The 115,001-nt window shown below is 61.7% G+C and carries 97 protein-coding genes and 7 pseudogenes (2 of these 104 running past the window's edge); 58 read left to right on the top strand and 46 right to left on the bottom strand.

Annotation, left to right across the window (positions count from 1 at the left end; all coding sequences use genetic code 11):
• The 8 genes and pseudogenes from ACSQ20_RS22115 to ACSQ20_RS22080 all read left to right on the top strand — a co-directional run.
• Nucleotides 1-131: the 3' portion of a ferritin-like domain-containing protein gene (locus tag ACSQ20_RS22115; protein WP_436024224.1), read on the top strand. Its footprint begins 415 nt before the window's first position; only the last 131 of its 546 coding nucleotides appear in the window; its start codon lies off the left edge, out of view; the stop codon is at nt 129-131.
• Between the two features lie 95 nt (nt 132-226).
• Complete coding sequence (locus tag ACSQ20_RS22110; RefSeq protein WP_436024222.1) at nt 227-784, top strand: type 1 glutamine amidotransferase domain-containing protein; 558 nt, start codon at nt 227-229, stop codon at nt 782-784.
• Nucleotides 785-820: 36 nt separating this feature from the next.
• Complete coding sequence (locus ACSQ20_RS22105; RefSeq protein WP_436024220.1) at nt 821-1,099, top strand: DUF1488 domain-containing protein; 279 nt, start codon at nt 821-823, stop codon at nt 1,097-1,099.
• A 73-nt stretch (nt 1,100-1,172) separates the two neighbouring features.
• Nucleotides 1,173-1,778, top strand: a complete 606-nt coding sequence (locus tag ACSQ20_RS22100) for a hypothetical protein (protein WP_436024219.1) — start codon at nt 1,173-1,175, stop codon at nt 1,776-1,778.
• Between the two features lie 138 nt (nt 1,779-1,916).
• Nucleotides 1,917-2,075: a DUF1328 domain-containing protein gene (locus ACSQ20_RS22095; RefSeq protein WP_436024217.1), complete on the top strand. Its 159-nt coding sequence runs from the start codon at nt 1,917-1,919 to the stop codon at nt 2,073-2,075.
• A gap of 123 nt (nt 2,076-2,198) precedes the next feature.
• Nucleotides 2,199-3,014, top strand: a pseudogene (locus ACSQ20_RS22090) (Ku protein); the annotation flags it as partial.
• Between the two features lie 80 nt (nt 3,015-3,094).
• Complete coding sequence (gene ligD / locus ACSQ20_RS22085) at nt 3,095-5,902, top strand: DNA ligase D (RefSeq protein ID WP_436025813.1); 2,808 nt, start codon at nt 3,095-3,097, stop codon at nt 5,900-5,902.
• Between the two features lie 76 nt (nt 5,903-5,978).
• A pseudogene (locus tag ACSQ20_RS22080) lies at nt 5,979-7,440 on the top strand (thiamine pyrophosphate-binding protein).
• A 55-nt stretch (nt 7,441-7,495) separates the two neighbouring features.
• Here the strand turns inward: ACSQ20_RS22080 and ACSQ20_RS22075 are convergent.
• The 4 genes and pseudogenes from ACSQ20_RS22075 to ACSQ20_RS22060 all read right to left on the bottom strand — a co-directional run.
• Nucleotides 7,496-8,074 carry an SDR family NAD(P)-dependent oxidoreductase gene (locus tag ACSQ20_RS22075; protein ID WP_436024215.1) on the bottom strand — a complete coding sequence of 193 codons (579 nt, stop codon included), beginning with the start codon at nt 8,072-8,074 and terminating at the stop codon, nt 7,496-7,498.
• A 30-nt stretch (nt 8,075-8,104) separates the two neighbouring features.
• Nucleotides 8,105-8,692, bottom strand: coding sequence for a DUF3005 domain-containing protein (locus ACSQ20_RS22070; protein WP_436024213.1), 588 nt, complete (start codon nt 8,690-8,692; stop codon nt 8,105-8,107).
• Nucleotides 8,693-8,795: 103 nt separating this feature from the next.
• Nucleotides 8,796-10,345 (bottom strand): annotated as a pseudogene (locus ACSQ20_RS22065) (GMC family oxidoreductase); the annotation flags it as partial.
• Nucleotides 10,344-11,129: pseudogene (locus ACSQ20_RS22060) on the bottom strand (HlyD family secretion protein); the annotation flags it as partial. The pseudogenes ACSQ20_RS22065 and ACSQ20_RS22060, both read right to left, overlap by 2 nt.
• Nucleotides 11,130-11,361: 232 nt before the next feature.
• Between ACSQ20_RS22060 and ACSQ20_RS22055 the strand changes: the two are divergent.
• From ACSQ20_RS22055 to ACSQ20_RS22025, 7 genes are read left to right on the top strand one after another with little or no spacing between them, the layout of a single operon-like run.
• Nucleotides 11,362-11,652 (top strand): hypothetical protein, encoded by a 291-nt coding sequence (locus ACSQ20_RS22055; protein WP_436024211.1) that lies wholly within the window; start codon nt 11,362-11,364, stop codon nt 11,650-11,652.
• A gap of 3 nt (nt 11,653-11,655) precedes the next feature.
• Nucleotides 11,656-12,612, top strand: coding sequence for a cytochrome c oxidase subunit II (coxB, locus tag ACSQ20_RS22050; RefSeq protein ID WP_436024209.1), 957 nt, complete (start codon nt 11,656-11,658; stop codon nt 12,610-12,612).
• Between the two features lie 20 nt (nt 12,613-12,632).
• Nucleotides 12,633-14,624, top strand: a complete 1,992-nt coding sequence (ctaD, locus tag ACSQ20_RS22045; protein ID WP_436024207.1) for a cytochrome c oxidase subunit I — start codon at nt 12,633-12,635, stop codon at nt 14,622-14,624.
• A gap of 1 nt (nt 14,625) precedes the next feature.
• Complete coding sequence (locus tag ACSQ20_RS22040) at nt 14,626-15,243, top strand: cytochrome c oxidase subunit 3 (protein WP_436024205.1); 618 nt, start codon at nt 14,626-14,628, stop codon at nt 15,241-15,243.
• Between the two features lie 45 nt (nt 15,244-15,288).
• Nucleotides 15,289-15,702, top strand: coding sequence for a hypothetical protein (locus ACSQ20_RS22035; protein WP_436024203.1), 414 nt, complete (start codon nt 15,289-15,291; stop codon nt 15,700-15,702).
• A gap of 5 nt (nt 15,703-15,707) precedes the next feature.
• Nucleotides 15,708-17,063, top strand: a complete 1,356-nt coding sequence (locus tag ACSQ20_RS22030; protein WP_436024201.1) for a cytochrome c — start codon at nt 15,708-15,710, stop codon at nt 17,061-17,063.
• Between the two features lie 22 nt (nt 17,064-17,085).
• Complete coding sequence (locus ACSQ20_RS22025; protein ID WP_436024199.1) at nt 17,086-17,352, top strand: hypothetical protein; 267 nt, start codon at nt 17,086-17,088, stop codon at nt 17,350-17,352.
• 7 nt (nt 17,353-17,359) lie between these two features.
• Here the strand turns inward: ACSQ20_RS22025 and ACSQ20_RS22020 are convergent, their stop codons facing one another.
• Together ACSQ20_RS22020 and ACSQ20_RS22015 are read right to left on the bottom strand one after the other, a co-directional pair.
• Nucleotides 17,360-17,890: a PRC-barrel domain-containing protein gene (locus ACSQ20_RS22020; RefSeq protein ID WP_436024197.1), complete on the bottom strand. Its 531-nt coding sequence runs from the start codon at nt 17,888-17,890 to the stop codon at nt 17,360-17,362.
• Nucleotides 17,891-17,982: 92 nt separating this feature from the next.
• On the bottom strand, nt 17,983-18,189 hold the full coding sequence (locus ACSQ20_RS22015; protein WP_436024195.1) for a hypothetical protein: 207 nt from the start codon (nt 18,187-18,189) through the stop codon (nt 17,983-17,985).
• Between the two features lie 151 nt (nt 18,190-18,340).
• On the opposite strand from ACSQ20_RS22015, the gene ACSQ20_RS22010 reads away from it, so the two are divergent.
• On the top strand, nt 18,341-18,682 hold the full coding sequence (locus ACSQ20_RS22010) for a chemotaxis protein (protein WP_436024193.1): 342 nt from the start codon (nt 18,341-18,343) through the stop codon (nt 18,680-18,682).
• 51 nt (nt 18,683-18,733) lie between these two features.
• On the opposite strand, the gene treA is transcribed toward ACSQ20_RS22010, so the two are convergent.
• The 5 genes from treA to ACSQ20_RS21985 all read right to left on the bottom strand — a co-directional run bounded on the left by treA (nt 18,734) and on the right by ACSQ20_RS21985 (nt 23,250).
• Entirely contained in the window at nt 18,734-20,506 is a 1,773-nt protein-coding gene (gene treA / locus ACSQ20_RS22005; RefSeq protein ID WP_436024191.1) for an alpha,alpha-trehalase TreA, read from the bottom strand.
• Nucleotides 20,507-20,611: 105 nt separating this feature from the next.
• The gene (gene phbB, locus ACSQ20_RS22000) at nt 20,612-21,355 is read right to left on the bottom strand and encodes an acetoacetyl-CoA reductase (RefSeq protein ID WP_436024189.1); all 744 of its coding nucleotides are present in this window, start codon (nt 21,353-21,355) and stop codon (nt 20,612-20,614) included.
• A gap of 58 nt (nt 21,356-21,413) precedes the next feature.
• A complete protein-coding gene (locus ACSQ20_RS21995; protein WP_436024187.1) occupies nt 21,414-21,611 on the bottom strand; it encodes a hypothetical protein in 198 nt (65 codons plus the stop codon).
• An 851-nt stretch (nt 21,612-22,462) separates the two neighbouring features.
• Nucleotides 22,463-22,945, bottom strand: a complete 483-nt coding sequence (locus tag ACSQ20_RS21990) for a PRC-barrel domain-containing protein (protein WP_436024185.1) — start codon at nt 22,943-22,945, stop codon at nt 22,463-22,465.
• Between the two features lie 71 nt (nt 22,946-23,016).
• Nucleotides 23,017-23,250 (bottom strand): DUF2795 domain-containing protein, encoded by a 234-nt coding sequence (locus tag ACSQ20_RS21985; RefSeq protein WP_436024183.1) that lies wholly within the window; start codon nt 23,248-23,250, stop codon nt 23,017-23,019.
• Between the two features lie 212 nt (nt 23,251-23,462).
• On the opposite strand from ACSQ20_RS21985, the gene tkt reads away from it, so the two are divergent.
• A complete protein-coding gene (gene tkt / locus ACSQ20_RS21980) occupies nt 23,463-25,556 on the top strand; it encodes a transketolase (protein WP_436024181.1) in 2,094 nt (697 codons plus the stop codon).
• A 68-nt stretch (nt 25,557-25,624) separates the two neighbouring features.
• On the opposite strand, the gene ACSQ20_RS21975 is transcribed toward tkt, so the two are convergent.
• Nucleotides 25,625-25,984 carry a hypothetical protein gene (locus ACSQ20_RS21975; protein ID WP_436024179.1) on the bottom strand — a complete coding sequence of 120 codons (360 nt, stop codon included), beginning with the start codon at nt 25,982-25,984 and terminating at the stop codon, nt 25,625-25,627.
• A 169-nt stretch (nt 25,985-26,153) separates the two neighbouring features.
• On the opposite strand from ACSQ20_RS21975, the gene ACSQ20_RS21970 reads away from it, so the two are divergent.
• The 3 genes from ACSQ20_RS21970 to ACSQ20_RS21960 all read left to right on the top strand — a co-directional run bounded on the left by ACSQ20_RS21970 (nt 26,154) and on the right by ACSQ20_RS21960 (nt 27,429).
• On the top strand, nt 26,154-26,549 hold the full coding sequence (locus ACSQ20_RS21970; RefSeq protein WP_436024177.1) for a DUF3022 domain-containing protein: 396 nt from the start codon (nt 26,154-26,156) through the stop codon (nt 26,547-26,549).
• Nucleotides 26,550-26,620: 71 nt separating this feature from the next.
• Nucleotides 26,621-26,842, top strand: a complete 222-nt coding sequence (locus ACSQ20_RS21965; protein WP_436024175.1) for a hypothetical protein — start codon at nt 26,621-26,623, stop codon at nt 26,840-26,842.
• Between the two features lie 119 nt (nt 26,843-26,961).
• Entirely contained in the window at nt 26,962-27,429 is a 468-nt protein-coding gene (locus ACSQ20_RS21960; protein ID WP_436024173.1) for an Lrp/AsnC family transcriptional regulator, read from the top strand.
• Between the two features lie 43 nt (nt 27,430-27,472).
• On the opposite strand, the gene ACSQ20_RS21955 is transcribed toward ACSQ20_RS21960, so the two are convergent.
• Nucleotides 27,473-28,435 (bottom strand): chemotaxis protein, encoded by a 963-nt coding sequence (locus ACSQ20_RS21955; protein ID WP_436024171.1) that lies wholly within the window; start codon nt 28,433-28,435, stop codon nt 27,473-27,475.
• 267 nt (nt 28,436-28,702) lie between these two features.
• Here ACSQ20_RS21955 and ACSQ20_RS21950 point away from each other — a divergent pair, with 267 nt between their 5' ends.
• Together ACSQ20_RS21950 and ACSQ20_RS21945 are read left to right on the top strand one after the other, a co-directional pair.
• On the top strand, nt 28,703-29,908 hold the full coding sequence (locus ACSQ20_RS21950) for an EAL domain-containing protein (protein WP_436024169.1): 1,206 nt from the start codon (nt 28,703-28,705) through the stop codon (nt 29,906-29,908).
• A 230-nt stretch (nt 29,909-30,138) separates the two neighbouring features.
• Nucleotides 30,139-30,936 carry a hypothetical protein gene (locus ACSQ20_RS21945; protein ID WP_436024167.1) on the top strand — a complete coding sequence of 266 codons (798 nt, stop codon included), beginning with the start codon at nt 30,139-30,141 and terminating at the stop codon, nt 30,934-30,936.
• Between the two features lie 143 nt (nt 30,937-31,079).
• On the opposite strand, the gene ACSQ20_RS21940 is transcribed toward ACSQ20_RS21945, so the two are convergent.
• Entirely contained in the window at nt 31,080-35,459 is a 4,380-nt protein-coding gene (locus tag ACSQ20_RS21940) for a DEAD/DEAH box helicase (RefSeq protein WP_436024165.1), read from the bottom strand.
• A gap of 36 nt (nt 35,460-35,495) precedes the next feature.
• Nucleotides 35,496-36,203, bottom strand: a complete 708-nt coding sequence (locus ACSQ20_RS21935) for a BPSS1780 family membrane protein (protein WP_436024163.1) — start codon at nt 36,201-36,203, stop codon at nt 35,496-35,498.
• Between the two features lie 222 nt (nt 36,204-36,425).
• On the opposite strand from ACSQ20_RS21935, the gene ggt reads away from it, so the two are divergent.
• From ggt to egtD, 4 genes are all read left to right on the top strand, one after another.
• Nucleotides 36,426-38,156: a gamma-glutamyltransferase gene (ggt, locus tag ACSQ20_RS21930; protein WP_436024161.1), complete on the top strand. Its 1,731-nt coding sequence runs from the start codon at nt 36,426-36,428 to the stop codon at nt 38,154-38,156.
• A 226-nt stretch (nt 38,157-38,382) separates the two neighbouring features.
• The gene (locus tag ACSQ20_RS21925; RefSeq protein ID WP_436024159.1) at nt 38,383-39,336 is read left to right on the top strand and encodes a DUF72 domain-containing protein; all 954 of its coding nucleotides are present in this window, start codon (nt 38,383-38,385) and stop codon (nt 39,334-39,336) included.
• Complete coding sequence (egtB, locus tag ACSQ20_RS21920; RefSeq protein WP_436024157.1) at nt 39,333-40,568, top strand: ergothioneine biosynthesis protein EgtB; 1,236 nt, start codon at nt 39,333-39,335, stop codon at nt 40,566-40,568. Before ACSQ20_RS21925 ends, egtB begins: the two co-directional genes overlap by 4 nt.
• The gene (gene egtD, locus ACSQ20_RS21915) at nt 40,552-41,577 is read left to right on the top strand and encodes an L-histidine N(alpha)-methyltransferase (RefSeq protein ID WP_436024155.1); all 1,026 of its coding nucleotides are present in this window, start codon (nt 40,552-40,554) and stop codon (nt 41,575-41,577) included. Before egtB ends, egtD begins: the two co-directional genes overlap by 17 nt.
• On the opposite strand, the gene ACSQ20_RS21910 is transcribed toward egtD, so the two are convergent.
• Together ACSQ20_RS21910 and ACSQ20_RS21905 are read right to left on the bottom strand one after the other, a co-directional pair.
• Nucleotides 41,574-41,870 (bottom strand): hypothetical protein, encoded by a 297-nt coding sequence (locus ACSQ20_RS21910; protein WP_436024153.1) that lies wholly within the window; start codon nt 41,868-41,870, stop codon nt 41,574-41,576. The two genes, egtD and ACSQ20_RS21910, sit on opposite strands and share 4 nt — an antisense overlap.
• A gap of 136 nt (nt 41,871-42,006) precedes the next feature.
• Nucleotides 42,007-42,600: an IMPACT family protein gene (locus tag ACSQ20_RS21905; RefSeq protein ID WP_436025811.1), complete on the bottom strand. Its 594-nt coding sequence runs from the start codon at nt 42,598-42,600 to the stop codon at nt 42,007-42,009.
• Between the two features lie 324 nt (nt 42,601-42,924).
• On the opposite strand from ACSQ20_RS21905, the gene ACSQ20_RS21900 reads away from it, so the two are divergent.
• Entirely contained in the window at nt 42,925-44,226 is a 1,302-nt protein-coding gene (locus tag ACSQ20_RS21900) for a UDP-N-acetylglucosamine 1-carboxyvinyltransferase (protein ID WP_436024151.1), read from the top strand.
• Between the two features lie 31 nt (nt 44,227-44,257).
• On the opposite strand, the gene ACSQ20_RS21895 is transcribed toward ACSQ20_RS21900, so the two are convergent.
• Entirely contained in the window at nt 44,258-44,797 is a 540-nt protein-coding gene (locus ACSQ20_RS21895; protein WP_436024149.1) for a DUF4142 domain-containing protein, read from the bottom strand.
• Nucleotides 44,798-44,946: 149 nt separating this feature from the next.
• Between ACSQ20_RS21895 and ACSQ20_RS21890 the strand changes: the two genes are divergently transcribed.
• The gene (locus tag ACSQ20_RS21890; RefSeq protein ID WP_436024147.1) at nt 44,947-45,657 is read left to right on the top strand and encodes an MgtC/SapB family protein; all 711 of its coding nucleotides are present in this window, start codon (nt 44,947-44,949) and stop codon (nt 45,655-45,657) included.
• A 202-nt stretch (nt 45,658-45,859) separates the two neighbouring features.
• Here the strand turns inward: ACSQ20_RS21890 and ACSQ20_RS21885 are convergent, their stop codons facing one another.
• Complete coding sequence (locus ACSQ20_RS21885) at nt 45,860-46,015, bottom strand: DUF3309 family protein (RefSeq protein WP_436024145.1); 156 nt, start codon at nt 46,013-46,015, stop codon at nt 45,860-45,862.
• A gap of 504 nt (nt 46,016-46,519) precedes the next feature.
• Between ACSQ20_RS21885 and ACSQ20_RS21880 the strand changes: the two genes are divergently transcribed.
• Together ACSQ20_RS21880 and ACSQ20_RS21875 are read left to right on the top strand one after the other, a co-directional pair.
• Nucleotides 46,520-47,074 (top strand): hypothetical protein, encoded by a 555-nt coding sequence (locus ACSQ20_RS21880; RefSeq protein WP_436024143.1) that lies wholly within the window; start codon nt 46,520-46,522, stop codon nt 47,072-47,074.
• A 3-nt stretch (nt 47,075-47,077) separates the two neighbouring features.
• Entirely contained in the window at nt 47,078-47,902 is an 825-nt protein-coding gene (locus tag ACSQ20_RS21875) for a hypothetical protein (RefSeq protein ID WP_436024141.1), read from the top strand.
• 401 nt (nt 47,903-48,303) lie between these two features.
• Here the strand turns inward: ACSQ20_RS21875 and ACSQ20_RS21870 are convergent, their stop codons facing one another.
• The 4 genes from ACSQ20_RS21870 to ACSQ20_RS21855 form a co-directional block, all read right to left on the bottom strand.
• Nucleotides 48,304-50,013, bottom strand: a complete 1,710-nt coding sequence (locus tag ACSQ20_RS21870) for a peptidoglycan D,D-transpeptidase FtsI family protein (protein ID WP_436024139.1) — start codon at nt 50,011-50,013, stop codon at nt 48,304-48,306.
• A gap of 282 nt (nt 50,014-50,295) precedes the next feature.
• The gene (locus ACSQ20_RS21865) at nt 50,296-51,837 is read right to left on the bottom strand and encodes a methyl-accepting chemotaxis protein (RefSeq protein ID WP_436025809.1); all 1,542 of its coding nucleotides are present in this window, start codon (nt 51,835-51,837) and stop codon (nt 50,296-50,298) included.
• A gap of 168 nt (nt 51,838-52,005) precedes the next feature.
• Nucleotides 52,006-52,158, bottom strand: coding sequence for a hypothetical protein (locus ACSQ20_RS21860; protein WP_436024137.1), 153 nt, complete (start codon nt 52,156-52,158; stop codon nt 52,006-52,008).
• Nucleotides 52,159-52,255: 97 nt separating this feature from the next.
• Nucleotides 52,256-53,233: a LysR family transcriptional regulator gene (locus ACSQ20_RS21855; protein WP_436024135.1), complete on the bottom strand. Its 978-nt coding sequence runs from the start codon at nt 53,231-53,233 to the stop codon at nt 52,256-52,258.
• A 123-nt stretch (nt 53,234-53,356) separates the two neighbouring features.
• Here ACSQ20_RS21855 and ACSQ20_RS21850 point away from each other — a divergent pair, with 123 nt between their 5' ends.
• The gene (locus tag ACSQ20_RS21850) at nt 53,357-54,376 is read left to right on the top strand and encodes a zinc-dependent alcohol dehydrogenase family protein (protein ID WP_436024133.1); all 1,020 of its coding nucleotides are present in this window, start codon (nt 53,357-53,359) and stop codon (nt 54,374-54,376) included.
• 28 nt (nt 54,377-54,404) lie between these two features.
• Here ACSQ20_RS21850 and ACSQ20_RS21845 read toward each other — a convergent pair whose 3' ends face one another.
• The 5 genes from ACSQ20_RS21845 to ACSQ20_RS21825 form a co-directional block, all read right to left on the bottom strand.
• On the bottom strand, nt 54,405-54,998 hold the full coding sequence (locus ACSQ20_RS21845) for a nucleotidyltransferase family protein (RefSeq protein WP_436024131.1): 594 nt from the start codon (nt 54,996-54,998) through the stop codon (nt 54,405-54,407).
• A 127-nt stretch (nt 54,999-55,125) separates the two neighbouring features.
• Entirely contained in the window at nt 55,126-57,348 is a 2,223-nt protein-coding gene (locus ACSQ20_RS21840) for a xanthine dehydrogenase family protein molybdopterin-binding subunit (protein WP_436024129.1), read from the bottom strand.
• Nucleotides 57,345-58,364 carry an FAD binding domain-containing protein gene (locus ACSQ20_RS21835; protein ID WP_436024127.1) on the bottom strand — a complete coding sequence of 340 codons (1,020 nt, stop codon included), beginning with the start codon at nt 58,362-58,364 and terminating at the stop codon, nt 57,345-57,347. The genes ACSQ20_RS21840 and ACSQ20_RS21835 overlap by 4 nt, the downstream gene beginning before the upstream one ends.
• 44 nt (nt 58,365-58,408) lie before the next feature.
• Entirely contained in the window at nt 58,409-59,119 is a 711-nt protein-coding gene (locus tag ACSQ20_RS21830; RefSeq protein ID WP_436024125.1) for a 2Fe-2S iron-sulfur cluster-binding protein, read from the bottom strand.
• A gap of 147 nt (nt 59,120-59,266) precedes the next feature.
• Entirely contained in the window at nt 59,267-60,568 is a 1,302-nt protein-coding gene (locus ACSQ20_RS21825) for an aspartate carbamoyltransferase (RefSeq protein ID WP_436024123.1), read from the bottom strand.
• 354 nt (nt 60,569-60,922) lie between these two features.
• Between ACSQ20_RS21825 and dapA the strand changes: the two genes are divergently transcribed.
• The gene (dapA, locus tag ACSQ20_RS21820) at nt 60,923-61,783 is read left to right on the top strand and encodes a 4-hydroxy-tetrahydrodipicolinate synthase (protein WP_436024121.1); all 861 of its coding nucleotides are present in this window, start codon (nt 60,923-60,925) and stop codon (nt 61,781-61,783) included.
• Nucleotides 61,784-61,849: 66 nt separating this feature from the next.
• Here dapA and ACSQ20_RS21815 read toward each other — a convergent pair whose 3' ends face one another.
• The 5 genes from ACSQ20_RS21815 to ACSQ20_RS21795 form a co-directional block, all read right to left on the bottom strand.
• Nucleotides 61,850-63,601: a tetratricopeptide repeat protein gene (locus ACSQ20_RS21815; protein ID WP_436024119.1), complete on the bottom strand. Its 1,752-nt coding sequence runs from the start codon at nt 63,599-63,601 to the stop codon at nt 61,850-61,852.
• Nucleotides 63,598-63,912 carry a high-potential iron-sulfur protein gene (locus ACSQ20_RS21810; RefSeq protein ID WP_436024117.1) on the bottom strand — a complete coding sequence of 105 codons (315 nt, stop codon included), beginning with the start codon at nt 63,910-63,912 and terminating at the stop codon, nt 63,598-63,600. Before ACSQ20_RS21810 ends, ACSQ20_RS21815 begins: the two co-directional genes overlap by 4 nt.
• A 62-nt stretch (nt 63,913-63,974) precedes the next feature.
• A complete protein-coding gene (locus ACSQ20_RS21805) occupies nt 63,975-64,736 on the bottom strand; it encodes an SDR family oxidoreductase (protein ID WP_436024115.1) in 762 nt (253 codons plus the stop codon).
• Nucleotides 64,737-64,916: 180 nt separating this feature from the next.
• A complete protein-coding gene (locus ACSQ20_RS21800) occupies nt 64,917-65,978 on the bottom strand; it encodes an alkene reductase (RefSeq protein ID WP_436024113.1) in 1,062 nt (353 codons plus the stop codon).
• Nucleotides 65,979-66,036: 58 nt separating this feature from the next.
• The gene (locus ACSQ20_RS21795; RefSeq protein WP_436025807.1) at nt 66,037-66,339 is read right to left on the bottom strand and encodes an ArsR/SmtB family transcription factor; all 303 of its coding nucleotides are present in this window, start codon (nt 66,337-66,339) and stop codon (nt 66,037-66,039) included.
• Between the two features lie 253 nt (nt 66,340-66,592).
• On the opposite strand from ACSQ20_RS21795, the gene ACSQ20_RS21790 reads away from it, so the two are divergent.
• Complete coding sequence (locus ACSQ20_RS21790; protein WP_436024111.1) at nt 66,593-67,225, top strand: LysE family translocator; 633 nt, start codon at nt 66,593-66,595, stop codon at nt 67,223-67,225.
• Nucleotides 67,226-67,249: 24 nt separating this feature from the next.
• Here the strand turns inward: ACSQ20_RS21790 and ACSQ20_RS21785 are convergent, their stop codons facing one another.
• Complete coding sequence (locus tag ACSQ20_RS21785; RefSeq protein ID WP_436024109.1) at nt 67,250-67,762, bottom strand: DUF1993 domain-containing protein; 513 nt, start codon at nt 67,760-67,762, stop codon at nt 67,250-67,252.
• A 349-nt stretch (nt 67,763-68,111) separates the two neighbouring features.
• On the opposite strand from ACSQ20_RS21785, the gene ACSQ20_RS21780 reads away from it, so the two are divergent.
• From ACSQ20_RS21780 to ACSQ20_RS21770, 3 genes are all read left to right on the top strand, one after another.
• Nucleotides 68,112-69,728 (top strand): S53 family peptidase, encoded by a 1,617-nt coding sequence (locus tag ACSQ20_RS21780; RefSeq protein WP_436024107.1) that lies wholly within the window; start codon nt 68,112-68,114, stop codon nt 69,726-69,728.
• 163 nt (nt 69,729-69,891) lie between these two features.
• The gene (locus ACSQ20_RS21775) at nt 69,892-71,565 is read left to right on the top strand and encodes a S10 family peptidase (RefSeq protein ID WP_436024105.1); all 1,674 of its coding nucleotides are present in this window, start codon (nt 69,892-69,894) and stop codon (nt 71,563-71,565) included.
• An 87-nt stretch (nt 71,566-71,652) separates the two neighbouring features.
• Nucleotides 71,653-72,693: a hypothetical protein gene (locus tag ACSQ20_RS21770; RefSeq protein WP_436024103.1), complete on the top strand. Its 1,041-nt coding sequence runs from the start codon at nt 71,653-71,655 to the stop codon at nt 72,691-72,693.
• 25 nt (nt 72,694-72,718) lie between these two features.
• On the opposite strand, the gene ACSQ20_RS21765 is transcribed toward ACSQ20_RS21770, so the two are convergent.
• Nucleotides 72,719-74,302, bottom strand: coding sequence for an ABC1 kinase family protein (locus ACSQ20_RS21765; protein WP_436024101.1), 1,584 nt, complete (start codon nt 74,300-74,302; stop codon nt 72,719-72,721).
• 263 nt (nt 74,303-74,565) lie between these two features.
• Between ACSQ20_RS21765 and ACSQ20_RS21760 the strand changes: the two genes are divergently transcribed.
• The 5 genes from ACSQ20_RS21760 (at nt 74,566) to ACSQ20_RS21740 (ending at nt 80,621) form a co-directional block, all read left to right on the top strand.
• The gene (locus ACSQ20_RS21760) at nt 74,566-75,612 is read left to right on the top strand and encodes a rod shape-determining protein (RefSeq protein WP_436024099.1); all 1,047 of its coding nucleotides are present in this window, start codon (nt 74,566-74,568) and stop codon (nt 75,610-75,612) included.
• A gap of 147 nt (nt 75,613-75,759) precedes the next feature.
• Complete coding sequence (locus tag ACSQ20_RS21755) at nt 75,760-76,632, top strand: MOSC domain-containing protein (protein ID WP_436024097.1); 873 nt, start codon at nt 75,760-75,762, stop codon at nt 76,630-76,632.
• A gap of 95 nt (nt 76,633-76,727) precedes the next feature.
• The gene (locus ACSQ20_RS21750; RefSeq protein ID WP_436025805.1) at nt 76,728-77,510 is read left to right on the top strand and encodes an alpha/beta fold hydrolase; all 783 of its coding nucleotides are present in this window, start codon (nt 76,728-76,730) and stop codon (nt 77,508-77,510) included.
• 131 nt (nt 77,511-77,641) lie between these two features.
• A complete protein-coding gene (locus ACSQ20_RS21745) occupies nt 77,642-79,930 on the top strand; it encodes an amylo-alpha-1,6-glucosidase (protein WP_436024095.1) in 2,289 nt (762 codons plus the stop codon).
• A gap of 52 nt (nt 79,931-79,982) precedes the next feature.
• Nucleotides 79,983-80,621 (top strand): TetR/AcrR family transcriptional regulator, encoded by a 639-nt coding sequence (locus ACSQ20_RS21740; protein ID WP_436024093.1) that lies wholly within the window; start codon nt 79,983-79,985, stop codon nt 80,619-80,621.
• Between the two features lie 59 nt (nt 80,622-80,680).
• Here the strand turns inward: ACSQ20_RS21740 and ACSQ20_RS21735 are convergent, their stop codons facing one another.
• The 3 genes from ACSQ20_RS21735 to ACSQ20_RS21725 all read right to left on the bottom strand — a co-directional run bounded on the left by ACSQ20_RS21735 (nt 80,681) and on the right by ACSQ20_RS21725 (nt 83,009).
• Nucleotides 80,681-80,911 carry a hypothetical protein gene (locus tag ACSQ20_RS21735; RefSeq protein WP_436024091.1) on the bottom strand — a complete coding sequence of 77 codons (231 nt, stop codon included), beginning with the start codon at nt 80,909-80,911 and terminating at the stop codon, nt 80,681-80,683.
• Between the two features lie 157 nt (nt 80,912-81,068).
• A complete protein-coding gene (locus ACSQ20_RS21730) occupies nt 81,069-82,091 on the bottom strand; it encodes a DUF2891 domain-containing protein (RefSeq protein WP_436024089.1) in 1,023 nt (340 codons plus the stop codon).
• Between the two features lie 99 nt (nt 82,092-82,190).
• The gene (locus tag ACSQ20_RS21725) at nt 82,191-83,009 is read right to left on the bottom strand and encodes a TetR/AcrR family transcriptional regulator (RefSeq protein ID WP_436024087.1); all 819 of its coding nucleotides are present in this window, start codon (nt 83,007-83,009) and stop codon (nt 82,191-82,193) included.
• Nucleotides 83,010-83,231: 222 nt separating this feature from the next.
• Here ACSQ20_RS21725 and ACSQ20_RS21720 point away from each other — a divergent pair, with 222 nt between their 5' ends.
• The 4 genes from ACSQ20_RS21720 (at nt 83,232) to ACSQ20_RS21705 (ending at nt 88,979) form a co-directional block, all read left to right on the top strand.
• Complete coding sequence (locus tag ACSQ20_RS21720; RefSeq protein ID WP_436024085.1) at nt 83,232-84,413, top strand: isovaleryl-CoA dehydrogenase; 1,182 nt, start codon at nt 83,232-83,234, stop codon at nt 84,411-84,413.
• A 34-nt stretch (nt 84,414-84,447) separates the two neighbouring features.
• The gene (locus tag ACSQ20_RS21715; protein WP_436024083.1) at nt 84,448-86,055 is read left to right on the top strand and encodes a carboxyl transferase domain-containing protein; all 1,608 of its coding nucleotides are present in this window, start codon (nt 84,448-84,450) and stop codon (nt 86,053-86,055) included.
• 70 nt (nt 86,056-86,125) lie between these two features.
• Nucleotides 86,126-86,911, top strand: a complete 786-nt coding sequence (locus tag ACSQ20_RS21710) for an enoyl-CoA hydratase/isomerase family protein (protein WP_436025803.1) — start codon at nt 86,126-86,128, stop codon at nt 86,909-86,911.
• A 58-nt stretch (nt 86,912-86,969) separates the two neighbouring features.
• Nucleotides 86,970-88,979, top strand: a complete 2,010-nt coding sequence (locus ACSQ20_RS21705; protein ID WP_436024081.1) for an acetyl/propionyl/methylcrotonyl-CoA carboxylase subunit alpha — start codon at nt 86,970-86,972, stop codon at nt 88,977-88,979.
• 9 nt (nt 88,980-88,988) lie between these two features.
• On the opposite strand, the gene ACSQ20_RS21700 is transcribed toward ACSQ20_RS21705, so the two are convergent.
• Nucleotides 88,989-89,549 (bottom strand): hypothetical protein, encoded by a 561-nt coding sequence (locus ACSQ20_RS21700; RefSeq protein WP_436024079.1) that lies wholly within the window; start codon nt 89,547-89,549, stop codon nt 88,989-88,991.
• A 218-nt stretch (nt 89,550-89,767) separates the two neighbouring features.
• Nucleotides 89,768-90,913, bottom strand: coding sequence for a porin (locus ACSQ20_RS21695; RefSeq protein WP_436024077.1), 1,146 nt, complete (start codon nt 90,911-90,913; stop codon nt 89,768-89,770).
• 482 nt (nt 90,914-91,395) lie between these two features.
• Between ACSQ20_RS21695 and ACSQ20_RS21690 the strand changes: the two genes are divergently transcribed.
• The 3 genes from ACSQ20_RS21690 to ACSQ20_RS21680 are packed head-to-tail and all read left to right on the top strand — an operon-like array spanning nt 91,396 to nt 95,044.
• Nucleotides 91,396-91,866 carry a (2Fe-2S)-binding protein gene (locus tag ACSQ20_RS21690; RefSeq protein WP_436024075.1) on the top strand — a complete coding sequence of 157 codons (471 nt, stop codon included), beginning with the start codon at nt 91,396-91,398 and terminating at the stop codon, nt 91,864-91,866.
• On the top strand, nt 91,866-92,867 hold the full coding sequence (locus tag ACSQ20_RS21685) for an FAD binding domain-containing protein (RefSeq protein WP_436024073.1): 1,002 nt from the start codon (nt 91,866-91,868) through the stop codon (nt 92,865-92,867). The genes ACSQ20_RS21690 and ACSQ20_RS21685 overlap by 1 nt, the downstream gene beginning before the upstream one ends.
• On the top strand, nt 92,864-95,044 hold the full coding sequence (locus tag ACSQ20_RS21680; protein ID WP_436024071.1) for a xanthine dehydrogenase family protein molybdopterin-binding subunit: 2,181 nt from the start codon (nt 92,864-92,866) through the stop codon (nt 95,042-95,044). The genes ACSQ20_RS21685 and ACSQ20_RS21680 overlap by 4 nt, the downstream gene beginning before the upstream one ends.
• A gap of 41 nt (nt 95,045-95,085) precedes the next feature.
• Here ACSQ20_RS21680 and ACSQ20_RS21675 read toward each other — a convergent pair whose 3' ends face one another.
• Nucleotides 95,086-95,865 carry a CDP-diacylglycerol diphosphatase gene (locus ACSQ20_RS21675; protein WP_436024069.1) on the bottom strand — a complete coding sequence of 260 codons (780 nt, stop codon included), beginning with the start codon at nt 95,863-95,865 and terminating at the stop codon, nt 95,086-95,088.
• A 41-nt stretch (nt 95,866-95,906) separates the two neighbouring features.
• A complete protein-coding gene (locus ACSQ20_RS21670; protein ID WP_436024067.1) occupies nt 95,907-96,218 on the bottom strand; it encodes a DUF7716 domain-containing protein in 312 nt (103 codons plus the stop codon).
• A gap of 154 nt (nt 96,219-96,372) precedes the next feature.
• On the opposite strand from ACSQ20_RS21670, the pseudogene ACSQ20_RS21665 reads away from it, so the two are divergent.
• Nucleotides 96,373-96,725 (top strand): annotated as a pseudogene (locus tag ACSQ20_RS21665) (transposase); the annotation flags it as partial.
• 152 nt (nt 96,726-96,877) lie between these two features.
• On the opposite strand, the gene ACSQ20_RS21660 reads toward ACSQ20_RS21665, so the two are convergent.
• From ACSQ20_RS21660 to ACSQ20_RS21650, 3 genes and pseudogenes are all read right to left on the bottom strand, one after another.
• Nucleotides 96,878-97,360, bottom strand: a complete 483-nt coding sequence (locus tag ACSQ20_RS21660) for an SMI1/KNR4 family protein (protein ID WP_436024065.1) — start codon at nt 97,358-97,360, stop codon at nt 96,878-96,880.
• Nucleotides 97,361-97,379: 19 nt separating this feature from the next.
• Nucleotides 97,380-101,720 carry an RHS repeat-associated core domain-containing protein gene (locus ACSQ20_RS21655; RefSeq protein ID WP_436024063.1) on the bottom strand — a complete coding sequence of 1,447 codons (4,341 nt, stop codon included), beginning with the start codon at nt 101,718-101,720 and terminating at the stop codon, nt 97,380-97,382.
• A 278-nt stretch (nt 101,721-101,998) separates the two neighbouring features.
• Nucleotides 101,999-102,899 (bottom strand): annotated as a pseudogene (locus ACSQ20_RS21650) (ferritin-like domain-containing protein).
• Between the two features lie 207 nt (nt 102,900-103,106).
• Between ACSQ20_RS21650 and ACSQ20_RS21645 the strand changes: the two are divergent.
• The 4 genes and pseudogenes from ACSQ20_RS21645 to ACSQ20_RS21630 all read left to right on the top strand — a co-directional run.
• Nucleotides 103,107-104,399 (top strand): annotated as a pseudogene (locus tag ACSQ20_RS21645) (quaternary amine ABC transporter ATP-binding protein); the annotation flags it as partial.
• A complete protein-coding gene (gene choW / locus ACSQ20_RS21640) occupies nt 104,392-105,297 on the top strand; it encodes a choline ABC transporter permease subunit (protein ID WP_436024061.1) in 906 nt (301 codons plus the stop codon). The pseudogene ACSQ20_RS21645 and the gene choW, both read left to right, overlap by 8 nt.
• Before the next feature lie 31 nt (nt 105,298-105,328).
• Nucleotides 105,329-106,324, top strand: a complete 996-nt coding sequence (locus tag ACSQ20_RS21635; protein WP_436025801.1) for a GlxA family transcriptional regulator — start codon at nt 105,329-105,331, stop codon at nt 106,322-106,324.
• Between the two features lie 125 nt (nt 106,325-106,449).
• Nucleotides 106,450-107,400, top strand: a complete 951-nt coding sequence (locus ACSQ20_RS21630; protein WP_436024059.1) for a choline ABC transporter substrate-binding protein — start codon at nt 106,450-106,452, stop codon at nt 107,398-107,400.
• A 35-nt stretch (nt 107,401-107,435) separates the two neighbouring features.
• Here the strand turns inward: ACSQ20_RS21630 and ACSQ20_RS21625 are convergent, their stop codons facing one another.
• Nucleotides 107,436-108,506 (bottom strand): GlxA family transcriptional regulator, encoded by a 1,071-nt coding sequence (locus ACSQ20_RS21625; RefSeq protein WP_436024057.1) that lies wholly within the window; start codon nt 108,504-108,506, stop codon nt 107,436-107,438.
• A gap of 312 nt (nt 108,507-108,818) precedes the next feature.
• On the opposite strand from ACSQ20_RS21625, the gene ACSQ20_RS21620 reads away from it, so the two are divergent.
• The 5 genes in view from ACSQ20_RS21620 to ACSQ20_RS21600 are tightly spaced (at most 37 nt apart) and all read left to right on the top strand, a layout consistent with a single transcriptional unit that may run on beyond the window.
• On the top strand, nt 108,819-110,204 hold the full coding sequence (locus ACSQ20_RS21620) for an L-serine ammonia-lyase (protein WP_436024055.1): 1,386 nt from the start codon (nt 108,819-108,821) through the stop codon (nt 110,202-110,204).
• Between the two features lie 37 nt (nt 110,205-110,241).
• Nucleotides 110,242-111,486 (top strand): sarcosine oxidase subunit beta family protein, encoded by a 1,245-nt coding sequence (locus tag ACSQ20_RS21615; RefSeq protein WP_436024053.1) that lies wholly within the window; start codon nt 110,242-110,244, stop codon nt 111,484-111,486.
• Nucleotides 111,487-111,497: 11 nt separating this feature from the next.
• Nucleotides 111,498-111,818 (top strand): sarcosine oxidase subunit delta, encoded by a 321-nt coding sequence (locus tag ACSQ20_RS21610; RefSeq protein WP_436024051.1) that lies wholly within the window; start codon nt 111,498-111,500, stop codon nt 111,816-111,818.
• Nucleotides 111,815-114,838: a sarcosine oxidase subunit alpha family protein gene (locus tag ACSQ20_RS21605; RefSeq protein WP_436024049.1), complete on the top strand. Its 3,024-nt coding sequence runs from the start codon at nt 111,815-111,817 to the stop codon at nt 114,836-114,838. Before ACSQ20_RS21610 ends, ACSQ20_RS21605 begins: the two co-directional genes overlap by 4 nt.
• Nucleotides 114,828-115,001, top strand: partial view of a sarcosine oxidase subunit gamma gene (locus ACSQ20_RS21600; protein WP_436024047.1) — the 5' portion only. Its footprint extends 453 nt past the window's final position; the window shows 174 of its 627 coding nt (coding positions 1-174); it begins with the start codon at nt 114,828-114,830; its stop codon lies off the right edge, out of view. The genes ACSQ20_RS21605 and ACSQ20_RS21600 overlap by 11 nt, the downstream gene beginning before the upstream one ends.

The raw sequence follows: 115,001 nt of genomic DNA, 5'->3' as shown, positions 1-115,001 counted from the left end.
GCGAAATTATCGAGTACCTCGGCGGGCGAGACCCGACCTCGCGACGCGTGATGGAATCCATCATGGCCGTCGAAGAAGAGCATGCTGACGATATGGCGAACTTGCTTGCAGGCTTGCCGGCCAAGCGCTGAGTTTTGGCGCATTTTGACGCGGCCGCAGGCATTGTGCTTGCTGCGCACCATCGATGATGGCTGTTGTCTTCGTCACTTGTTCCAGGAGTTGAGTCATGCCCAAGACGCTTCAAGGATGCAAGGTCGCGATTCTGGCGACGGACGGTTTCGAGGAAGCCGAATTGGAGGAGCCCAAGCGAGCGCTCTCCGAAGTCGGCGCGATGGTGCACGTGATATCGAAAAAGCCCGGGCAAATACAGGGCTTTCGGCATGTGGAGCGCGCGGGGATGACGACGGTCGACGCGACTTTCGATCAAGTCAACCCCGACGATTACGACGCGGTGGTGCTACCCGGCGGCGTGATCAATAGCGATGCGATTCGCACGGTACCCGAGGCGCAGGCATTCGTGCGTGCGGTCGATAGTGCGCATAAGCCCGTTGCGGTCATCTGCCACGGTGCTTGGTTGCCGATTTCGGCTGGGATCGTCAACGGGCACACGATGACGAGCTGGCCGAGTTTGCAGGACGATTTGCGCAATGCGGGCGCGACATGGGTGGATGAAGAGGTTGTCGAGGACGATAACTTCATCACGAGCCGCAAGCCCGATGACATTCCTGCCTTCAGCCGGAAACTCATCGATCATTTGGCGCAGCAAGGTAACCGCCAACGCTGAACAGGCGGGAAGCGAAAACGATAGGCGAGCATACGCATGCAGGTTCGATTCCCCGACGAAGCGCCGGTTTTCGACGGCGCTCAGATGGTGGTTAGGTTCAACGCGGTGGTAGACGGCGTGCAGCTCGCTTGCGCGATTACGGCGGAAGCGCTCGAAGACCACTTCGGTGCGCCCTCGCCGCTGGAGGCCGATATTCTGCACGCGTTCGATGCCGGCAAGGAGCGCATCCGTGCGGTATGCGCACGCGCGCTCGAAGCCAACAACGGCGCGGCCGTGATGTTGCATAGCGGTCTTTTTCGGATCGAAAACGGATGAGCCTGATTTAGTCAGTACTGCTAATCGTTCGACGGCGTCGGGCCGATGGCGGTGCGCAGGCAGGAGGAATGTCATGTCGCTGATCGTTGCGGGTCGTTTCACGACGTTCGATGAAGCCGAAAGGGCAGCGGGACGTCTTTTCGAAGCGGGTTTCGTTCACGAGGATGTCACGCTGTTCTTTGTCAATCCACGCGGTCAGCACGCGCGCTTGCCGGCGGGCGGTGACGAGTTCGCCGATCCCCAAGCGTCGCGTGCGTCGGTAGGGGCTGGCAAGGGCGGCGTGATCGGCGCGGCGGCGGGTGCTGCGGTCGGCGTCGCACTGCTCGGCGCGTTTTCCTCCGCGCCGTTTCTGGTGTTGATCGTTGCGGCTGGCGTTGGCGCTTATGTTGGCTCGCTGCTCGGCGCGATGACGCACACGCGTGGCGGAGGCAAGGTGCCTGATGAAATGTTGGCGCGCGAATCGCGCGATTCAGGGGTGCTCGTGGCCGTCCATGTGAGCCCGGACAATCAGCAAACGGCCGCACGCGTGCTGCGTGAAGCCGGCAGCCTCGAGATCGAGCGCGCACACGGGCGTTGGCAGCAAGGCCGGTGGGCCGACTTCGATCCGACCAAGGATGTCGAGGTGATCGACGAGCCGCGTCCGAGCGTGCCCGCAGGCGAGCCGCGTACGAACCGATGATGCAGCGACGGCAGCCGTCGTTCACGGCATGGGCATGACTGTTGCATGCCTGCTATTGCGCATGGGGTTGCGCACTCGGTTGCGACCGGTCACATGATTCGAGTTGCCGGCGAACCGGCTCGTCATCAGGAGGAATTCATGCTTCGATATGCCGTTATTTTTTTCATCGTTGCGCTTATTGCGGCCGTGTTCGGCTTCACCGGGATCGCGGCGGGTGCCGCTGAAATCGCCAAGATCCTGTTCTTCATTTTCGTTGTGATCTTCCTGGCCACGCTGCTCATCGGCGTATTCCGCTGACGGCGCAATCGACGAAAATGCGTCCGGTCAGGGCCGCGGCCGGCGTTACCGTGTGGCGCGTTTCATGCTCGTCTCTTGTCGACCGCCTGTTGCGTGAACAGGCCCGGAACCGAAGGAGCCGACATGTCACGCGTCATATGGAGAGGAGCGATCAGTTTCGGTCTCGTCAATGTGCCGGTGCAGTTGCATCCGGCAACGCGCCCCGAGCGCACGAGCTTTAATCTGATCGATAAGGAGACGGCCGACCCTGTCGGCTACAAGCAGATCAACAAGCGCACCGGCAAGGAAGTACGCCGCGAAAATATCGTGCGCGGTTTCGAGTACGAAAAAGGCCAATACGTCTTGCTGGCCGACGAGGAAATTCGGGCCGCGAGCCCCGAATCGACCCAGACCGTCGATATCTTGTCGTTCGTCGAGGCCTACGCTGTTTCGTTCCTCTATCTCGACACGCCCTACTATCTGGTGCCCGAGCGGCAAGGCAAGAAGGCCTATGCGCTATTGCGCGAGGCGCTCGCACAAACCGGCAAGATCGGCATTGCCAGCGTGGTACTGCATAACAAGCAGCATCTGGCGGCGTTGGTTCCAGCGGGGCCGGTGCTTGCGCTCAACACGCTGCGCTGGGGCGGCGAAGTGCTGGCCATTGACGAGCTGACGCTACCGCCCGCCGACTCCAAAAAAGCCGGCGTGAATGCGCGCGAGATCGACATGGCGAAGAAGTTGATCGAGGACATGACCGAATCGTGGGACCCGTCGCAGTATCACGATACGTTTCGCGACGAGATCCTTGCGCTCGTCGACAAGAAGGTTCACGAGGGTAAGACGCGCGAAATCAGCGAAGGAGCGAAAGCGCCTGCGCGCACGCGCGCCACGGCCGATGTGCTCGACCTGTCCGACCTGCTCAAGCGTAGCCTCGGGCGGGGACGCGGTAAGCACGCAGCATGAGCGCTGAACGACCACCGAACGAGCACTGCCGGCGCGGCGGCAGCTCACTATCCGATCGATGAATGCGGACGCAGAACATGGCAGGCAATCTCGACACCTATCGCAAGAAGCGCCGTTTTGGCGAGACACCCGAACCTGCCGGCGAGGCACGCCGGCGCGCCAAGCCAGTGGCGAAACGTAACGGACATCAGCTTTCGTTCGTCATTCAGGAGCATCATGCGCGGCGATTGCATTACGATTTCCGGCTCGAACTTGATGGCACGCTGCGATCATGGGCGGTGCCGAAGGGGCCGAGCCTGGACCCTTCGGTCAAGCGTCTCGCTGTGCATGTCGAAGATCATCCGATCGAATACGGTTCGTTCGAAGGCGAGATTCCCGAGGGGAATTACGGTGCAGGCACCGTGATCGTGTGGGATCGCGGCACGTGGGCGCCCGCGGGCGGCGCCGAAGCGGCACGCAAGGCGTACGAGGCAGGCCGGATCAAGTTCACACTCGACGGCGAGAAGTTGCACGGCGGCTGGATGCTCGTGCGCAGCGGCATGCGCGGCAGCGGCGACAAAGAGCAGTGGTTGTTGATCAAGGAGCGCGATGACGAGGCGCGCAGTGAAGGCGAATTCGATGTGGTGGCAGACCGGCCTGGCAGCGTACTCGGAAATGGGCACGGGCCTGCTAGAGCCGATAAGCCGGGTAAAGCCGTTAGGAGTCCGAAGGTTACTGCCGCGAGCCAAGGCACCAAGGGCACCAAGCGCGGCGATGGAGCCGCGCGAGGCAAATTGGCTGCGCCGGCCAACGCACCTCATGCGGGCGCATCGAATAGCAGACGCCCCGACATCGTGGCTACACGCAGCGGTGAGTCGTTGCGCGAGCTTGCCCATTCGCCTGCCATCGAAGGCGCGGTCAAGGCCGCATTGCCCGCATCGCTCAAGCCCCAGCTGGCGACGCTCGTCGACACGGTGCCGCACGGTGATGATTGGGTGTACGAAATAAAATTCGACGGGTACCGGATGCTGACGCGCATCGATCGACGCGCTGCCAAACCTGTGCGCGTCTTCACGCGCAGCGGCTTGGACTGGACCGCGAAATTCAGCAGGCAAACGGAGGCGCTCGGTGCGCTTGACGTCGAGACGGCCTGGATCGATGGTGAAGCGACCGTGCTCGACGCGCGCGGCGTGCCAAGTTTTCAAGCGTTGCAAAACGCATTCGATGCCAACCGTCCGCAGGAGATCGTCTTTTTTCTTTTCGACCTGCCTTATTTGAACGGCTACGACTTGCGCGATGTTCCGCTTGTGCAACGCCGCGCGTTGCTGCGGGCATTGATGGAAAACACCGAGCAGGACGCCTTGCGTTTTTCCGAGGACTTCGCGCTCGACGCCAACGACTTGCTGCGCAGCGCATGTGAGATGGCATTGGAGGGCATCGTCGGCAAGCGGCGGGACAGCCGCTATACATCGACGCGCAGCGGTGCATGGATCAAGCTGCGTTGTCGAAGGCGCCAGGAGTTCATCATCGGCGGCTTTACCGAGCCTTCCGGGAGCCGATCGGGTTTTGGTGCGCTGTTGCTCGGCATCCACGATCTGAACGGCAAGCTCCGTTATGCGGGCCGCGTCGGCACGGGCTTTGATGCCGCGACACTGCGGATGATCAAAAAAGAACTCGACGCGCGCGAAACCAAGCAGATGCCGTTCGCCGATATGCCTCAGGAGCGCAGCCGCGCGCCGGTCCACTGGGTCAAGCCGGAACTGGTGGCCGAGTGCAATTTCGCGGAATGGACCAGCGAGCGGATCGTTCGTCAGGCGTCGTTCATCAGCTTGCGGCGCGACAAGCCCGCGCGCGAGATTACGCAGGAGGTACCGCAGCAGGTGCCGCAACAAGGAGATGCCGTGAAGCAGCAATCATCGCAAGCAGCGGGCGCAGACGGACGCACGCGAGGTCATGCCAGTCGCACCGACCAACATCGCGTTGCGGCTGCGGCAAAGCATTCTGGCAAGGCCGAGGACAGCGTCGCGGGTGTACGCATTTCCCATCCCGAACGCGTCATCGATCGAACGACCGGCGCGCGCAAGATCGACTTGGCGCGGTACTTCGAATGGGTGGCACCGTGGATCTTGCCGCATCTAAAGAGCCGGCCCGTCGCACTCGTGCGCGCACCGGAGGGCATCGAAGGCGAGTTGTTCTTTCAGAAACACACGACGAGCCGCCTCGAAATTCCGAATATCACGCAACACGAAGGGCTAGATCCGGGCCGCCCTCCGCTGCTGACCATCGACAGCATCGAAGCGTTGATCGGCACGGCGCAAATGGGAGCGGTCGAGTTGCATACCTGGAATGCGGTGGCCTCCAGCATCGAGAAGCCCGACCGCGTCGTGTTCGACCTCGATCCCGACCCGAAGCTCGGTTGGGATCGGATGATCGAAGCCGCGTTGCTCACGCGCTCGCTGCTTGGCGAGTTGGGGCTCGAGTCGTGGTGCAAGACCAGCGGCGGCAAAGGGTTGCATGTGGTCGTGCCGCTCGCGAAGCAGGCGGGTTGGGACGAAGTGAAGGCGTTCGCTCAGGCGGCGGCGCAACATATGGCCGCGACGCTGCCCGATCGCTTCAGCGCGAAGATGGGCGCGCAAAACCGGCATGGGCGGATTTTCGTCGACTATCTACGTAACAACCGCGGCTCGAGCACGATCGTCGCCTATTCGCCGCGGGCTCGTGCCGGCATGGGCATATCGGTGCCGCTCGCCTGGGACGAGGTGGAGCATACGACAGGCGGCGCGCAATGGACGATGCAAAACGTTCACGAGCGGCTCGATGCGCTGCGCGCGGACCCATGGGCCGACTATGCCGGAACGAGGCAGCGCATTACGCGCGAGATGCGCGAACGGCTCGGCATGTCGTAAAGCCGGATCGCCCGAGGGGCGGGTCTGCATCTTGCGTGTTGTTTTCGGCTCGGTTCAACGCATGATGGAGGCACAGATGGCGCAGACGGTGGGCGACTTCATTGTCGAAAGGCTGCATGAATGGGGTGTGCGCAGAATGTATGGCTACCCCGGCGATGGCATCAATGGTTTGTTCGGCGCGCTCAATCGAGCAGACGGCAAAATCGAGTTCATTCAGGCGCGCCACGAAGAGATGGCTGCGTTCATGGCGAGCGCGCATGCCAAATTCACTGGCGAGCTCGGTGTGTGTGTCGCAACCTCGGGCCCGGGCGCGGCGCACCTCGTCACTGGGCTCTATGACGCGCGACTCGACCACATGCCCGTGCTTGCGATTTGCGGACAGCAGGCGCGCGGGGTCTCGGCTCGCACTACCAGCAGGAAATCGACCTCGCCGCGATGCTAAAGGACGTGGCCGGTTCGTATGTGCAGCAGGCGAGCGTGCCGGCGCAGGTTCGGCACATGGTGGACCGCGCCGTGCGCATTGCGTTAGCAGGGCGGTGCGTGAGTGCGATCATTCTGCCTAACGCTCCGGTTTTCCTTACTCCGAGTTCTTGCCGAAAGAAGGGGAGGCGCGCGGAGTGCAAATTGACATCGACGCGGGCATGTTGAGCCTGCGCTATCCAATGGAAGTGGCGCTCGCGGGCGACACGGCCGAGACGCTACGGGAACTGCTGCCGTTGCTCGAACAGAAGACCGATGACGGATAGCGAAAGCGCATCGCGCAATGGACAGAGCAATGGTGGCAAACGCTCGACAAACGCGCGACTGAAACGACGCGCGTGGGCGTGAACCCGCAGCGCGCGTTCACCGAGCTTTCCCCTCGTTTGCTGCCTGGCGTCATTGTGACAAGCGATTCTGGTTCGTGCGCGAATTGGTATGCGCGCGATTTGAAGATGCGCCGCGGCATGATGTGCTCGCTTTCGGGCGGGCTTGCATCGATGGGCGCCGGTGTTCCCTATGCGATTGCGGCGAAATTCGCGCATCCGGGGCGGCCCGTCATTGCGGTCGTCGGCGATGGCGCGATGCAAATGAACAACATGGCTGAACTCATTACGGTGTCGAAGTATTGGAAGCAGTGGTCTGATCCGCGTTGGATCTGCATGGTGCTCAACAATGAGGACCTCAATCAGGTGACCTGGGAGCAGCGCGTGATGGAAGGGGACCCCAAGTTCAATCTGTCTCAGGAAATCCCGAACGTGCCGTTTCATCGCTTCGCCGAACTGATCGGGCTCAAGGGCATTTATGTCGATCGTGCCGAGGCGCTGGGGCCGGCGTGGGACGAAGCGCTTGCTGCACGTCAGCCGGTTGTATTGGAAGTGAAGAGCGACCCCGAGGTGCCGCCGCTGCCGCCGCATATCACGCTCGTTCAGGCACGCCATTTCATGCATACGTTGTTCGAAGGAGATCCCCATGAAGGCAGCGTGATCATCAATACGGCGAAACAGGTGATGGCTTCGGTGATGCCGAGCAAAAGGAATCCTAATAATAAGGATTCCTAATCAAATTGAAATTGCGATGATAAGGAGTCCTACAGAATTTAGATAGGACTCCTCGCTACAGGTAGCGTGTTGCGCGACGCCGCAGCAGCAATGCGGCAACGGCGAGCACGACGGTGGCGCCCAGCGCGGCACTGCGATGCATGTCGAGCCACAGCGATGCGCTCGTCGAAGCGGACTGTAGCGGAGCCGCACGGTAGGCAAGTGCGGAGCCCACTTGCACGATGACGCCGTGATTGCGCGCCGTCATGCGTTTGAGCGCGGCCATGGTGCCCCAGACATAGCCGAGGTACGTTACCTCGGTTACGCGTGCGAACTCGGCCGGTGCGATGCGCGACACGGGCGCGAACACGGTGGTCATCGCGTTGTTCACCCAGACATCGATTGGGCCGAGTACGGCTTCGATCCGCTCGGCCGCCGCCTCGACTGCGTCGGGCTCGCTGACATCGACCGCAATCGGCAGCGCGCGCACACCGTGCGCGCGGACGGCTTCGGCCGTTTCTTCCAGCGCCTCGGTGTCACGAGCCAGCAGGGCGACATCCGCGCCCGAGCGCGCGAAGCAAAGCGCTACGGCGCGCCCTAGCCCGGCGCTCGCGCCTGTTACGACGACGATTTTCGGCGAGCGGGAGCGCGGCATAGTGGCTTCCTCGGGACTGGGTGGGTTCGTTCAGTTCTTGCGCGCGTTGCCGTTGCCGCCGCCGTTGCCGATTCGATCGAGCGTGAAGAGCCGTTCGGCGCGCGTGCCGTTGTGCTGCGCGATATCGACCGTGCCGAGTTTGGTGATTTGCCAACCGGGACGCGCTGCGATGACCGGCATGGTGCCGCCGGAACGCGTGTCGAGATTGACGAGTCCTTCGGTGGGCACGGGAATGTTGTTGTCGAGCGTGGCGTTCGAATAGATGACGTTGTCCTGCCATTGCGATGCGCCGCGGCGTGCCTCCAGACCTTTGCCGTCGGTGTCGACGGTGTCATCGGATGCCGCCATGCCGGCCACGTCGACCGATACGATGCGCGCCTTCGCTCGCGCCAGCGGGTCGTCGGTCGCTGGAATTTCAGCGCGCCGGACTGGAGGTAAGGGGGCGGGCTCTTTTGTCTGCACCGGTTGAGCTGCGCCCGCATGCTTCGTCGAGCCGAACTTGCGGGCTTGCGTCTGCGCATCGGGGGCGGCGCTTCCGGCTGCCGGTGTCTTGGCAGGGCTCTTGGCGGCCATTTCTTTTTGCTGGCCTTGGGTGGGGTTGTGTTCGTTGCTTTGCATGTTGCTTTCCTCGGGATGAGCGTGGCCTGCAAGGTTTGTTCTTGCCGTTCGGTGCTGCAACCGCCGTGCCTGCAACCGTGGCACCCGACTTGTGTGCCGTCCGCTACAACTCCCCCCGCGCGCGCATTGCGGCAATGCGATCGGCCGTGCGACAGGCGATGGCCTGTATCGTCAGCGAAGGATTGACGCCGCCCACGGTCGGAAACACCGAGCCGTCGCAAATCCAGAGATTGGAGATATCCCAACTGCGGCAATCCGCATTGACGACACTGGTGCGCGGATCATCGCCCATGCGCGCCGTGCCGTTCAGGTGGCAGGTGTCGTCGATCTGCCGCCAGATTTGCTTGGCATCTGCTGCTGACAGCGCGTCGCTCATGAAGTCCAATGAATGCGCGATGAGCCGATTGTCGTTGTCGCACAGCGAATGCGTGACGCGTGCGATCGGCAGGCCGTACCCGTCTTTTTCGTCGGCGAGCGTCACGCGGTTGCGCTCCTGGGGCAACGTTTCGCCGACGATCTTGAGGCCGGCCTGATGGTTGTACTTCTCCATTTCATCGTGTAGCGCGTGGCCCCATAAGCCGCGGCCGCTTTGCACCGCGGCCCAGGCCTTCGGCAGCGGCCCCTGGCTCATGTAGCAGTAGCCGCCGAAAAAATCTTTCCCTTTGTCCGTGTAATTCCAATGCTCGGTTAAGGCGAGCGACGGCGGTCCCTTGTTCCAGCGAATCTCTTCATCCATCACGCCCCACACGGCTTGGTTCGCCTGCACCATCAGATTCTTGCCGACGAGCCCTGAAGTGTTCGCAAGACCATCCGGAAATTGCGGCGTGGCCGACATCAGCAGCAGACGCGGCGTTTCAATCGCATAGCCGGCCACGACGACGTGACGCGCACGCTGGAACTGCCGGCGCCCCTCGCGAAAGTATTCGACACCCGTCGCGCGGCCGTCGTTGCCGACGTCGACGCGCGCCACCATGGCGAGGTCACGGATCTCGGCGCCGGCGTTCACCGCGCGCGGTATCCATGTGACCAATGCGCTTTGCTTGGCATTCGTTGCGCAGCCCGCCACGCAAAAGCCGCGGTAGACGCACGGATGCGCCGCACCGTGCGGCGCTGACAACGTGGCAAGCGGCGTTGGGCACCAGGGAATGCCGAGCGCTTGGGCGCCGCGCGCCAGCACAAGGGCAGCCGCGTTCAGCTCGTGCGCCCGGTACGGGTAGCGGGGGCGGTGAGGCCCCCAGGGGTAGCGCACAGGGCCGGAAATTTTGAGCGCGTTCTCCACTTCGCCGTAATAACGCCACATTTCGGGCCAATCGAGCGGCCAATCCGCGCCGTAGCCAAGCCAAGCTGTGTGCGCGATTTGAACCACTCGGGTCTGAAACGCAGCGAAACCATCGCAAAGTGAACGGTGCTGCCGCCCACCGCGCGCCCGCTGTTGTTGCTGCCGAGCATGAGCGGGTTGTCGCCGTCGCAAATGCGTTCGTCGGTCCAGTACAGCTTCGCCTGATGCGTTTCGTCGGAAGCGAATTCTTCGAGTGGGCGCCACCAGGCGCCGGCATCGAATGCGACGACTTTAAATCCGTGCTCGGCGAGCCGGCACGCGAGCGTGCCGCCGCCGGCGCCGGTGCCGACGATCGCAAAGTCGACCGGCTCGTCTCACGTTGCGTCGCGTGACCCAACCGTCGGACGGCGCGCGGACCTCACACCATGCTAAATCAAGTTCGGCTTGCGCCAACTGGGCTTGTGTTTGGGCGAGCGCCTGACGTCGTTCCTCGACGCTCGCCATGGCCTGGCGAATTTGCTGCGGCGCGAGCGCAGCAGTGGCGAGGCGTGCATCCGCTTGAAGCACATACGCATGCGCGATGGCTTGCCGCGCATCGGCGGCATCGCGATGTTTTGCTGCGAGGTGGCGCGCGCGTCCACGCCGTGCTGACGCTGCGTAAGCATGTTGCGCCTCGCGCAAGTCGGCCCGCGCCGACGCTGTTTCGGCCTGCGCTTGCCGATATTCGGCCGGAAAACGCACGCGCGCGATATCGAGTTGAACTTGCGCCGAGTTCAGTTGCGCGTCGGCGAGCCTAACCTGGGCGCGTGCTGCATCGACATGTGCGGCGTAGTCGCGTTTATCGATGACGAGCAGCAGCTCGCCTTGATGGACGTAGACGTTGTCGTCGATCGCGAGCTTGACGACGAAGCCGGAGACTTTTGGGGCGATCGTAATCGCGTTGCCGTCGGTGTAGGCATCGTCCGTCGTCACCTGATTGCGCGTGGCAAACCACCACGCGGTGGCGCCTATCGCGAGCAGCACAACGGCCACCGCGAGAAACACGAGCGGCTTCTTGCTGCGTGGCTTGTTCGTTTCGTGTGCATTGTCCGGCGCGTGGCCGGATTCGCCGCGGCCGCGCCGGTGCGCTCGGGCGAGACGGAGTTGTCGGGCTCGGTCATATCAGCGGCTGTGAAGCGGGTGCTCCGCGGCAGCGCGCATTCGCCGTGCCAACTGCTTGGCATGCGCAATGCGTGACCACCTAAGGCCCGATAGCAGACGATCCGGCGCGTGCGTGGCCGGCTGCGACAGTGGTCAACTTTTACACGACGATGGTAAGCGCCATGCCTGGGCAGCGCGCGTGTTGGCATGCGCTTTGCGCGCGGCTCACGACGTGAGTGGGAGAACTCAGATGACAAGTGATGCGAAGACGAAGGCGAAGCGCGAGCAATCGAAGCAAAAGCGCAAGCATGAGGAGGATCTGATCGATAAGTCGGTGGAAGGCACGTTTCCGGCGAGCGATCCGCCCGCGGTGGGCGGCACGACCAAGATCGGCTCCGGCCACAGGCCGGCTGCCAAAAGCGGCGGTGAAAACGGTGACAAAGACGGTGGGAAAAGCGATGGCAAGAACGGCAGCGAGGACAACGGGGGCAGTGACGACTCGACTAACGTGCCCTCAACCGGACGTCCTCCCGCGCGATGAGCGATGAAGGCTGCGCCGCTCGAGTATCTGGCTCACGCTGCCGGGCCGGCCAGCGCGCCGACCGAGCGGCTGGAATGGGCGCTGATCGCACTGGTCGTGACGGTGATGCTCGTCGTGGCGGTGCTTCTCATTGTGGCGCTCGCGCGGCGGCGCCCACCTGGGCAGGGTGAGCGCATCGGCGCGGAAGCTGGGGGCATGGCATGGATTTACGTTGGCACCGGCGTTTCGTCGCTCGCGCTTTTTGTTGTGCTGGTTTATGTCATGACGACGCTTGAATCCGTCGCTTCGCCCGCGAAGGCTCCTGCGCTGACCATCGACGTAACCGCGTATGACTGGTGGTGGAAAGTCGAATACCCGGACCCCGACGACGGCTCGCGTCGCTTTGCGACAGCTAATGAAATTCATATTCCTGTCGGCGTGCCCGTCGAAGTGAAACTGCGAAGCGCCGACGTAATTCACGCTTTCTGGGTGCCGCAGCTGGCGGGCAAGACCGAGACGATTCCGGGCCAGGTCAACGAGCAGTGGATTCAGGCCGATGCGCCCGGTATTTATCGAGGGCAGTGCTCGCAGTTTTGCGGTGCGCAGCATGCGCATATGGCGTTTGAAGTCATCGCCCAACCGGAGGCCGAATTCGAGGCCTGGAGCCGGGCCCAAATGCGCGATGCGGCACCGGATGGCGGCGAGCCGGCAGTGGTCGCGGGCCGCCATCTTTTCGGCGAACGGTGCGCGGGTTGCCACGCGGTGCGCGGAACTGACGCTGCCGGCATGCAGGCGCCCGATCTCACGCACCTTGGCTCGCGCCGCCTCATCGCGGCGGGCCAACTGACCAATACAGCGGACCATCAGCTGGATTGGATCGAACACGCTCAACGCATCAAGCCCGATTCGTTGATGCCTTCTATTGCCCTATCCGCTTCCGAGGCCGTTGCGGTGTCCGCTTATCTCACGACGTTGCGATAAACCGGGGAAAGGAACCGTCGATGTCCGATACACCTGCTTCAGCGTTGCCCGACGACCCGCCGCAGACGGTGCGTCTGTCGCGCCCGCTGCTGCGCGCGCACGTCGACGCAGCCGGCGCCGAGCGGCTCGCTGAAATCTGGGAAACGCGGCCCGGCTGGCGCGGCTGGCTTTCGAGCGTCGATCACAAGACCATCGGCTTGCGCTATCTGGTCACGTCGTTCCTGTTTCTGGTGCTGGGCGGCCTCGAGGCGCTCGTGATGCGCTTGCAGCTTGCGCAGCCGAACGAGACGCTGCTGACACCGGAGCAATACAACCAGCTTTTTACGATGCACGGCGTGACGATGATTTTTCTGTACGCGCTGCCGGTGTTATCGGGTTTTTCGAACTATCTATGGCCGCTCGTGCTCGGTTCGCGCGATATGGCGTTTCCGCGGCTCAACGCGTTTTCATATTGGGTATTCGTGTTCGCCGGCGTTTTCCTGTATGCCAGCTTTCCATTAGGCGAAGCCCCGAATGCCGGTTGGTTCAACTATGTGCCGCTTTCGAGCCTCACCTACAACACCGGACCGAACATTGATGTCTACGCGCTCGGCATGGTGTTGCTTGGCATCTCGACCACCGTTGGCGCGATGAACTTTGTCGTGACATTGCTGCGCATGCGTGCGCCCGGCATGTCGATCGATCGCATTCCCGTGCTGGTGTGGGGAACGCTGACTGCGTCTGGCGCGAATCTTTTTGCGGTGCCGTCGGTGAGCCTTGCGTTTTTGATGTTATGGCTCGATCGCCGCATCGGCATGCATTTTTTCGATATTGCAGGCGGCTCGCATGCGCTGCTTTGGCAGCACATGTTCTGGATCTTTGCGCATCCGTGGGTGTACGTAGTCGTGCTGCCGGCCATGGGTATCGTCTCCGATGCATTGCCGGTTTTTTGCAGGCGGCCACTCGTCGGTTACGCGCCTGTCGCCATCTCCACCGTAGCGACCATGGTGGTCGGTTTTGTCGTCTGGATTCACCATATGTTCGCGACTGGCTTGCCGCCGCTCGCGTTGTCTTTCTTCGGCGCGGCCAGCATGGTCATTTCGATTCCGAGCGCGGTTGCGACGTTCGCCTGGATTGCGACGATTTGGACCGGCAGGCCAGTTTTCCGCACACCGTTTTTCTTTTTTGCAGGCTTTGTCCTTTTGTTCGTGATTGGTGGTGTCTCAGGTGTGATGACCGCAGCCGTGCCGCTCGATTGGCAGTTGACCGATACTTACTTCGTCGTAGCGCATTTGCATTACGTGCTGATCGGCATCAACGTCTTTCCGGTCGTGGGCGGCACCTACTTCTGGTTTCCGAAATTCACGGGCCGCATGATGAGCGAGCGGCTTGGCCGCATTGTTTTTTGGCTGATGTTCGTCGGCTTCAATCTGGGTTTCTTTCCGATGCATATCGCGGGACTGCTCGGCATGCCGCGCAGGATCTACACCTATTCGGCCGACATGGGATGGACGACCGTCAACCTGTTGACGTCGATCGGCTCGTTCGTTTTCGCGGCCGGCGTGCTCCTGTTTATCGCCGACGTGTTGTACAGCCGAAAACGCGGCCCGATTGCCGGCGACAACCCCTGGGATGCGCCTACCCTCGAATGGGCCACCGCCTCGCCGCCGCCTCCGTACAATTTTGCCGCGCTGCCGATCATCGCAAGCCGTCATCCGCTATGGGAGCAGCGCATGGAGGGGGAGGGTGATGCGCGCTCGCAACTCACGCACGGCTACGTGCTCGATCAAGGGAGGGAGGCGCTCGGCACGACGGCGCTCGAAGCGGCACCGCATGTCATCTTGAAGATGCCGGAGGACTCCTATGCGCCCTTCGTGCTCGGGCTTTTCTGCGCACTGACTTTCGCCGGGCTGGCCTTTCGCGCCTGGGTGTTCACCGCGTTGATGCTGGCCGCATGCGCGGTCGCGATCATCGTGTGGCTCTGGCCCGAGCGACGTTTAATGCAGCGGGAGCCGAAACCGGTCGGAGGCTGATATGACGAACGATGCGCAAACGGCGGCGCTGGTGCAGGCGAGCAATACGGTTCCCGTCGGCAGCGCGGGCGAGCGCGCGAGCGGCTGGCTAGGTTGTCTGACGCTGATTGCGACCGAGGGTGCGCTATTCGGCTATCTGATTTTTACCTACCTCTATCTTGCCGTTCAATCGACGCAGCATTGGCCGCCCGAAGGGTTGCCGAAGTTGCTGCTAGGTGCGTTCAATACGACGGTCCTGTTGTCCAGCAGTGTGTTCGTCTGGCTGTGCGAGCGCGCCGTGCGCCGTGCGCGGATACGGGCGGCCGTCGTGTCGATGTCGATAGCGGTGCTGCTCGGCATCGTGTTCGCCGGCATTCAGCTTCACGAATGGCACGCGCACCCGTACGGGCCGACCTCCAATCTCTACGGTTCGCTTTACTTCACGATCACAGGATTTCACATGGCGCACGTGCTGGTCGGCCTGGTCGTGCTCGTGATGCTGGACATCTGGACGTTCCTTGGCTATTTCGACAAGCGCCGTTACGCGGCACTGACGATTGGAGGCCTTTATTGGCATTTTGTCGACGTCGTTTGGCTCTTTATCTTCACGACGCTTTATTTGACGCCGTACTGGCTCTAGCAGGCCCGCACGTGCAAAGCGAGTAGCGCAGCGAGGGCAGCGAGCATGAAGATTCGATCAAGCCGCTCTGGTGTGCCGAATGTGACTTGGCGCGTGTTCGCGGCCGTGCTCGCTGCGCCGGTGGCGTGGACGCTGCAAGTTTGCATCGCCGAAGCGCTCGTCGCCCAGAGCTGCTTTCTACACGACGCACCGATGCGAGCGTCGTATGCCGGTGCGGCACTCGATGCAGTCATCGCGCTCAGCTGTGTCGCGTTGGTTGCCGGCATGACCGGGACTTTTTGGGCGTGGCGTAACTGGCGCGGGCTGTTGGAACGGCCGGGCGAGATATTGCCTCAGGGCGACGCTAACCTGCGCGCCGGCGAGACCTTTATCGCCAAAGTCGGATTCATGTCGAGCCTGCTGTTTCTGTTCGCACTCGTCGCAACAGATGTTGCGGCGGTGCTCGTTTCGGCGTGTTGACGAATATGAGCGCGGCGCTTCGTACTCACGGTTATGTCCGGCGACTGCTCGTGGTGGCGTTATCGTTTGTGTTGTCGATTGCTGCGTCTGGCACTGCAACAGCGAACGACACCGATAATGCCACTGCCGCGGCGTTGATCGAACGCGGCACCTACTTGGCCAAAGCCGCCGATTGTGCGGGTTGTCATACGGCAGCCCCTTTGGGTAACCCGCCGCAACCCGCGCCGCCATTCGCAGGTGGCTTGGCAGTCAACTCGCCGTTCGGCGTGATCTGGTCAAGCAACATTACGCCCGATCCAAGCGCCGGAATCGGTCGAGCCGGAATCGGTCGATATAGTTATGAAGACTTCGTGCGCGCCGTGCGCGATGGCGTGGCGCCCGGTGGTAAACGACTTTATCCGGCCATGCCCTATCCGTCGTTCGCGAAGATCAGCGACGACGACATGCAAGCGCTTTATGCATACTTCATGCACGGCGTGAAACCGGTGTCAAAGCCTGCGCCCTCGACACATTTGCCGTTTCCTTTCAATCAACGTTGGGCGCTTGCGCTATGGAGCGAATTCTTCGCACCACATGAGCGGTTCAAACCGAATGAAGCCCGCGGCGCGCAATGGAACCGAGGGGCCTATCTGGTGCAGGCGCTCGGCCACTGCGGCGCATGCCATACGCCGCGCGGGCTCGGGTACAACGAGCGGGGCTATGACGAGACGGCGCCGCTTTACTTGACGGGCGGCACCGTCGATCACTGGTTCGCGCCGAATCTCACGGGCGATCCGGGCTCGGGGCTCGGTCAGCTTTCCGAGGCTGACATTGCCGCCTTCTTGCGACATGGACACGGTGCCGGTGTTACCGCGTTCGGCAGCATGGTCGAGGTCGTGGAAAACAGCGGCCAATACCTGAGTGACGCGGACCTGCAGGCTATCGGTGTCTATCTGAAGACGCTGGTGCCGCGCCAACGCAGCGGACTTGTCGGCAGCGACGCCGCTAAGCGGCAGTCCACCGTCGATATTTTGCGTACCGGCGTCATCGCGTTGCCGGGGGCCGGCGTTTATCGCGGGCTGTGTGCACGGTGTCATCGAGACGACGGCCTCGGTGTGCCGGGCAAATATCCGCGGCTGGCCGGCAATCCCGCAGTGCTTGCAGCGGATACGACTTCACTCGTGCGGCTGCTCCTCGAGGGCGGGCGCACGGCCGAGACCAACGGCGGCCCGCGGCCGCAGCGCATGCCGTCGTTCGCCAACCAGCTGACCGATACGGAAATTGCGCGCGTGTTGACGTTCGTGCGCGGCGCATGGGGAAACCAAGCCGAGCCCGTGACGACGCGCGACGTGACGGCGGTGCGGACTGCCATCGGCAAATGATGCAGCGGGAAAGGAGAGTCAGATGAGAACGTTGATGATTGCGGCTGTGTTGTCGATGTCGGCAGGCTTCGCTATCGCCCAGAGCACGGTGACGGGCGGTGATGCATCGGGTATGACGCGCAAGCCGGGTTCCGAAGGCGCGACCGCAGCCGCCGGGGCTTCGGCCTCGAAATCCCCGCCTTCCGCGACCCACGTGGATGCCGGCGCGTCGGACGCACAATCACCGTCGGCCGCAACCGCGCCGCTCGCCGGCGCGGCGGCCAGCGGCACGGTGCCGCACTCGCACTGATATGGCGTTACAGTTTCACGCCGCCCGCTTCGGGCGCATCGGGGTCCGGGTCTTCCGCGCCGACACCGCGGGCGCGCTCGTACTCGCTGTCGGCGCCCAGTCCTTGCCAATACGGCTCGCGTCCGTAGTATTGGTGCAGTGACGTGGCCCAGGTGCGATCGGCCATCGCTGGCCAATGATCCTTGTCGAACCCCGGGGCATTCTTCACACGCTCCGAGGACAGCGCGAGCAACAAGCATTTGCGGGTCGTATCGAGCGTCAGGGCGTTCCACGGAATGGCCATCAGCTTGTCGCCGATGCCGAGAAAGCCGCCTGACGACATCACCACATAGGCGATACGCCCTGTTTGCACGTCGAGCATGATGGTCTTGACCTTGCCGACTTCCTCGCCGTCGGTGCTCAAGATTTTGTCGCCGTCCAGCGTGCTGGCAGCCATGATTTCGGGACCGGGGCCCGCCGCGGTCTCGCTGCCCTTGCCGACGATATGTGCGCCCATCGGCGGCGTGGTCGTAGTGTTAGACGATCTCTGAGTACGCATTTCGTTCTCCGGTTCTCAGCGTTTTCGCTAAAGCAAAAGGCGCGCATCGCGCCATACTTCAGTAAGCAATCCGCGTTCCACAAAGATAGGCGTCAGCGAGTCTTACCGCCGCCGTCAATGCCGCTGCCCTGGCGCCATAGCGCTTTGCCCCGCTCCGACAGCTTGCCGCTGCTATGGGTCGGATCGGCTTGTGTGCCTTCGATGGCCATTTCTCCGCCGGACTGCTCCAGCGAGGGCAGCTTGCGGCCTTTGCGCGCCGCTACGCGTTCGTCGTGGGATCGGCCTGCATACGGGTTCATTCGCACTCCTAATCAATGGCAACGATACGCTGATTCGTCGCATCGAACGTGCCGGACGGCAAGCATGCGGCGTCGGGTGCGGGCGTTGCTCGCTCTACTGATCGACGGGTGCGTAAAGCCCGGACTTTTCGCAATCCAGAGGAGAACTGCTATGAGTAGCACGTTGGACCCAGACAACCCGATGCCGGAGCCTCGCGAGCAGGGGCGCGATACCGGCGCTCTCGGGCCAAGCGATTCGTCCGATAGCGGTAGCGATACCGCAGGCGCGAAGCGTCACGATTTTGACCGCGATACCGAACTTGACGAGCATGCCATCGAGACCGGCGACGCCGAACTCGCCAGCGATACGGACCGGGCGGGAACAGGAGAGCGTTCGTCGGCGGACGGGGACTCCACCTTGACGGACGACGCCGACATCGAGCCAGACCGCATCGATAAGCTCTATCAATCAGGCGAGGGTGAGAGTGAGGGCGAGGGTGAGCCCGATAGTTGACAACCGTTGATCGCGCCGGTGCCGACAAAGCGACAACCTGCAACGCGTACATCAATGCGCGGGCTCGGCGGCCGGTCCGGTAGCGGCTTTCGCTGTTGGGCCCGCGGCGATCGAATTTGCTGCGTCAGGGTAGGAGGCCAGTAAAACGCGCAGCACGCCGTTGGTCCAACCAAAGCCGTCTTGCAACGGATATTCGCCACCGGAGGCGGCAGCCGCGCCCGCTTCGACACCAATATCATATTTCTCCACGAGCTTGCCCGTTCGCGCATAGGCGGCAGTGTTGGTTCTGATCCAACGGGTTGCGATGGTGCGCGCGAGGTCGTCTTCACCGTAGCGGCGCAGCCCTGTCACAGCGAGGTACTGAAGCGGCGCCCAGCCGTTTGGCTCGTCCCATTGCTGGCCTGTCTTCATTTGGGTCGTCGCAAGCCCCCCGGCGCGCAGCAAACCATGCTCGATGGATGTGGCCGTTTTGCGAGCTTCATCGCGCGTCGCGACGCCGGCGAAGAGCGGATAAACGGTCGCGGCTGTCAGACGATGTGTGAGCTTTCGGTTGACGAAATCGTAATCGGTGAACGCGTCAAGTTGCGGGTCCCACAGTACGTGGCGTATCGTCTCGGCGCGCGAGCGCGCGCGTACGTCGAAGTTTTCGGCTCGGGCCGCGTCGCCTTGGATCCGATAGGCTTTCGCAAGCGTTCTCTCGAGCCCGTACAGCAGCGCATTCAGATCGACCGGAATCAGCGACGTAACGTCGATTGACGTGAGCGTCTTGCCATCGGCGAACCATCGGGAGCTGAAATCCCACCCTGTTTCGCCGCCTGCACGCAGGTTACGCCAGAGATCGGCGGCATCGCGTTGCGGCGCGGTGGTGGCCGACGCAACATCCTCTCGATATGATTCGTCGCGCGGGGTCGAGAGGTCGTCCCAATAGCGGTTGACCAGTGTGCCGTCGTTCAAGCGGACCGCGTGCCGATACGCATGGCCGGGCGCGAGCTTGTCCGAGCCATCCATCCAGTATGTGTATTCGGCCTGCAACTCGGGCAAATACTGCAGATAGACCCTATCGCCTTCTTCGTTCGCGATGAGTCCCACCATCTGCGCGAGGAATGGCGGTTGTGATCGGCTCAGGTAGTAGGTCCGATTGCCGTTCGGTATATGTCCATAGCGATCGATCAGCGTCGCAAAGTTCTTCAGCATGTCTACCGCCAGCGCATGCTGCCCGCTTTGCTCGAGACCGAGCATGATGAAGTACGAATCCCAATAATAGACTTCATCGAAGCGCCCGCCCGGCACCACGTAGGGTGCGGGCAGCGGCAGTAACGACAACCAGCGGCTTGCCACCGGGTCGGGCGGGCGGCGCAGCACGTTCCAGAGCGTATCGATGTGCGCGATGACGCTTTGATTCGGATCGGGTGCGTAGTGCGTTTGCTCGCTCGGCGGCGCGGCGAAATGGTTGTCCACGAAGCGGCGCAGGTCGAACCCGGGCTGGGTACGGGCAGCCTCGAACGCGGCGACGATCTCCGACGGTTGCGCGTTCGGGATCATGTCGGCGAACGTCTTGCTGTCCGGATAAAGCCCTGCGAGCTCGACTTCGCGATACAGCTCGCGATAAAGCGAGTAAGGCGATGCGGGTTCGACAGGGGACGGTTGCGCGTGCGGATTCGCCCGGGATGCTCCGACCGATTGCGGTGCGCGCGTCAACGCTTGTTGCGCCGATGTTGTCGCGGTTGCCGCAGTCGTTGCCGTTTCGAAAGGCGGGACGCCCGGTGCAGCCTGGCTCAGCAGCAGGCTGGCGGCGATAAAACACTTGACGATGGAGCGCGACATGGACGGTCCTGTGCAGGGGCTGCCGAGGCGACATGATGCGCAGCAAGCGCCAAGCGCGTGCCCTACGCCAGGCCCGCCGATGCGCAGATCGATACAGCGCGACGGTTATTGCAAATGCTGTCCGCCGTTGATCGAAATATTGGCGCCCGTGACGAAGCCCGCTTCCTCCGAGCACAGATAAGCGATCAACGCGGCGACTTCCTCGGGCCGGCCCAGGCGGCCTACCGGGATTTCCGGCAGTATCTTCGTCTGCAGCACTTCCTCGGGCACAGCCATGACCATGCGCGTCGCGATGAAGCCCGGGGACACGGTATTCACCGTCACGCCCTTGCGTGCAAGTTCCAGCGCGAGTGATTTCGTGAACCCGTGCATGCCTGCTTTTGCCGCGGCGTAGTTGGTTTGTCCAAAGCCCCCTTTGCAACCGATCACCGACGAAATATTGATGATGCGGCCCCAGCCGCGCGTCGTCATGCCTTCGTACCACTGCTTCGTCATGTTGAAGATCGAATCGAGGTTGGTACGAAGCACCGCGTCCCAGGAGTCTTTGTCCAATTTCTTGAAGCTGGCGTCGCGCGTGATGCCGGCATTGTTGACGAGGATGTCGATCTGGCCAATTTCCGATCGGATCTGTTGGGCGCATCGCTCGCACGAAGCGTAATCGGCGACGTCGACAGCGTATGCACGAAACTGGCGTCCGTTGGCGTCCATACTGGCGAGCCACTTGTCGGCATTCGCATTGTTCGGCGAGTAGGTGACGATGACGGTATGGCCGACATCATGAAGGCGCGTGCTGATCGCTTCGCCAATTCCGCCCATGCCCCCGGTGACGAGGGCAACTTTTCTTGTCATCTGCTGTGCTCCGATAAAGTGTGTGATCAGAATGTGCGATGCGGCCGGCCGCCCGCTGTTAGCGCATTCGCGCGCACGCTTCGAGAACGGAGTTACCGTTCGGCGTGATGCGGGGTCGCGACATGCCGCGCTCAGCCTGCTCGAGCGCGACGAGCTGGCGCTCGAGCAAGGTGCTTAGTTCGGCACGGCTGGCCTCGATCTGGTCGGGGGCATCCCGGACCAAGATCAACGTAGCGAATTCGTGAGGGCTCAACATGCTCAACTCCCGATGGAAATCAGACAACTGTTCTTGCGCCTTGCGCCGACCCCGTGGAATCGGTTGCGACCGGCTCGTTGCGTATCAATTACATCGACCGGGAAAATCTGAGGTGAAAATTGGAAAATATTCCAATAAGCGATATCTGCAAAGCATGAGACCTCTAATAACCTTTTTTGACGTTAGAATTAAAACGTTTCCACGTACCTTTTTTGCGGCAGCGCAATAAAGGTACTAGTTACAAGTGAATTTCCGTCGCCGCTGCCGAGCAAGTAATTGTTTCGGATAATCGCGCTTACGCGTGCCCGGGGCGGGATTTGACGTAGCAGCAATACTAATACCCTCCACGCAAGTTCGCAATATCGAATGGCAATTTATCTTCCGCTACCTGTTTGATTTGCGAGGGCAGATTATTGACCTCTGCTCATGTCATTAGTTGAAGACGCTTCATTGGCCTGTAATCCACACATGCATGGATATAAACGCGTCTAGCGAATATCGTTAATGGCGATAAGGGTCAACCTAAAAGGCGTCGGATCAACGGCATTTTCTTCAAAATCCGCTGCGGTCCGCTTGTTGCTGCGCTGGTGGGCGCGACTGTCGTATCGATGCGTCACGAAGAACGCTCATGCAAGGAACGAATGAAACGCAAAAGCCGGGAGACGAAGCGCCGCCCAATGCGCCCGGCGTCGGCGAAAGCCCGTGCAGGGTCTGCCATGGAAGTGGAACAGTGGAAGGCCGTCCGTGCACAGTTTGCGGTGGCACCGGTCGCATATTGCAGGTGCAGGGAATCGGCGGCGGTTGAGCCGGCGCGCGATGGCCCCCATTGCGGGGGCCTGTGCTGGATGTCCTTAGTGGTGCCGCTCGCCGGGTGCAACGTCAGGGTTCGCTAAACGATCTTCCCGGGTTTCCCAATAAGGCGCACTGTGATAGTAGTTGTGAAGTTCGCTAGCCCACGCGACATCGGCCATCGCGGGCCAGTGGTCCTTGTCGAACCCCGGTGCGTTCTTCACGGTATCTGACGGCACTGAAAGCTGGAAGCATTTGCGGTCTGTATCCAACGTCAGCGCGTTCCACGGCAACGCAAGCAGCTTGTCGCCAATGCCGAGGAAGCCGCCTACGGACATGACCGCATAGGCGATACGTCCGGTATAGACGTCCAGCATGATCTCTTTGATCTTGCCGACCTCCTTGCCGTCGGAGCACATGACTTTATCCCCTTCAAGGGTGCCGGCGGCCATCACATACGGCCCTGGGCCTGCCGCTGTTGCGCTGCCTTTGCCGATGATGCGCGCTTCACCTTTGCTGCCAAGTGGATCGGGTGAGATGCTCATGGAGTTCTCCTTTCGTTTCTAATGATGTTTGAGATGTTTGACGTGATATCGCCAACGCTTTGAGCCGACGCTTATTGCAACTGGCCGATTGCCTTCGACACCGCGGCCGGGCTGTCATAGTTCCGGTCGGGCAGGCGGTCGATCAACTCCACGATTTCCTGGTCGGCATGATGCGAGCGAGCTGTTTCGACGAGACGCTCGCGCGTCGTGGGGTAATCCACGCCGGCCAGCGCCTTTTGAACCGCAACCGGCGAAGCCTGCCCCGAGCGCTGGTGGTGCTGCGAATGGGCCGGATGCTGGGCCATGTTTGCCTCCTTTCACGCGGTTGGACACATCTTTAACCGGAGCAATGCGCGTTCCATCAGCGTTGCCCGTCGCAGCTCGTGATCGGCGCCGGCGTGAGTAGCGCGCCTGAAAAACCTGCAACGACGATGCACGATTTGCGCACTGCACAGGTACGACCATTGCTGCATTTGCTGTCGCGGCATTGCAAAGTCGCGCATCGACGGAAAATCACATGCGACAAGACCCTGTTCTCGATCAATTGGCGATCGACACCATCCGCACGCTATCGATGGATGCCGTGCAAAAAGCGAATTCGGGCCACCCCGGCACGCCAATGGCGCTCGCGCCTGTCATTTATCAATTGTGGCAACACCACCTGCGCTACGATCCGAACGATCCGTTGTGGCCCAACCGCGATCGTTTCGTCCTTTCAGTCGGGCATGCGTCGATGCTGCTCTATTCAATGCTGCATTTAGCGGGCGTGAAGGCTGTCGACGAGCACGGCGCGGTAACTGACGAGCCGGCTGTTTCGCTAGACGATATCCGTCAGTTCCGACAATTGGACAGCAAGACACCGGGCCACCCCGAATACCGACTCACGACGGGTGTCGAAGCGACGACCGGGCCGCTCGGCCAAGGGGTTGGCGACAGCGTGGGAATGGCCATCGCGCAGCGCTGGTACGCCGCGCATTTCAATCGCGACGACCTCGCATTGTTCGACTACCGGGTCTATGCGTTGTGCAGCGACGGCGACATGATGGAGGGCATTTCGCATGAAGCCGCGTCGCTTGCCGGACATCTGCATCTTTCGAATCTGACCTGGATCTACGACAGCAATCGCGTGACGATCGAAGGCCATACGGACCTGGCCTACAGCGACGACGTCGAGGCGCGGTTTCGCGGCTACGGCTGGCATACGCTGCATGTCGACGACGCAAACGATCGCGCCGCGCTCGACGCGGCATTCACCGAAGCGAAGGCGAAGCGCGACGCGCCGACGTTGATCGTCGTGAAAAGCATCATTGGATGGGGTGCTCCGAACAAGCAAGATACGGCCACCGCGCACGGCGAGGCGCTCGGCGAACAAGAGGTCGCGTTGGCAAAACGGGCCTATGGTTGGCCGGAGGAAAAGAAGTTCTATGTTCCTCCCGGCGTGCCGGAACGGTTCGCGGAGGGCGTCGCGGATCGCGGGGGCAAGGCGCGGCTTGCTTGGCGGCAACGCCGCGACGAGTACACGCGTCGCTATCCGGCGCTTGCGCGAGAACTTGAGCAGATCGAGTCGCATGCGCTGCCCGACGGGTGGGACGCCGACATTCCAGTTTTCGATTCCGACGCAAAAGGCAAAGCCACACGCGCTTCATCGGGCGAGGTGCTCAATGCAATCGCGCGACGGGTGCCGTGGCTGATTGGCGGCGCCGCCGATCTGGCGCCTTCGACGAAGACGCTGCTTGAATTCGACGGCGCAGGCAGTTTCGCGTCGGACAATCCGAGCGGTCGGAACCTGCATTTCGGCATCAGAGAGCACGCGATGGGTGCCGTTGCGAATGGGCTGGCGCTCTCGAACCTGCGGCCCTACGCGTCAACGTTTCTGATATTCAGCGACTACATGAAACCGCCGATTCGCCTTGCCGCGATCATGGAGGTGCCCGTCATCTATGTTTTCACGCACGACTCGATTGGCCTCGGCGAAGACGGGCCGACGCATCAGCCGGTGGAGCAACTGGCGTCGCTACGCGGCATTCCCGGCCTTACCGTGCTTCGCCCGGCCGACGCCAACGAAACGGCCGAGGCATGGCGTGTGGCGCTGACGCAACCGCACCGGCCCGCTGCTATCGTGCTGTCGCGTCGGCCGCTGCCGACGCTCGACCGCACGCGCTACGCGTCAGCGCAAGGGCTGCGAAGAGGTGCGTATGTGCTGGCCGATCCGCCCGATGGTCAGGCGCCTCAGGTCTTGCTGATTGCAACGGGCAGCGAAGTGGGGGTTTGTATCGAAGCTTATGAGCGGCTGACACGGGAAGGGCTAGCTGCGCGCGTGGTGTCGATGCCCTCGTGGGATATCTTCGAGCGACAGGACGATGCCTACAAGGACAGCGTGTTGCCGCCCGACGTCGACGCACGTGTTGCCGTCGAGCAAGCAGGGACGTTGGGCTGGGATCGTTACGTGGGCCGCACCGGCGCGAAAATCGTGATGCATACCTTCGGCGCGTCGGCGCCGATCCGCGATCTGCAACGCAAATTCGGCTTCACGCCGGAATGTGTCTACGACGCCGCGCAGCGTCAGATCGCACGGACGGTGGCAACGAGAGGGCTGCCAACGGGTGATTGACTGACTCGCGTGGCGCGCGCCGTGTGCATCGATTACACACGGTGGCGCCACGAGTCAACCCTTATCGACTACTGATGGTGTTGATAAGACGGCTCGTCTTGCGGCGGGGTCACATTCGAATTCGACGGGCTGGTGTTGTCGCCCGGCTGCATCGTCGACGTCCCGTTGCTGCGTGTGCCCGTACCCATGCCGGTGCTGCCCGAGTTGCCGTATCCACCGGTGTCGCGGCTATTGCGATTGCGCTGCGTCGACGGGCTGTTCAGCGACCCGCCTCCTGGCGAAGCCCCATAGCCTGGGCCGCCCACCGCGCCAGCATCGGTTCCGCCACCACCGCCCGAGCTTGAGCCTCCGCCGGCCTGGGCATAGACACCGCTCGCACATGCGATAGCGAGCGCTGAAGCGAGTAGAGTCCTGATCGTGGTTTTCATTGAGATCCCTCCATCTGAAATTTGGCCTATGCGCGTCGGATTCGCACGCATAGACAAACGTGCAAGTGCCATGCCGAGGCCACCGAAGCCGTTGCAGGAACGAGGCTTGCATTGTTTCGTCTGCTTCGCCGCGGTGCGATGGCCGCGCTAGCCGGTAAAGGAGGACTGCATGATCGACGCACTCGATCGCAAGCATTGCGTTGTGGAAATCGAACATGCGCTGTCGAAAAGTTTCCCTCATCCATCGACTTCGATTACACACGTTACCGGCTCGGACGGCATCGTCACGATCCAGGTATCGTGGGTGGCGTCAGCTTCCGGCATGAGCGTTCTCGATTCACGCTGCGCGCTCAATATCGTCTTGGAGCCCGACGCGCTCGAGCACTACGCCGCATTACACGGCGCGCAACGTCTGCATGCGCGGGAAGCCGTGCGTGCGCTCGCCGAGGATCAAACGCAAAAGCTTTTGCCTGACGAGAAAGAAGATGGCGACCTGATGGAGTGCAATCCAATAGTCGATGTGAGCGCGTCGCTGATCGATGCAGCGGCAAGAGGTCGCGCGTGACGGGGAGTAAAGGCCGAACACGCGCGCAGGACCGGGCACGCAGACGACAAAAACGCCGTATCGCGGCTGACTTGTGGCAGGCCATATGGCGCTATCGCAAGCAGACGCTCGGCGCCGCGGCATTGATGATCGTCGCGAAGCTCGCAGGGGTGTCGGTGCCGCTCGTGTTGCGTTCGATCGTGCGTGACGTCCAAAAGGGCACCGACAGCATCGGTTATTTGCTCTGCGGCGTCCAGATGGGGCGAAACGACGAAAAGAGCGGACACGTTCATGAGTCGGAGTGCCCGAGTTAAGCGAATCGACAATGACGAGGCATGAGCGCAGCAGGGAGAATGCCTGCTGCGGGTGTTAGCCGTTACCATGCTGGCCATTTGTTTCGGACTACTACTGATAAATATTCGGACTCCTAAACATGAGTATCAACCTCGACAAAACGGATCGCGCCATTCTGAGGGCGGTTCAGAACGACGGCCGCATCACGAACGCGAGCCTTGCGGAGGCGGTGGGACTCAGCGAGACGCCGTGTGCGCGCCGGCTCAAGCGCTTGGAAACCGATGGCGCGATCGAGGGCTACCGGGCGCTGCTCTCGAAATCGACACTTGGCATTGGCGTGACAGCCTTTGCGCTCGTGCGTTTCGGTGTGCATGATCGCAGGCTTGCCGACGAATTCGAGCGTGAGATCCAGGCGTTGCCGCGCATCGTGTCGTGCCATAACGTGTCGGGCAGCGCCGACTATCTGCTGCATGTGGTGGCGCGCGATCTCGAGGACTACGGCGCGTTTGTGCGTGACGTGCTGCGGGCATTGCCCGGCGTGACGTCGGTGGAGTCGGTGTTGTCGTTGCGGGAGGTCAAAAGCGATGCGGGCCTGCCGCTCTTGTGAAGCAGCAGACCCGCGAGTTCAAGCAATCGAAGCGATGCCTTGCTCAGGCAGCCAATGCGTGGCGAATCGCCGCAGCCAGATCGCCGGCCTGGAACTTCGCCACGTAGCCAGTCGCGCCCGCATTTTTGACATGCGCTTCGTTGGCCGTGCCGGTCAGCGAAGAGTGGATGATGACGGGAATGTCGCGCGTGCGTTCATCGGCTTTGATTTGGCGCGTCAGCATGAAGCCGTCCATCTCCGGCATTTCGAGATCCGTCAGCACCAGTGCAATCTTGTCGCGCGTGGGCACGCCTTCGTCCTGCGCTTCGCGCGCAATCCGATCAAGCACGTCCCACGCTTCCTGCCCCGTCTTCGCGACGATATATTCGGCGCCCAGCGCGGCAAGGCTTTGCTCGATCAGCTTGCGAGCGAAACCCGAATCATCGGCGGCCAGAATCTTCGCGCCTTGCTTGATGATGGCAGCGTCGCCCACCTCGGCGGGGTTGACGCTCGGATGCTGCGTGGGGAACACATCGCGCAACACTTGTTCTACGTCGACGACCTGGGCGAGTCGGGAGTCCCCCGTGTTGCCGTCGATGCGCGCAATACTCGTGACCGAGCTACCGCCGGCCGGGCCGTCGGCGGATAGCACTTGATTCCATTCGAGGCGAACGATGTCGTCCACCTCTTCGACCGCGAATGCCTGCGTCGAGCGCGCGAATTCGGTGACGAGCAAGATGTTGAGTCCGCGCGTTGGGTGGCACCCCATCAGGCGTGGCAGATCGATGACCGGAATGATCTGTCCACGGATGTCGACCGCACCGAGCATGTGCTCGGACGCGCCGGCGATCGGCGTGATGGCCGGCATGGTCATGATTTCGCGGACTTTGAAAACGTTGATCCCGTAGAGCTCGTGTGAGTCGTCGCCATCGTTTGCGGCCGAGCCTAGCCGAAACAGCAAGAGCTCGAACTTGTTCGAACTGGTCAGATTGGTACGTTCGTCGATCGAATGATGATCTGCGGCCATGAAGAAATCCTCTTGGGTTGCGCGCTGCAACGTCTCGATTGCGCCCTATGTGTCCACGGCGGGCGCGGGCCTGCGCGCTGGGGGCTATACCGCTTGATAACGGCGCCCGGCGGCGAAAGTTGATAGAACCTCGCGTTTTTACCAACGCGTAACCGTTAAATTGTCCGGACAATCTGACGATATATAGCGCGACGGCCTCGAAAACGCTGACGTTGGCGCGAGCCGTCGCCTTCCTTCCGTTCGACCTACGACGAGCCGATTTTCCTGATGAGCGACGCCAACGCGCGCGGCCTGCCGCATATCGAAAGTGCCTTTCAGCCCATTTTGTCTCTGGCTCATGGGCTGCCGGTCGGCTATGAAGCCCTGCTTCGGGCGACCGATGGGGGCATGCCGTGCTCACCCGAGCAAGCTTTCGGCGTTGCACGCGCGCGGGACTGCTATGGCGAATACGAGCGCGCTTGCGCGCGCCGTCATGTGCAGCGCTTTCAGCAATTGGTGGGGGACGAGAGCGTTCTTTTTCTTAACGTCCATCCTGACGTGCTGGTCGATCCCCACCATGGTGCAGGCATCGTTGCGGACCTTCTGAGCAGCGATATCGAGCGGTCCCGCGTAGTGCTCGAAATTCTCGAAGCGCGCCAGGAGACGACGGCCGTGTTGGCCGATGCGGTGGCTGCATTGCGGCAGCATGGGTTTCTCGTCGCGCTAGACGATTTCGGGGCGGGATTCACGAACCTCGGCCGCGTCTGGGACCTTCGGCCTGACGTGGTCAAACTCGATCGCGAGTTGATCTGCAAGGCAGCGTCGAGCTACCGCAACGCGCGCAGCCTGCTGCGGCTCGTCGACTTGCTGCATGACATCGGGACGTTCATCGTCGTCGAAGGCATCGAGACCGAAGAGCAGGCGTTGCTATGCCTCGATTGCGATGCCGACTTCGTGCAGGGCTACTATTTTGCGAAGCCCTCGTACGAGATCGGACCGATGCACGTCTCGCAGGATGCCGTGCGCACGCTCGGTCGCCGGTTGAATAGCGTGCACAAACTGCGGCAAGTGGCGGATCTCGAAGAACTGGCGCCGTATCGGTGCGCATTCCGTCAGCTGCAGCAGGCTTTCAGTGCCGGGCGTGGCCTTTGCGATAGCGCCGCGCATTTCCTGCATCTCGAATGGGCGATGCGTGTTTATCTGCTCGACGGTGACGGCATGCAGGTAGGTGAAAGCGTCGAATCGGAACGTCATGCCGAATGGCGTCGCAGCACGTTCGCGCTGCTGACGCAGCGCTGCGGTGCAAATTGGTCGAAGCGGCCTTACTTTCGCAATGCGCTGTCTCGTCCGGGGCAGACCATCGTGAGCGAGCCGTATATGTCGTCGAGTGCGCGCACGCATTGCGTCACGCTGTCGGTTAATTTGTCGTGCGATGGCGGCAACTACGTTCTATGCGCGGATGTGTTGTTCGAAGGGCTGAGTCAGACGCTTTGACGTTTTGAGGTCTCGACTCAGCGCCTTTGAGAATCGTTTGGACAACTAACGATAATCGTTGGTAGAACTAACGAATTCGGAACCACGGTCGCGATCGAAGCCGCATAGCGGCTTCGCACAGTCGAACTTACGTTCGCATCGAAGTCATTGAAGTTTGGATCTAAGTGAGATAGTCACTGAGATTCCAATCACCGGGCTTCCCGGGCTCACCGGAATCAACGAGGAAACACATGAGCGACGCGCGACGCTTGAATGCCGTTTCGGACGGTCGTCTTGCTCCATATTCCGCTGTCGGCGAAGAACCCGAAGTTGCTAAGCCGCACATGCCAAGTGCGACGCCGTCCGCATCGAATCTGGCGCTCGAGGCGCTCTCCCGCGCACCTCTGCACCGCAACGAGGGTGCTGCTGACGTGACTGCGGCCAATGCTCGGTTTCGAACCACCGGCGTAGACGACGAGGAACTCACGACGCTCGCGGCTAGGTTTCAAAATGTGCGAAAGGCATCGTTGCGCGATCTCCTGGCCGACGGGTTTTCGCCCGAAGATATCGCGCGTATTGCTGACAGTGAGGGAGGTGCCGAGGCGCTCGTCGAGCTCCATGAACGCAAGTACCTTGGCGCGCTGACGGTTGTCGGCTTTTCCCATGATCAGATCGTCCATATCGCGGCGTCCGGCAACGGCGATCGGACGATACATCACGCGTTGCAATTGTATGCGGCGTTCGCTCAGATCGATCAAGACGCGAAGGTCAGTACCAAGCGGAGGGCTAAGAGAAACGCTCAAGAAAACACTGCGTTCGGACATGAGCGTACGGTGACGGCCATTAGCAATGCGGTGGGCACCAAGGCATTAGACCGGATGGTTCAGGTGATGGAGAGCGGGGATCGCGGGCGGCTGAGCATAATGGGGTGGGTGTGTTGGAACGACGAACACATGGCGAACCTGGATGCGATCCTTGAGCTTGAGGCAGCGACACGCGGCGATGTATTCTCGTTTTGGTCGGAAATGCTAGCTCGGAGAGGCTTGTGAAATGTGAATGGGTTATGCAGCACGCGGTTTGATCGGCGCGAAATTGAGTTTCGCCGGCAGTCAGGAACAGCGCGGCGCGCATAGCTACTGGCAGTTCAATCGTTGATTATCGGTTTATCAATCTGAAGATCAGATTTCATGCTTCAGTGGCGCTTCGCAAGATAAAGACGTGCCTGCTCTTGCTGATCGGCAGCCAGCTCCGACGCATAGGCGAACTTCCCGGCGACGAGCGTTGCTACCGGCGCACCGTCGCGGAACAAAATGCGATTGCCGGTGAGCGTGGGCACTTTATCGCCGGGCAGCACCGTGCCGATCAGATTGAGAGGGTCCGCACCGCTGATGCAGATCATCAGCCCATCGTGTGGCCGTTTGCGCACTTCGCGCAGCAACGGTATAGCCTCCGGCAACGCGAACTGCTCTCCCGACAACCCATTGACGAACCTGCCGCCGCGAACGTGCCCGCGTCCTTCTAGCCGCTGCAGCGTGCGCAGCATTTCGCGCCAACGCGGCAACCACGTGGCGTCGCGATCGAGCAGTTGCCAGCAAACCACGCCATAGCGCCGCAGCAGCGTCAGCGCAACGTGTTCGAGCACCTCACCGGGCGTGCTGTGCGAGCGTGACGTAGGGCCCTCGGCATCCGCCTGTGCCTGCACGCGTCGCACGAGTGCCCATCGGCCCGCGTCATCCATACCGCCGATGAACGCACCGTGCCGCATCGCCCGCATGCCGCGGCGCGACCCATGGCGTGACGCACGCTGGCGAGCAGCAGCCGGTTGCAACAGCGCGCGCAGTCCCGCGAAGCTATCCGAATTAACGAGGCCCGTCGCAACAAGCTCGCCGAGCGCGGCTTCAAGCTCGATCGGCAGCGCACATGTTTCATGAAGCAACTCGTCGAAAAACATCGCGCCATGCTGTACCAACGCATCGAACACCGCGCATGCGCGAGCACCGAGCGTGTCCGCAGCAACAGCCGGTCCGGCCAACGCATACCAAAGCGCGAGATCGCGACGTGCCAGCAGCACGACCGGCGTCGAACGCACAGGTGTACCGCCGGCACGCGCAGCATCGACTAGCCGTGCCCAGACCACCTTGCCTGAACGGCAAAGGGTATCGAGCGACGTGCCCGTATAGTCGCGAATCCGCGCGGGCAGGATCTCTTCTTCCCATGCGGCGGCCGGTGCTTCGAAGCCCTCCAGCTGCGCGACCGTCGCCGCGAGCGCATCTTGTCCCATGCCGCGCGCATCGGGCGCCACGCGTTGCCATTCGAATAGAAAGCGCATGAAGTCCGCCCGCTCGACAGGTTCAATTTCACGCCGCAAGCGCCTGATCGTGTAGCGATGAATGCGCGCAAGCAAGTGACGTTCGCACCATTGCTCTTCGGTCGCACCGGGTGAAAAGCGGCCGCGCATTGCATAGCCTTGCGACTCCAACGTTACAAGCGCGGCAGCCACGGCCGACGCAGGCAACGCAAGCGGACGAGCGATCTGCGCGATGCTCGACGGTGCGAACCCCGTCAAGCGAGCCCTGATGACTTCGACGATCGCATCGTCACGCGCGCAGGTTTCGTCGAATCCAGCAGGTGCGGTGAGCCGTGGCTCGTAGCCCGCATCGGGGTACGCTGCGCGAAACCATGTCAGCCGTTCTATAGGCAGCCACAAAGCGTCGTGCTCCGCGACCTGCATCCGTGTCGCTCGCCCCGAACGCGCCAATGCCCCGAGCCATTCGGGCCAGCCCGCGTTGGCCTGCGCTTCATGTTCGGTGACACAAGCAAGCGCCATCAGTGCCTCATGCATTTCATCGGGCTGGCGTGCTTGTGGCCACGCCTCATCACGCACACTCGCAATCGCATCGACATCGAGCGCCCCGAGTTCGGCCGCCGCATCGGGCTCGCCCCAGCGACGCGAAAGCACAGCTTGCGTGCGCCGTTCCTCGATCGGCGCATCATCGAGAAAAGCATAGGGGCGTGCATTGAGAATTTCGGCAGCAAGCGGCGAGGGCGTCGGCAAATCACGCGTAACCAGTGTCACTTCGCCGCGCTCGATCTTGCGCAACAACGCGAGCCAGCCGTCGCAATCCATCGCTTCGTGAAGGCAGTCGTCGATCGTTTGCTCGACGAGCGGGTGCGCCGGCAATTCACGCTCGCCGACAATATTCTCGAGGCACGCCACTTGGTCCGGAAAGACACTGGCCAGCAGGTCTTCGCTCTTCATGCGCTGCAACTGCGGCGCTGTTTTGCGTCCACCGGTAAAGCGCGGCAACGCGAGCGATGTAGTCGCATTCCAGCGCCAACGCACATTGAAAAGCGGTGCATCGAGAAGCGCTTGGATCAGCACGTGCTCCGCGCTGTTCGAATGCAAATAACGCCACACTTCGTCGAGTGGGAAGCTATGACTGCCCGTTAGCGAGAGCACGATGGCGTCTTCGGTTGCGGCCGCTTGCAACTCGAAATTGAACGTGCGGCAAAACCGTTTGCGCAGTGCCAGGCCCCAAGCGCGATTGATGCGGCTGCCGAACGGTGCGTGAATGACGAGCTGCGCGCCACCCGATTCGTCGAAAAAACGCTCCATCACCAGCGTTTGTTGTGTGGGCAACCTCGTCAGTGCGGCTCGCGCACGAGCGAGATACTCGACGATTTGCCGCGCGGCGCTCTCGCCCAATTGAAGCTCGCGCATCAACGCATCAACTACATGGTCGATCGAAGATTCGTTAGGACTGCTTAGCATCAGCAATTGCTCGACGCGTGCTCGCAAGCGAGACACGGCGGCAGAAAGCTCGTCGCTGCGGCCAGGGGCTTCGCCCAACCAGAACGGAATATTCGGCGCTTGCCCTGCCGCATCGACGACGCGCACGCGTCCCGCTTCGACACGCACAATCCGATAGGCGCTGTTGCCGAGTTGGAAGACATCGCCCGCAAGACTCTCGACCGCGAAATCTTCGTTGACGGTGCCGATGTTGATGCCTTGTGGTTCGAGCAGCACAGCGTAGTCGGCATTGTCGGGGATCGTCCCGCCCGAGGTCGCGGCCGTGAGCTTGCTGCCGCGCCGCCCGCGCATCGTGCCGCTGACGATGTCGCGATGCACATAGGCGCCGCGCGGTCCATGGCGGCTTGTGTAGCCGTCCGCGAGCATGCGCAGTACGGCGTCGTAGCGCTCGCGCGGGAGCTCGGCATACGGTGCGGCATGACGGTAACACGCGAAGAGCGCATCTTCGCTCCACTCCTCGCATGCAAGCTCGGCGACGATCTGTTGCGCGAGCACGTCAAGCGGCGCTTGCGGAATGATCAGCGCATCGAGCTCGCCGCGCCGCGTGCAGTCGATCAATGCGGCACATTCGATCAGATCGTCGCGCGACGTCGGAAAGAGGCGCCCCTTCGGCATGCCGCCGACGCTGTGTCCGGAGCGCCCAACGCGCTGCAGAAATGGCGCGATGGCGCGCGGCGAGCCGAGTTGACAGACGAGTTCGACGTCGCCGATGTCGATACCCAGCTCAAGCGATGCGGTGGCAATCAACACGCGCAGCGCGCCGCGCTTCAAGCGCTGTTCCGCGTCGAGCCGATGCTCCTTCGCCATACTGCCGTGGTGTGCGGCCACGGCGTCCTTGCCGAGTCGCTCCGTCAGGTGCCGCGCGGCGCGCTCGGCCATGCGCCGAGTGTTCACGAAGATGAGCGTCGTGGCATGCATGGCAGCTAATTCGGCAAGCCGATCGTACACACGCTCCCATACTTCGTTTGCCATCACCGCTTCGAGCGGAACCGGCGGCAGTTCGAGCGCGAGATCGCGCGCGCGGTGATGACCAACGTCGACGATGGCGCAGTGCGCATGCTCGCCCACGCCGACGAGAAAACGGGCAACGGCGTCGATCGGTTTTTGCGTTGCGGACAACCCGATGCGCGGCAGGCGCCGCTTGCAAAGCGCATCGAGCCGCTCGAGTGAAAGCGCGAGATGACTGCCGCGTTTAGTGCCGGCAATCGCGTGGATTTCATCGACGATGACGGTACGCGTCGTGGCCAGCATGCGCCGGCCCGAGTCGGACGACAGCAGCACATAAAGCGACTCGGGTGTCGTCACGAGGATGTGCGGCGGGCGCTTTTTCAACGCATTGCGTTCTTGCTGCGTAGTGTCGCCGGTGCGCACGGCGGTGCGGATGCCTACGGGCGCGAGACCGCGTCGCGCGAGTTCGTCGGCGATGCCTGCAAGCGGCCGCTCCAGATTAGCGTGGATATCGTTCGAAAGCGCTTTGAGCGGCGAGATATAAACGACGAGCGTTTCGTCGGGCAGCGCGCCCTCGTGCGCGAGACCTTCGCGCACGAGTTCGTCGAGCGCCCAGAGAAACGCGGTAAGCGTTTTGCCCGAGCCGGTAGGCGCCGCTACCAGCGTCGAGCGATGGCGGCGGATGTGCGGCCAGGCGCGACACTGCGCGTCGGTGGGCGCCGTGAAAGCGGACTCGAACCAGGCCGCCACAGCGGGATGAAAATCGGCGAGCGCCTCATGGGTGCAAGAGGTGTTCATGGCTTGCTTCAACATGGGGGCGATCCATTGTATTTCAAACCCCCGAATTACTCAGGAGTCCTCACCAACGTTTGCTGGTTGTCCGAACATATCGCGGCAGGCCGTATAGGTCGACAAATAAACGAGCGGCACGAGCACAAGGAGACCGACCCCGAGCGTCAGCAGCGCCGCGCCGGCCAAGCCCGCAACGAAGAGGCCATACACGAGTGCGGCCCAAGGGCTGCGCCAGATCGCATCGAGACTGGCCTTGAGCGCATCGACCGGCGTGGCGCCTTCGAGCACCACGAGCGCTGGTGCGAGCCAAAGCGCCATCGCCGCGCCGATGGCCGCTATCGCGTAGACCAGGGCGGCGAGCCAGGGGGTGCTCGGGCTCGCCGCACCCGGCGCTGCGCTGACGAGTGCATTGAACGCAGCCGACATGCGGCTGCCGGCGAAGTCGCAGACGAGCGCGGCGAGCAGTGCCACGAGGCTCAGCACAAGAAGCGGCCGAATGTGTCGACGGATGCCGTCGAACGCATCGCGTATGCGCACGGTGCCGAGCGCCTGGCAGCTTTGCGCGGCCGCGATCATGCCGGCGGCCCACAGCACCGTGAACACCGGCGTCAGATCGCTCGCAAACGGAATTGCGCCGAGCGCGAGGGTGACGGCAAGATCGATTGCGCCGAGCGCGACCCACACCGCGGGCCGCATTCGGAATAACGCCCAGCCATCGATGATCCATTTCGAACCGTGGTCCGCGGAGACGGTGCGCATGAGCATGGGAAGGAGACTCCAAAAAAGTATGAAGCGAGCAAAAACGCGGCAGCCTGGATTATCCGCTGAATGCGCGCGCAAGTTGGCGCTGAGAGACGCATCCTGCGCGCGCCGGACCGCCGCGTCTGTACACACCTACGGAATTGCGCTGTTTCGGAAACCATTTCCACGTGATATAAGCGCGAGCAGGTCAGTCGTTAAGCGTTAATAACAAAAGAAGGAGGCGGTATGAATTCAGTGAGCCGAATTAAATTGGCTGCGACCGGATGGAGCATCGCTGCGCTGGCGGCGGCTTCTTTCGGTTTTGTCGAAAGTGCACCCGCCGTTGCGAAGACGACCACGGGCAAACCGGTATTGACTGCATCGGCGGTGGCCGTGGCCGATGAATACAGTGCCGACGCCGCCGAGCAGATCTTCAAGGAAGGGGGCAATGCCGTCGATGCCGCGGTTGCAATTGCGTTTACCCTGGCCGTCACCTATCCCGAGGCGGGCAACATCGGCGGTGGCGGCTTCATGACGCTTTATGTCGACGGCAAGCCGTACTTTCTCGACTATCGCGAGCGCGCGCCGCTTGCCGCAACGAAGGGTATGTATCTCGACAAAGACGGCAACGTCATCAAAGGGATGAGCCTCGTCGGTCCGCGCGCCGTCGGTGTGCCGGGGACGGTTGCCGGGATGTGGGACGCGCAAAAGCGTTTCGGCCGACTGAAATGGAAGCAGGTGCTGGCGCCGGCGATTCACTATGCGCGCGATGGCTTCGAAGTCAGCGATCAATTACAGCAGCGCCGCGACGCAGCAGCGAAGGACTTCGGCGACACGACGAACTTCGGCAAATACTTCGGCGGCCTCAATGTCGGCGCGACGTTCAAGCAACCGGAGTTGGCAGCGACGCTTATGCGCATCGCCGACAAAGGGGCGAAGGGCTTTTACGACGGCAAGACGGCCGAGCTGATCGCCGCATCGATGAAGGCCGATGGCGGCCTGATTACGAAGCAAGATTTGCTGCAATACAAAGCCGTATGGCGTCAACCCGTGCAAGCCGACTGGAACGGCTTTCGCGTGATTACCGCACCGCCGCCGAGTTCGGGCGGCGTGGGCCTCGTGCAGCTCTTGAAGATGAAAGCCGATCTCAAGGACAAGTTCGAAGGGGTGCCGCTTGATTCCGCGAAGTACATCCATCTCGTGGCCGAAATCGAAAAACGTGTGTTCGCCGATCGTGCGCAGTACCTGGGCGATCCGGATTTCTTCAAAGTGCCTGTTGCGCAGTTGATCGACGACAGCTACATCGCCAAACGCGCGGCCGAGGTCAACCCCGATAAACCATCGGATACGAAGAGCGTGCAGCCGGGGCTCGGCACGTCGATGCCCGAGAAGGCCGAGACGACGCATTTCTCGGTGATCGACAAATGGGGCAATGCCGTGTCGAACACCTATACGATCAACGGATATTTCGGCTCCGGTGTGATTGCTCAAGGCACAGGCGTTTTGCTGAACGATGAAATGGACGATTTCTCGGCGAAACCGGGCGTAGCGAACATGTTCGGCGTGGTCGGCAGCGATGCGAATGCGATCGAGCCGCGCAAGCGTCCGCTGTCGTCGATGTCGCCGACCATTCTGACGAAGGATGGCAAGGTTGCACTGGTGATCGGTACGCCGGGCGGCTCGCGCATCTTTACGTCGATCTTCCAGGTCATCAGTAATATTTATGACTTCAAGATGCCTTTGAAGGATGCGGTGAGCGCGATGCGCTTCCATCATCAATTGCTGCCTCCGAACACCATCTATTGGGAGCCGTATAAGCCCATTGACGGCGAGTTGGCAAAGCAATTGGAGGACATGGGCTATGCGCTGCAAAAGCAAGGCTTCAATGGCGATATTCAGGCAATCGAAATCAACGGTGATACACCGGAGCCCGCGGCGGACCCGCGCGGCCGTGGTGTAACGCGGATCGTGCAGTAAAGAAAACGGGCGAAGTGCATACAATGCGCTTCGCCCGTATGCTTTTCGTAAGAAATCCGCGCCAATCCGCGGCAATTCTCTTTCCGAGCGTGCCTCAGCGCACCTATTCCCCACGTTTCCCGGCCCCCGCTAGCCTCCGCTTCTGTGCCGCCCACTAAACTGGGAACGACGTTTGCTGCCCACCACTCGCACGCACGGCAGTCAATAAACGACGCACGAACCACCGATGACTATTCATATCGGCATCTCCGGCTGGCGTTACGCGGGCTGGCGCGGTGTCTTTTATCCGGTCGGGCTGCGGCAGGCGGGCGAACTCGCCTTCGCCTCGCGAGCCGTGGATACCATCGAGATCAATGGGTCGCACTACTCGCTGCAGACCATCGACAGCTATCACAATTGGCACGACGCGGCGCCCGAGGGTTTCGTATTCAGCGTCAAGGGGCCGCGCTATTTGACGCACATGCTGCGTTTTCGCGACGAGTCGGCGCGAGCTGCGATCGCCAATTTTTTCGCCTCGGGTGTGCTCGCGCTCGAAGCGAAGTTAGGCCCGTTTCTCTGGCAATTTCCGCCGAACTTCAGCTTCGATGCGACGCGCCTCGAACGTTTTTTTGCATTGCTGCCTCGGACCGTCGACGAGGCCGTCGCACTGGCTAAACAGCACGACGCGCGCGTGAAAGTGCCGTGGTGCCGCCCACGTCATTCAGGCCGTTTGCGCCATGCCGTCGAAATCAGACACGCCAGTTTCCGCACGCCTGAATTCCCCGAGATTCTGCGTCGACATGGCGTCGCGCTCGTGATGTCCGACGCCGTCGCCGAATGGCCTTACGCCGAAGATGTGACCGCCGATTTCGTCTACCTGCGCCTGCACGGCACCGAGACGCTCTATAGCGGCGCCTATTCGGACGCCGCGCTCGACCATTGGGCACATCGGATCGCGACATGGGCGCGTGGTGGCGAGCCGCGCGACGCCGAGCGGATTTCGCGCGTTTCGGCGCCTCGCACGAAGCGCGACGTATTTTGTTATTTTGACAATGATCAGAAAGTCCAAGCACCTTTCGATGCCAAGCGCCTCAAGCAGTTGATCGAGTCAGAGGGCGTCGCCGTGCGCAAAAACGAAAAGCCAATCCGGCGAGTCCCGTCCACGCGCGAAGCCACCGGAGGCAAGGAGCAATACCGATGAGCAGCGATTTATCCGCCATGCGGCGCGAACTACGGCGAAGCTTCGAAGCTGTTCGTCAGTACAGCCTGGCGCTTTCGGCACCGCTATCGGCCGAGGACCAGCAGGTTCAGTCGATGTCGGATGCGAGCCCGACGAAGTGGCATCTCGCGCACACCACCTGGTTTTTCGAAACGGTGCTGCTCGCGAGGCACGACCCTGGCTACACGCTCTTCGACGAGCGCTACCTGTACCTCTTCAATTCGTATTACGAGGCACTGGGCCCGCGTCACGAGCGTGCGCGGCGCGGCATGCTCACGCGGCCCTCGCTCGAGGACGTCCACGCGTATCGCCGCTATGTTGACGAAGCTGTCCTCGCGCTGCTGGTACGCGCCGACGATGCGTCATTGCCGGTGATCGAGCCGATCGTCACGCTCGGGCTTCATCACGAGCAACAACATCAGGAGCTGATTCTGACGGACATCCTTCATGCGTTGTCATGCAACCCGTTGATGCCGGCCTACCGGGAAAACCCGAGCGGCGAACCATCGACGAACACATTGCGTTCCGGGCCTATCGAATGGCTGCGTCAGCCGGGCGGCATTGTCGCTATTGGCCACGAGGGGCCGGGATTTTCTTTCGATAGCGAGGAGCCGAGGCACGACGTTCTGCTACGACCCTACGAGATCGCGGACCGTCTTGTCACATGTAATGACTACACTGGCTTCATTGCTGATGGCGGTTATAGACGCCCGGAACTGTGGCTGTCGGACGGCTGGGCGATGGTGCAGCGCGAACATATGACGGCGCCGGCTTATTGGCGACGCGTCGATCATGAGCGTTCGACGTCGTCCTCGGATTGGCGCGTGTTCGGTCTCGATGGCTTGCAGCCCATGCGTCCGAATGCGCCGGTCTCGCAGTTGAATTTTTACGAAGCGGCAGCGTACGCCGAATGGGCGGGCGCACGGCTTCCGACCGAGTTCGAATGGGAAGCGGCGTTCGATGCGCCGGGCATCACTCAAATGACAGGCCATGTATGGCAGTGGACGCGCTCGTCGTACGACCCGTATCCCGGGTTCCGGCCGATGCCGGGCGTTGCATCGGAATACAACGGCAAATTCATGGTGGGGCAGCTCGTATTGCGCGGTAGCAGTATTGCCACGCCGCCCGGCCACACTCGTCGCAGCTATCGTAATTTTTTTCCGCCGGCCGCATGCTGGCAATTCTCGGGAGTGCGCCTTGTACGAGACATCTGAAGCATCGGGCCTGGCTGGCGCGGCTGCGTTCGTTAGCAGTCCTATTCAATTGCGCGATGCTACGAGCGCATTCGAGCGTGACCTCATCGCGGGCTTATCGGCGAAACGGCGCCGCATTTCGCCCAAATATCTTTACGATGCGGCGGGCTCCGCGCTCTTCGACCGCATTTGCGATTTGCCCGAATACTATCCGACTCGCACCGAGCGCAGCATCCTCGAACGCTATGCACCGGAAATCGCGCAATACGTCGGCCCACGCGCCGATATCGTCGAATTCGGCGCAGGCTCGCTCGAAAAGATTCGGCTGTTGCTCAACGCGTTTTCGTCGAGCAACGCGCCACGCCGCTTTTTCCCGATCGATATTTCCGCGGAACATCTACAGAGTGCGGCACGCCGGTTACACGCGGATTACCCGTGGCTAGCCGTGCATCCGGTCGCGGCGGACTATCTGAAAGAAGGCGCGCTTGGGGAACTCACGGCTGCCTCGGAGCGTCGCGTGGGCTTTTTCCCGGGCTCGACGATCGGCAATCTCGATCCCGAGGAGGCGCATGCGTTCTTGCGCCAGGCGGCTCGGCTGGTCGAGGGCGGCGGTCTCGTCATTGGCGTCGATCTCGTGAAAGATCCCGACGTGCTGCATCGCGCTTATAACGACCAGCAAGGCGTGACAGCTGCGTTCAATCTGAATTTACTTAGGCGTGCTAACCATGAGTTGGGCGCCGATTTCGATCTGCGGCAGTTCGGACACTATGCGTTTTACGAACCGGTGAAACGCCGCATCGAAATGCATCTCGTGAGCCGTTGCTCACAGGTGGTCACGGTAGGGGGCGAGACATTCGCGTTCAGCGAGGGCGATAACATCCACACCGAGAGTTCGCACAAATTCACGATCGACAGTTTTCGTGCGCTCGCCGTTTCGGCCGGGTTCGAGCCGGGGCCGGTCTGGACCGACCCGGCCCGGCTCTTCAGTCTGCATTGGCTCGCGAGCCCGGCTCGCGGCGCGCAGCATTAATATCCGCCCCAGCGGCGTTCGCGCCATTCGTGCTCGCGCCACTGATGTTCACGCCACTCGCGGCGGCGCCATTCGCGCTCGCGCCAGCCGTCGTCACGCCAGCCATCGTCGCCGCGCCAGTAGCCGACGGGAGCAACATAAGCGGGCTGGGGTGCGACATACACAGGCTGCGCGGGCGCATAGACCGCCCCAGGGAAGCCGACGCCAATGGCCAAATCGACACGCGCCGACGCTGCCGTCGAGGCGCCCAGCACGGCAAGTCCGATCAAGGCTCCGATGAGCTTCTTGTTCATTTGTTTCTCCTTACACGCGGGTGCGTTGTGGTTGCTGAGGTTGCGTTGCGGTCACGTTTGCCGGTGACGACGAACCCAGTGTAGGAGCGCTTTTAAGACACATGTGAAAGCGGTCTGCGAGATCGGTAACGCTGCATTACGCGTGTAGGGCGGCTCTACCTTGCGTGAGATCACGCAAGGCATCCCGGGCCGCGTCGACTGCGCTGGCCGGTAGTTGCAAAACGAGCCGCACGCCGGTGCCCGTGCCGTAGCCGCTCTCGACGAGGGTCACCTGCTGTTGCTCCATCCAGCGTCGCACCCGCGCTTCGTCGGCATAGCCGATCTCGACGACCAAGCGAGCCTGTGCGATCCGCTCGACGCGTTCGGCTTGCAGCAAAGCCGTGGCAATGGCATCCGTATAGGCGCGCATGAGGCCACCCGCCCCTAACTTGACGCCGCCGAAGTAGCGGACCACTGCGCCGAGCACGCCATCGAGATCGTGATGACGCAGCACTTCGAGAATGGGCCGACCGGCTGTTCCGGAAGGCTCGCCATCGTCGGACATACCGGATTGCCCGCCTGCGAGCAGTGCCCAGCAGACGTGCGTCGCTGCAGGGTGAGCCTCGCGCAGAGCGCGCAGCAGGGTCATAGCCGCTTCGCGATCGGCGACAGGAATCGCATGCGCGATAAAGCGGCTCTTGCGGATTTCGAGTTCGGCCGCGACGGGGGCGGCCAGCGTGAAAGTGGGCAAAGCGGCGACACGGTTGAACGGCAAGGCGCCAGTGTAGCGGAAGCGGGCCGCAACGCTTGGTAGTCCTAAGCATCTGCGCTCGACCAAGTTCGGGAGGACGGGTTGAGTAAACCCGTAGTTATCCCCAGATTTTGTTGGCAAACCTGTGAATAACTCGCGCAAATCGCTCGCAAGTGCTTGATGCGAAAGCGCCCGCGCTACGCGCACGCTTTGCCGGGCAGCCTTGCGCGCGAAAATCGGAACGTTCTGGTTGCGTCGGTGGCATCATATGCGCCTTGGAAAACGTGCGTTTCGCTGAACGCCCTCTACGGTTTTGTCCCCACTATGTCTGATTTGATCGTTCACGGCGGGCTTCCGCTGCGCGGCGAAATTACGCCCTCCGCCAACAAGAACGCAGTCCTTCCGATTCTCTGTGCCACCTTGCTCACCGATGCGCCATTGCGCTTGGTGGGTGTGCCCGACATCACCGACGTCAGGAAAATCCTCGATATTTTCCGCACGTTGGGCAGCGATGTGTCGATGGATTACTCGACGGGCGTGCTCGAATTGCATCACCGCGTTACCGCTTTCGATCCGGCTGCTCACCGCCTGCCCGAGGAAATGCGCTCGTCTATCATGCTCGTGCCGCCGCTCGTTGCGCGCTTTCGCGTGGCGCGGCTCGAGAACGACGTGAAGGGCTGCACACTCGGCGTGCGTGAAATCGATCCACATGTCGAAGTATTCGAGCGTTTCGGCGCGCGCATCGAGCGCACGGCCGATTCGCTGATCGTGCGCAGCGACGCCGCCATGAATGCGAACGATCACTGGCTCGATTACGCGTCGGTGACGACCACCGAAAACTTCGTGCTTTGCGCGGCCGCCGCCGCGGGTACCTCGACGCTCGTCAACGCGGCATCCGAGCCGCACGTGCAGGAGTTTTGCCGCTTCATTGCGATGCTCGGGGTGCCCATTGAAGGCATCGGTACTTCACGGCTGCGCATCGAAGGCGGACGCCCGCTGGGTGGCGGCGAATTCCGCTTTAGCGAAGACTTTCATGAGATCGCCACGTTTCTCGCACTCGGTGCGATCACCGGCGGCGATATCGCGGTGAGAAACAGCGCGCCCGAGCAGTTTCCGCTGATCGATCGAACGTTTGCGAAATTCGGTGTGGAAGTCCAGCATCGCGATGGCTGGTCGCGTGCATTGCGCGACGGCCCGCTGCGCGTGCGACGTCCTTTTACGCCGAACATTCTGACCAAGATTGAAGCGGCGCCGTGGCCTTATCTGCCAGTGGACTTGTTGCCTATCTTTATCGCGCTCGGCGTGCGTGCCGAAGGCAGTGCGATGTTTTGGAACAAGGTCTATGACGGCGCGATGGGTTGGTCAGGCGAGCTCTCGAAGTTCGGCGCGCATGTTTTTCTGTCCGATCCGCATCGGCTCATTACATTCGGGGGCATTGCGCTGAGCCCGGCCAAGGTCGAAAGCCCTTACATCATTCGCGTGGCGATTGCGCTTTTCATGGTGGCTGCCAGTATCGAAGGGCAGTCGGTCATCAAGAACGCCTTGCCGATTCGTCGAGCGCATCCTCATTTCGTCGAGAACCTGCGCTCGGTCGGCGCGAATGTCGAATGGAAGAGCACCGATTGAACGGCACCGAACGTGCTTTTTCGCTATTGCGCTATTCGCTTACGCCTTTTTTCTTGGCGAGCGATTGGGCCAGTTGATGGTGCTGTTCGATGAGGGGCAAACTCTTTTTCGCGAGTGCTTTGAGATCGGCATTCTGGCCGTCGCTTATTTCCTTCTTGAATGCCGCGATAGCCTCTTCATGGCCTTTGAGCCCAACTTTGCTGATATAAGCCTCATCGAATTCCTTTCCTTTTAGCGGTTTTAATGAATCGACAAGGCTGGTGTCGGAATTGTCCTTTGGAACCTTGACGTCATGAGGTGCCTTCGCCTTCAGTTGCACCGTCATCTTCGTATGGTCGTACATCAAGTGACGTGCAAACGATTTGACATCCTTGTCGTTCGAGTTTCGTTGCGCGATTTTGGCCGCATCGATCTCGGTCGATGACGACTTGGTTGCCGCTTGCACGAATTCGCTGTCGGGCTGAGGCAGCGGATTGGCGGCAGTGGTCGCAGCGGCTTGGGTCTGTGCTTGCACACCGGCTGCGGGGATCAGAAGCATGCAGCAGGTCAACGCGAAAACAGCACGTTTCATTTCGGCTCCTCGATGGACATCGTTGATATCGTTCGGCCCGAACGCATTGAGCGCTCCGGGCGGCCGCATCCATGAAGCATTGCAAACAGCGTACCGATTGGATATTGAACATATGTCGCGATGGGCCCACCGTTTGCTGGAAAGCGGGCATGGACACCATGCCGCTCATGCTCGATTGGCCCGCCGTCGTCATCAGGTTCGCGAGCGCGCTCGCCGCCGGGGCTGCGTTTGGGTTCAATCGCAGCGAGTCCGGCAAGACGGCCGGGTTGCGCACGACGATGCTGGTTTGTCTTGCCGCGTGTCTTGCGATGCTGCAAACCAACACGTTGCTCGGGCAGACGGGCAAGCATCAGGATTCTTTCGTCACGCTCGATTTGATGCGGCTGCCGCTCGGCATTCTGACCGGCATGGGCTTTATTGGCGCCGGTGCGGTGCTGCGTAAGGATGGGCTCGTGACGGGGGTGACGACTGCCGCGACGTTGTGGTTGGTTACCGTCGTCGGCTTATGCATCGGCGGCGGACAATACCGGCTCGCGGGCGGCGGCACGATGCTTGGCGTTGCCGTGCTGTGGGGGCTGCGCCGCTTCGAAGAGCGAATGCCGCGCCGCAAGAGTGCCTGGCTGACCGTTGAATATGCCGCAGGAAGCGATTGTCCGCATCGTCTCGCACGCGAATTGGCAGGCATTGGCTGTTCGCTGGGTCGGCGCGGCGCGTGTTGGAACCGCAGCAACGAGACCGTCGAGGAACGGCTGTTATTACGTTGGCGCGAGCCGGCCGAAGCCGACGCCAAGGTGTCGGCCTTTGCAGAACTCGCCAAGCGCTCGGGTGCGCGATCGGTGCAGTGGCAGGAAATCGAATGACATAACGCGCGAGCAAGCGGTGCGCTGTTTGTAACCTGCAACCGGCTGCGAGCCCAACGAGATGCATTTCGGACTCCTAACGATTTGCATTCTCTTCCGTGTCTGCGCTGCTCCTTTCGCGCTATAGCGAACTCACGCGTTTTGAAAAAAACGCGCGCATCGGTCGCGCTGCGAAGCCGAGCGCGCGCATGCCAGCCGGGCGCTATATGCGTCCGAATATAACGAGCAAGATGACGATCACGACGAGCAAGCCGAGCCCGCCCGTGGGTGCATACCCCCAGCCGCGGCTATACGGCCAGGCAGGGAATGCGCCGATCAAAAGCAGGATCAAAACGACGAGAAGAATGGTTCCTAACATATTGCCCTCGCTGGTAGGGAAAGGGGCGCGGTCGTGAGAGCCGCATGGCGTAGATCGAGCAAGAGGCATGCCGGGTCGGTGGCGATACTGCTGTGTGTGAGGCGTTTTCGGTTAGAGCCGAATGTGATGGCGGCGGACTCGCGTTTATTTGTATCGCATCAATCGTTATTCAGTCCGAATTTAATAGAGGCGGTCCGGTTAGACGGAAGTGATCGGCGTGTAATGCGGCAGTTATATACATTCACCAATCGCGCCCTCGACGATGAATACGATGAAATTCGGGGTATTCAGGCTGGCGATCAGCGGTGCGCCCCACGCATGTTGATCGCGGTGCATGACCGGACACCTTTGCAGGGTTGAGCGTGCGGCGAGCGATTGATTAGGAGTCCAAAAGCAAACGACGTGCGGAAGCTGCCAAGGCACCACACACCTGCTGTCAGCTGTCGCGAACATTGAATCTATCCAGATCTTTCTTGCTGGATGACCTCATAAGGAGAAAAGACGGTGGGCATTTTTTACGCGGTAGTCGAAGACGATCCGCTTGACGGGGGCGGGCGTGTCATTGAAGGCGCTTCATGCGGCACTGTGACCGGCGAAGACGGAAGGCGTCGCCGGTTGACGTTCCTCGGACAACAGGCATGGTGCGACACCTGCAAGACTGCCGGCGTCATCGTGGCTGCTCCAGGCTCTCCGGGGAAAAAGCGGCTGTATGACCGACCGAGGAACCGACAGCAGGCATTGGGCGGCGATCTGGTTCTGTGTCAGTGCGAGCGTCATCCGCGCATCATTCCCGTCTACGGCCGCAAGTGGATGATCATGGGCGACAGCGACTGTGCGGCTAGCACGGTTGTAGCCGGCGGACCGGCATCAACGGCCGGCGCTTACGACGACAGGTTTGTTTTGCGAGGTGGCGATGGGCGCACGCTTGCATACACGGCCTACGCGTTGTGCCGGGAAACCGGCACGTTTGAATACGGCGAAACAGATGGCGATGGGAACACGCATTTACTGGCTTCCATCGCTTTCGCCGAGAACATCAACGTCTACCTTGCAGGATAAACCATGCCAGAGCAGATTCACGTCTCCCCGAATGGGACCCGCTATCAACTCGTCGCTACAAAGACAACCACGCCAACTAGCGATAGGTCGCCCAAACCTGTCACGGTCAAGATGAAGACGTTCTGGAAAACGACTTGCAAATGGACCGATTCCGACATTGCAGACTATCGCAATTCGGTTCCTCAGCTCGCCGAGCAGATCCGTACCGAGCAGTACTGGGACCGAGGCGGCGACGTTCGCACGAACCGGTTCACATGCGAGGACTTTGCATTACGTGTGTTGGTTCAGTTTGCAGCGCGGCGGGGACTTCCGCTCAAATTCACAAGTGGCGTGCGCACTTATCGAAACATGGAAGTTTATGGCAAGCCCGAACACGAAAAGTATGATTCCACCATGTTCGGATTCGCCGATATGGTCGAATTGACCTACGGAGCACAGGACATGCAACGCGCAGGCTCGAACACGGTACCGCTAAGCGGTCCGGAAGTCCTTCGTCCTGGAGACGTTTTGGCTCAGGCAAATGACCGTGCCGGAATCGCGCACCACGTTCAGCTCGTCCTGAGCGCCGATGCGTCGACCATTACAATCATGCAAGGTAACTCCAGCGGAGTGATTGTCCGTCCTTTCACAACTGCCATGCGCGTATTCGGCCGTAATCGTGCCGATCCTCAAAATAGCTCCTATGCCGGAATGCCGCCTGAGAATGGCATATACACCGCAAGCGGAGATGGATGGAATTACAAGAATACGACCAAGGGAACAGGAGCAGAAGATTTTCTAAGGGAGTTCCAATTTTATCGCTGGAATTTCCCTGAGTTTAACCGCTGATAGCGAGAGCTTTTATGCCGGCATATTTCTCCGCACTTGCAGACAGTGATCTGTTTGGATTGCTGTCGTTCGTTTGTCTGGCGGTTGCGGTAGCGGGACTGTTTCGTAGGGTCAGGATTTCAAAGCTATATTTCCCTGCTGTATTCGTGTGCCTTCTGTTCATGCCTGTCATGCACGCAGTAGGCTCTTATTTCCTGTCTCAACCAAGCCCGTGAGCGAGAATTGGAGCATGTGACAAAAGCGGACGCGGATGGACTATCGACAAGCACGATTTCGATATCAAGCCGAAGGGCTAGGCCGGGACGTGGCGGGTTTATCGCGGAACGCGGCGACGCAAACAAGCGCATGCGTTGACACCCTCACTCGCACGCGATCCAACAATACAGCGCCGCCACCCCGCGTTATATCTTGGGCGGCACGCCCAGCAGCTGCAGCGCGCCGCTCGCAATCGAAGAGAACACCGGGGCGGCCACCTTGCCGCCGTAATAACCTCCGCGCGCGGGCTCGTCGATCATGACTGCCACGACGAGACGTGGTGCGCCGATTGGCGCGAGGCCGACGAAGAGCGAGCGATATTTCCCCTTCGCGTAGCCCGCGCCGGTATGTTTCCACGCGGTGCCGGTCTTGCCGCCCACCGCATATCCCGCGGTGCGCGCCGCGCGCGCCGTGCCGCCCGGGTTGACCGCAGCTTCGAGCATTGCGCGCACGGCCGCCGCGCTCGATGCAGTGGTGACATGCCGTGTCGAGGCCGATACGGGCGCCGAATCGTCCAGCATGAGCCTGGCGGGCCGCAGCATGCCGTCGTCCGCAAAGGCGGTGTACGTCTGCGCGAGTTGTAAAAGCGAAGTAGATAAACCATAGCCGTAGCCCATCGTCGCTTGCTCCACCGGGCGCCAGCGCTGCCAAGGCCGCAGCTTGCCCGCGGCCATGCCCGGGAACGGCAAGGGCGGCTGATGGCCGATGCCATATTCCTGGTACTTGCTCCACAGGCGCTCGGCCGGCAGGTTCAGTGCAAGCTTGGCAAGCGCGATGTTGCTCGACTTCGAAACGGCTTGCGCGACGGTCAGCGTGCCGTGGTTGGACGTATCGTGAATCGTGTTCGGGCCGATCGTGTAATACCCGGGCGCCGTTTCGACCAGGGTCGACGGCGTGACCGTTCCAAGATCCATTGCGAGTGCCACCACGAGCGGCTTGATCGTCGAACCCGGCTCGAACGTGTCGGTCAACGCGCGGTTGCGCACGGCCGGGCCTGCCCGATGCATTGCCTGGTTCGGATCGAAGCTCGGCGCATTCGCCAGCGCGAGAATCTCGCCGCTGCGTGCATCGAGCACGACGGCACTGCCGCCCTGCGCACCATGTTCGACGAGCGCGGCCTTGAGCTGCGCATAGGCGAGTTGTTGAATGCGCCGGTCGATCGTGAGCCGCACGGTGCCGCCGTCGCGTGCAAGCACGCGCGGGCCGTGTTCGGACACAATGCGCCCGAGACGGTCGCGAATGACTTGCCGCACACCGCTTTCGCCGGCAAGCGTGGAATGGGCCGCCAACTCGATACCCTCTTGGCCTGTGTCGTTGATATCGGTGAAGCCGACAACGTGCGAGACCGATTCGCCCTCAGGATAAAACCGCTTCGAGGATGCAACCTGCGTGACACCAGCGATGCCGAGCGTGGCGACCCGCTGCGCGGTTTGCGCATCGACATGCCGTTTGAGGAGAACGAACGCGCGTTCGGTCGAAAGCCGCTGGTCGAGCTCGGCCGCCGGCATCGCGAGGGCCTTGGCGAGCGCGGCACGCATGGATGGAGCGAACCGTCGCGGCTCGGCCCAAATCTCGTACGTCACGAGGCTCACCGCAAGCAGCGCGCCGTGCCGGTCGACGATCGGCCCGCGCATGCCCTGTGATTCGATCGTCACGCTATGACGCTTGTCGCCCTGCGCAGCATGGAATTCGTGCGTGACGATTTGCACCCAGCAAGCCCGCGCGGCGAGCACCACAAAGCCCGCACTGAGCACCGCCGCGACGAGCCGCGAGCGCCAGCGCGGCAACTTGGGGGCGAGGATTGGGTTTGCATCACCTGACGCGTGGGACGCGCGCTGTCTGCTGGGAAGCGGCATGGTTCAGAGGGGAAGTGTGCCGAAAATGAAAGGGATCAGCACCGATCGCGATGAGACGCCGTTTTGTTCAGGCGGCCGGGCTGCGGCTCGCATTGTAAACAAAACGTAATGAAACGGAGCGCCGCGCCAAATCAATGGGCAGGTCAGCAAAAGGGAAGCGGCAGTGGCGCGCCTGGCACGCCAAGCAAAAGGTCGCCGCGAAATGCGGCGACCGGAAGAAGCAATGATCAACGAACGGGCAGAGGTACCGACGTGTATTACGTCTACCGCCGTTTTCAGCCCTTAAGCGGGCAGCGTGAAACCGGAGATCGCATCGCGCAGCACGCTCGCCTGATCCTTGAGCGATTGAGCTGCCGCGGCGGCTTGTTCAACGAGCGCCGCGTTTTGCTGCGTCACCTTATCCATTTCGCCGACCGCGCGGTTTACCTGCTCGATGCCTGCACTTTGCTCGTGCGACGCGTGGCTGATCTCGCCGAGGATTTCGTTGACGCGCCGCACCGACTGAACGATCTCCGTCATCGTCGAACCGGCATTGGCGACGAGGGCCGCGCCTTGATCGACGGTGTTCGTCGACGATTCGATCAGCGCCTTGATTTCCTTGGCGGCCGTAGCTGAGCGTTGCGCGAGGCTGCGCACTTCCGAGGCGACCACAGCGAAGCCGCGGCCTTGTTCGCCCGCGCGAGCGGCTTCGACTGCTGCATTCAGCGCAAGGATGTTGGTCTGAAAGGCGATGCCGTCGATCACGCCGATGATGTCGCCGATCTTCTGCGAACTCGACGTGATCTCGCTCATCGTACGCACGACATCATCGACGACGCTGCTGCCGCGCGTCGCGACATCGGCCGCTTGCCCCGCCAGATTGGCGGCCTGCGTTGCGCTATCGGCATTCAGTTTCACGTTGGACGTCATGTGGTCCATGCTCGAAGCCGTTTCGACGAGGGCCGCGGCTTGTTGTTCGGTGCGCTGCGACAGATCGATATTGCCGGCCGCAATTTCGCTCGCGCCGACATTGATGTTTTCCGCACCGGCGCGCACGCGGGCCACCGCATCGGCAAGCCCTTTTTGCATATCGGCGAGCGCGTGCATCAGGCTCGACGAATCGCTGTGCGCAAGCGGCACGCGCACCGTGAGGTCGCCTTGCGCCATGCGCTGTGCTGTGACGACCGCAACTTCGAGATCCCCGCCGAGCCCGCGACGCACGCTGCGCAGCACGAGAATCATCGCGACGGTCGACAACAGTCCGAGCACACCGGTAATGATCGTCCAGCGCACGATCGCACTGATGAATGCGGCGTTGACGTCATCCATATACATGCCCGTCACGATGACGAAGTCCCACGGCGCGAAGCGCAGCGCGAACGACGTCTTCGGCACGGGTTTTTCGCTGCCTGGCTTCGACCACATGTAGCTCACGTAGCCGCCGCCTTCCTGGCTCGCTGCTTTGACGATATCGAGAAAGAGATGATTGCCGGCCGGGTCAGTGAAACCGGACAGATCCTTGCCGATCAATTGGGGTTTGATCGGATGCATCAGCATGACGGATTTCGAGTCGTTGATCGAAAAGTAGCCGTCCTGACCGTAACGCATCGCGCCCAACGTTTCGAGCGTCTTTTTGCGGGCATCTTCTTCGCTCAGCACGTGCTGTTGGGACAATGCGTAGTAGTGCTTCGCGATGCTGTTGCCCTGTTCCACGAGCGCTTTCAGCTGATCGCGCCGGTCTTGGAGCATCGAATCGCGGTATTGCCACACGCCGGCCACGGCGATGAGTATCAGCCCGAGCCAGAGCACGGCCACCATTGAACCGAGTTTTTGATTGAGAGTCATTCTATGCATTGCATTTCCACGGGAGTCGATCTAGCGTCGTCGCAGCCCTCGCAAGGCAAGCCGCGTCTGACCGCTTTAACGACACTTTCATCGCCGTGATTGAGCGGGGGAAACCCTGATCGTGCAATGCGCAATAGGTATGACGGATCGGCTATGCGCCGCGGTGCATCAGACCGGATCTTTGTCGGGTGGACCCTCAGGCCGCTGAGGCTCATCGTTATGATGGCCTGGCGAAGGAGGAACGAATGGCTCGCCTTCCGGGTCGCGCGTGGGATCGGCGAGCGGGTCGGGAATTGGCGCAGTGTGCATCCAGTAGCTCATGATCGGCCCCGTGAAAAAGGAAATTCGAAAGGAGTCCAAACGAATTCGATCGAAAAACTAAAAACCGGAACGGCAACAACGGCAACGGTGTTTTTCTTTATACGCCATCCGCGTGAAGCTTGCGCGATGCTTTGGTCGTGCTCGCAGCCGAGCGCTCGTTTTCCGTTCCGAGCGCCAGTATGGCAGGCAGATGTGCGACCAGTGCGTCGATGGCCACTCGCATGCGGGTGGGCATATGCCGCGTTCGGCGCCACGCAAGATGCATTTCAATGCCAGGCCCCGGTGTTTCCGGCAGCACCTTGATGAGCGCTCCCGTTCGCACGGGTTCTGCAACCAGCCAGCATGGCAAGCGCGCAATTCCCGCACCAGCCTTCGACGCTTCGACGATCGTCTCGAGGTCGTCGAAGCGGAATCGATGCTTCATTGCAATCTCGTGCGCTTTGCCTGCGTGATCGAAGAGGTGCCACGGCGCATCGCGTTTGCCACTCGCATAGACCACGGCGTGATGCTCAGCCAGATCGGCGACGCATTGAGGTGTGCCGTGCCGCGCGAGATAGTCGGGCGCGGCGCACAAGACCATCGTCTGTTCGCCGAGCTTGCGCGCGACAAGGCCGGCCGATGTTTCGCGCATGCCGCCGCTGCGAACGACAAGGTCGATCCCTTCGTCGACGAGTTCGACGACGCGATCCGTAAAGCTCATCTGCAATTCGAGGCGCGGATAGCGTGCCGCGAGTTCGAGCAAGCGCGGTGCCACGCAGCGTCGGCCAAACAGCACCGGCACGCTGACATGCAGACGGCCCTGCGGCTCTCGCCGCGAAGCCGCGAGTGTCGTTTCACCAGCTTCGAGCTCCGCGAGTGCGCGCACACAATGTGCGTAGAACGCTTGCCCGTCCGCGGTCAAGCTCTGGCTGCGTGTCGTGCGATGAAAAAGCCGCGTGCCGAGCCGCTCTTCAAGCCTCGCGATGCTTTTGCCGACGGCGGAACGGGTGAGGTGCATGCGCTCGGCGGCGAGCGCGAAGCTGCCTGCTTGCACGGCGTGGACGAAGGGTGAAACGCCGGCCAAGCGATCAGTCATGACTTCCTCGGGCAGGAATTGGATCCTAGAAGTCTACAATAAAGCGAAAAACCATCGCGACCGGTTCCTTCATATCTCCTTTAACCTTTCGATACGGATAGGTCAATGACAGGAGGAACCAAAATGACTCGAACGATGCACAAATGGGTGGTACGGCAGCCGGGTGCGCAACATCTGGCCTTCGAAGAGGCCGCAGTCCCCACGCCCGGTGCCAACGAGATCGTCGTGCGCGTGGGCGCCGTATCGCTGAACTATCGGGATCTGGGCGTCATCGCGGGCGAGGATGGCGCGCTGTCGCTGCCCTATCCGCTAACGCCGGGCTCGGACATGGCGGGCGTCGTCGTCGCGACCGGTGCAGGTGTGTCGCGCTTTCGCGAAGGCGATGCGGTCATCGGCACTTTTTGGGCGGATTGGATCGATGGCGAGTGGCCCGATCATGCGCGCGTGATCGGCGGCGCGCTGCCGGGCGTGCTCGCCCAGTATGTGGTCTTGCATCAAGACTGGGCGGTGGCGGCGCCGCGCTCGCTCGATGCAATCAAGGCCAGCACGCTGCCCTGCGCAGGTCTGACGGCCTGGTTCGCGCTTGCGGAGAAGGGCGCGATTCGCGCCGGTCAAACGGTCGTCGTGCAGGGCACCGGCGGTGTGGCATTGTTCGGTTTGCAGATCGCCAAGGCGCACGGCGCGGAAGTCATCGTGACGTCGAGCAGCAGCGCGAAACTGGAGCGCGCGCGAGCACTGGGCGCCACGCATGGCATCGATCGCAGCGTGCAGCCGCGATGGGAAGAAGCAGTGCGTGAGTTGACGGGCGGCCGGGGCGCCGATCATATCTTCGAACTCGCGGGGGGCGAAAACCTGGGCGCTTCGCTGCGCGCGGTGCGCCAAGGCGGACGTATCTCGCTCATTGGCGTGCTGGGCGAACTCAGCATGACGTTGCCTAGCGTGCCTTCATTCCTCACACGGCCGGTAATACAAGGCATCGGCGTCGGACATCGGCGAGCGTTGGACGAACTGGTCCGAGCCATCGACGCCACGAAAATCGAGCCTGTTATCGATACGGTCTATCCGAGCGAGCGCTTGCCTGAAGCGCTCGCGCACTTGAAGCGCGGCGCGTTCGGCAAAATCGTCGTCGACTTCGCCGAGTGAGATACCAGCGCTGTGGCTGCGGCCATTGCTATGTCGGGGGCCGCCGCAAGTCCGCCGGGGTATCGACATCGGTCAGCACGCCGGCGTCGTCGACGTCGATCATCGTCAGTTCTGGCGAGGCGAGCAGCGTGCGTGCGCCGACATCGCCGTCGAGGCGGCTAAGCACCGCGCCGTGCTGCGGGCCAAATCCGACAGGATGGCCGCGCTGTCCGCGGTAGCGTGGGGCGACGATCGACGCGCCTTCATCGAGTCTGCGGGCCACCGATTCGATCGTCGACGGCATAACCCATGGCATGTCGGCAAGCGCGACAATCCAGCTGTTCGCATCCGGGCTCGCGCGCACACCTGCCGCGAGGCTCGCGCCGATGCCGCGCTCGGCGTCGGCGGCAAAAATGACTTCGCATCCGGCTTCATTCAGTAGATGCGCAAGCGCTTCGGCGCCGGGGCGAACGATCGCGATGACGTAGGGCACGCACGTCAACAACGCGTGCGCGGCCGCTCTTGCGACAGCGGTGCCGTCGGCCAGCGGCGCGAGCAGCTTGTTTTGCAGGCCGCTCGGATCGAAGCGGGCGCCGCGTCCGCCGGCAAGCAGCAGACCGGTGGCAAGGGAGGCGTAGGTCATCGCACAGGCAAGGAAATCGGTGGGGCGGGGGCCGCCCGATCGCGGGCCGCCCGGTCGTGCCGGACCGCGATGCCGATTGTGCGCGGCGACACGGCATCGTGGCAAGCACGGCGTCGCCTGACGTTGTTTAGACCGTTGCAGGCGTTAGGACTTTATCGAGCGTGATCGGCAGGTCGCGCACGCGTACCCCTGTCGCATGATAGACGGCGTTCGCTACCGCGGCGGCTACTCCCGTGATGCCGATTTCGCCGATGCCGCGCGCGCCCAGCGCATTGATGCGAGGATCGGGCGCATCGAGAACCGTCGCGTCGATCGTGCCGATATCCGCATTCACCGGCACGTGGTACTCGGCCAGGTTCGCATTGACGAAACGGCCGTAGCGCGCGTCGAGCAGGCTCTCCTCTTCGAGCGCCGCGCCGATGCCCCAAACGATGCCGCCCATCAACTGACTGCGCCCTGTTTGGGCGTTCAACAACCGGCCGACGTCGTAGACGGCCACGACACGCGGCACGCGAATCGTACCGAGCGCCGCGTCGACATGCACTCGCGCGAACACCGCACCGAACGAATCGAAGACATAGTGCTCGCGTTCGTTGCCGCTATGCGCCGATGCCGTCACTTCGATGGGCCGCGAACCGGCGCGTGCGATCAGCGCCGCGGCGGGGTCGCGCTGTGTCGGCCGGGCGCGGTTGATCACCCAGCCGTCGACTACGGTCAGCTCGTCGGCGGACACGCCATAAAGCGGTGATCCGCTGTCGGCGCGTGCAAGCTCGATCAGCTTGGCGCGAGCGGCGCTCGCCGCCTCTCGCACGGCGGGCGCCACGCTGGCGACCGATTGCGATCCGCCGGATACCGGCGCGCGCGGCAACGTCGAATCGCCCAATGCGAAGCGCACGCGCTCGATCGGGAAGCCGAGCGCGTCGGCCGCGACTTGCGTCATGACCGTGTAAGTGCCGGTGCCGATGTCCTGCGTGCCGGAGACGACCGTGGCGGTGCCGTCCGGCAGGATCTGAGCCATCGCCGACGCTTCGCTGCGATGCGCCGGGTACGTGGCGGTGGCCATTCCCATGCCGGTCAACGTGTCGCCGTCACGCATCGAACGCGGCGCACGCGGCCTTTGCGCCCAGCCGAAACGCTCCGCTCCCACGCGATAGCATTCGCGCAATTGCTTGCTGGACCAGGGCTTGTTCTCTTGCGGTGAGATCTCGGCATAGTTCTTGAGGCGAAACTCGATCGGGTCCATCTTGAGCGCGTAGGCCAGCTCGTCCATCGCGGACTCGAGTGCGAACGAACCCGTCGCCTCTCCGGGCGCGCGCATGAACGTGGGCGTCCCGACGTTGAGCGGCACCAGCCGGTGCGTCGTCGCCAGATTGGGCACCGCGTACAGCATGCGCGTGACCACGCCACACGTTTCGGTCCAGTCTTCGATCATCGACGTGTTCGAAAACGTGTCGTGCCGCAACGCGCTCAGCGTGCCATCGCTGTGTGCGGCCGCAACGATATGCTGTTCGGTGCGCGGCCGTCCGCCCACGGGGCCGAACATCTGCGGCCGCGTCAGCGCGAGGCGCACAGGGCGTCCGACCTCGCGCGCCGCCATCGCGCACAGCACGACATGCGACCAGACCGAGCCCTTGCAGCCGAAGCCGCCGCCGACGAATGGTGAGATGACGTGCACCTGTTCGGCCGGGATGCCGAGCGTGGTCGCGACGGCTTGCTGCGCGTTGGACACGCCTTGCGTCGTGTCATACAGCGTGAGCTGCGGGCCGTCCCATAGCGCGAGCACGGCGTGCGGCTCCACCGGGTTGTGATGCTCCATCGGCGTGGTGTAGCGGACATCCACGCGCACAGCGCCCGCTCGTAGGGCGGCTTCCGGATGACCTCGCATCGTATCGGCCGGGCCCCCGATCATCGACGCGGGAGGATGGCTCGCGGGCTTTGCGCGCGCGAAGTCGAGCGTCGGCGCGATGGGTCGGTAGTCGATGCGCAACTCGTCAGCCGCATGTGTCGCGTGCTCGAGCGAATCCGCCACCACCACGGCCACCGGCTCGTTGTCGTAGTGGACTTCGTTGTCTTGCAGTAATGAAAGGCGCCGCAGGGCCGGCGGCGAGACCTTGGCTTTGCCGTCACCGGGCAGACGCGGCGCGTTGCGAAACGTCATCACGTAAAGCACGCCGGGCATGGACTGCGCGCGGGCGTCGTCGATCGATGCGATGGTGCCGCGCGCAATCGTGCTGGTGACGAGCACGGCATGCGCCATATTGGCGGCGGGGAACTCCGCGGCATATTGCGCTTGACCCGTGACTTTGAGTATGCCGTCCGTACGATCGAGCGGCTGGCCGACTGTGTTCATGCGATGACTCCTGCATTGGCATGCCCGCTGCGGCCGGCAGCCACGTTGACGGCGCGGACGATCGCGCGTTCGGCCAGCGTCACCTTGAAGTGGTTTTCGCGCTGCGGGTGCGCTTCGCGCAACTCCGCGGCTGCGGCATCGCGCAAACCGGCATCGGTCAATGGTCGGCCGACGAGCATCTGCTCAGCGTGTGTTGCGCGCCAGGGCTTGTGAGCGACACCGCCTAGCGCGATACGCAGATTCGAAACGGTAGTGCCGTCGAACTGCAACGCCGCGGCAGCGGAGACGAGCGCGAACGCGTAGCTCGCGCGATCGCGCAGCTTGAGGTAATACGCATGCTGCGCGAAGCCCGATGGCGGCAAACGCACGGCGGTGATCAATTCGCCCGGGCGCAACGTGGTGTCGACGTCAGGCCGGTCCTGCGGCAGTCGGTGAAATTCGGAGAACGGAATGATGCGCTTGCCTTCGTCGCCTGCGACGTGCACGCTCGCGTCGAGCGCCGCTAACGCAACGCTCATGTCGGACGGATTGACTGCAATGCACTGCGCGCTGGCGCCGAATATCGCATGGCTGCGGTTGTGCCCTTCGATCGCACTGCAGCCGCTGCCCGGCAGGCGCTTGTTGCAGGCGCTGAAAGCCGTGTCATAGAAATACGGGCAACGCGTGCGCTGCATCAGGTTGCCGCCGACGGTGGCCATATTGCGCAACTGCGCCGAGGCACCCGCAAGCAATGCCTGCGCGAGTAACGGATAGCCCTCGCGCACGAGCGGATGGTTGGCTGCATCGCTGTTGCGCACGAGGGCGCCGATATGCAGCCCGCCGTTGGGCAGCGTGCTGATCGCGTCGAGCTCGCCGCCCAGGCGCGTAATGTCGACCAGCTTGCTTGGCCGCGCGACACCGCCTTTCATCAGATCCAGCAAGTTCGTTCCGCCGCCGATGAACATGGCCCCCGGCTCGCGCACGGCGCGCAGGGCGGCGGCAACATCGGTCGCACGTTCGTAGGAGATCGCTTCCATCGAATGTTCCTTGCTAAAAAGGCAAAGCGTGTCCGGCCTTGGATTTAGCCGTTGCGCTCGCGCCGTTGCACTGCGGCGAGTGCTGCGACGATGTTCGGATAGGCGCCGCAACGACAAAGGTTGCCGCTCATGCGCTCGCGAATTTCCGCCGCCGTGAGTTCCGCGGGCCGGGTGCGTACGTCGGCTGTCGCAGCGCTTGCGCAGCCCGCTCGAAATTCGTCGATGAGCGCAGTGGCAGAGCAGAGTTGTCCCGGCGTGCAATAGCCGCATTGAAACGCATCGTGTTCGATAAACGCTTGCTGCAGCGGGCTGAGCGTGTCGCCGCTTGCCAGTCCTTCGACGGTCGTAATCGATTCGTCCTCATGCATGACGGCAAGGGTCAGGCATGCGTTGATACGGCGGCCCTCGGCTAATACGGTGCATGCGCCGCACTGACCGCGATCGCAGCCTTTTTTGGTGCCCGTCAGGCCCACGTAATTGCGCAACGCATCGAGCAGCGTGACGCGCGGCTCCAGTTGCAGCACATGAGGCCGCCCGTTGATAGTCAGGCGAACCGGTCGTACGGGGGCGGCGCGCGCAGCGGCGGGTGGTGTGGCAGGCGTCATGGTGGGTTCCTTCGCGTGCAGGCGCGGCGCTGCGCCGACGGTGGCCGCAGCGGCGGCCGATTGCAGAAATCGACGGCGCGCGAGGTTCGGATGAGCGGCCGTTTGAGGATCGGAATGCTCGGGGTCTTCGGGGCGGGCTGGCTTGGACATGGCAGTCGGGTTCGCTCGTGCAGATCGATGCGGCGGCGCAACGGCGGCCGTCGGTGACAGGAGCAAAAGCAGCAAACACGATGCCCGCCTGCGCGCGCGATACGGCCCTTTGCAACTGGCGCTGCGCTTGTGGGGTGCCGCTTGGTATTAATCGACGCCGTGAAAAGGCGCGTCGTCCGGGCCCAGATAGGCCGGAGGACGCCACGCTGCATCGCGCATCGAATGCTGCACCTGATTTTCCACGCCGAGCAATACGGCGAAGATGGCCATTCGAATCGGTATGCCGTTGTCGGTCTGCCGGAAAATCGCCAGCCGCGGATCGTGATTGAGATCCGTGCTCAGGTCGTTTGCGCCGGGGCGACTATCGCGCGGCAGCGGATGCATGATCAGCGTGTCGCGCTTGCACACGCTTTCGACGAGTGCCTGATTGATTTGAAAGTCGGGCGTGTAACCCTCGAACGATTCGTCGGTGAAGCGTTCTTTTTGAATGCGCGTCGCGTAGACCACATCGGCGCCACGCAAGCCCGCCGCGAGTTCGTGTGTCTGTTCGATGACATGGCCGTTGCGCGAAATCTGCTCGACGATGTAGGCCGGCATTTCGAGCGCGCGAGGTGAAATCAACGTGAATTTGATGCCGCGGTAAAGCGCGAGCAGCTTCGTCAGCGAGTGAACCGTGCGTCCGTATTTGAGATCCCCCACCAGCGCGATATGCGCACCATCGACAATCTTTCCAAGCCGCGAAAATTCGCGCTGGATCGTGTAGAGATCGAGCAGGGCCTGGCTCGGGTGCTCGCCTGGACCGTCGCCGCCATTGATGACCGGCAGATTCGTCGCGCGGGCGAACTCCGCTACAGCGCCTTGTTCGGGATGGCGTACGACGAGCGCGTCGACATAGCCGCTCATGACACGGCTCGTGTCGTAGATCGATTCGCCTTTCGCCATTGAAGAGAATGTGAAGCCTGTCGTATCGCAGACGGAGCCGCCGAGGCGACAAAACGCCGAGCCGAACGAGACCCGCGTGCGCGTGCTGGCCTCGAAGAACAAGTTGCCTAGCACGGCGCCCTCGAGCACGCGCGAGATTTTCTTGCGTTGCGCGATAGGCTGCATGATGTCGGCCACGCGAAAGAGCGCCTCCACCGCATCGCGCGAAAATTGATCCACCGACAACAGCTGCGGTTTGCCTTCCCGCGAGAGCTGGCTCGCCAGCGAACCAGTGTGCGTCGTATCTACGCTTTGCGTATAGTTGACGTCTCGTTCGGGACGCCCCGCGATCTCCGAGACGAAACGCTCGACGATCTCCGGCATCGCGCGCGACTCCTGCGAACCGTCGGGCAGCAGCCAGGTGTCCAGCGCCCGCCGGCTCACTCCGATGCGGTTGGCGAATGCGTCGCGCGTCATGTTCATGCGGCGCATCGCGTCGCGCAAGAAAGCTTGTTGTGGGACGCTCATCAGACTCTCGACTTGATTTATATACGCATAGCGTATATTACGTCGAGATCGCAAGAAGTCAAGCATCGGCGCTGGAATAACCGCCGCGATACCGGTACACTGCGCCGATGGATAACCGCCGCACTTTCTCTCGTTGCGTTTTCGATTGCTCCGCTTTGCTCGCAGCGGCAACGAATGCGTGCGTGTGCGCCGTCTCCAAAGCCAAAAAACAGCTGCTCGTCTGACCGGCGCGCTGTTGCCGTCGGACGCCCGACGGGACAGCGCAAACCGGTGCCTTATCCGCCTTCACCGCCTTCCCTTCACCGTTCGACGGTTTCCTTGGGGTCAGTCCATCGAAGTCATCGAGGTGAACGCATGTCGAATTTTTCTGGAATTTGGATTCCGCTCATTACGCCGTTTTCGCGCGGCGTTGTCGATCACGGCGCGCTTGCGGCGCTGATCGACAGCTATCGCAGCGCTGGCGTAGCCGGCTTTGTCGCGCTGGGCAGCACGGGCGAGCCCGCTGCGCTCTCGCGCGACGAGCAAGACGCGGTGCTCGCGACGGTGCTGCGCGAGGCCCAGGGGACGCCGGTTGTTGCAGGCGTGAGCGGAAACCAGACCGCACAGTTGCTCGAACGGGTGCGATGGCTCAATGCGCTGCCGCTCGCGGGCATTCTGATGTCGGCGCCGTATTACGTTCGACCCTCGCAAGCGGGGCTCGTCGCGCATTTCACGACATTGGCCGACGCCAGCGCGAAGCCGGTGGTTTTGTATGACATCCCATGCCGAACCGGCGTGCGGATCGAACTCGATACGATTTTGACGCTCGCTGCACACCCGCGCATCGAAGCAATTAAGGATTGCTCGGGCTCGGCCGAGACCACGCTCTCGCTGATTCTCGACGGTCGCTTGCAAGTCCTCGCCGGTAATGACGACGCGATCTTCAGCACACTCTGCATGGGCGGTGCCGGCGCAATCTCGGCGTCGGCGCACGTACGTACCGAGCGCTTCGTGGCGCTGTATCGTGCGTTGGCGCAAGGCGATTTGGCTCGCGGACGCGCGATTTATCATGAGCTCGTTCCGCTGATGCGGGCGCTGACTTGCGAGCCGAACCCGGCGCCGGTCAAGGCGGCATTGGGCGCTCAGCAACTGATTGCGAACGAACTACGTGCGCCGATGACGCCCGCGAGCGAGGCGCTCGACGCACTACTCGCGCAGATGCAACTGACTGGTTAACGGCTTAATAGCTTAACGGCTTCAGGCGCCTCGGGGCGGCTGCGCCTGGCCCGAGGTTATCCCTTGTCACGCGTCGCATCGCATCGCATCGCGTCGTGACGCGGCGCATTCGCTCAGCGCGCGTGTGACGCCGTCGATCACGCTCGCCCAGTCGCCGAGGGATGGCTGGCGAAAGATGCGCGCGCTCGGATACCAGGCGCTGCCTTCCCGCTCCAGCATCCAGCGCCAGCACGTATCGAGCCGGTTCAGAATCCAGACAGGCTTGCCCATCGCGCCGGCCAAATGCGCGCTCGACGTGTCGACCGAAATCACGAGATCGAGATTGTCGACGAGTGCCGCCGTATCGGCGAAGTCGTGCAAGTCGTCGGTCCAATCGATAACGCGCCGGCTTGCGGGATGGGCGCTCTGCGCCGCGCGCAGTTGCGCGGCGGCCGCGCCTTTTTGCAGACTGAACAACTGCACGCCCGGTACGTCGGCAATCGATGCCAGTTGTTCGAATGCAAGCGAACGCCGCGCATCGGTTTTTCGCAGTTCAGGCACGTGCGGCCGCGAGCCGCCAGCCCAGACGAGGCCGACCTTCAGCGCACGCGATGCGCCGATCGTCTCGTCGATGCGAGCCGCCCACCGTTGCGCGGCCTGCCTTTCGGCATGCAGGTAGGGCGCATCCCAGGGAATAGTCTCGAGTGTCGTGCGAAATGCGAGCGGCAGGCTGAGCAGCGGACAGTGGCAGTCGAACGGCGGCAACGGCGAGCCCGCTTCGACGAGTTCGGCCACGCCGTCAAGCCCCGCGAGCAGTCGCATCAGTTCGGGCTGCACTTCGAGAATAACGCGTGCGCCGCGCTTCGAAACGAGGCTCGCATAACGGCAAAACTGTATCGTATCGCCGAGACCTTGCTCGGCGTGCAGCAAAATCGTTTTGTCTTCGAGCGGAATGTCGCCGAACCACTGTGGCTCGGCGAATGCGCGCCGGCTGGCCTTGATGCGCGAGCGTTGCCAGCGCCATTCGTACTCGGCCCATCCCTCGTCCAGCTGCCCCATTTGCAGCAAACACAGCGCGCGGTTCCAATGCGTTTCCGCAGCTTCGGGCGCAAGCGCGAGTGCGCGCTCGTATTGGGCGAGCGCATCGGCATGCCGGTTCAGATCGATCAGCGTGAGCCCGAGATTGTTCAATGCGTCGACGAACGCAGGCGCAAGCGCAAGCGCGCGTTCATAGCTGGCCCGGGCCTCGACGGGCCGGTTCAAATCGCTCAGCGCATTGCCGCGATTGCTCCATGCTTGCGCGTACCCCGGCTGCATACCGAGGGCTTGATCGCAGCTCGCGAGCGCGTCGTCGGGTCGGCCGAGATTGCGCAGCACGCAACTGCGATTGTTCCACGCGGCGGCCAAATCGGGCTGGGCGGCGATGGCTTTCTCGAAGTTGTCGAGCGCAACGTCCGGGCGACCCAGTCCGGCCAGTGCCACGCCGCGGTTATTGAGCGCATCGGGAAATCCGGCGTTGAGTGCCAACGCCCGATTTGCGGCCGCAAGTGCTTCTTCATACTGCCCCATGGCGTTGAGCGCAAAGGCAAGATTCGAGTAAGCCGGCGCCTGCGTGTCGTCGACGGCGACCGCGTCTTTGAGCAACGCAGCGCCTTGTTCCGTGCGTCCCGTCTGCAAGGTGAGCGCGCCGAGCAGTTGCAGTGCATCGAAGTGGCGGGGACGCTGCGCGAGGATCTCGCGGTAAATCTCCTCGGCGTCGGCGAGCGCGCCATGTTGCTGGAGTGTAACGGCTTGCCGCAGCAGGTTATTGAGTTGACGCGGGTTGTCTGGCTTGCTCATGCGTTGGTGTACTGATTGCACCATCCTTTTGCCGCGACTTGCTTGCTGCCGAAAAGGGGACACCCGCCCCACGTCTCGCCTGCTGCACCGCCGAACAGCGAGCAGTTCGCGCAGGTCTGGCCGACCTTGTAATTGGAAAAGCGCTGGGCGTCTACTTTCGTGGCGTCATGCCGGTAACCATACTGGCGCGCTTGCGGATCACTTTCGTCGAGTTTCGCGGCGGGCGCCTGAGCCGATGCATTGCGCTCGAGCGCGAGCGACGAAGCCGCACCGATGCAGGCGATCACGAACGTGCGGCGCGAGACATTCATGAGGACTCCTTTATATTTTGAAGGCAACGTTTGATGAGGGGCAGCCTGCGCATAGTGCGCGCTTATTGTGCCGGCAGCGAGCGTAAATCGACCGTGGGCGTTTGCCCGAAACTGTCACTGAGCAGGTACTCGATGAACTTTTCGGCCGCTTGCTGTGGAGAGCTTAATTGTCCCGTCTGTTTGAGTTCGACGAATTTGCCGCGCGACGGAAAGCGTCCCTCGTCCACTTCGCGAAGGGCCGTCTGCATGTCGGTATCGACAACACCGGGTGCGATCGTCGCCACGCGCATTGCGCGTTCGCCATCGAGCGCGACGGCGCGCGCGTGGTGGTCCAGCGCTGCTTTCGTCGCGCAATAAATGCCCCAGCCCGCGTAAGCGTTGCGGGCTGCACCGCTGGAAACATGAGCGATACGACGGTCCGGCAGGTTGCTGCTGGCGGCGGCGAATGCACTCGACAGCATCAGCGGCGCGGCAACGTTAAGGACTACCGAACGACCCACCTCGTGCGGTGGCTGCAGGCTGCAAGGGCCGATTGGCGCAGCGGTGCCGGCGTTGTTGATGAGCAGAACCTGTCGAGCACCTTGCAGGAATCGTTGCAGCGTGCCTTCAGCAAGCCATGCTTCTATGCTGCGCGTATCGGACAGGTCGATTTCGGCTTCGTTCACCGCGCTCGGGAAGCGTTGCGCGAGCAGTGGATGCCGGGTTCGAGCCAGCCCGAGCAGGCTAAAGCCGCGCGCGAGCAGCGCTTCAGATAATGCGGCACCGAGGCCGCGCGTGTGGCCGGTTACGATCGCTTTCGACACCACTGGGGAGGGCGAGGTCATGGCAATTCCAAATTCCGTTGAGTCAGTTGGGGCGGCTAACCAGGGAATTGGGCGGCAAAGAACAAGGACGGACGACGTACGACGTACGACGTACGACGTACGTCTCAGATGATGCGCAAAGCGCAGCGCAATCGCAAGCCGCAATCGCACCGATCGCGGTTTGCGAAGCCGCACCGGGCCTTAAGCCGCCGCGTCGAGCGACGGGTAGTCGACGTAGCCGTCGGGCCCTGCGCTATAAAACGTCTCCGGGTTCGGCTGGTTCAGCGGTGCGCCGAGCTTGAAACGCATCGGCAAATCGGGATTCGCGATAAAGAGTTGGCCCCAGGCGATTGCATCGGCTTCGCCGGCGTCGAGCGTTTGCTGAGCGGATGCCTGCGTGAACTTTTCGTTAGCGATGTACACACCGCCGAATGCCGCTTTGAGCATCGGGCCAAGGCGGTTCGTGCCCAGCGATTCACGCGCGCAAATGAACGCGAGCTTGCGTTGCCCTAGCGCGCGGGCCACATAGCCGAAGGTTGCCTCGGGGCTTGAATCGCTCATCGAATGCACATCGCTGCGCGGCGCCAGATGCACGCCGACGCGCCCCGCACCCCACACCGCGATGCATTCGTCGACAATTTCGAGCATCAACCGCGCGCGCCGCTCGATCGAGCCGCCGTACGCATCGGTGCGCAGGTTGGTGCCGTCTTGAAGGAACTGATCGAGCAAATAGCCATTCGCGCCATGCAGTTCGACGCCATCGAAGCCCGCTGCCCGCGCATTTTCGGCGCCCTTGCGAAACGCTGCGATCACGTCGCGGATCTGATCCAACGTGAGCTCGCGCGGCGTGACGAAGGGCCGTTGTGGCCGGACCAGGCTCACATGGCCGGCGGGCGCGATGGGGCTCGGCGCGACGGGCAGATCGCCATCGAGGAAGATCGGATCGGAGACGCGGCCCACGTGCCAAAGCTGCAGAAAAATCCGGCCGCCCGCCGCGTGGACCGCGTCGGTGACAAGCCGCCATCCGGCGACTTGCTCATCAGACCAGATGCCGGGCGTCGCGGCGTAGCCTACGCCTTGCGGCGTAACTGCCGTCGCCTCGGTCAGGATGAGCCCGGCCGACGCGCGCTCGGCGTAATACTTGGCCATCAAGGCGTTGGGCACGCGCTGATCGCCTGCGCGCTGACGCGTAAGCGGGGCCATGATGATGCGGTTCGGCAAAGTGAGATCGCCGACGACGAGTGGATCGAAAAGTGTTGGCATGAAAATTACCTGTGTCAGTCGATTGAATGGGTTGAATTGATCGAACTTTCGTCGAGCCTCAAAGGTTCGCGTCGAGCGTGTCGAGAAAGGCTCGGATGACCGGTTCGTTGCGTGTGTAAAAACACCACTGACCGACGCGTTTGACGCTCACGAGTCCCGCGTTTTGCAAGGTGGCGAGATGCCCGGAGCAAGTCGATTGCGACAAACCGCAGCGTGCGTTGATCTGTCCAGCGCACACGCCGAGATCGAACGGCAGTTCCTGGTTGGGGAAGCTTTCCGCCGGTGTCTTGAGCCATGCGAGAATGTCGCGTCGCACGGGATTTGCGAGCGCCTTGTGGATGGCATCGATATCTATCGTCATGCCTCGTCGGTCATTCATTGGAAACGTCGAAAGTATATATCGGGATAATCCGATATGGATAAGACCCCGTTGACGACGCGGTTGATGCTTAGGGATTGGGGTGGGTTGGCGGAAAACAGCAAGGAACGCCATAGATGTAGTGCTATTCCCTAATTCCATCCAACGTTTGATCAAAAAAAGCTGATAATCACCCGTGATCTGTCGCGAAAATAGCGATTCCTTCCTTCCTTTCGCTTATTTTCGGAACACTGCAATGGTTGCCCCTGATCTGCTGATTGCGTTTGTCGCAGCGCTCGTCGTCGTATATGCCGTCCCTGGCCCGGATATGGCGCTAGTCCTGCAAACGAGCATCGCGCGTGGAACTCGCACGGGTTTGGTCGCCGCGGGCGGCCTCGCGCTCTCGCGTGCCACGCATGTGACGCTTTCGGCTTGCGGTGTGGCCGCGCTCTTGAAGGCCGCGCCTTGGCTTTACGAAGTTATCCGCGTGGGTGGTGCCGTTTATCTTGGCTACGTGGCAGTCCAAATATTCCGCTCGCCGATGTTCTCGCTGCAGAGTGAAACGGAGGGCGGACGGGCGCCGCGCGCGCCGTTGAGGGCAGCCTTTGCGAAAGGGTTGCTGACCAATTTACTCAATCCCAAGGCGCTGATCTTTTGCTCGGTGCTGCTGCCGCAATTCGTGCGGCCGGCGGCTGGCCCGCTCGCATGGCAGGTAACGGAGCTTGGCATCGTATTGCTGATCGTGGGCATGGCGTTCGATACGCTCTACGCTGTCGGCGCAGCGCGGATATCAAAACTATTACGCGCGCATCCGCTCGCGCAAACCGTGCAGCGCTGGGCGTTCTCGGCAGCGCTGCTCGGCTTCGCGTTGCGGCTGTCGTTCGATTGACGCCGCACGCTTGCTGCGGCGTACTTATTCGCCGGGCTTGCCCAGGTACATGAACTTGGTCAGCTCGACCCCGTTGTGCCGCAAGATGTCATACGCCGTTGTCACATGGAAGTAGAAATTGGGCAGCGCGAAATGCAGCAGGTATCGGCTGCCCTGCAGCTCGAGCGTACCGTTGGGCAGGTTGAGCTTGACGACGCGCTCCTCGCTGTGATCGAGCTTCGCCGCGTCGAAATCGGCGAGGTAAGCGATCGTTTTGGCGATGCGCTCGTCAAGTTCATCGAACGTCGTTTCCACATCGGGAAAGCTCGGCGGCGGCACTTCGGCCAAGCGTGCGACGCAAAGCTTCGCGGCATCCGATGCAATCTGGATCTGCCGTGTGAGCGGATGCATGTCTGGGTAAAGACGGCTCGCGAGCAGCACGGCTAGGTCGATCTTTTTCGCTTCCGCGTGATCGCGCGCCTTGCTGAGGATGACGCGAAGGTTCTTCAGCCCATGCGTGAAAACGGGCACTGACGCTTGATACATGGAAAGAGGCATGTCTCGGTTCCTTGGGGTGATGAGGGCGGTTGCTTCGGCCGTGATCATATGCCGTCTGGGAAACGCTTGCATAAAGGCGCGCTGGGCAAGCGCGCGCCGCATATTGCTGGGCCGATAGCCGTGCGTTCGTCCGGCGCTAGTCCGAATGGCCAACGCATGTCAGACAAGACGCCTGAATCGCATCCCATGCACTACACTTTCGTCAGTCATCCGACGATTGCGGATTTTCCACGTTGCTTCCTTGATGCGGCGGCCGAGTTTCGCGTGCCGCCGTTGCGCGTTGTATGGAACTGCGTGGAAGCGGTTCGGTCGGAATTCGACGTAATCCTTCCAACAGGAGCGTCACACGATGACAACAGCAAGAGAGCAGCTCGCAGGCAGCCACCGCGAGCCGGTGAAGGGTTCCACGCGTCTGGGTCCGTGCGATCCGGGCCAAACGTTGCATGTGGTGATCACCGTGCGCCGGCCGGCTGAGGGGGCGCTCGAGCAGGCGGTTCAGAAAGTCGCGCGCGGCGAGCGAGTCGAACCGCTGACGCGCGAGGCGTTTGCCCAGCACTTCGGCGCAGCCGAAAGCGATCTGGCGCAGGTCCAGGCGTTCGCAAAGAAATACGATCTTCACGTCGACCAGGTCGATGCTGCCGCTTCAACGGTCATCCTCAGCGGAACGGTGGAGCATTTTCAACACGCGTTCGGCGTCGAGCTTTCGCACTACGAGCATCCGAAACTCGGGCGGTTCCGCGGGCGTGTTGGCTATGTGACGGTGCCGGCGGAACTGAGCGGCATCGTCACGGCCGTGCTGGGTCTCGACGATCGCCCGCAAGCGCGCCCGCATTTCCGCACGCGCCCTGCCATCGAGCCGCGGCGCGCCACGCCCGAAGCCGAAACGTTTACGCCGCTGCAGCTCGGCCAACTCTATAACTTCCCGTCGCACGATGGTAGCGGTCAGTGCATTGGCGTAATCGAGTTGGGTGGTGGCTATACCTCGTCCGATCTCACGCAATATTTCGCTGCGCTAGGCGTTTCCGCGCCGACGATCGTCCCGGTTTCGGTGGCCGGGGGCAAAAATTCGCCAACCGGTGAGGCGAATGGCCCCGATGGCGAAGTGACGCTCGACATCGAGATAGCAGGCGCGCTCGCACCCGGAGCCAAAATTGCGGCTTACTTCGCGCCGAATAGCGACGCGGGGTTCATCGCTGCGGTCAAGCAAGCGATACACGACAGAACGAACAAGCCGTCGGTGATCTCGATCAGTTGGGGCGCGCCTGAATCGAGCTGGACCCCGCAGGCTATCGCGCAATTCAATCAGGCGCTCCAGGAAGCCACGGCGCTGGGCGTGACGGTTTGCGCCGCGGCTGGCGATAGCGGCTCGAGCGATCAGGCCGCAGGCGGCGAGGATGTCGACGTCGTCGATTTCCCGGCGTCGAGCCCCTATGCGCTTGCGTGCGGCGGCACGCGGCTGAGGGCGCGCGGTGCGGGCGGCGCCGGGTTGTCGATCGAAAGCGAAGTTGTTTGGAACGATGGTGCATCAGGTGGCGCGACGGGCGGGGGCGTGAGTGCGCAGTTTCCGGTGCCTGCCTGGCAGAACACGCTGAAAGTCACGCGAGCAAGCGGCCAGCATGTGGCGCTCGCCGGTCGCGGTGTGCCCGATGTCGCGGCCGATGCTTCGCCAAGTTCCGGCTATCTCGTGCTCGTCGGTGGTCAACAGATCGCGGTTGGTGGAACCAGTGCCGTCGCGCCGCTTTTTGCGGCGCTTTTCGCGCGCATCATCGCGGCGACGGGCAAACCGGTCGGACTGGTCCAGCCCGCGCTCTATCGCGCCGCGAATGCCAAGGCGTTTCACGACATCACGCAAGGCAATAACGGCAGTTTTTTCGCGGCGCCTGGATGGGACGCCTGCACGGGGCTTGGCAGCCCCGACGGAAGCAAGATTGCCGCCGCATTGGGCGGTGCAGCAGGCGGCTCGTAGCGGCGTGCGCCGGACGGCATTTCCCGCTTCGAACGGCAAAGCGCCGCAGTCCGAGGCGGTGTAGCACCAGCAATCAACGAAGCGCAGTGGGCCAGCACGAGCGGGCACGCACGAGACGCGTGCCCGCCAATTCAAGCCAATTCAATCGACATGGAGCGATCAGATGAACCCCGATACCGGTTCCGCCAATCCGCAGTCGTCGCACCACAACTCGCATTCGCCAACACCGGGCCGGGCATCAATGCCGCGTCCGTTTCAAGCGGCTGGGTCGCAGCGTGGCGATGAGCCGCTTTTCGATCCCGTCGCGTATGGCAACGGCCCCGACGACTCGGTCACCGATACGACCGAGGCTGCTGCCGTCACACACCACACGATCATGCTCGGCAGGCGGGAGATTGCCTACACGGCGAGTGCAGGGCATCTCGTCACGGTGGACGAAAGCACCTCGCAGCCGAACGCGAAGATGTTCTACGTGGCCTTCACGGAGGACGGCCAATCCGAGGAGGCACGGCCGGTAACGTTTTTTTATAACGGTGGGCCCGGTTCGTCGTCGGTGTTCGTGCTGCTTGGCTCGTTCGCTCCAAAGCGCATCAAGACGTCGATGCCGAATTTCACGCCGCCCGCGCCTTATCAGATCGAAGACAACCCGGACAGCTTGCTCGACAAGAGCGATCTCGTGTTTATCAACCCGGTTGGAACAGGCTATTCAGCAGCCGTCGCGCCCCACACGAACAAAGCGTTCTGGGGTGTCGATCAAGATGCGCGCTCAATCAAGCAGTTCATCAAGCGTTATCTGACGAAAAATCAGCGCTGGAACTCGCCGAAATATCTGTTCGGAGAGTCGTACGGCACCGCGCGCAGTTGCGTGCTGGCCTATTTGCTGCATGAGGACGGCATTGATCTGAACGGCGTCACGTTGCAATCGTCGATTCTCGACTATGCCCAAGCGGGCAACCCGGTCGGCGCGTTGCCAACGGCCGCGGCCGACGCCTGGTACCACAAGCGGCTCGGTGTCACGCCCACGCCGACGAATCTGGATAATTTCATCGAGGAAGTCGCGCAGTTCGCACGAACGGACTACCTTGCTGCGCTGCGTAAGTTTCCGCAGACGGACGACGCCACCGTCGAGAAGCTCTCGCAATATACGGGCATCGATAAAGCGACGCTGATCGCATGGGGCTTGGACATTGCGGGCTACGACAGCCGCGGTAATTCGCTTTTTCTCACCGCGCTCCTGAAGTCCAAAGGCATGGCGCTCGGCGCCTATGACGGACGCGTGACCGGTGTCGACACTGGCATTGCGGGCCAAGTCGATCCGAACTCGGGCGGCAACGACCCGACGATGACGGCCGTATCGGGCGTTTATACGACGATGTGGAATGCCTACCTCAATGAGCAATTGAAATACACGTCAACCTCATCGTTCACCGACTTGAACGACCAGACGTTCAAGCACTGGGACTTCAAGCACACGGACCCGACCGGTGCGCAAAAAGGCATCGACGACAAAGGCAATGTCATCCTCTATACGGCGGGGGACCTGGCCGCCGTGATGGCGCTCAATATCGACCTCAAGGTGTTGTCGGCGAACGGCGTTTATGATTTTGTCACGCCGTTTTATCAAACCGTCATCGATCTGCAGCGCATGCCGTTGCTGGACAAGCGCGTTCGCGAGAACTTGTCTGCGACCTTCTATCCGTCCGGCCATATGGTCTATCTGGACGGCGGCTCGCGTACCGCGCTCAAAACCGACTTGGACAAGCTGTACGACCGGACGACGGCCGACAAGCCTGCGATGGCCCGCATTCGCATGCTGCAGCAGCGGAACAAGACCTGATCGGGGTGCGGCACGGTGCGCTCGCGCTGGGTGCCGGCGCCGGCCGCTTTCTTTTTGCGCTGGTCGAGAAGTCGGGATGCGGCGAGCATGGCGCTTGCTCCGGTATCGCATGTCGAATCGTTTTCAATCGATGCAGATATGGCGGATTGGCTACAACGTTTTTATCGTCTGGGCGCGCACCGCTTCCTTTCGCTTCAATTACTCCATTTGTTGATCGCGGCGCCCGTAGCCTGGGCTCAGGCGCCTAGCGCGGGGGGCGCTTCCGCAGCATCCGCGGCCGAGGCCGCCTCAGCCGCTGCCGCTGCGGCTGCACTCGCGCGCGCTGCACAGCGCAATGCGGCGATCGCCGCGGCGTTGGACCCACGCGATGCATTGCACCTTTCCAGGCAATTTACCGACGAGGTCTCGCGGCGTCTGACGGTACCGAACAACGATCAGCGCGCATACGGCAACCGCTTGCAGGCCGCGCTCGCCGCTCGCGGGCTCGGCGCTTTGGCGAGGCAATACGTCGTGCTTGTTGATCGGGCGCCCAATGTGCAGGCGCTATTCATCTATTTTCGCGCGAGCCCGTCGGAGGCATGGCGAATGATCGGCGCGTCGCCGGTTGCCACTGGCCTGCCGGGACGCTACGAGCATTTCGTGACACCGATCGGGGTATTCGAGCACACGCCGCAGAACATGGATTTCCGAGCGGAAGGAACAACAAACGAAAACGGCATTCGCGGTTACGGCGCGCGCGACATGCGAATTTTCGATTTCGGATGGACCGATGGCCAACGCGGCTGGGGCAAGGGCGGCACCTCGCCGATGCGCTTGCAAATGCATGCGACCGACCCCGACAAGCTCGAGCCGATCCTTGGCATTCGCCATTCAAAAGGGTGCGTACGGATTCCCGCGTCGCTCGACGCGTTTCTCGACCGCCACGGCGTGCTAGACGCTGATTACGCGGCGCTTGCCGACGCCGGCAATGTCGTCCGCGTGCTCCGGCCCGAGCGCGAAACGACGCCGTGGGCGGGGCGCTATATGGTGGTCGTCGATTCGGGCAGCGCGACGCGACCAGTGTGGTCGCCGCGGCCGGGTGCCGACGTGCGCGCAAAGATGCCGGCAGCGGCCGATACCGCCGACTGACGCTGTCGCTCCCGCACGCGTTCAGCTAGCGCGCGAGCCAAGTCAGCGCGCCGCCCAGCAAAACGCCGAGCGCGGCGCAGGCCCAGAGCAGGCGCCGCGTGCGTTGCTGCTCGCGCCGAAACTGAGCGACCCAGGCGACGACATCGAGCGTGGTGCGGCGCGGTTCGAGCCGCTGCAGCGCCTGCACGACCAAAAGCGGTAGCCTGGGTGCGATGGGCGCAAGATGCGGCAGTTCGCGCGAGATGCGCTTGAGCCATCCGCGATGATCGACATCTTTGCGGGCGAGGGCCGCGAGTGACGTCTCGGCGATCTGCCAAGTATCCAATGCGGGCGCGAGCATGCGGGCCAGCGATTCGGCGCGTGCCAGCGAATGGCCGGCGAGCACCAGTGCGGGTGGCATGCGACCGCCGAACGGCTCGACCGCGTCGACCAGATGCCGCAGCAAGCCGGTGGCCATTCGCTCGGCGGCCGGCCAGGCGAAATGTGCTTCGCCGCGCGTGCGAAGCTCGGCTTCGAGTTGCTCAGGTCGCGTGTGCGGCGCCACGTGGCCGACCTCGTGATGCATCCTTGCGAGACGTCCGTAGTCGCGCTTGAAAAGTGCTGTCGCGCCGTGGACGAAGAACTCGCGTTCGGGTTCGGTCAGCGTCGACATGACCGCGCAATCGGCCAATACGATGCGCCCGGACGTCTGCGGCTCGATGCTGACGCGCAGGTGCCGTGCGCTCAATGCCGCATGGAAAAAACCGTGCTCGAACGCTTGATCGATGACGACTTCGACGATATGCGCGGCGAGGCGCTCCAGGTCCACGCCATGACGCCGCAAACCGTCGATGTCGGTCGCCGGTAAGGTGTCGATTCGCTCCACGACCAGCGCCTTGTCGGTCGTCAATGCCCAGTTGACTTCCGGAACGGCCAAACGAGTGTCGGCGGCGAAATGCCTGCCGGTCTGAGACAGGTTCGCGGCCTCCATGCGCAGATCGAAGCGGCGCGTCACTTCGAGCGCATAGATGTCGGCCAGCGCGCGCAACCCGAGTGTGCGCGCGGCGGAAAACCACCTTTCGAGCAACCGGGCGAGCCAGCGCAATACGGCAACGTCGTCCTCGATGCGCTGCACTTGCCGCACGCGCAACAGTTTGACAATTACGTCCATCTTGCTTGGCGAGCCTTGCAGATCGTCCATTGCCCGCAGCCGGGCAGCGTGAGTCTGCTCGGCGATGCCGCTTTCCAGCGGCATCCAGTCGATCGACTCGAACGCGTCCTCCAGCGGATGGCCGATCGCCGCGCGCAACGCCGATTCCGCTTGCTGCGGCGAGAGCGGAGTGCTGAGCGCCGTTCGCTCGCGAGCCAGCTTTTCGAGCGCGTCGTGCAACGTTCGCAGCCCCCTGCCCGGGTGCGTGGCGAATTCCTCGACGAACGCACTCGCGAGCGGGCCGAGTTGCGGCAGCGCGCGATGCAAAGCCGCGCGCGCGCCGCGATCCCTATGCATGCGCGCGAGCAGGGTGGCGATCCCACGGAGCTTTTCGCCTTCCGGTGCGGCTGTCCAAAGGAGTGTGGCGCCATATCGGAGCGCGCAGAAAAGAAGCAGCAGGCGGCGAAGCGTAGTGCGCATGAATTATGCGTCAGAGGATTATGTGAACGGAAGAGAAGAAAGGATGCCACGTCCCGCCGGGCTGTGCGCTCAACCGATGGCTCTTGGTCCGCTTCGGGCCACATTGCTGCAATGCACAGTAGAAATCTGCAATCGACCCTAAAGAGGCGCCTTTGAATTGCCGTTAATCGAGTGTCAGGCGGACCGTTTCGATACAACGTCAACGCGCGCGACTTTTGCGCTTCGCTCGCTGCGACCGATCGCATGCCGTTGTTGCCATCCAGATGAGAGAGCCAACGATGTCGCACCACCTTTTCGCCCGCCTGTTGCCGCAGCGCATCGCAGTCGATCTCGGCACTGCCAATACCCTGATTTACGCGCTTGGCAAAGGCATCGTTCTGAATCAGCCATCGGTGGTCTGCTTTCAGGCAACAGCCAGCACCGGTCCCGTGCGCATTGCCGCCATTGGCGAACAGGCCAAGCAGTTGCTTGGCCGGTCGCCGCGCAACTTGAAAACGGTGAGGCCGATGCGGCACGGCGTGATTGCCGATTTTTCAGCCGCCGAGCGGATGTTCCGCGAATTCGTTGACATGGCGCGGCTGCGCTCGCTCTTTGGGCGGCGCGCCGAATTCACGATTTGCGTGCCGTATTCGGCTACGGAAGTCGAGCGGCGGGCGATCCGCGAGACCGCGCTTGCGGCAGGCGCGGCAAAGGTGAGCCTGATCGACGAGTCGCTGGCCGCGGCCGTGGGCGCGGGGCTACCCGTCGGCGAGGCGCGTGGCTCGATGGTCGTCGATATCGGCGGCGGGACGACCGAAGTGGGTGTCGTGACGCTTGGTGGCATTGCGTATCAAGGTTCGGTGCGTGTCGGTGGCGATCAGTTCGATGCGGCGATCATTGCGCATGTGCGCAACATATACGGCGTCGTACTCGGTGACCAGACCGCCGAGCACCTGAAAAAGACCATCGGCACAGCTGTTTCCAACGTGCCGGCCGAACGCATGTGCGCGGTCGGGCGCAGCCTCAGCGACGGGCTGCCGCGGACGATCGAACTGTCGAACCACGACGTGGCGGATGCGCTGTCGGCGCCGCTTCGAACGGTCGTCAATGCAGTCAAGCTCGCGCTGGAGAGCGCGCCGCCCGAACTTGTTACCGACGTCGCTCACACCGGCATTGTGCTGACGGGCGGCGGAGCGTTGCTCGCCAATCTCGATAAGCGGCTGGCGGAGGAAACAGGTCTGATGGTACGCGTCGCCAACGAACCGCTGACGTGCGCGGTGCGTGGTGCCAGCGCGGCAGCCGGTTGCGTCGATGCGGCCGCGTTCAACTGACAGCATCGACCCGACCTGATTTGATCCAATCCGACCCGGCGTCTTGCGCCGAGCGTCGACATTCCACGCTCACGCTTGCCGCGGATGAAATGCGGCGGTGTTACCATGTCCGGTTTCCAAACGGCACTTGCCTGCATGTGACCCGCCATGGCCACGATCAGTCAACTCAACGTCTATCCAATCAAATCGTGCGCAGGCATTGCGCTCGACGCTGCTCGCCTACTGGCGCACGGGCTCGAATACGACCGTCATTGGATGCTCGTCGATACGAACGGACGCTTCGTGACGCAACGCGTGTTGCCGCGACTCGCGTTGGTCGTCCCAGCACTGAGCACGGAGCAACTGATCATCCGCGCGCCAGGCTGTGTCCCGCTGTACACGCCGCTTGACGCCTCGGCGCTGGTCAGCGCGAAGCGTATCGAGGTGACTGTATGGCGCAGCACGCTGAGCGCACTCGATGCCGGCGACGAAGCGGCGCAGTGGTTTTCCGATTTCCTCGGTGTGCCGCTGCGCCTCGTACGCTTCGATCCAGCGGCCGAGCGCATTGCCAACCGTCAGTGGACAGGCGACACCATCGCCCCCGTGCGTTTCGCCGATGGTTATCCGTTGCTTGTGATCGGCCAGGCTTCGCTCGATGACCTGAACACGCGGCTGATGCAAAAAGGTGTAGCGCCCGTGCCGATGAACCGTTTTCGGCCCAACCTTGTGCTGAGCGGTCTCGAAGCCTACGAGGAGGACTATGTCGATATGCTGCGTATCGACGCGCACGATGACGCTGAGATCAGCCTGCGCATCGTCAAGTCCTGTACGCGCTGCCCCGTGCCGACCATTGATCAGACGACCGGTGCGCCCGATCCGCGCTGGCCCCACGAGCCGACCGATACGATGAGCGCCTACCGCGCTGATCCCCGCCAGGATGGTCAACTGACGTTCGGGCAGAACGCCGTGGTCATCACGGGTGCGGGCGGCACGCTGGCCGTGGGCGGCGAAGCCGAAGTCGAGTTGCGTTTCGAAGATTGACCTTGCGCGAGCCGATGTCTTCCCGTCCTCTTCCTCCGTTATCGATCGAAGCCGCTGGCGAGGTTTATTTCCTCGAGCTTGCGAACGGGTTGCACATGCCTTACGTCGAGCGTGGTGCCGGCGAACTCGTGCTGTTCGTGCATGGCTCGCTTTGTGACTACCGCTATTGGCAACCGCAGCTCGACGGGCTGGCCAAGCACTATCGCTGTGTCGCTGTCAGTCTCACGCATTACTGGCCGCTTGCCGGCTTGCCGGATACGCGGCCTTTCACGTGGAGTCTGCACGCGGACGAGCTTGCCGAGTTCATCGACACGCTCGGTGCCGGGCCGGCACATGTCATCGCACATTCGCGCGGCGGCTGCATGGCGTTTCATTTTGCCTTGCGTCACGCACGCCAGGTGAGCACGCTGACGCTGGCCGATCCCGGCGGCCCGGTCGAGACGCCGGGCCAACCAGTCGTCATCCTGCCCGACACCGTCAATCCGTTGCGGGCACGCGCAGCCGAGCTTATTGAAGCGGGCGACCTTGAAGCCGGGCTCGAACTCTTCGTCGATTCGGTGAGCCGCGTCGGTTCGTGGGCCAAGAGTACGGCTGGTTTTCGTCGCATGGCGCTCGATAACGCCGGCACGCTGCCGCGTCAATTTGCCGACCCGCTGCCGGCTTATACACGCGAAGCGGCGTCGCGCATGCCATGTCCGGTGCTTCTGATCGATGGCGAAAAGAGCCCTGATCTGTTTCGCCGCAACGCGACCGCGCTCGCCGAATGGCTGCCCGACGTGCGCCGGCATACCATCCGCGGCGCGTCGCACGGCATGAATCTCGCCCATCCGAGCGCATTCAATCGTCACGTAGACGAATTCATTCGCGAGCCGCGCTGAGATTCGGCCGGCCCACTGGGGCGGGCATCGCACTTGCGGCGCCCCTCGCCTGAGCCACGAAAGCCGGTTTGTTCTTTCTCTTTGCGCATCGCTATCTACAATCGAGGAAAGCCAACGCCAGGAGCGACACAATGCTGGACACCGAAGCACTCGACAGGACCATGCGCACGGGAGGCCCCGACGAGCGGCAGCCCGACGGCGCGTTCATCGCACCGGAGCACCCTTATGTTGCCCGCACGAGCCAGTACGTGCTCAAATCGGGCGATACATTTGTTGTCAACGATCCGCTTGGCGACATCAACGGCTTTGACGACGGCTTGTTCGTCAACGACACGCGCACACTTTCGCTGCTGCGCCTCACGTTCGGCGGGCGCGCACCATCGCTGCTCTCGGGCAATGTCAGCAACGACAACGCCTCGTTCACCGCGCACCTGACGAACCGGCCGTTGCCGCCGGTTGGCGGCGGCGATACCCCCGAAGGCGTGATCCATGTCGAACGCACGCGCGTGCTTGCGGGCACCGTGTTGTACGAGGCCATCACGCTTACGAACTACGGTTCAACTGACGCTGTCGTCCCGCTATCCATTTCATTTGGATGCGACTTCAAGGACATGTTCGAAGTGCGCGGCCTCAGTCGCCCGAAGCGCGGCACGATGGCGGCGCCGGAGGTGACACGGGACGAAGTTCAACTGCGCTACGTCGGGCTTGATCGTGTCGAGCGCGACGTGCGCATTGCGTTTTCGCCCGAGCCTGATCAACTGGTTGCCGATCGTGCCGACTACTCGATGCAATTGTCGGCGCAGACGTGTGTATCGCTTTATCTTTCCGTCGCGGTCGATGCTCATCCGCTTGCTGCTGCCGCCGGCAGCGAGCTGCGCGGTGCACAGGTGGCCCAACCGCTGCACAGCACGAATCCCGCACACTTGACGCAGATCGACGCGGTCCGTCCGCGCGTTGGCCGTGCCGCGGTGCGCAACGCATTGGCAAGTGCCCATTTGTCGATGCGCGAGCGCCGCCGCGCTACGGCGCGCATTCGCACCAGCAATCCGCTTTTCAACGCATGGCTCGAACGCTCGTTCGCCGACCTGGGCCTGTTGACGACCGACTTGCCGAGCGGCCCTTATCCTTATGCGGGCATCCCGTGGTTTTCGACGCCGTTCGGACGCGACGCAGTGGTGACATCGTTGCAGACACTCTGGCTTCAGCCGTGGCTTGCCCGTGGCGTGCTGACCTTTTTGGCCGAGCATCAAGCGCGCGAGGATTCGGCGTTTCGGGACGCATCGGCGGGCAAGATCATGCACGAGATGCGCAAGAGCGAGATGGCCGGCACGGGCGAGGTGCCGTTCGCGCTTTACTACGGCGGTGTCGACACCACGCCGCTCTTCATTGTGCTTGCAGGCGCCTACTTTGCGCGCACCGGCGACGAGGCGTTCATTGCCGATCTTTGGCCCGCGCTCGAACGCGCGGCACAGTGGGTCGCGCGCGTATGCGACAAAAACCCGCACGGGCTCGTTGATTACCAATGCGCATCCGACCGAGGGCTTGTGAACCAAGGTTGGAAAGACAGTCATGATTCGGTGTTTCACGCCGATGGCCGTATGCCACAGGGGCCGATTGCGCTTGTCGAAGTGCAGGCTTATGCCTGTGCTGCTTTCAATACGATGGCGAGCTTTGCCGCGCGCCGCGGTTTGAGCGATGCCTCCGCCCGTTACGCCGAGCGGTCCGAAGCCTTGCGCGAGCGAGTCGAAGCGCTGTTCTGGATGCCGGAAGCCGGCTTTTACGGCATCGCACTGGACGGTCACGGCGAACTGTGCCGTGTGCTTGCCTCGAATGCCGGGCACTTGCTCGCTTTCGGGCTGCCCAGCCGCGAGCGCGGCGAAACCGTCGCGCGCAAGCTCGAGTCGATGCAATTCCATACCGGCTGGGGCGTGCGGACATTGGCCGCGAACCAGCCACGCTTCAATCCGATGTCTTATCACAACGGCTCCGTATGGCCGCACGACAACGCGCTGTGCGCGCGCGGCCTTGCCCGCTACGGCGACAAGCAAGCGGCGGTGGGCCTTTTGCAAGCGTTGTTCGAAGCGGCTGTCAACTTCGACATGCGGCTGCCCGAGCTTTTTTGCGGCTTCATGCGTAGTCGCGGCGAGCCCCCAACTGCATATCCGGTCGCGTGCCTGCCGCAAGCTTGGGCGGCGGGCGCGCCGTTCATGATGCTCGAGGCGTGCCTCGGTCTTACGCTCGATGCCGAGCGCGAGGAGATACTGATCGAGCAGCCCGCGTTGCCGGAAGGTATCGATTGGCTCGAAGTGCGGAACTTGCATGTGGGCACAAAGACGGTATCGCTGACGTTCAGCCGCATCGGCGGTAAGGTCGTGGCATCGGCGGACAAATCGGACGTGCGGGTGGCGACGGTTTTGTGATGTTCGAGGTTCGAGCCTTGAATTATTGAACGAGAGGTCATATTATCGCTGCATGACTTCTTCGATTTCGACCCGCCGGTCCGCCGGCGCAAACAGCCCGGCATCGCGCGGCCGCCCGCGCGAATTCGACGCCGATGAAGTGCTTGACCGCGCGAGCCGAATCTTCTGGAACCAGGGGTACCACGCAACGTCGATCGACGACCTCTGCAAAGCGACGGGTGTGCTGCGGGGCAGCCTCTACGGAGTGTTCGGCGACAAGCATGGCTTGCTGTTGGCGGCGGTCGAATACTATGCGGACGGCGTCATCGCCCGCCTCGCCGAGCGGTTGAATGCCAATACCGCTTCGGCGTCCGAATCGTTGCGCGATGCACTATTTCATTACGCTCGTATCACCAACGCGCTGACGGGCCAGCGCAGTTGCTTTGTCACGAACGCAACGTTGGAGATGCAGCCTGATGACGCGGCGCTGCGCGAAAAAATCGAATCATTCCAGCGCCGCATGACTACATTGTTGACGGCCGCGGTCATTCGCGCGCAGGCGGCCGGTGAGTTCGATCCCTCGCTCGACGAGGCGGCCGTCGGCCGTTATCTGCTTTGCGTGACGCAGGGTTTGCGCGTGATGAGCAAGGTCGTCGACGACGAAGCTGAGCTTGCGAACATCGTCGATTTGGCGCTGCGCGCACTGAGCTGATCGGGTCAGCGAGAACGGCGTCTTGTTGAATAATCAGTCACTAAAGCAGACGTTTTTCGTCAACGAAACCTGAATCGGTCGCCTTGCAATCGCGGTGTCGCGATGTCGCCCGACTTCAATTGCCATTTCGGCAGCACATTGGGGCCGAACAGCGTCGAAGCATCGCTGGCGCTATTCGTGGTCGATTGCGCTTTGATGCGGTGCATCGAAAACCCGTTATGTCCGAGATCGGGCGGCGAAAACACATTGGACGTCGAAGGCGGGCTCGCCATCCGCAGCATGAGCGGCAAGCGAAAGCGTGCCGATCACGCAGGCCGCGCCAAAGGCGGTAATCAACGAATCAGGCATGGCTGCACCTCATTGTCGATAAGCACACGAAGTCTGCCGTCGCAGCGGTAAGAGACTAGGAAGCGAGCCTTAAAAATCCCTTAAAAAATCCCGCGAGCCTCACGCGTCGTGCGCTTCCAGGGCCAGCAGCGCGAACGTGGCCAACCAGTGCTCGCCCATGTAATCACCGGCAACGTGACGCAACCCCGATTGCAGATGCCGCTCGGCCGCGTCTTCGAGCAGCGTGCGGCGTCTGTCATTGGGTGGTAAGGCTTTTGCAAGCAAGCGCTGACACCACGCACGGCTCAGATTGAGCCCGTCGAGATGCGCAATTTTGCCGTCGCTGCGGTCGGTGACCGTCACAGGCGCGAATAACGTTGCCGGCTCCCCTCGCGCGACGCGCGGGAAGAAGCGCTCGAACCAGGTCGCGAACTCGCGGGCCGGCAGCACGCGCCGCATCAGCTCGGCCTCCATCAGCGACGGCGAGAGAAATTCGTCGCCGCCCGGCTCACCCCATGCTTCGCAGTCCGAATCATTCGAATGCCAGCGTTTGGCCGTATCGACGATTAGCTCGGCAAACCCAGCGCGTCCGGTCGCGCGTGCGAAGTCGAGCGCCAGCGAAAGCGCAAACGCCGTATTGAAGTGCGTGCCGACGCGCAATGCGTAGGTTGCTTTCGGCAGAAATTCCTCGAAGCGTTCGACGAAGCAATCAGCGAGCGGCGCGATGGTTTGCGACCAACGCTCGGCGTCGCGGCCGGGCATCGCATGAAGCTGGCCGGCCAGTGCAAGTAGCCATGCCCAGCCGTAGGGCCGCTCGAAACCACGATTGTGAGCCAGACTCAAATATGCAAGTTCGCCGGCGACGTTCGCCTCCGTGAAGTGCGCATCGACGACGGCCATAATGCGCGCGGCTTCCGGCAGGTCCGGGTAATGCGAGATCAGACGCAGCAGCAGCCAGTAGCCGTGCACGCATGAATGCCAGTCGTAGCTGCCGTAGAAGATCGGATGCAGCATGCGAGGTGATCGCACATCTTGCGGACCTGCCAGCGTATGTGTCAGCTTGTTAGGGTACTCGCGCGTCAGATGCGACAACGCGAGCGTTGCGAACGAGGAGGCAATCGTGGGAGTTAGGCGGGTGGGCATCGGCGTGGCGAACGAGGCGGAGGCACTGCGCTAACGATACCCGCGCGTGTTGCGCGCCGCAAGCGAACGGCCGAGCGTCGATACGAATAACGTTCGGACTCACGAATTCGCGCCGTCGTTCTTTTTGCCGAGGCGAGCACGCGCACGCGGTGCCGTGTGTTTGCCGTTGCTTTGCGGCTTGGCTGAGCGCGTTGCGTCATCGAAGCGCCGTATTGCTTCGCCGACTTCATCTTTCAGTCGCGTGAGCGCTGCCAGATCCGGCGCGGGCGGCTGCAATGTCGTCCATAGCAATTCAATGAGCCGCTCGGCCGTCGCATCGAGGTCGGTGCTGCGATGGGCGAGCGTTGCATCCCAAAGCACGTGCTCCATCGGCCCGAACACCATCGAGCGCATCAGCCTGAGCGGGACATCGGTACGTATTTGCCCGGTTTGCTGACCCTGGGCCAACACGCGCATCAGCGGCGCGGTATAGCGCCGCTGCAAGACGGTCAATTCGTCACCGAGCGCGTGTTGCTTGGTGCGCCCTTCGGAGAGCACGAGCGAGCAAAGACCAGTGCCGTGCACGAGCATCAGCCGCAAATGCATGCGCACGATGAAGGCGAACTGTTGCCGCAGATTGCCGTCGCGCGGCAACCCAGTTTCAATGGCCGCGATGATTTCGTCGTACCAGTCGGAGATGACGCGCGCGCAGAGTTCGCGTTTGCCGCGGAAATAGCTAAAGACTGTCGCTTCTGACACGCCGAGACGCTGTGCGATCTCCGCAGTCGTGGCGCGCTCGAAGCCTTTCTCGGAGAAAACATCGCGGCCCGCCTGCAAGATTTCCTTGATGCGCTGCTGCGATTTTCTCCCCGCGGGCTGCCGTCGCACGCCGTTGCGTTCGCCATTCGAGCCATTCGTATCGGCCTGCTGTTGTTCCATCGTATGAGTTCGATTCAGATTTGCCGCGAGAAGCGGCCCGCGCGGCCGATATTAGCACCGAAAGATCTGCGAAAACCGCACGATCAAAAGTTGAGTTGTACTCAGAAAAACCTATTGACGCTTACGTAAATGTGGCGTGAAATGTGCGGCAATCACGTTTAATGCGCTTGATCGCGGCAGCCGCCTGGCTGCTGTCCGCTGTCTGAATTCGAGGAGAGATCGATGAGCAATGTGCCTGGCCTGCAATTCGCGCTTGGAGAAGAGATCGACATGTTGCGCGATGCGGTTGCGAATTTCGCCGCGAAGGAGATCGCGCCGCGCGCAGCGGACATCGATCACACCGATCAATTCCCGATGGATCTATGGCGCAAGCTGGGCGACCTCGGCGTGCTTGGCATGACCGTGGCCGAAGAGTACGGCGGCGCAAATATGGGTTACGTCGCGCATATGGTCGCCATGGAAGAAATTTCGCGCGCGTCCGCGTCCGTCGGCTTGTCGTACGGCGCGCATTCGAACCTTTGCGTCAATCAGATCCATCGCAACGGCACCGAAGCGCAAAAGCAGAAATATCTGCCCAAGCTCGTCTCAGGTGAGCACGTCGGAGCACTCGCGATGAGCGAGCCGAATGCGGGCTCCGATGTGGTCAGCATGAAGCTGCGTGCTGACCGGCGCGATGGCTACTACGTGCTCAACGGCACGAAGATGTGGATCACGAACGGTCCCGATTGCGACACGCTCGTGGTCTATGCGAAGACCGATATCGAAGCCGGCGCGCGTGGCATGACCGCGTTCATCGTCGAAAAAGGCATGAAGGGGTTTTCAGTTGCGCAAAAGCTCGACAAGCTCGGCATGCGCGGTTCGCATACGGGCGAGCTTGTCTTTCAAGACGTCGAGGTGCCCGAAGAGAACATACTCGGGCGCGTGAACGGCGGCGTGAATGTGCTGATGAGCGGGCTCGATTACGAGCGGGCCGTGTTGGCCGGTGGGCCCACCGGCATCATGCTTTCCTGCATGGATGCGATCGTCCCGTACATCCACGATCGCAAACAGTTCGGCCAGCCAATCGGCGAATTCCAATTGATTCAAGGCAAAGTCGCCGATATGTACACCACGCTGCAGGCGTGCCGTGCCTACCTTTATGCCGTCGGCCGCCAGCTCGACATGCTGGGTCGCGAGCATGTGCGCCAAGTGCGCAAGGACTGCGCGGGCGTCATTCTTTATACGGCCGAGAAGGCCACGTGGATGGCGGGCGAGGCCATTCAGATTCTCGGCGGCAACGGCTACATCAACGAATATCCTGTCGGGCGCCTGTGGCGCGACGCGAAGCTTTATGAGATTGGCGCCGGCACGAGCGAGGTTCGCCGCATGCTGATCGGTCGCGAACTCTTCGCCGAAACGGCGTAGAGCCCAGCGACGCGCAGCGAGACGGAGCCCCTTTATGCCTATCATCGAAAGCAAGCTGAACCCGCGCTCGGATGCGTTCCGTGCCAATGCTGACGCGCTCGAAGCACTCATTGCCGATTTGCGTGCGAAGGTCGCGCATCTCGCGCTTGGCGGTGGCCAGGCCGCGCGCGACAAACACCTCTCGCGCGGCAAGCTGTTGCCGCGTGAGCGCATCGCGCAACTGCTCGACCCGGGCACCCCGTTTCTCGAATTTTCGCAACTTGCGGCGTCCGGTATGTATCACGACGCCGCGCCCGGCGCGGGCATCATTACTGGCATCGGGCGGATCGCGGGCCAGGAGTGCGTGATCGTATGCAACGACGCAACGGTCAAAGGCGGCACGTACTACCCGATCACCGTCAAAAAGCATGTGCGAGCACAGGAAATCGCCGCTGAAAACCGGCTGCCATGCATTTATCTCGTCGATTCTGGTGGCGCCAATCTGCCGAACCAGGATGAAGTGTTTCCCGATCGCGATCACTTCGGGCGCATCTTTTATAACCAAGCGACTTTGTCGGCGGCTGGTATCGCGCAGATCGCTGTCGTGATGGGTTCGTGTACAGCCGGCGGCGCCTACGTGCCCGCGATGAGTGACGAGTCGATCATCGTCAAGAACCAGGGCACCATCTTTCTCGGTGGGCCGCCACTCGTGAAGGCTGCCACGGGCGAAGAGGTCAGTGCGGAAGACCTGGGCGGTGGGGACGTCCATACGCGCCTTTCCGGCGTGGCCGATCACCTTGCGCAAAACGATGCGCACGCGCTGGCGTTAGCGCGCGGCATCGTCAGCCAACTCAATCGGGTGAAGCAACCGCAGCTTGCGATGCGTGAGCCGAAGCCGCCGCGTTACGATGCGCAAAGCATCTACGGCATCATTCCCGTTGATACGCGCAAACCATTCGACATTCGAGAGGTAATCGCGCGCATTGTCGACGATTCCGAATTCGACGAATTCAAGGCGCGCTACGGTACGACGCTCGTCACGGGGTTCGCGCATATCTGGGGGCACCCGGTTGGCATCGTGGCGAACAACGGAATTCTCTTTTCCGAATCAGCCGTGAAAGGCGCTCACTTCATCGAGCTTTGCTGTCAGCGCAAGATTCCGCTCGTGTTCTTGCAGAACATCACGGGTTTCATGGTGGGCCGCAAGTACGAGAACGAAGGCATTGCGCGCAACGGCGCGAAGATGGTGACAGCGGTGGCCACAGCGAAGGTGCCGAAATTTACCGTGATCATCGGCGGGTCATTCGGTGCGGGCAACTATGGCATGTGCGGGCGTGCTTATTCACCGCGATTTCTCTGGATGTGGCCCAACGCCCGTATTTCCGTGATGGGCGGCGACCAGGCAGCGTCGGTGCTTGCCACCGTGAAGCGGGACGGCATCGAAGCAAAGGGTGGCGCATGGAGTGCGCAAGAGGAAGAGGCATTCAAGCAGCCGATTCGCGAGCAGTACGAGCATCAAGGGCATCCGTACTATGCGAGCGCGAGGCTTTGGGATGACGGCGTCATCGATCCTGCGCAAACGCGCGACGTACTCGGTCTTGGGCTGTCGGCCGCGATGAATGCGCCAATCGAGGAAACGCGCTTCGGCGTATTCCGGATGTAGCAAGCGCACGCTGCACGGTGGACGATGGACGATGGACGATGAGCAAGACCCACTTGGCGAGAGACGATCAATGCAATACGACATGTTGAGTGTGGCGTTTTCAGCGCGCGTCGCAACGGTAACGCTCAATCGGCCCGAGGTGCGTAACGCATTCAACGAGGCGATGATTGCCGAGTTGAGCGACGCGTTCGCGCAGCTCGATGCACGTGACGATGTCCGCGCGATCATACTGGCGGCGAACGGCCCTGCGTTTTGCGCCGGTGCCGACCTGAACTGGATGAAGAAGATGGCGGGTTTTTCCGACGCCGAAAACCGCGCGGATGCCCGTCGGCTTGCCGATATGCTGTCTGCCGTCTATCGCTCGTCGAAGCCCGTCATTGCACGCGTATCGGGGGATGCGTACGCGGGCGGCGTCGGGCTTGTGGCGGCAAGCGATATCGCGATTGCTGCTGACACCGCGCGGTTTTGCTTGTCCGAGGCGCGCCTCGGCTTGATCGCGGCGACGATCGCCCCGTATGTCGTTCGTGCGCTCGGCGAGCGCGCATCGCGCCGCTATTTCACGACGGCAGAACCATTCGATTGCATGACGGCATGCCGGCTCGGGCTCGTTCACGAAGCTGTGCCAGCGGATCAACTCGATGCAGCGGTGCAAAGAATTGCCGAAACACTTTGTGCGAACGGGCCGCAAGCGGTGCGCGAATCGAAGCGGCTGGTGCAGGACGTAGCGGGTTGTGCGCTCGACGAGACACTGATCGCCGATACCGCGGTGCGTATTGCGCGCATCCGTGCGAGCGACGAAGGACGCGAAGGCGTGGCGGCGTTTCTCGACAAGCGCGCGCCGTCTTGGCGCGACTGAGCGCCGCCGATCGCACCTGACTATTACGCGGCTCCATTGCGAGATTGCGAGACCCTTTATGTTCAATAAGATTTTGATTGCAAACCGTGGTGAGATCGCATGCCGTGTCGCGGCGACTTGCCGACGGCTCGGCGTGGCGAGCGTGGCGGTTTATTCGGATGCCGACGCGTTTGCCAAGCATGTTGCCGGATGCGACGAAGCGATCCACATCGGCGGCGCAGCCGCAGCCGATAGCTACTTGCGCATCGACCGGATCATCGAGGCGGCGCTGCGAACAGGCGCGCAAGCCGTGCATCCCGGTTACGGATTTCTTTCGGAGAACGAAGCATTTGCGCAGGCATGCGAGGACGCGGGCCTCGTATTCATCGGTCCGCCGGTGTCCGCCATTGCGGCGATGGGCTCGAAGGCGGCTGCGAAGGCTTTGATGCAGGCGGCGGCCGTGCCGCTCGTGCCTGGCTATCATGGCGATGATCAGGACTCCGAACGATTGCAGCGGGAGGCCGACAAGATCGGCTACCCGGTGTTGCTCAAGGCGAGTGCGGGCGGCGGTGGAAAGGGTATGCGCGTGGTCGATAAGCGCGAGGACTTCGCTGCGGCGCTCGCATCGTGCAAGCGCGAGGCAGCGAGCAGTTTTGGCAACGACCGCGTGTTGATCGAAAAATATTTGACACGCCCGCGCCACGTCGAAGTTCAAGTCTTTGCCGACCGCCACGGCGCGGCCGTTTATCTGTTCGATCGCGACTGCTCGGTGCAGCGGCGTCATCAAAAGGTGCTCGAGGAGGCGCCTGCGCCTGGGTTGACCGATGAAGTACGGCGCGCCATGGGCGAGGCGGCCGTTGCGGCCGCGCGTGCGGTGTCGTACGTGGGTGCCGGCACCGTCGAGTTCATCATGACGGGCAATGCGTTCTATTTCATGGAAATGAATACGCGCTTGCAGGTCGAGCATCCGGTGACTGAAATGGTGACGGGGCTCGATCTCGTCGAATGGCAACTGCGCGTGGCGGCGGGGGAACGGCTGCCTTTGCGGCAGGACGAGTTGAAGCTGAACGGGCACGCAATCGAGGCGCGCGTTTATGCCGAGAGTCCGTCGCGCGGTTTTTTGCCGTCTACGGGTACGCTCAAATATTTGCGTATGCCGCAGGCCATTGAATTCGCGATCGGCGAGCCGCAGCGCGCGGCGGTGCGAATCGATAGCGGCGTGCGCGAAGGCGACACCATCACGCCGTTTTACGATCCGATGGTTGCAAAGGTGATCGTGCACGGCGCCGACCGCGCCGAAGCCCTGGCGCGCATGCATCGCGCGCTATTGGCCTGCGAGGCGGTCGGCCCGCAGACGAATATCGAATTTTTGCAGCGTCTCGTTGCGTGCGCGCCGTTTGTATCGGCTGATCTCGATACCGGCTTGATCGAGCGCCATCACGAGGCGCTCTTCGCGCGTGAGCAAAAGCCATTCGACGAAGCGCTCGCGCTTGCCTGCGCCGCGTTGCTGACGCGAGAAGGCGGCAACGCACATGGCGCATCGCCTTGGGATGCGTTATCGCACTGGCGCTTGAACGCCGGTTTTCGCCAGGCCATCGACTGGCGCGACGTCGAAAACGATGCGCCCTGCAGCGTCATCTATACGCGCGATGGCGACATGCGCACGCTCGAACATGCTGACCGGACTGAGCCGTTCGACTGGTGGTGCGAACCACAGCCTCACACATTTGGTGTACGGCTTGGTGAAACGCGCACGACGGGGCGGGTTTTCATCGACGGCGATCTATTCCATGTTTTCTGTCACGGCGCGGCGTTCGTGTTCGAGTGGTCGAACTTGCTTGCGCACGCGGCCGTTGCTGAACATGGTGAGGGCCGTCTGACGGCCCCGATGCCGGGTAAGGTGATTGCCGTGCTGGTCGAGCCGGGCGCGCTCGTCGAAAAAGGCGCGCCGCTCATCGTGATGGAGGCGATGAAGATGGAGCACACGATCGGCGCGCCGATCGGGGGGCGTGTTGCAGAAGTGCTCTACGCCGTGGGCGATCAAGTGGCCGACGGTGCACAACTACTCGTGATGGCGACGGACGAATGACGGGTCCGGCTAACTTGGCCTTGCGGCGGCTTGAATATTGCGAATCATTACTTGCCCTACGCTCCACATCGCCGCGGGCTGATCAATCGATGTCCAGCCAAGCGTCTGCCGCAGCGCGGGGTCTAGCGCATGGTAGAAATGCTCCAGATTTGTGAGCTCGACTCGCTCATTCAGTTCAGCCGCGAAGCGAAGCAGCCCCGCGTCGCCTATGTAGTTCTCAAAATCACCGCTGTCGACCAAGTCCTGCACCGCCTCGCGCATCTGCCGTGTTCTCTCCGCCAAGAGCGCGTTGCCTGTCGTGACTCCGTCCCGCGCAGCAGACAAATCCGCGATAGCGAGATAGCCCAACAAATCGCTGCGGCTGCGCACCGCCTCCAGTTTCGGCGGCTCGATTGCCACAGGAACTTCGTCGTTAACCTTGATTGCGTAGGCCCGCGGCAGGACAAACGTGGCGGCGGACTGGGGCGCTGGCTTTCGCGACAGACCCGTAAGGGATGCAGGAATTTGGCTTGGTTTGGGCGCTAACGCAGCAGGCAGAGGCAACTGCACACCGCTGATTTGCGCGTCCATCGCATTCGCTGCTGGGCCGTTGGACCCAGAACCGTGAACATAGAATGCCATCGGTGAAATAGGAAGAGTGGCTCGTAAAGAGACTGTCGCATGAACGCAGCATCCACAACTTCGCACGCGCGAACGCGTCACCGATGGAACGAATTGAGCCCGGCGATGCGTGAGTTGTCCCGCACACGCCGGGCTTGATTGCTTACGCTGTGCTTGCAGCGCGCGACTTAGAACGAGTGGCGCATGCCGATGCGAACGTCGGCTTGGGTGGTCGTGGTGGATGGCGTGAAGCTATAGCCAACGACGGCATTGACTCCGCTTGATGCCTTCAGCCAATCGCCCGAGATATAGACATCGGTTCGTTTCGACAGCAGATAGTGCAATCCTGCCGACAGCTGGTTCCAATGATGTCCTTCGAACGATGTGTACTGATAGCCGCCGATCGCGCTGAAAGCCGGGGTGACTTGCCAGTCCACGCCGCCTTCGGCCACTTGCATGTGCGACGTCGTGCCAAACCCCTTGATTTGCGTGTAGCTGTAGTTGCCCATCAGCGTGACGTTGCCGATCGCGTAGCTTCCGCCGATGCCAAACGTTCCTTGCCGATCGACCGGGAATGAGGTGCTCGAATAGAGATCGGTAATGGCACCCGTGGCCGCATTCACGGTGACGGTGGGTTGGCCCAGGAACGTTCTCGTGCCAAGCATGGCATACGGATCGAATGCATAGATGCCATACGGATTATTGAGTTGCGTATAGGCTGCGCCCATCGAGAACGGACCGTGTTCATAGTGCGCACCCACGCTCCATGCGCTCTTTTGATGCACGCTGCCCGCGACGTTGCCGAACGAGTACATGCCGCCGAACTTGAAGCCGCTGAAATCGCTCGACATGAATTTGAGCGAATTCGGCAATCGGTCGATATTGAAGCGGTCGAAGTCGCCTTGATGGATGGCATAACCGCTTGCCCACGCCGAGACGTTGTAAAGCGCGACCATCTCGCCGGTCATATCGAGCTGATTGCCGAGTGAGAATGTGCCCCAGGCGTTTTGGATGCCGACGTAGGCTTGCCGTCCGAACTCCGCACCGCCGAAACCTAGTTGGCCGTTGCCGAGATGGAAGCCGCTTTCGAGGACGAATACCGCCGACATACCGCCGCCGAGATCCTCCTTGCCTTTGATGCCCCAGCGGTTGCCATATGAAACACCGTCATCGAACTTGACGACGTGCGAGCCGCCCGTGTTGTTCACCCACGTAATGCCGGCATCGAGAACGCCGTATAGCGTCACGCTGCTTTGCGCGTAGCTCGGGGCCGATATGCTTGCCATCGCAAGCGCAGCGCAGGACAGCGCCGCGACATTCAGTCTTTTTTTCATCGCTGGATACTCAGGTGGTTGAGGAGTGCGGTGCGGCACGCTCTCGTCGCGTGCGAGGCAAGCATTGCAGCGGCGACGATCAGCGCACGGTACAAAGCCATTTTTCAGACCGGTTGGTCCAAGACGACGCGGAATAGTCAGATTGCGACCGAGCGTTATGGCGAGGGGGCGCCGCTAGTTGCTTCGGGGCAACAATACGAAGCACGCTGCGCTCGAAGTCTGGTTAACCCGTAGCGACCTGAACCGAGACCAGCCAAAGTCATCATTGGTCTGCCGAAATGACCTGGCGGTGCTCGAATAAACGCGCGCGCTATCAGATCAATATTCGCCGCAAACGAACGATCCCCTGCGCGGCTTGAATCGCCGAAGACCACCGCCTAATCTGAAACCCTTGCCGCGTACCGGTTAGCGCGGCTTAACTTCAGAATTAGTTAGAAGGACTTAATGTGCCAACTCCACCGATATCAGACACCGCGTACACGATGGAGTTGACGTTGAAAGTCAACGGCTCGGCGCATCGTTGCACGCTCGATACACGTACCACATTGCTCGACGCGTTGCGCGAGCACCTGCATTTCACCGGCACTAAAAAAGGCTGCAACTTCGGCGAATGCGGCGCTTGTACGATTCATCTCGATGGTCATCGCGTGAATGCTTGCATGGTGCTGGCCGCGCAGGCGGATGGCCGTGAGGTCACCACGATCGAAGGTTTGGCGCAAGGCGAAACGCTGCATCCGATGCAGCAGGCGTTTATCGATTGCGACGCGTTCCAATGCGGCTTTTGCACCCCGGGACAAGTCATGTCGGCGCTCTCGTGCGTACTCGAAGGTCACGTGCGAAGCGACGAGGAAATTCGTGAGTGGATGAGCGGCAACCTATGCCGTTGTTCGTCGTATCCGCAGATCGTGGAAGCCGTGAAAACAGGCGCGCGCATGTTGCAAGGGGACAAGTAATGCAGCCTTTCACTTATGCCCGCGCCGTCGATCCTGCCGACGCCTATACGGGCGTCCCTCAGCGCACTGCATTGCTCGCTGGGGGCACCGAACTGCTCAACTGGATGCGCCTTGGCATCGAGCATCCGGCTCACCTGTTGGACATTTCGCATCTGTCGGGCCTCAAAACGATCGATACCCTCGACAACAGCGCCGGATTGCGCATCGGTGCGCTCGCGACGTTGAACGAGATCGCCGAACATCCGCGCATCGTCAACGACTACCCGGTGTTGGCACAAGCCTGCTTGAAGGCCGCATCGGCGCAATTACGCAATCTCGCCTCGATCGGCGGTAACCTGTTGCAGCGCACGCGTTGCCCGTATTTCCGCTCGCTCGATGCGCTGCCTTGCAACAAGCGCACACCGGGCTCCGGTTGCGCGGCTCGTCACGGCATCAACGACAAGCATGCGATTTTCGGTTGGACCGATGATTGCGTCGCTGTGCAGCCTTCCGATCCGGCCGTCGCATTGGCAGCGCTCGACGCCGAAGTGGTCATCGCTTCCGCGCGTGGCATCCGTCGTGTAGCGGCAGACAACTTCCACACGTTGCCGGCCGATGAATTGCAACGGCATAACGTGCTTGCCGACGACGAATTGATTACCGCAATCGAATTGCACGCCGCAGCGCCACGCTCTGCTTATCTGAAAGTGCGTGAGCGCGAATCATACGAATTTGCGCTGGTATCGGCTGCTGCAGCAGTGGAACTCGATGGTGAAACGATTCGCACGGCTCGCATCGCGCTGGGCTCGGTGGCACTGCGTCCTTGGCGTCTCAAAGAGGCCGAGCGCAGGTTGCAAGGCGTATCCATTTCGGCGCTCGATATCGTACGAGCCGCCATTGAACACGAATTCCAGTCGGCGCGTGCGTTGCCGCACAACGCCAGCAAAATCGTCATCGCACAAAATGCCGCGCTGCGTGCGTTGCAGCTGGCGGCGAAACAAGCCAACGGAGGTATGGCATGAGCATCGGTCAACCTGTGCCTCGTCTCGATGGCCGTGTCAAAGTGACCGGGGGTGCCAAATATGCGGCTGATCAGCAGGTCGAGGGGGCGCTCTTTCTGGTGCTCATCGGTTCGCCGGTGCCGGCCGGAACCATACGCAGCATCGACACGCATGCCGCGGAACAACTGCCCGGGGTCGTACGCATTCTGACGGCGGCCGACATGCCGCGCCTTTCGAATATCACTGCCCCGGCTGCAGTGAAGCTGTTGCCAATGCAAGATGCCGAGATTCGTCATCAGGGCCAGCCGATTGCGATCGTCGCAGCCGAGACGCTCGAGCAAGCCGAGCAGGCCGCGCGTCTCGTCGCTGCCGATATCGCCGTGTCCGAATTTGTGCCGCAGGGCGCGGGCGAGGCAGTGACGCCGACAGAAAACCTTTATGCGCCGGCCGAATTTTCCAAGGGCGATGTGGAGGCGGGTCTCGCAGGGGCAGCCCATCGGCATTCGGCCGACTATTTGCAACCGTCGCGCCACCATAACCCGATGGAGCCCTCCGCGGTGCAGGCGTTTTGGCGTGGTGACGAGTTGACGATGTTCGATTCGACCCAGCATGGCTACAGCGTGCAAGCCGTAATGGCCAATGCTTTCGGCATCAAGCCCGAGCAGGTGCGCGTTATTTGTCCGCATACAGGCGGCGGATTCGGTTGCAAAGGGTTTGTTTGGCCGCATGAGTTTCTCGCTGCGGCTGCCGCGCGTGTGTTGGGGCAGCCGGTGAAGCTTGTATTGAGTCGCGCTCAGATGTATTCGATGGTCGGCTATCAACCCGATATGCGCCACCGCATGACGGTCAGTACCGACGCCGCTGGCCGCCTGAGCGCAATTTGTCATGACGTCGAACATGTGACGTCGATTGCGGAAGATTTCGTCGAACATGCCACGGCCGCTTCGCAGGGTACTTATGCGTCGCAGGGGATACGGACTACGCAGAAAGTGAAGCGTGCTCACGTCAATCTGCCGACCGCCATGCGTGCGCCGTGGGAGGGTCCCGGTTTATGGGGACTCGAATGCGCCATCGATGAAATGGCGCACATCATCGGCATGGACCCACTCGATTTTCGTTTGGCAAACTATGCCGAGACCGACCCGGCGAGCGGCAAGCCGTGGTCATCGAAGAAGTTACGCGAGGCGTATGAAGAGGGTGCGCAGCTTTTCGGGTGGCGTAACCGTTCGCGTGAGCCGCGCCGCGATGGTCCGTGGCTGCTCGGCAGCGGCATGGCAACTTCTTCGATGGGCTGCTTCCGTTTTCCCTCCGTGGCGCGTGTGCGCTTGAGTGTTGATGGACGCGCGACGATCGAAACGGGCTGTCATGACATTGGCACCGGCACGTTGACGATCTTTCCGCAAATCGCCGCCGATGTCCTTGGCTTGCCCGTGGAGCAGGTGTCGCTGTCGATGGGCGACACCGCCTTGCCGCGAGGCGGTCCGACGTACGGCTCGTCATCGACGATGGGCGTGGGTGCGTCGGTGCTTTATGCCGCGCGTGCATTGCGTGCGCAGCTCGCGGAACTTGCTGGCATCCCTCGAGATGAAGCAGTGATCGATAACGGCGTGATTCGCCAGCGTGGCGGCCGCGATCCGGGGCAGTCCATCTTCGATCTCATGCGTCGCCTGAATCGTAATGAAGTGGTTGCCGACGGCGAGTTCAGCTTGCCTGGCGGCGCGCCGTTCAATGCGAACGGCGAGGGCAGTGACGTTGCCATCTCTACATTCGGCGCGATTTTCGTCGAGGTAGCGGTCGACCCGGAACTTGGCTTGCTGCGGTTGCGCAGGGCGGTGGGCAGCTATAGCGCCGGGCGCATCATCAACCCGCGTACCGCGCGCGCACAGATGATCGGCGGCATCATTTGGGGTTGGGGTATGGTCGCCATGGAAGGTACGCCGTACGAAGGTGCGTTGGGACGCTGGCTTTCGCAGGATCTTGCGGGCGTGGCGGTGCCTGTCAATGCCGATACTCCTGCCGATATCGACATCCACTTCGTGGACGAATATGACGCGCACGCGAGCCCGCTCGGTGCAAAAGGTATTGGCGAACTGGGTGCCACGGGGGTAGCGGCCGCGGTGGCGAGCGCGGTGTTCCATGCCACAGGCAAACGTGTGAGGTCGTTGCCGATCACGCCGGCTGCGATTGTAACGGTGTAACGGTGTGACGGTGGCCGGGGCTCGCCGCGTTTCAGTGTCGATCAGTGCTTTGCCGCTACTTCGCATTGATGATCGAGCAGTACCTCGGCCGAGCCCGTGCCTCCTTCTGCGTCGACGGCGCTATTGACGATCAACCATCCGTCATCGGTTGCCGAAGGGCCCGCGCCTGTCACGAGGATGGTCTGCATGGCCATCGAATCGGGCGCATGTGACTCGCGCGCGACGATGTCGAACGGGTTGACCTCGAAAGATGGTCCGCGCACACGCATGATTTGATAACGCTTGCCGTCGATGGTGTCCGATGTCCATCGGTTGGGTACGTCGTGGCGATGATGTGCGAGTGCGTCGATTGCAGTGGCACGCATGCAGTCGATGTGGATATGAAGCTGCTCTTGCGAGCGTCGATAGGCAGAGTTGATCTCGAGCCCGAGTTGGTCATCGGAGAGCGTGTTGCGGCCGGCTGCTTTCAGAGTGGATTGAACGAAGCTGCGGGCATGCCATGCGTCGGCCCAGTAGTTTTCGGCATCGGGCGCAAGCAGTGCCGGGCTTTCTACGCCTGATATTCGGTCGGTTGGAATCAGCAAATGCTGTGCGATGCCGCCGCGATCTTTTAGGACTACGTAATGATGTGCGAGGTCGACACTCGCACAGACGCCAGTGCGGCTCGACGTACGTGCGGCCGGCACGCAATCGAAATGTGCGATTTGCCAAAGCGCGTTGGGGTCTGCTGCGGCGAGCGTCGTGCAGCCGGTTATCGATGCGGCTAAGGCCAGCAGGATGCAGGTTGCGCGAGCGGCGGGATTGTGGAAGAAAGCATGCATGTGGGTTGTTTTGAGTGTCTTCGTGAATGTCGGCGTTACCGTTAGAACAATATAAAAGCATCGTTCTCGAAGTAAAACAGAAACGCCTCGAACAGTGGATCAATGGTTGGATTGTCAACCTGATCAACGGCGTTTGCCGCGATGTCCTCAATCGCATCGCTATTCAGCGTAGCTTCCCAGCCGTTATGCTTTGCTGCCGCGGGAATGTTTGCCGGGTCGGCATCTTTGGTGTAAGGGGAAAATGCCCCTTCGGTTTCCAGTGTCCATGGCTGAGGCGGCAAGTAGAGCCACCAGGAGAACTCGCTGGACGCCTCGAGGATTCTTCTAATAGATACAACGTCATTCGTACTCATTTCGCCTCCTTCATTTCGGGCGATTCCGTTTTTTAACTTCTGATTCCGCGTAGTGGACGGGGCATTACCGTGTGTCTTGCCCGATCCGTCACGCTTTGCAATTCACCGGCATCGGTATAGCCGTAGCTGACCAAGGTTTCCTCGGGCTCGCCTGCACGAGCGGGAAGCGTTTGGCGATGCCGGCTACACGGGTGTTGAAAAGCGTGAGGAGATGCGCGGCAAAGCGGTGCAGTGGCGCGTGGCTGTCAAGCGCGGCAAGATCAAGGCAATCCGAGAAGGTGCGCTGAAGGATCTGCTGATCCAGGTCGAGCGAACCAAGGCGCAGATTCGCGCACGGGTCGAGCATCCGTTTCATATCGTCAAGAATCTGTTCCGCCATCGCAAGGTCCGCTACAAAGGGCTAGCCAAGAACACGGCGCAACTGTTTAGCCTGTCGCCTTGGCGAACCTCGTGATCGCAAAGAACCGGCTGCGGTCGATACATGGGGAAAGTCCGTCATGTGTATGAAAAACGCGAGCCGTTGGGTTGTATTCGAGCAAAACTCACCCCGATCGCAACAAAATTCGTTCGCCATTCTGACGTTTGCAAACTGACTCGTCGAAAACGCCGGTGGCGAACTCATTGATCAGTGTTTCCCTAATGCATTGCGCATCCAGTCTTTAATAAGCATCTTCGTCGTGTGTCAGAGAGATCAAAAACTCTTCGAATGAATGCGTGAGCCAACGTTTAGCCTTCTCGTGATTTTCCTCGAGAGAAAGATCGGGGTCGAACGCATCCGTCGCGAAGAAATAGACATCACCACCTTTTAAGTCCAAGCAAAAGAAGTTGCCCCCGTGATCGCCGGCGAAGGGTAGCAGCCCTTCTGGGATGACTCCTTTACCCCGCATGAAATGATATTTCCCTTCTATAACGGTTCGCTTTAAATCGTGCTCTGGTGAGTTGTACTTTATTGGAAAGAAGGTCGCCACCTCGATTGGCTCACATTCTTCGGTCGCCGGAAAACATGACAACGCGGGGATCCCTCCGTTGTAGCGCAGGTAGTGCTCGCGGAAGCCGGTGGGAAATGGCATCCCGACCTCCTCCTCCGCTGCGTCGATGTCAGCGCGGGTTAACGGCTTCTCACATCTCTCAAATTTATTCACTGTAAAGCTCCTCTCCAGCTCAACAGCCGGCTCGGGCAAGTTGCTTCGGCGCGCGGCCGCGCAGCCATCCTTTGCTTTCCACCAGACGCACTGCTTCCTGGGACTCGTACTTAACTTTGAATGTCTTCTCAAACTGCTCCACCGACCCCGCGTGCGGAAATGTAGCTTCGTGCGCCGACGTCTTCACCAATTGCATCGTTGTCTTCCCCGTCTCAGGGTTGAAGTCACGAACGTGGTGCCACGTGTATCCGACAGACTCCTTAGGAGAGATCCCCGCCGCTCTGAACGCCTCCGCAAAATCGCGCTTCCGGGTGCCCTGCATGAGTATCTCGACAACATTTTGTTGGCCCGGGCCGGAAGGAAACAGGTTAGGGCTCCCGGCAAAATTCACACCTTGCAATGCCCATCCCAACGGGTCCAACCAAGTCGACGGATTGGGCGCATATGCATACAAATTGCTCCCACCGGCGAGCCCGATGGGATCCTGACTGATAAACCGCCCGATGTCCGGATCATAGAACCGAAAGGTGTTGTAGTGCAGCCCCGTCTCGCGATCCAAATACTGCCCTTGGAATCGCAGATTCTGCGGCAGTGGCGTGCGTCGTTGCGGCGCCGGCACAACGCGCACCGTTCCGGGTGAGGTCCATACCACCGTCGCTTGTTCATCCGCAACCGTCCACTCCTCGCGCACCGTGCTGCCCCACACGCGATACTGCGCTTGCCACACGACGTGGCCTTCGACGTCGGTCAACTCCTCTGGCAAGCCTGATACATCGTTATGGAAGTAATAGACGTTCTCCGGTTCGGTGACATCGATTGACTCGTCATTCGCCGCTTGAATGGGCTGAGTGTCGATCCGCGCAAGCGGCACATAACTCTCCGGCTCATACAGATACGTCACCTCATCGTCGCCCCGACTCTCCTGCAACAACCGCATCCCATCCCACAGGAAATCCGTACCCACATACCCGTTCGTCTTGCGAATGCGTCGCCCCAACGCGTCGTATTCGAACCGAATCGTCGCGATCGTGTTGCGCTCCAGCGTTGTCACCTTCGTCAGTCGATGCGCGGCGTCGTACTCGAATTTCTGCTCCTTGTACGGCCCGCGCCCGGTCAGCTTTCGTATGAGGCGCCCATAAACGTCGTACTCGAAGCGCTTGTCCTCGAACATCTTGAGCCGGTTGTGCTCGACATACCCGCCCGGATGCGAGCCCGACACCAGATTCGCCGCCTCATCCCAGCGGAACATCTGCGCCGGCAAGCCCGCGCCGAACGCGTGTTCGATGCGCCCGGTCGGGTCGTAGCCGTAGCGCGTTTCGCCATACCGGTTGTGCGTTTTGTTCACCACCTCGCCCACCGGATCGTATTGCCAGCGCTTATGCAGCACGGGCGGCTCGATCTCGATGCTCGCTTGCGCCGCGTGCATATGGCCCGCCTGATGCGACACACGCCGGCCCAGCGCGTCATAACCATAGCGGCTCACGAGCCGACCTTGCGTGCGCAGCACTTCGCGGTGTAAATCGTCACGCTCGATGTCGGTCACCACCGTGCCATCGAGATTGATCTGGTGCAGATGCCCCGAGCCGTAATACAGCCAATTGATCGTGCGTTCGTCGGGCAGCGTGGTGGCAATCCGGTTACCCAGTTCATCGTAGCGGTGCGCCAACCCGCCCATCGGCCCGCGCTCGACCAGCAGTTCACCGCGCGGCCCATACGTCAGCTCGATGCGGCTTTGCAGGCTCAACGACTCGCCATAGCGGATGTACGTTTCGGCTCTCGCCAATTGGCCGGCCTTGCTGTACGCGTACTTCCAGCGCTGACCCTCGACGTCTTTCGCGACGATCCGCCCGAGCGCATCGCGTTCATAGGACGCGACCAAGGCTGACTCAGTATTCGCCGCGTCGGTCACACGCACCGCGAGTCCACGCGCGTCATAGCCATACGTGCGCGTGATGCCGTCCAGCCCGCGCTCTTCGACGAGCCGGTCCGTCGCGCTGTACGCGAAGCGATACGTCTCGCGGTTTTCGTTGGTCAACGCAGCCAGCCGATGCGCCGCGTCATAGCCATAGCGCACCACACGCCCGGCCGCATCGGTGCGCGCGAGCAGCAATCCGCGTGGGTTCAACTCGTAATGCGTGCGTCGTCCGTTCGCATCGGTGAGTTCGACCAATCGTCCCGCCGCGTCATAGCGAAACGACTGACGCGCCCCATCGGCCGTAACGATCGCGCTGACCCGGCCAAGCACATCCACTTCGTACGCGGTCTCGTGTTGCGCCGCATCGACCACGCGGATCAACGCACCGCGCGCGTCATACGCAAACCGTGTCGTCTTACCCGAGCAATCGGTATAGGCCGTGAGCTGAGCGCGTCGATTCCACGCCAGATGCTTATAGCCGCCGCGCGCATCCTTGATCGTATGCAGCAGGCCTTGCTCATCGTAGTAGTAATGCGTTTGAAAGCCATCCGGATCAATTAGGACGACTAAGTTTCCGCGTTTGTCGTATCGGTAGCCGTATCGATGATTCGCCGCATTCGTTTCCGCTACCGGCAAATCGAAGTAACCGTTCCATTCGGTTTTTTCGACGGCGCCTAACGCATCGGTTCGTTCGGTCAGCCGGCCGAGACGGTCGTAACTGAATCGGGTGACCCCGCCCGTCGGATCGGTGCAACTGAGCAATTGTCGGAGGTCATTCCACTCGAGCCGCCACACGTGGCCCTCGGCATCGGTGAACGCGGTGGGCTGGCCATCCTCGTTCCACTCGCAGCGTGTCACACGTCCGAGCTGGTCGGTGACCGCAACGGTGCGTTGGCCAACGTCGGCATCGAATACATACGCTTCCCCGTCATCGGTCCAGTGCCGGATGACGCGCGCATCCTTACCGGTTCCTTGCCACGCATAGCCACACTGCAAACCGCCGGGCAGCGTATGGGCGGTCATCAAGCCCTGTTCATAGGCGAAACGCCGCGTCGTGTGTCTTGCCCGATCCGTCACGCTTTGCAATTCACCGGCATCGGTATAGCCGTAGCTGACCAAGGTTTCCTCGGGCTCGCCTTCGACACCGCGCACAAGGGTGATGCTCGCGATGCGCTCAGGCAGCGCCTCGGTATAGCCAAAGCGCAGCACCCGGCCGCTGCCGTCGAGCAAGCGCGTCGGTCGAACCACCTCGCCCGCCGCTTGCCACTGCACGTCGATCCAATTGCCGTTGCGATCTTCGAGGCGGCGCAGCTTCAATGTCTCACGGGCCGTTTCGCTATTGCGCGCGGGGCCGAAATCGCGATAGACGCCATCGACTGTTTCGACAAGATAATGTCCGCCCACCGTGCAGATCAAATACACGCCCTCGGCCACGCTCAAATGGCTTTGGCCGGCCGGCACGGGCGGAAACACGATCTCGCGGCCTTGCTCATCCCAATACGCAATGGAGTCGATCGCACCGGCCGCATCGCGCACCAGCTTCAACTCAACGCTGATCGGCACACTCCAGCCCGGACCGAACACACTATCGGCGCGATCATCGTGACTGCTATAAAAACGCCGCCAGACGATCGGCAACAGGCCCGGCAGCACGAAATCGGTATCATGCTCGCCGTCGAGAATCTTGCCACCGGTGATCAGGTTGACCGGATGTCCCACCAAGGTTCTGATCTCGTGCCCAATCCACCCACCGAGCAGTCCCGCGCCGAGGTTCATCGCCAGACACGGCAGTGCGCCCTTCAAGGCGCTCCAATTCATCTTGCCGCGCCCGCACAGCGCCAACGCGATGCCAATCGCCATACCCAGCGTGCTCACCCATTTACGCGCGGGCTCGATCTCGCGCACCGTCAGCGTGCCGCCGCCGATAAATACGTTATTGGAGCCTTTGGCAATCGCCGCCTGACAGGTGGTCTGATCCTTCACGCGTGCTGCGGGTTGACCGTTGATGAACACGCTGTCCGAGCCTTGCGCAATCATCTGCGGGCCAGAATGGTTGTCGCAGTGGGTCGTGTCGAGATCGGCCGGGGCGGCGGCGCGGGCGGCCCGCTGGCCGTTCACAAACACGTTCGGTGAGCCGTTACTGATGAATCCCTTGACCTCGGGCGGCGCAATCGCGTTACCAAGCGCGTGCGCACCGCGATCGATCTCTTCGTTGATCCCCGAGCCTTCCATCAGCGCGGCCACGCCAATGCCGATGCCAATCACGAGTGGCGTGGCCAAACCCGCAGTGCCGATCTCCAGCAGCGCCAAGCCCGCGGTCACCGCCGCGGTCAACGCCCAGCCCACGGCAATGCCCCCGAGCAGGGAGCCGCCCATGCCAATCAAGTCCCCCGCTAACGAAGTGTGCTCGATCGGATCGTGCTCGCGCGCAGCGGGCTGGCTCATGAGTGGCCTGCAAAACGCATCAGCATCATTAACCCCGGCTTAACGGTATTGGCATTGGTATTGGCCTGTATGCGCCAATCAGCATTGCATGATTCAGGTCACCGCAGGAAGGCCGTCACTATATCAAAGCGCCACAGACAAGAAAAAGGCATGGCCGCTCTAAATTAACGATTGTTGAAAATGTCATGCCGAGGTTAATGGCGCGCCCGCCGATTTTTACTGATGCGTGACGGGTGCGCAGGAAAAAATTGCATGTCCTCAAGCTAGGAGAAACGCGGTCATTTCTTTAGAAAACGCAACGCGAGCCGAGCAAGACGCGGCACAAAAGTCGGCCGTAGCAATCGCGGATCATAACCGCTCATCCGCCGCTCATTCTCTTCGAGGCAAAGCTCGATAAGCTTACGCGCACTGATATCGGCGCCAACATTAGCTGCCCCATTGGCAGGAAAATTCGCATCGCGAGCCACCCCGTCGTCACCGATACCCCGTGCAAGAACCGCGCGCGCCCAAATAAGCGAAACCCAAACCGCTACCGTCCGCGCAAAGAACCAAGGCCTGCGCCACCACGACAAATTACGCCAATGCCATGCCACCCAATTGGCGAAGAAAAGAATGTGTCGCGCCTCTTCCTGAATCACCGGCTCGAACGTTTCGACGAGCGCTTCGGGAAAGAAGCCGGAAAGCTGCGCACCCCGGAAAAGCCCGAACGCAAAAAAACTGTCGATGCATTCGCTAAAGCCGGTCAGCATCCATGCCCATTCGGCGTCGCGCGGAGCAGGGTAAGCAGGTTCGGGGGCCAGCCGAATGCCGTAGGCATCGACAAGCTTCGAAAGCACGGCTTTATGCCGCGCCTCTTCCTTGCCGTCGAGTTCAAGCGCCTGACGCAATAGCGGATCGCCGATACGCGCCGCATAAGTGGCCACGCGTATCGCAGCGCGACCTTCGGTCTGCACGGCGATGTCCCAGATCGGTAGCGAAGTCAATCTGGCCAGCGCATCGGGCGGCAGCGTCGGCCATTCGATAACGGCGGGCTTGTACGGATGGTGTGTTTCGAGCAGCATTCGACAGAACAACTGCTTGTGCGCATCGGAATCCCAGCGCAATTGCACCGGTATCCCCGCAGGTCCAATGACGCATGGCATGGTCTGCCTCAGCATGCTCAGTCAGCATGTCGGACATGTTTTTCGCCTGATGGCGGTGGGCAAAAACGCCGCGATTTTGGCATAGAACGACGGCGGCGGCCGCCAACCCCGCAGGCCTAGGCCGCTTGGACGCAAATCTGTCTGATCGCGACACGGTTCGCTCGCACCCGATCTGGGACGATTGACCTCGATCAAGCGAAAACCCTTGTTCGGCGGGGATGAAGCTAGAAAGCGACTAACCCGACTTGCCATGACGTGTCGCATTTCCGCAAGCGTACGTCGGAATTCATCGGCCATGGAGGGTTTTTTCTGGCAACCATGTATGCAGACTGTGCAGGCACGCGCCTGCCGCAAGGAGATGGAAACGATGAGTTCACCGAAAGTGGTGGTCGAAGGGCTCTGCAAGGTGTTCGGCAGCAACCCGAAGCAGGCGCTAGACATGCTGGCCCAGGGCGCCACGAAAGATGAGATCTTTGCGCGATCCGGGCAGATCGTCGGCGTGCACAACGTGTCGTTCGATGTTCAGGAGGGCGAGATATTCGTGCTGATGGGTTTGTCGGGCTCCGGCAAGTCCACGCTCATTCGCCTGATCAATCGGCTCGTGGACCCAACAGCGGGCAAGGTGCTCGTGGACGGACGCGATATCGCCGCCGTGCGCCGCTCCGAATTGATCGCGCTGCGCCGCAAGGACATGAGCATGGTGTTTCAGTCCTTCGCGCTGATGCCGCAACGCACGGTGCTTTCGAACGCTGCGTTCGGCCTGGAAGTGGGAGGCCTCGGACGCAAGGCACGCGAGGCGCGAGCCATGATCGTGCTCGAGCAGGTTGGGCTCGCGCCGTTCGCTCAGAAGCTGCCGTCGGAGCTGTCGGGCGGCATGCAGCAGCGTGTCGGGTTGGCCCGGGCGCTGGCTGTCAATCCTTCGTTGATGATCATGGACGAGGCCTTCTCCGCGCTCGACCCGCTCAAGCGCAAGGAAATGCAAAACGTCCTGTTGCAACTTCAAAAGGAGCAGCGCCGCACGATCATGTTCGTCTCGCACGACCTTGAAGAGGCGCTCAGAATCGGCAGCCGGATCGCGATCATGGAAGGCGGCCGGCTCGTGCAGCTCGGCACGCCGCAGCAGATCATCAGCAACCCGGCCGACGACTACGTGCGCGCGTTTTTTGACGGCGTCGATACGAGCCGCTATCTGACGGCCGGCGATCTGATGCAGACCGACGTCGTGCCGCTCGTGCGCCAGCTCGATGCGGCAGGCGTGGCGGCTTCGCTGAACGGCAGCGCCGATTACGCCTTCGTGCTCGATGCGATGCGTAAGATCCGCGGCTTCATCACCCGCGAAGCGCTCGGCGTTGCAGCGCCGGACGTGGGCCAGGTGGAGTGCATTTCGCGCACGGCATCGCTCGAGCATGTCGTGTCGCGTGTCGTGGCGCACGCGCGTGCGCTGCCTGTCGTGGACGACGACGGCTGCTATTGCGGGTCGATCGATCGCACTGTCGTTCTTCAAGCGCTCACGCGTATGCGAGGTTCCCATGTCTGAACTCATTCCGCTCGGAAGCTGGGTCGATCAGTCCGTCCACTATCTGCTCGATCATGACGCCGCCACCTTCGACGCTATCGGTCGCGCCATCGAAGCACTCGCCGCGCTCGTGGAGCATGGCTTGCAGGCCATCCCGATGTGGGCGCTGATGGCTGTCTTCATTGGCGTCGGCTTGTGGCGCGTGGGTTGGCGGTTTGCGATCTTTACGACGCTTTCGCTGCTGCTCATCTACGCCACGGGCTTTTGGGACCAAACGGTCGTGACGCTAGGCCTGACGCTTTCATCGACCATCATCAGCCTCGCGCTCGGCATCCCGCTTGGCATCTGGACCGCGAAAAGCAAACACGTGGCGCTGATCGTGCGGCCGATCCTGGATTTGATGCAGACGATGCCGGCTTTCGTCTACCTGATTCCGGCTGCGATGCTGTTCGGCCTCGGCCGCGTGCCGGGCATTCTCTCGACCGTGATATTCGCGATGCCGCCCGCAGTGCGGCTGACGAGCCTCGGTATTCGGCACGTGAACCGCGAGATCGTCGAAGCGGGCCAAGCCTTCGGTTGCACACCATGGCAACTGCTCTACAAAGTGCAGTTTCCCAATGCGTTGCCGTCGATCATGCAGGGCGTGAACCAGACGATCATGATGGCGCTATCGATGGTCATCATCGCGTCGATGGTCGGCGCGGGCGGGCTCGGTAATGACGTGCTCGCCAGTATTCAGCGTCTCGATATCGGGCTCGGCTTCGAAAGCGGTTTGTCGGTCGTGTTGCTGGCCATCGTGCTCGATCGCATCACCGAAAGTTTCGGCCGCACGCCGGGCTCCGCGCCTGCGCCGCGCTTCAAGGGGCTGCGCAGCGTCATGCGCGTGCGGGCTGCGCAGCAGCCAGCTGCGCAGAGTTGAGCGCGGGGCGCGCATGGCGGCCGTCCTCGATATGCCCGAGCCCGAATCGGCGAATCCGGAGTTCACCGCTGCGGCAGCCCACCGCACCGAACATTTCGGATTCCTAACGTTGCCGAATTTCTCGATGATCGCTTTCACGAGCGCCGTCGAAGTGCTTAGGATGACGAACTATGTGAGCCGCGCAACGCATTACCGGTGGTCGGTGATTGCGCCCGATGGCATCCCGGTTCCAGCGAGCAATGGCGTGACGATTACGCCAACCTGCACGCTCGAGCAGGCCGGCGTGCCCGATGTGTTGATCGTGTGCGGCGGCACGCAGATTCGTGAGGCTGTCGACGTGCGCGTGCGTAGCCTGCTTGCTTATGTCGGCTCGCGTGGCGTGCCGCTCGGTGCACTTTGCACGGGCGCTTACGCGTTGATGAGCGCAGGACTCCTCGACGATTACCGATGCACGGTGCATTGGGAGGACATGTCGGCGCTGCACCGTGAGTTTCCGCGTGTGAAGTTTACGGATGAGCTTTTTGTCATCGATCGCGACCGCTTGACGTGCACGGGCGGCACCGCGCCACTCGATCTGATGCTGCATCTCGTCGAACGCCGCCTTGGCCAGAACCTCGCGGCGCAGGTATCGGCGCAGTTCATCCTCGATCGCATTCGCAGCGCAACCGATCATCAGCCGATTCCTGTCGATGCGCGAATCGGTTTTTCGCGAGCCGAATTGATCGAAGTAGTGCGCCTGATGGAGGCGAACATCGAGGAGCCGTTGTCGCTCGAAGAGCTGGCGCGCCTCGTACGGCTATCGCAGCGCCACCTTCAACGCATGTTCAAGATCTATCTCGCCGTTTCGCCGACGCATTATTACCTCGCGTTGCGTTTGCGGCGCGCGCGCGATTTACTGCGCACGACCGACGCGTCAGTAGCCCGTGTCACAGCCGTATGCGGCTTTCAGTCGCCATGCCATTTCAGCAAGGCCTATCGCGCGCAATTCGGCTACGCGCCGAGCCGAGAGCGTCGGCAAGCGCACTGATGCTGCTACGAGTGGGGATCGGGACCGTCTCGCAGCGCGATCAATGTCAAATCTAGTTAGCAGTCCATATCGTTTGATCAGTAGTCCTTATTAAAATTTTTTGCAGCGCACCCAGGAGAATTACAATGAAGCAGGTCTTGACGAAGGCCGGTTGCGCATTGGCCGTGTCCATTGCATTGACGAGCGCGGCGTACGCGGCGGATCCGGCCGCTTGCCGCAACGTGCGCTTCGCCGACGTCGGCTGGACCGACATCGCAGCCACGACGGGCCTTGCGACGACGGTGTTCGCGGGGCTCGGCTATCACCCGAGCACGACCATCGCATCGGTGCCTATTACGTTCGCCGGCATCAAAAGCAAACAGATCGACGTCTTCCTCGGCTATTGGTCGCCCACGATGGACCCGATGATCAATCCGTTCGTCAAGGCTGGTCAGATCAAGGTATTGGCAGCACCGAACCTGACCGGCGCGAAATACACGCTCGCCGTTCCCGATTACGTCTATAACAGCGGTATCAAATCGTTTGCCGACATTCAGAAATACGCTGACAAGCTCGGCGGCAAGATCTACGGCATCGAGCCCGGCAACGACGGCAATGCGTTGATCGACAAGATGATCAAGGGCAACCAGTTCGGCCTCGGCAAGTTCAAGCTTGTCGAGTCGAGCGAGGCAGGTATGCTCGTCGCAGTGAACAAGGCCGTTCGCAACAAGCAGTGGATCGTCTTTCTCGGTTGGGAGCCGCATCCGATGAACGTTCAGATGAAAATCGATTATCTGAGCGGCGGTGACGACGTCTTCGGGCCGAATTACGGCGAAGCAAAGGTGTTCACCGCGATGCCGCCCGATTATGCGGCGCGGTGCCCGAACGCAGCGAAGCTCGTGTCGAACCTCAAGTTCACGACGGACCTCGAGAATCACGTAATGGTGCCGATCGTCAACAAGACCGATCCGAACAAGGCAGCCGCGGCGTGGCTCAAGCAAAACCCGCAAGTGCTCGACCAATGGCTGTCGGGGGTGACGACGATCGACGGCAAAGACGGGCTCTCGGCCGTCAAGGCCTACGTAGCGTCGCATTGATTCTGTAGTGCAATAGCGGGCGCCAGCGGCTCCCGCTATTCGACGACGTGTATTTCGACTTCCATGCCCGGCTCGGCGAGCGCCTTCGCCAAGCCGGCCTGATGCTCGCGATACGCGACGGGCGGCACGCCGAATTGTTTGCGAAATTCGCGGCCGAGATGTGAAGCGTCGGAGAAGCCGCAACTCGACGCGATGTCGGCCACCGTGCGGTCCGAACTCGTCAGCAGCCATGCGGCGGTGCGCAGCCGGACGTGCTTGGCAAAAACCTGAGGGCTCTTGCCCGTTTGTGCCTTGAAAAGCCGCTCGAGTTGTCGCGGCGAGAGGTCCAGCTTACAAGCGAGTTCTTCCAGCGGCAGCGCGCGCCCGACATGTTGCTCCATCAGCAAGATGGCTCGCTTCACCTTCGGATGCGTGGCTGGCTCGAGGCCCGGCGGATGAGGCTGCGGTGCATTGCCTTTTTGCATTTCCCCGACGAGCAGAATACGCAGCGCTTTTTGCACGGTTGCATGATCGAGATGGCGTAGCAAAATGGCCGCGGCCACGTCGATCGACGCCCGTCCGCCAGAGCAGGTGATGCGTCGGCGATCGATCACGAAGAGCCGATCAGCCACGAGGGATGTCGTATCGGCGGTTGGAAACCGTTCGATGAAGTCCCAATAATGAAACCAGCTCACGCAGATGCGATGGCCATCCAGCACGCCGGCACGCATTAACGCAAAGACGCCCGTACAAATGCCGACGATCGTTGTCGTGCCGCGCGCCGCGCGGCGCATGAACTCGAGCGTGTCCTCGTCGGCCTGCGGCCCCGAGTGCAGTAACCCACCCACCACGACGACGTAATCGAACGGCTCCGCTTCGTCGTACGTTTCCCACGGCGTCACCTGGATGCCGCAGCTAGCGCGAACCGGCGCACGTGTTTTTCCAACGACGCTCCAGGCGCAGCGCACCGGCTTGCTGAAATCGCTATCGTCGGCCGACAAGCGGAGCATGTCGACGAACCCGGAAAACGCGGTCAACGTAAAGTTCGGCAGCAAAACAATGCCAAACCGAATGCGCGCTTTGGCCGGCGCGGTAGTCGTTAATGATGATGGAGCAACTGCGTTCATACGGTGAAGGATGTGGTAACGCGTAGGACAACTAAGCATGCAGGCCCTCAGCTGAGCGTCGCCGATCGCTGCTCGCCCGACTTGTGATTTTCCGCCGCGAATCATCGCATGTCCGCACGACGGGCGGCCTCAGCCGGCGTTTGGCGACGGCATCCCACGGCGATGCCGCTTTTGTTCTATCGGCGAATTCTACGCTTTGGTGTACTGACGTCCATCGGTAATTGTGCGCCTGGGCTCGATAAGCGCCGCACGGTTGCGTTACTTTCACCGCAGATCGTCACGGCGCGTCCGGCGCCAATAGAGGCAGTTACTATGAATGTCAGCATTTTCGACCTCTTCAAGATCGGCATCGGTCCGTCGAGCTCGCACACAGTCGGTCCGATGATCGCGGCCTGCCGCTTTGTGTCTCATGTCGAAGATGCGAACCTGCTCGGCTATGTGCGCCGCATCAAAGCCGAGCTTTACGGCTCGCTCGGTGCAACCGGCAAGGGGCATGGCACCGACAAAGCCGTGTTGCTGGGGCTTGAGGGCAACCTGCCCGATTCGATCGATCCCGATTTGATCGAGCCGCGTCTGGCGCAAATCCGGGCCGGCAAGTCATTGCAACTGCTCGGCCGTGCCGCCATCCGCTTTGATGAAAAGGACGACATTGTTTTTTATCGCCGCCTCATGGCGGGCACGCAGGTCGTTCATTCGAACGGCATGCGCTTTCAGGCGTTCGATGAGCATGGACAGCTGCTGGTCGAGAAAGAGTATTACTCCGTCGGCGGCGGCTTCGTGGTCAACCGCGACGGCGACCGTGTCAATGGCGTGCATACCGGCGCAGAAGTGCCTTACCCGTTTCGCACGGGCGCCGATTTGCTGCGCGCGTGCGCCGAAAGCGGGTTGTCGATCGCGGAAGTGACGATGCGCAACGAATGCGCGGCGCGCGAGCCCGCCGAAGTGCGCGAAGGGTTGCAGGCAATCTGGCGGACGATGGCAAGCTGCGTCGAGCGCGGCTGCCGCGCCGAGGGCGAGTTGCCGGGCCCGATGCACGTCAAGCGTCGGGCGGCGGAGTTGTCCAAGAACCTGCGTGCGCGCTCGGAGGAATCGCTACGCGACCCGCTTTCGATGCTCGATTGGGTCAATCTCTATGCGATGGCCGTCAACGAGGAGAATGCGGCAGGCGGGCGCGTCGTAACGGCACCGACGAACGGTGCGGCCGGCGTGATTCCCGCCGTCTTGCACTACTACGTCAAATTCGTGCCGGGCGCGAACGAAAACGGCATCATCGATTTTTTGCTGACGGCTGCGGCAATCGGCATCATCTACAAGGAAACGGCGTCAATCTCGGGCGCGGAAGTGGGCTGTCAGGGCGAGGTCGGTGTGGCGTGCTCGATGGCGGCTGCCGCGTTGGCCGCGGTAATGGGCGGCACACCGAGGCAGGTCGAGAATGCGGCCGAGATCGGCATGGAACACAATCTCGGCATGACGTGCGACCCGGTCGGCGGCCTCGTGCAGATTCCCTGCATCGAGCGCAACGCAATGGGTGCGATCAAGGCGTTGAACGCGTCGCGCCTGGCGCTCAAAGGCGATGGCGACCATTACGTGTCGCTCGACTCGGTCATCAAGACGATGCGCGAAACGGGCGCGGACATGAAAACGAAATATAAGGAGACGTCGCGCGGCGGGCTCGCCGTCAACGTCATCGAATGTTAAGCACTCCTAAGCAACATAAGACTCAAGGACCACCGCTATGAGCCGTTTTTCGATATTCAGTCTGGTGCGCAACGGGTTGTCGTATCACGAGAACTGGGCGCGCCAGTGGCGCAGCCCGGAGCCGAAGCGCGAATACGACGTTGTTATCGTCGGCGGCGGTGGGCATGGTTTGGCCACGGCCTATTACCTCGCGAAGGAGCACGGTGTGCGCAACATCGCGGTGCTCGAGAAGGGGTGGCTCGGTGGCGGCAACACGGCGCGCAATACGACAATCATTCGCTCGAACTATCTGTGGGACGAATCGGCGGCATTGTATGAGAAAGCGATGAAGCTGTGGGAAGGGCTGTCGCAAGATCTCAACTACAACGTGATGTTCAGCCAGCGTGGCGTGATGAACCTCGCGCATACGCTGCAAGACGTGCGCGATACACAGCGGCGAGTGAATGCGAACCGGCTAAACGGTGTCGATGCGGAATATTTGACGCCTGAGCAGATCAAGGAAATCGAGCCGACCATCAACCTCAACGCCCGTTACCCGGTGCTCGGCGCATCGTTTCAACGGCGCGGCGGCGTGGCGCGCCACGATGCGGTTGCGTGGGGGTTCGCGCGAGGCGCCGATGCGCACGGTGTCGACATTCTTCAGAACTGCCAAGTCACCGGCATTCGCCGCGAGAGCGGGGCGGTCGTGGGCGTCGACACGGTGAAGGGGTTTATCAAGGCGAAGAAGGTTGCCGTGGTCGCGGCCGGCAATACGACGACACTGGCCGATATGGCCGGCGTGCGGCTGCCGCTCGAAAGTCACCCGCTGCAAGCGCTCGTCTCCGAGCCGATCAAGCCTGTCGTCAACACGGTCGTGATGTCCAACGCGGTGCATGCCTACATTAGCCAATCCGATAAGGGCGACCTCGTCATCGGCGCGGGCATCGATCAATACACAGGCTTTGGTCAGCGCGGCAGTTTTCACGTCATCGAAGGCACGCTTGAGGCGATTGTCGAAATGTTCCCCGTGTTCTCGCGCGTGCGGATGAACCGTCAATGGGGCGGCATCGTCGATGTCTCGCCCGATGCCTGCCCGATCATCAGCAAGACCGATGTCAAAGGTCTTTATTTCAACTGCGGTTGGGGCACGGGCGGATTCAAGGCAACGCCGGGTTCGGGATGGGCCTTTGCGCATACGATTGCCAACGACGCGCCGCATGCGCTGAACGCCGCATTTTCGCTCGACCGGTTCTACACCGGCCATTTGATCGACGAGCACGGCGCTGCTGCCGTCGCGCATTGAAGGAGGTCACCATGTTGTTGATCGAATGCCCGTGGTGCGGCCCGCGTGCCGAATCTGAATTTACCTGTGGTGGCGAGACCGATATTGCGCGTCCGCTCGAACCCGAAAAATTGTCGGACCGCGAATGGGGGGAGTACCTCTTCATGCGATCGAACCCGCGCGGTGTGCATCGCGAGCAATGGTTGCATGCGCAAGGATGCCGTCGCTGGTTCAAGGCCACACGCGATGCGGTGACCTACGCATTTCACGGATATGAGCCATTCGGCGCATCGAGCACAGAACAAGCGGAACAAACGAAACAAACATCGGATCATCGGGGCACGCAATCATGAGCAGCCAAAAAGATCGGCTCGGCACGGGCGGCCGGATCAACCGCGCCATTCCGTTGACATTCACATTCAATGGCCGCACCTATCAGGGATACCAAGGCGACACGCTCGCCTCGGCGTTGCTTGCCAACGGTGTGCATTTTGTTGCGCGCAGTTGGAAATATCACCGTCCGCGCGGCATTGTGACGGCTGGGGTGGAGGAGCCGAATGCAATCGTGCAGCTCGAAAGCGGCGCTTACAGCGTGCCGAACGCGCGTGCGACGGAGATCGAACTCTATCAAGGCCTCGTCGCCACCAGCGTGAACGCCGAACCGTCGATCGAAGCCGATCGCATGGCGATCAACCAGAAGTTCGCGCGATTCATCCCCGCCGGTTTTTACTACAAGACATTCATGTGGCCGCGCAAGTGGTGGCCCAAGTACGAAGAGAAAATCCGCGCTGCGGCGGGCCTTGGTAAGGCGCCCGATGTGCCCGACGCGGACCGCTACGACAAATGCTTCGCGCATTGCGACGTGCTCGTCGTCGGCGGCGGGCCTGCCGGCCTCGCGGCGGCACACGCAGCGGGGCTGGCGGGCGCGCGTGTGGTGCTTGTAGACGATCAGCGCGAACTGGGCGGCAGTCTGTTGTCGTGCCGCGCGCAAATCGATGGCAAGCCTGCCTCGCAGTGGATCGAAAAGATCGAAGCGGCACTCTCGCAGATGCCCGACGTGAAAATCCTCACGCGCAGCACTGCATTCGGCTATCAAGACCACAATCTTGTAACGGTCGTACAACGTCTGACCGATCACCTTCCTGTATCGATGCGCAAGGGCACGCGCGAGTTGCTCTGGAAGATCCGCGCCAAGCGCGTGATCTTGGCCACGGGCGCACACGAACGTCCGCTCGTGTTTGGCAACAACGATTTGCCGGGCATCATGCTCGCGTCAGCGGTGTCGACATACGTGCACCGCTATGGCGTGTTGCCGGGGCGTGAAGCCGTGGTCTTCACGAATAACGACGACGGCTATCAATGCGCGCTCGATTTGAAGGCATGCGGCGCGAAGGTGACGGTGGTCGATCCGCGCGCATCGAGCGACGGCGCCCTGCCAAGTGTTGCGCGGCGACACGGCATCAATGTAATGAACGGCGCTGTCGTTACCGTTGCGAACGGCAAGCGTCGCGTCAGCTCGGTAGAGGTCGCCGCTTTTGGCAAAGGCGTGGTCGGTGCAAAGCAAGCCACGCTTGCGTGCGATCTCGTTGCGATGTCGGGAGGATGGAGCCCGGTGCTGCATTTGTTCGCGCAATCGGGCGGTAAAGCGCATTGGCATGACGGAAAAGTTTGCTTCGTGCCGGGCAAGGGTATGCAAGCCGAGGTTAGCGTTGGCGCCGCTGCCGGCGAATTCGGGCTTGCGCGCGGGTTGCGCCTCGCGCTCGATGCTGGCGTCGAGGCTGTCCAGTCGCTGGGCTTCAAGTTGACGCGACCGGTGGCCCCGCAAGCGGCGGAACTGAAGGAGGCGCCGCTGATGCCGCTGTGGCTCGTCGGCTCGCACGAGCGTGCGACGCGCGGGCCGAAGCAATTCGTCGATTTCCAGAACGACGTGTCAGCTGCCGACATCTTGCTTGCCGCACGCGAAGGCTTCGAGTCGGTCGAACACGTCAAGCGCTATACGGCGATGGGCTTCGGTACCGATCAAGGCAAGCTTGCGAATATCAACGGCATGGCGATTCTCGCGAGCGCGCTGGGCAAGACGATTCCCGAGACCGGCACGACGACGTTCCGCCCGAATTACACACCGGTGACGTTCGGCGCAATTGCAGGGCGCGAGATAGGCGATTTCATCGACCCGATCCGCAAGACCTGTATTCATGAATGGCATGTCGAGCATGGCGCGGCGTTCGAGGACGTCGGTAACTGGAAGCGCCCTTGGTACTACCCGAAGGCCGGCGAAGACTTGCACGCGGCCGTGGCGCGCGAATGCCTTGCGGTGCGCACGCAGGTCGGCATACTCGATGCCTCGACGCTCGGCAAGATCGACATCCAAGGCCCGGATGCAGCGAAGTTGCTTAACTGGGTGTACACAAACCCGTGGTCGAAGCTCGAGGTCGGCAAGTGCCGTTACGGGCTGATGCTCGACGAAAACGGCATGGTCTTCGACGACGGCGTGACAGTTCGTCTGGCAGACCAGCACTACATGATGACGACGACGACGGGCGGCGCGGCACGCGTGCTTACGTGGCTCGAACGGTGGTTGCAGACCGAGTGGCCCGATATGAAGGTGCGGCTCGCATCGGTGACCGATCACTGGGCGACCTTCGCCGTGGTGGGGCCGAAGAGTCGCAAGGTACTGCAAAAGGTCTGCCGCGATGTCGATTTCGCCAATGAAGCATTTCCGTTCATGAGTTATCGCGAAGGCACGGTGGCCGACGTTGCCGCGCGCATCATGCGTATCAGTTTCTCCGGCGAGCTTGCCTACGAGGTCAACGTGCCTGCCAATGCGGGGCGCGCGGTATGGGAAGCGTTGATGTCGGCGGGCGACGAATTCGGCATCACGCCGTACGGCACCGAAACGATGCACGTGTTGCGTGCGGAGAAGGGCTACATCATCGTCGGTCAGGACACGGATGGATCGGTTACACCGCTTGATCTCGGCATGGGCGGGCTCGTGGCGAAGACGAAGGACTGCCTCGGCAAGCGTTCGCTGACTCGCTCCGACACGGCGAAAGAAGGCCGCAAACAATTGGTAGGACTCCTAAGCGATGATCCAGCCAGCGTATTGCCGGAAGGCGCCCAGATTCTCGCGGCGGGCACGAGAGCGCCGGCGGCAGGGCAGGTGGCAGACACGCCGGTGCCGATGCTGGGCCATGTGACGTCCAGCTACTACAGCCCGATTCTGAAGCGCTCGATCGCGTTGGCGGTCGTGAAGGGCGGGCTCGGCAAGATGGGCGAGAAGGTGACGATCGATGTTGACGGACGGCCCGTCGATGCGACGATATCGAGCCCCGTGTTTTATGACATCGAAGGAGTGCGCCAGCATGTGGAATGAGAACCGAAACGACTCGACGACGCGCAGCTCGCATGTCGGGCTGGAGTCGCCGCTCGTCGGCGTGCAAGACTTGCTTGCCGCACATCAGGCTCTGGCTTCCAATGCGTTTCGTCTGCGCGAGCGGCCTTTTCTCGAACTCGTGAATGTGCGCGGCGATGTACGC

Source organism: Trinickia sp. LjRoot230, assembly GCF_964253315.1.
Taxonomy (GTDB): domain Bacteria; phylum Pseudomonadota; class Gammaproteobacteria; order Burkholderiales; family Burkholderiaceae; genus Trinickia.
This window is presented reverse-complemented; position numbering and strand designations above follow the sequence as displayed.

Coding starts and splice junctions, on each gene's coding strand:
- ACSQ20_RS22110 (WP_436024222.1), top strand. CDS start 227: ATGCCCAAGACGCTTCAAGGATGCAAGGTCGCGATTCTGGCGACGGAC.
- ACSQ20_RS22105 (WP_436024220.1), top strand. CDS start 821: ATGCAGGTTCGATTCCCCGACGAAGCGCCGGTTTTCGACGGCGCTCAG.
- ACSQ20_RS22100 (WP_436024219.1), top strand. CDS start 1,173: ATGTCGCTGATCGTTGCGGGTCGTTTCACGACGTTCGATGAAGCCGAA.
- ACSQ20_RS22095 (WP_436024217.1), top strand. CDS start 1,917: ATGCTTCGATATGCCGTTATTTTTTTCATCGTTGCGCTTATTGCGGCC.
- ligD (WP_436025813.1), top strand. CDS start 3,095: ATGGCAGGCAATCTCGACACCTATCGCAAGAAGCGCCGTTTTGGCGAG.
- ACSQ20_RS22075 (WP_436024215.1), bottom strand. CDS start 8,074: ATGCCGCGCTCCCGCTCGCCGAAAATCGTCGTCGTAACAGGCGCGAGC.
- ACSQ20_RS22070 (WP_436024213.1), bottom strand. CDS start 8,692: ATGCAAAGCAACGAACACAACCCCACCCAAGGCCAGCAAAAAGAAATG.
- ACSQ20_RS22055 (WP_436024211.1), top strand. CDS start 11,362: ATGACAAGTGATGCGAAGACGAAGGCGAAGCGCGAGCAATCGAAGCAA.
- coxB (WP_436024209.1), top strand. CDS start 11,656: ATGAAGGCTGCGCCGCTCGAGTATCTGGCTCACGCTGCCGGGCCGGCC.
- ctaD (WP_436024207.1), top strand. CDS start 12,633: ATGTCCGATACACCTGCTTCAGCGTTGCCCGACGACCCGCCGCAGACG.
- ACSQ20_RS22040 (WP_436024205.1), top strand. CDS start 14,626: ATGACGAACGATGCGCAAACGGCGGCGCTGGTGCAGGCGAGCAATACG.
- ACSQ20_RS22035 (WP_436024203.1), top strand. CDS start 15,289: ATGAAGATTCGATCAAGCCGCTCTGGTGTGCCGAATGTGACTTGGCGC.
- ACSQ20_RS22030 (WP_436024201.1), top strand. CDS start 15,708: ATGAGCGCGGCGCTTCGTACTCACGGTTATGTCCGGCGACTGCTCGTG.
- ACSQ20_RS22025 (WP_436024199.1), top strand. CDS start 17,086: ATGAGAACGTTGATGATTGCGGCTGTGTTGTCGATGTCGGCAGGCTTC.
- ACSQ20_RS22020 (WP_436024197.1), bottom strand. CDS start 17,890: ATGCGTACTCAGAGATCGTCTAACACTACGACCACGCCGCCGATGGGC.
- ACSQ20_RS22015 (WP_436024195.1), bottom strand. CDS start 18,189: ATGAACCCGTATGCAGGCCGATCCCACGACGAACGCGTAGCGGCGCGC.
- ACSQ20_RS22010 (WP_436024193.1), top strand. CDS start 18,341: ATGAGTAGCACGTTGGACCCAGACAACCCGATGCCGGAGCCTCGCGAG.
- treA (WP_436024191.1), bottom strand. CDS start 20,506: ATGTCGCGCTCCATCGTCAAGTGTTTTATCGCCGCCAGCCTGCTGCTG.
- phbB (WP_436024189.1), bottom strand. CDS start 21,355: ATGACAAGAAAAGTTGCCCTCGTCACCGGGGGCATGGGCGGAATTGGC.
- ACSQ20_RS21995 (WP_436024187.1), bottom strand. CDS start 21,611: ATGTTGAGCCCTCACGAATTCGCTACGTTGATCTTGGTCCGGGATGCC.
- ACSQ20_RS21990 (WP_436024185.1), bottom strand. CDS start 22,945: ATGAGCATCTCACCCGATCCACTTGGCAGCAAAGGTGAAGCGCGCATC.
- ACSQ20_RS21985 (WP_436024183.1), bottom strand. CDS start 23,250: ATGGCCCAGCATCCGGCCCATTCGCAGCACCACCAGCGCTCGGGGCAG.
- tkt (WP_436024181.1), top strand. CDS start 23,463: ATGCGACAAGACCCTGTTCTCGATCAATTGGCGATCGACACCATCCGC.
- ACSQ20_RS21975 (WP_436024179.1), bottom strand. CDS start 25,984: ATGAAAACCACGATCAGGACTCTACTCGCTTCAGCGCTCGCTATCGCA.
- ACSQ20_RS21970 (WP_436024177.1), top strand. CDS start 26,154: ATGATCGACGCACTCGATCGCAAGCATTGCGTTGTGGAAATCGAACAT.
- ACSQ20_RS21960 (WP_436024173.1), top strand. CDS start 26,962: ATGAGTATCAACCTCGACAAAACGGATCGCGCCATTCTGAGGGCGGTT.
- ACSQ20_RS21955 (WP_436024171.1), bottom strand. CDS start 28,435: ATGGCCGCAGATCATCATTCGATCGACGAACGTACCAATCTGACCAGT.
- ACSQ20_RS21950 (WP_436024169.1), top strand. CDS start 28,703: ATGAGCGACGCCAACGCGCGCGGCCTGCCGCATATCGAAAGTGCCTTT.
- ACSQ20_RS21945 (WP_436024167.1), top strand. CDS start 30,139: ATGAGCGACGCGCGACGCTTGAATGCCGTTTCGGACGGTCGTCTTGCT.
- ACSQ20_RS21940 (WP_436024165.1), bottom strand. CDS start 35,459: ATGTTGAAGCAAGCCATGAACACCTCTTGCACCCATGAGGCGCTCGCC.
- ACSQ20_RS21935 (WP_436024163.1), bottom strand. CDS start 36,203: ATGCTCATGCGCACCGTCTCCGCGGACCACGGTTCGAAATGGATCATC.
- ggt (WP_436024161.1), top strand. CDS start 36,426: ATGAATTCAGTGAGCCGAATTAAATTGGCTGCGACCGGATGGAGCATC.
- ACSQ20_RS21925 (WP_436024159.1), top strand. CDS start 38,383: ATGACTATTCATATCGGCATCTCCGGCTGGCGTTACGCGGGCTGGCGC.
- egtB (WP_436024157.1), top strand. CDS start 39,333: ATGAGCAGCGATTTATCCGCCATGCGGCGCGAACTACGGCGAAGCTTC.
- ACSQ20_RS21910 (WP_436024153.1), bottom strand. CDS start 41,870: ATGAACAAGAAGCTCATCGGAGCCTTGATCGGACTTGCCGTGCTGGGC.
- ACSQ20_RS21900 (WP_436024151.1), top strand. CDS start 42,925: ATGTCTGATTTGATCGTTCACGGCGGGCTTCCGCTGCGCGGCGAAATT.
- ACSQ20_RS21895 (WP_436024149.1), bottom strand. CDS start 44,797: ATGAAACGTGCTGTTTTCGCGTTGACCTGCTGCATGCTTCTGATCCCC.
- ACSQ20_RS21890 (WP_436024147.1), top strand. CDS start 44,947: ATGGACACCATGCCGCTCATGCTCGATTGGCCCGCCGTCGTCATCAGG.
- ACSQ20_RS21885 (WP_436024145.1), bottom strand. CDS start 46,015: ATGTTAGGAACCATTCTTCTCGTCGTTTTGATCCTGCTTTTGATCGGC.
- ACSQ20_RS21875 (WP_436024141.1), top strand. CDS start 47,078: ATGCCAGAGCAGATTCACGTCTCCCCGAATGGGACCCGCTATCAACTC.
- ACSQ20_RS21870 (WP_436024139.1), bottom strand. CDS start 50,013: ATGCCGCTTCCCAGCAGACAGCGCGCGTCCCACGCGTCAGGTGATGCA.
- ACSQ20_RS21865 (WP_436025809.1), bottom strand. CDS start 51,837: ATGACTCTCAATCAAAAACTCGGTTCAATGGTGGCCGTGCTCTGGCTC.
- ACSQ20_RS21860 (WP_436024137.1), bottom strand. CDS start 52,158: ATGAGCTACTGGATGCACACTGCGCCAATTCCCGACCCGCTCGCCGAT.
- ACSQ20_RS21855 (WP_436024135.1), bottom strand. CDS start 53,233: ATGACTGATCGCTTGGCCGGCGTTTCACCCTTCGTCCACGCCGTGCAA.
- ACSQ20_RS21850 (WP_436024133.1), top strand. CDS start 53,357: ATGACTCGAACGATGCACAAATGGGTGGTACGGCAGCCGGGTGCGCAA.
- ACSQ20_RS21845 (WP_436024131.1), bottom strand. CDS start 54,998: ATGACCTACGCCTCCCTTGCCACCGGTCTGCTGCTTGCCGGCGGACGC.
- ACSQ20_RS21840 (WP_436024129.1), bottom strand. CDS start 57,348: ATGAACACAGTCGGCCAGCCGCTCGATCGTACGGACGGCATACTCAAA.
- ACSQ20_RS21835 (WP_436024127.1), bottom strand. CDS start 58,364: ATGGAAGCGATCTCCTACGAACGTGCGACCGATGTTGCCGCCGCCCTG.
- ACSQ20_RS21830 (WP_436024125.1), bottom strand. CDS start 59,119: ATGTCCAAGCCAGCCCGCCCCGAAGACCCCGAGCATTCCGATCCTCAA.
- ACSQ20_RS21825 (WP_436024123.1), bottom strand. CDS start 60,568: ATGAGCGTCCCACAACAAGCTTTCTTGCGCGACGCGATGCGCCGCATG.
- dapA (WP_436024121.1), top strand. CDS start 60,923: ATGTCGAATTTTTCTGGAATTTGGATTCCGCTCATTACGCCGTTTTCG.
- ACSQ20_RS21815 (WP_436024119.1), bottom strand. CDS start 63,601: ATGAGCAAGCCAGACAACCCGCGTCAACTCAATAACCTGCTGCGGCAA.
- ACSQ20_RS21810 (WP_436024117.1), bottom strand. CDS start 63,912: ATGAATGTCTCGCGCCGCACGTTCGTGATCGCCTGCATCGGTGCGGCT.
- ACSQ20_RS21805 (WP_436024115.1), bottom strand. CDS start 64,736: ATGACCTCGCCCTCCCCAGTGGTGTCGAAAGCGATCGTAACCGGCCAC.
- ACSQ20_RS21800 (WP_436024113.1), bottom strand. CDS start 65,978: ATGCCAACACTTTTCGATCCACTCGTCGTCGGCGATCTCACTTTGCCG.
- ACSQ20_RS21795 (WP_436025807.1), bottom strand. CDS start 66,339: ATGACGATAGATATCGATGCCATCCACAAGGCGCTCGCAAATCCCGTG.
- ACSQ20_RS21790 (WP_436024111.1), top strand. CDS start 66,593: ATGGTTGCCCCTGATCTGCTGATTGCGTTTGTCGCAGCGCTCGTCGTC.
- ACSQ20_RS21785 (WP_436024109.1), bottom strand. CDS start 67,762: ATGCCTCTTTCCATGTATCAAGCGTCAGTGCCCGTTTTCACGCATGGG.
- ACSQ20_RS21780 (WP_436024107.1), top strand. CDS start 68,112: ATGACAACAGCAAGAGAGCAGCTCGCAGGCAGCCACCGCGAGCCGGTG.
- ACSQ20_RS21775 (WP_436024105.1), top strand. CDS start 69,892: ATGAACCCCGATACCGGTTCCGCCAATCCGCAGTCGTCGCACCACAAC.
- ACSQ20_RS21770 (WP_436024103.1), top strand. CDS start 71,653: ATGGCGCTTGCTCCGGTATCGCATGTCGAATCGTTTTCAATCGATGCA.
- ACSQ20_RS21765 (WP_436024101.1), bottom strand. CDS start 74,302: ATGCGCACTACGCTTCGCCGCCTGCTGCTTCTTTTCTGCGCGCTCCGA.
- ACSQ20_RS21760 (WP_436024099.1), top strand. CDS start 74,566: ATGAGAGAGCCAACGATGTCGCACCACCTTTTCGCCCGCCTGTTGCCG.
- ACSQ20_RS21755 (WP_436024097.1), top strand. CDS start 75,760: ATGGCCACGATCAGTCAACTCAACGTCTATCCAATCAAATCGTGCGCA.
- ACSQ20_RS21750 (WP_436025805.1), top strand. CDS start 76,728: ATGCCTTACGTCGAGCGTGGTGCCGGCGAACTCGTGCTGTTCGTGCAT.
- ACSQ20_RS21745 (WP_436024095.1), top strand. CDS start 77,642: ATGCTGGACACCGAAGCACTCGACAGGACCATGCGCACGGGAGGCCCC.
- ACSQ20_RS21740 (WP_436024093.1), top strand. CDS start 79,983: ATGACTTCTTCGATTTCGACCCGCCGGTCCGCCGGCGCAAACAGCCCG.
- ACSQ20_RS21730 (WP_436024089.1), bottom strand. CDS start 82,091: ATGCCCACCCGCCTAACTCCCACGATTGCCTCCTCGTTCGCAACGCTC.
- ACSQ20_RS21725 (WP_436024087.1), bottom strand. CDS start 83,009: ATGGAACAACAGCAGGCCGATACGAATGGCTCGAATGGCGAACGCAAC.
- ACSQ20_RS21720 (WP_436024085.1), top strand. CDS start 83,232: ATGAGCAATGTGCCTGGCCTGCAATTCGCGCTTGGAGAAGAGATCGAC.
- ACSQ20_RS21715 (WP_436024083.1), top strand. CDS start 84,448: ATGCCTATCATCGAAAGCAAGCTGAACCCGCGCTCGGATGCGTTCCGT.
- ACSQ20_RS21710 (WP_436025803.1), top strand. CDS start 86,126: ATGCAATACGACATGTTGAGTGTGGCGTTTTCAGCGCGCGTCGCAACG.
- ACSQ20_RS21705 (WP_436024081.1), top strand. CDS start 86,970: ATGTTCAATAAGATTTTGATTGCAAACCGTGGTGAGATCGCATGCCGT.
- ACSQ20_RS21700 (WP_436024079.1), bottom strand. CDS start 89,549: ATGGACGCGCAAATCAGCGGTGTGCAGTTGCCTCTGCCTGCTGCGTTA.
- ACSQ20_RS21695 (WP_436024077.1), bottom strand. CDS start 90,913: ATGAAAAAAAGACTGAATGTCGCGGCGCTGTCCTGCGCTGCGCTTGCG.
- ACSQ20_RS21690 (WP_436024075.1), top strand. CDS start 91,396: ATGGAGTTGACGTTGAAAGTCAACGGCTCGGCGCATCGTTGCACGCTC.
- ACSQ20_RS21685 (WP_436024073.1), top strand. CDS start 91,866: ATGCAGCCTTTCACTTATGCCCGCGCCGTCGATCCTGCCGACGCCTAT.
- ACSQ20_RS21680 (WP_436024071.1), top strand. CDS start 92,864: ATGAGCATCGGTCAACCTGTGCCTCGTCTCGATGGCCGTGTCAAAGTG.
- ACSQ20_RS21675 (WP_436024069.1), bottom strand. CDS start 95,865: ATGCATGCTTTCTTCCACAATCCCGCCGCTCGCGCAACCTGCATCCTG.
- ACSQ20_RS21670 (WP_436024067.1), bottom strand. CDS start 96,218: ATGAGTACGAATGACGTTGTATCTATTAGAAGAATCCTCGAGGCGTCC.
- ACSQ20_RS21655 (WP_436024063.1), bottom strand. CDS start 101,720: ATGAGCCAGCCCGCTGCGCGCGAGCACGATCCGATCGAGCACACTTCG.
- choW (WP_436024061.1), top strand. CDS start 104,392: ATGTCTGAACTCATTCCGCTCGGAAGCTGGGTCGATCAGTCCGTCCAC.
- ACSQ20_RS21635 (WP_436025801.1), top strand. CDS start 105,329: ATGCCCGAGCCCGAATCGGCGAATCCGGAGTTCACCGCTGCGGCAGCC.
- ACSQ20_RS21630 (WP_436024059.1), top strand. CDS start 106,450: ATGAAGCAGGTCTTGACGAAGGCCGGTTGCGCATTGGCCGTGTCCATT.
- ACSQ20_RS21625 (WP_436024057.1), bottom strand. CDS start 108,506: ATGAACGCAGTTGCTCCATCATCATTAACGACTACCGCGCCGGCCAAA.
- ACSQ20_RS21620 (WP_436024055.1), top strand. CDS start 108,819: ATGAATGTCAGCATTTTCGACCTCTTCAAGATCGGCATCGGTCCGTCG.
- ACSQ20_RS21615 (WP_436024053.1), top strand. CDS start 110,242: ATGAGCCGTTTTTCGATATTCAGTCTGGTGCGCAACGGGTTGTCGTAT.
- ACSQ20_RS21610 (WP_436024051.1), top strand. CDS start 111,498: ATGTTGTTGATCGAATGCCCGTGGTGCGGCCCGCGTGCCGAATCTGAA.
- ACSQ20_RS21605 (WP_436024049.1), top strand. CDS start 111,815: ATGAGCAGCCAAAAAGATCGGCTCGGCACGGGCGGCCGGATCAACCGC.